Source organism: Streptomyces sp. NPDC001393 (genome assembly GCF_053597455.1).
The window spans coordinates 1-99,668 of the sequence record NZ_JBSFIH010000031.1; the positions used below are offsets into that span (position 1 = coordinate 1).

A 99,668-nucleotide genomic window follows, 5' to 3' on the forward strand; every position below is an offset into this window, starting at 1 on the left:
GCCGCGAGTGCCGCGATGCCGGGCTGGTAGCCGAGTGTGGAGAAGTAGTCGACACCCGTCAGGCACATCACCCGCCACCAGCGCTGCCCCTGGTGCGCGGGCTCCGGCTCGGCGTGCGGGCCGGTGTGGCCGCCGGCCTTGCCCATGTCGGACAGCCCCTCCAGCATCCAGGCCCGCAGGCGGTTGGTACTGGGAGGCTGCTCGGTCGTGGCCATCAGTGGGCTCCTGTGTGCGGCTCAGCTCTTTTCCGGCCATCACGCGGACGGCGGCATCAGCGTAAGCGGAGAGTGACGCCTGGGCCCACGGATACGGGCTCGGGGGGCGTCAAACTTGCGTTAAGAATGACGTGGGAATGTCAGAGCCGCATCAAGAAGCTGAGGCCGGAGAGGTTTAACCGGGGGAAGCGCCGTTCGGCTGGCAGGTCGCGCCGCCGACCATGGACGGCCACCGAGTGTCATGGTTCACAGTGCCGATCGACCACTCCGTGCCGGAGCCCCGCCGTGCAGTCGACGGGGATGGCTTCACAAGCGCCGGAGATCCATGCGCAGATGCCAGGCGTTGCGCCGGTGGACGGACAACAGCTCCGACTCCAGCGGGGACGGGGGTATCGCGAGGACCGGACAGACCGCGTGCGCCAGGCAGTGCCGGGAGACATGACCCGAGAAGGCGCGCTGCAGACCGCGTCGGCCCGCGCCCACCACCAGGACGTCGTCCTCCCGGTCCGCCGTCGCCACGAGCGCCGGACCCGGGGCGCCACGGACGACGACGGCGTGCATCGGCACACCCGGGGAGTCCCCGCCGAAGATCTCCTCCAGCACCGAGACCAGCCGCTGCCGGGCCAGCCGTTGCCAGTCCTCGACCAGCAGGCCGGCGGCGGGGGAGCGGCGCGCGGCGGCATCACCGCCCGGCGGCTCCCAGGCCAGCACGGGCCACAGTTCCGCGCCCAGCCGGCGGGCGAGCGCGGTGGCCCGCCGGAGTGCCGTGACGCTGCCCAGGGAGCCGCTCACACCGACCACCACCCGAGCGGTCGCCGAGGCGTCGTAACCGGACATCACTCCACCGTTCCTCGCGGGCGACGCCGGGGCGTCTCGCGCGCGGACGTGCCCGCCCTGCAAGGCCGTTGTTTCCTTCCATCCCACTCCTCAGGCGGCGGTTCGACCAGCCGGGCGGACGGACTCTTTTCGGCGGGGAGCGGCCCGTGCCGGGTGCTAGGAATCGGCGCCGCGTCGAAACTTTCGAACGCCTGGGCGAGCCGTGCGGACCGACGACAGCCCCAAGCTCCGCGTACCGTCGAGGTGCTTGAAGGCGGCGACGGCACCTGGTGCATGGCGCTGCCCGGCACCCGGCCGCGCGGCCGGGCGCCGGAGTTCCTTGCCCCGGTCGAGTGGGCTGACGCTCGGCCCCGGATGGGCCAGGTACGTGAGCGGCATTCCGCGTCGGCCACCTGGGTCCCCGCGAACTGCCGCCGGGGCGCGACGGCTTCACCGCTCCGGTGTTCCGCCGTACTGGATATCCCCGCGCCGCAGGCCCGATAGCTCTGTGCAGCAACTCCCGATTTTTTCGAAGGAGCGCAAGATGGGCGACCCTGCACTGTCCCGCCGCGGCTTCCTGGCGGCCTCCGTCGCCGCCGGTCTCGGGGTGACCGCGCTCAGCGGCTGCGGCGGCGACTCAAACGGAGGGTCGTCCTCGGGGACGACCACGATCGAGTGGTGGAACATCTCGACCACCGAGCCCACCAAGACCGTCTGGGCCGGTCTGGCCAAGAAGTTGGAGGCCCAGAACCCCAAGGTCAAGATCAAGATCGTCCAGCTGGAGAACGACGCCTACAAGTCGAAGATGACCGCGCTCATCGCCTCCGGGAAGCTGCGACAACCCGCTGGGCGTGATCCTGCCGCAGGCCGCGTTCCGGCTACCGATGACGATCATCATCCTGCGCGGCTTCTTCCGGCAGATCCCGGGCGAACTGGAGGAGGCCGCCACGCTGGACGGCTGCGGACCGCTCGGCTTCTTCTGGCGGGTGCTGCTGCCGATGGCCCGGCCCGCGCTCGGCACGGTCTCCGTGCTCGCGGTCGTCACCAGCTGGAACAACTTCTTCCTGCCCCTGCTGGTGTTCACCGACAACACCTGGTGGACCATCCCGATCGGCGTACAGCAGTTCCAGGGCCAGTACTCCGCCGACACGGCACGCGTCTTCGCCTATCTCGTCCTCGCCATGGTCCCCGCCCTCGCCTTCTATTCGGTCGCCGAACGCCAGCTCGTCGGCGGTCTCACGGCGGGCGCCACCAAGGGCTGAACCCGCCTTTGAGTGCCGCAGTGCCTGCTTCCCCAGCAGTGCCTCCGACGCTGGGGTGAGTAGGCGCTGCGCCAGGATCCGGCTACGCACGGTAGCCGCCCCCGGACACACATCGGGGCCGGTGCACACCTCACAGGGTGCGGCCGGCCCCTCGGGTCGTTCGCCCGCGCTCCGCTCAGGCCGCGGTCATCACCTGCTCCGCACCGAGCGGGCGGTGCGGGGCGATGACCCGGCCGTCGGGCAGCAGCTCACCGGTGTCCTCGAAGAGGAGGACGCCGTTGCACAGCAGACTCCACCCCTGTTCCGGGTGGTGCGCCACGAGACGGGCGGACTCCCGGTCGGCGGACTCGGCTGGCGGACACGGCGGCTGGTGCTGGCACATGGGTGGGATCTCTCGCTCTGTCGTGGTCATGGCCGTCCCCCGTGGTGATAAGTCGGTCGGAACCCAGTGTTGCCCTCTCGGCGTCGTTCCGCAGGGATTTCGCAGCACCGCTTCTCACAGGTTCATGACGCGTCACCCGCGCGGACGGTTCAGTCCAAGTGCACTGTCACTTCGGATGGTTCGCAGTGGTCGGATCGGGCTAGTCCCTGCAGGCCAGACCCCTGACATGGACGTACCCCGCTTCCCTTCCGGGTAAGCGGGGTACGCGGCCGGCCCGTCAGGCGGCGGGGGAGTCCAGGACGGGCGGGCCGAGCAGTGGCAGCGGGGTCGCGCGATGGGTCAGCACCGGGAGCAACTCGGTGACCCGGAACGGGCGGTGCGCCGGTATACCGGGCGGTGCCGGCGCCAGTGGGACGAGCAGGTCGGTGTCGGCTGGATGGCCCTCGGCCCCGTCGGCGGTGAGGTCGCCGTGCAGCCACAGGGTGAGCATGTACAGACCGGGCACGGACAGCAGCCGTGCCTGGTACGGCTGCTGCAGCGCCTCCGCCTGCTGCAGGGCGCGCTCGGTGGAGGGGACGTACGGGCCTTCGAAGAAGTGCGAGAAGGCCCAGCCGTCCGGGGTCAGCATGGTGTCGGCCGCGGCCACCGCCCGGTCGCCGCAGCGGATCAGGAAGCGCCAGCCGGCCAGCCGGGTCGCGGACAGCCCCGCTGCGGTGATGCGGTCCAGGACATGCACGGGCAGCGGGAGTTCGGGTGTCGTCGGCCCCTGCGCGGCACGCAGGGAGGGAGTAGGGGCCTCACGGACCGCGGTGGGGGAACCGAGGGCGGTGAGGACGGAGCGCAGGGCAGGCGCGGGGGCAGGGGGCACGTGCAGCGGCATGTGGGTCGCCTCTCTCGTTCGACAGGCGCGGCGGCGCGAAGAGGGGTGGGGCGGACGGCGCTGTCTGCTCACAGAAGGCCGAAAGGATGAAGGCCCGGTTCGGTGAACAAGGGTGCGGCTCGGCCTGCCGCCCGTCACCGGGACGGCCTGAACACGGCAGGAACCAGGACCGAGGCGTCAACCTTCTGCCTTGTGGGCGAAGTTTATATGACGCTTGTTCTGCCGTTGTTTCGTCTATCTCATTTCGGGAAGTCGCGCAAGGCGGTAATACGCCGACGATTTGCGGGGCTCCTCCCGACCCCTGGCCCGCCTGCAACCGCTGACCTCGTCATACGCGCCGGTAGCGGTCGGCCGAATGTCGTCGGCGTTTTTCACGAGGTGGTGCGGGAACCCGTTGGTGCAGACCGACGCATGCCCCGTGAATGTGCCGCGGGGAACATTCGGAGAGACTAGCGGGTACCGGGCCCGCGCGGGGCGTTATCGATCGCTTCTGCTGGGCATCATCCCCCCTGCACCCGGGAGCCCGGCGGCCGGATCGCCGGCCCGCCCATCCGAGGAGGGACACTTCGATGGGGGAGAAGGTCGTGGCGGGGCGGTTCGACCTGTCCGATCGCCAGCGCTACCGCGAAAAGCTCCAGAAGTGTCTCGCGGGACTGGAGCGACTGCTGCGGGAGAAGCGATTCGACCGTCCCAAGAACCTCATGGGAGTCGAGATCGAATTGAATCTCGCCGGGCCCGACGGTATGCCGAAAATGTTGAACGGACCGGTGCTGGAACGTATCGCGAGCCGCGATTTCCAAACAGAACTCGCCATGTTCAACCTGGAAGTCAACATTGCCCCACACCGATTGGGCGGCCGGGTATTCGACCGGCTCGCCGAGGAACTGCGGACCTCGCTCGCCTACGCGGACCGCAAGGCCGGCGAGGTGGACGCCGGCATCGTCATGATCGGCATCCTGCCCACCCTCGACCGCGACGACCTGGTCTCCTCCAACCTCTCCGAGAACGACCGCTACACCCTGCTCAACGACCAGATCGTGGCCGCGCGCGGCGAGGACTTCCGGCTCGACATCGAGGGCGTGGAGCACCTCGTCTGCACCTCCAAGTCGATCGTCCCGGAGGCCGCCTGCACCTCCGTACAGCTGCACCTCCAGGTCACCCCCGCCCGGTTCGCCGACGTGTGGAACGCCGCGCAGGTGGCGTGCGCCGCGCAGATCGCCGTCGGCGCCAACTCCCCGTTCCTGTTCGGCCACGAGCTGTGGCGCGAGTCCCGGCCCCCGCTGTTCCTGCAGTCCACCGACACCCGCCCGCCCGAGCTCCAGGCACAGGGCGTACGGCCGCGCATCTGGTTCGGCGAGCGGTGGATCAGCTCCGTCCAGGACCTGTTCGAGGAGAACCTGCGCTATTTCCCCGCCCTGCTGCCCATCTGCGACGACGAGGAGCCGCTGGAGGTCATCGAGGCGGGCGGCACACCGAGGCTCGCCGAACTGGTGCTGCACAACGGCACGATCTACCGCTGGAACCGGCCGGTGTACGGCATCGCCGACGGCGTCCCGCACCTCAGGGTGGAGAACCGGGTGCTGCCGGCCGGGCCGACCATCACCGACGTGATCGCCAACGCGGCCTTCTACTACGGCCTGGTCCGTGCCCTCGCCGAGGAGTCCCGCCCCGTGTGGAGCCGGCTGCCCTTCGCCGTGGCCGAGGCCAACTTCGACGCCGCGTGCCGGTACGGCATCGACGCGCGGTTCGTGTGGCCCCGGCGGGGACGCTACGGCGGCACGGGCGAGGTCGACGCGGTCACCCTGGTCCGCGACGAGCTGCTGCCGCTGGCCTCGGCCGGGCTGGACGCGTGGGGCGTGGAGGCGGCCGACCGCGACCTCTACCTGGGCGTCATCGAGGAGCGCTGCCGGCGCCGGGTGAACGGGGCGTCCTGGCAGGCGGCCACGTTCCACCGTCTGCTGGAGCAGGGGCTGACCCGCGAGGCGGCACTGGCGGCGACGACACGGCGGTACGCCGAGCTGATGCATGTCGGGGAGCCGGTGCACATGTGGCCGGTGGGGCTGCCGGAGGCGGTTCCCCTGGGGTGAGGGCCGCGCACCGCCCTGTACGCCGTCCTCATCACTCCTTCTGCGATCCTTGCCGGGCAGAGGTGGGCCAGGGGCCCATGAGCCGCATGGAGGCAGGGGTGCAGGTGGAGGCTGACTCGGTGACCGGTTCCGGGGTGCGGAAGCGCGACCCGCGGCGCATCCTGCGGGACGAGACGCTGCTCGTCCTGGCGCTCTCGCTGGGCGCGAGCGGGGTCTCCGCGCTGATCAGCTTCATCGGCGCGGTCACCAAGCCGGGCGGCCTGAAGGACCAGGCGGCCACCCTCAACGCCTCGGCCGCACCCGGCCGCCCCTGGCTCGACCTGGCCTGGCAGCTGTTCGGCATCGCCACCGCGCTGGTCCCCGTCGCCCTGGTCGCGCACCTTCTCATGCGCGAGGGCGGCAGCCTGCGCACGCTGGGTTTCGACCGCACCCGGCCCTGGCCCGACATGGGCCGGGGCGCCGGGGTCGCGGCGGTGATCGGCAGCACCGGGATCGCCTTCTACCTGGCCGCCCGCGGCCTCGGCTTCAACCTCACGGTCGTGCCCGAGGCGCTGCCGGACGTGTGGTGGAAGTTCCCGGTGCTGGTCCTGTCCGCCGTGCAGAACGCGGTCCTGGAGGAGGTCATCGTCGTCGGCTATCTGCTGCGCAGGCTGGGCCAGTTGGGCTGGACCCCGGGGACCGCGCTGGTCGCCAGCGCGGTCCTGCGCGGCTCGTACCACCTCTACCAGGGCGTCGGCGGCTTCATCGGCAACATGGTCATGGGCATGGTGTTCGTGTACCTGTACCGCCGCTGGGGGCGGGTCGGTCCGCTGGTCGTCGCCCACTCCCTGCTCGACATCGGCGCGTTCGTCGGCTACGCCCTGCTCGCGGGCAAGGTGGGCTGGCTGCCGACGGCCTGAGCGCCGCGCGGGCGCCCGCTCAGGCGTGCAGTTCGCCCTCGATGACCGTGACCGCGCGGCCGGTGAGCAGGGTGCGCTCGCCGCGCAGACCGGTGCGGACCAGACCGGTGCGGCGGGAGGCCTGCAGCCCGGTGAGGTCGTCGCGGCCCAGGCGGGCGGCCCAGTGCGGGGCGAGCGCGGTGTGCGCGCTGCCGGTGACCGGGTCCTCGTCGATGCCGTAGTTCGGGAAGAAGCAGCGGGAGACGAAGTCGTAGCCGCGGGACGGGTCGTCGGCGCGGGCGGTGGCGATGATGCCGCGCGAGGAATAGGCGCCGAGGGCCTTGTGGTCCGGTGCGAGGCCCAGGACGGTCTTCTCGTCGGCCAGCTCGACCAGCAGGTCTCCGACGTTCGGGCCGGTGTCGAAGGCGGCGACCGGCTCCGCGCCGAGCGCCTCGGCGATCCCCGCCGGGATCTCGGCCGCGGTGAGCGGGGCCGTCGGGAAGTCGAGGGTGATCGAGCCGTCCGCGGCGGGCGTGGCGATGAGCACGCCGCTGCGGGTGGTGAACCGCACCGGGCCCTCGTGGGCGCCGGTGGTGTGCAGGACGTGGGCCGTGGCGAGCGTGGCGTGCCCGCACATGTCGACCTCGGCGACGGGCGTGAACCAGCGCAGCGCCCAGTCGGCCTCGCCGCCCTCGGGCAGCCGGTGGGCGAACGCCGTCTCCGCGTGGTTGACCTCCATGGCGACGTTCTGGAGCCAGTCGTCGTCCGGGAAGACGTCGTCCAGGAGCAGGACTCCGGCCGGGTTGCCGGCGAAGGGGCGGTCGGTGAAGGCGTCCACGATTCGCATGCGCATGGCGGTGACGCTACTGCCGCGCCGGCCGCCCGCCCAAAGGCCAATTCACCGACCCTGGCCTGCTCCGCGCACGGTGGCGGCCCGCACTCCGGCCCAGGGGGCGAACCGGGCGAGGCCGAACGCGGCCTCCGCCACGGGCGCGGGCGTGGGTACCGCGACTTCCCGCCGGAGACCGTGATCTGGCTGCGCTATGTGCGCACCGCCCAGGGGCTCGACTTCACCCTGGCCGAGATCGCCCGGCACGGCGAGGAGCTGCGGGCGGCTGACCGGCCGTAGTACCCACGGGGACCCCCATCTGTCCTGTCGCAACGAAGTTTGACGAGTCTCATCGGAGTTTGACCGCTCCGGGCGCGGGCCGTTGTCGGAGGTGGGGGCTAGGGTGCGCTGCCGTGGACGCTGCTGATCTTGACTACCGGGTCCGGACGTTGTCCGGCTGCATTCCGCCGCTGCTGGTCTCGCGGCTTCTTGAGCTCGGCCATGCCGGGGAGGTGGAGTTCCAGGCCGGGCGTGGGGAGTGGTTCTGCGCACGGGAGTGGGCACGCCTGCTCGGCGACAAGGGCCGACAGGCAGAGGCGCTGGAGACGCTCGCTCCTTATGCCGCGACGGGCTGGTGGCCGGCCACCCGGGCCGAAGCGGAACTGCTGGAGAGCTGGGGGCGGGTGGAGGAGGCGATCGAACGGGCCCGGCCGTACGCGCAGGCGGGAAACCGACTGGCACTGGAGTTCTTCGCACGTCTGCTGGCCCGCCACGGCCGTGGCGACGAGGCGTTCACCCTGCTGAGAGCCGGGATCGACGACTGGTTCCTCGCCGACTGTCTAGTCGACATCGCCGAAGGGGCGGGCCTGGATGAGGAGGCGGCGGCGTTGCTGGAGGGCCGGGTCGAGGCGGTCCCCCCTTGTGGCGATCCGGACTGCGACAACCGGCGGACCGAGCCGTCCAACGCCATCGGACTGCTGGCCACGATCCGGGAGCGCCAGGGCCGCATCGAAGACGCGATCGCCCTGCTGCATACCCGCAACACCACCTCCGTCAACGGCCATGACCAGTTGGCCGACCTGCTGGCGAGGCACGACCGGATCGAGGAACTGCGCGCGTACGCGGCGGCCGAGTATCACGGGCACGCCGCGCGGCGCCTTGCCGAGGTGCTGGAGGAGCGCGGTGACGTGGAAGGCGCGATAGACGTGTACCGGCAGCCGGGCGACTCTCCAGCCCGCCGGTATCACGGTGCCGTGCTCCTGTCCGAGCTCCTGGCCCGGCACGGGCGGGGCGACGAGGCGATCGAGGTGATGCGCACACTCGCGGAATCACCCGGCGGCGCGGAGGACTGGATAATCGGCACACTGTGCACTCTGTACGCAGACCACGGCCGCGCCCACGACGGCCTGGCCTACCTCGACGCCCTCAAGGCGCGCCGCGACGGTGAGGAGGAGTGGGACTTCTTCAGGATGAGGCTTCCGCTCATGGCCGATTGCGGCCTGCTCGACGAAGCAATCGAGCAGGCGCAGGCGCACTCCGAGAGCAACACCTGGTACGCGGCCTGGAGCGTTTCCGACCTGCTGGCAGAGGCTGGTCGCACGGAGGAAGCCGTCGCCGTCCTCGAACAGCACCTGCCCTCCAACGGCTCCCTCCTCGCCCGGTGCCTCATCGACCTCGGCCGCATCAAGGACGCCGTGCGAGTTCTTCAAGAGCCGAGGCCTAAACCGGCTGAACCCGTCTGGACTGGCATCTTCTCCACCGAACCCCCGTTCTGACACTACTGACTCCGGGCCACACCCACCCGGTGAGAAACCACGGTCAAACTTCGTTGAGACTGGTCAAACTTCGCTGAGACGGGTCACCATCGCCGGGAAGGGCCTTGTCATGCGATCGGTTCCGATATATCGTTGAGGCATCGCGAACGATACGCGATGCAGACGTGACAGATCATCGATGGAATGGAGTGATCGCCATGCGTACCCACGGATACGAGCGTGGACATGGGCACGACGGCCCCGACCTGCGGGGCATGGGCGGATTCGACCGGCGGCGGGCCGCCTTCGGGCCCTTCGGCCCGGGTGGTCCGGGCTTCGGCCCCGGTTTCGGTCCCGGCCCCTGGGAGCCCAGGGGCCGCGGTGGCCCGAGGGGGCGGGCGCGGCGCGGTGATGTGCGGGCCTCGATCCTGGCCCTGCTCAAGGACCGCCCCATGCACGGCTACGAGATGATCCAGGAGATCGCCGAGCGCAGCGGCGGCGCGTGGAAGCCCAGCCCCGGCTCGGTCTACCCCACGCTCCAGCTCCTGGAGGACGAGGGCCTGATCGCCAGTGAGAGCGAGGGCGGCAAGAAGCTGTTCGCGCTCACCGAGGACGGGCGCGCCGCCGCCGACGAGGGCCCCGACGCCCCCTGGGAGGAAGCCTCCCGCGGGGTCGACTGGGAGGCCCTCGGTGAGATCCGCCAGGCCGGCTTCGGCCTGATGGAGGCCTTCAGTCAGGTCTGGAAGACCGGCAGCAAGGAACAGCGCGAAAAGGCGCTGGCCGTCATCAACGACGCCCGCAAGAAGCTGTACCTGATCCTCGCCGACGAGCACTGAGGCTCGTACCACGGTCGGCCGGCAGCCAGGCTCGTACGACGGTCCGGGCGCCCCGCGGAGCACCTCCGTGGGGCGCCTTCCCGCATCCCGGCTCAGGCGACCAGGCCGGCCAGCTTGCGCAGCGACTCGTTCAGCGCTGCCGTCGCCGAGTCCTTCAGCTTGCCCGCCATCAGAGACACCGCGGCGCCGGTGAACTCGCCGTCGATCCGGACGGCCGTGGCGCCGCCGTCGGGCGTGAGGGTGTAGCGGGTGGCGACCGTCACCGCCATCGGGCCCTTGCCCCGGATGGCGAGGACGCGCGCCGGCTCCAGCTCCTCGATGGTCCAGTCGACCTCGGCCGGGAAGCCCATCAGCTTCATGTTCTCCTGGAAGGTCCCGCCCACGGCCAGCGTCTGCGGGCCCCCTTTGGGGAAGCTGGTGTGGGTGGCGTTCCACTCTCCGTACGACGACCAGTCGGTGAGCTGGGCCCACACCTTCTCGGCCGGTGCCTGGATGCGTGCCTCCGCGCTGACTTCGGCCATGCGACCACCCCTTCGGATCGGGCGTAGCGGGCTAGGGTGTCGCGGAACGTAGCCGCAGGGGCGCGAACATTCAATACTGATGAACCGTCAGTTCGGCCGGATCTCCTCCGTAAGGATGAGATCTCGAACGCCGGGGTCCACTCCCTGAGGGACGCGAAGATGGTTCCCCTCGTGGATGACTCCGCTCGTTGAGGCTGATGGGGTGGGGGTTGTGCAGCCCCGTACAACCCCCTGGACCGCCCCTGACGAGGCGGCCGCGCACCCGGACGACGATGCCGTGCTCGGCGCCGAGCTGGCGGCGGTGGTCGCCGGTGCCCGCCGCAGGGCCGTCCGGGACGGGGACCGCCAGACCGACACCGCCCATCTGCTGCACTCCCTCCTGGAGCACGACTCCGAGGTCCGCGCCGCCGTCGGGGGCCCGCAGCAACTCGCCCGGCTGCTCGGCTACCTCGTGCAGCGCAGCATCGGCTACGGGCTGCGCTGGCAGGGCAGCGTCGAGGACTCCGGCGCGCTCGCCATCGTCCCCGCCGCGGCCGTCCCCCGAGCCCGCGAGCCGAGGGACACCGCCGGCTGGTCGCCCACGGCCGCGGCCGCCCTGGCCGGCGCCCGCGAGCGGGCCCGGCGGCGCGGCGAGCCCCGCGTCAGCGGCATCGACCTCCTCGCCGCACTCATCGCGGACCCGGCTTCGCGGGCCGTGGAGGTCCTCGAACGCGCGGGCATCCGCGAGCTGAACACCCGGCTCGGACCGGGCGCGGACCGGATGGGACCCGGCACGGACCGGATCGCAACCGGGACGGACGAGTACGCCGGCGACGGCGGACCGGCCCGCTGACACCGGCGGAGACGTCCAGCCCCTGAGACAGGAGTCAACAGGGATGACGCTCATGTCGTGGCCTGTCATCATGTGCCGGTGCATACGTCAGAGAGCAGTCAGGGCAGCCGCGGCAAGGGCGTCGGGCTCGGTCTCGCGCTCGCCTCGGCGCTGGCCTTCGGCGGGTCGGGAGTGGCCGCCAAGCCGCTGATCGAGGCGGGACTCGACCCGCTCCACGTGGTCTGGCTGCGGGTGGCCGGCGCCGCCGTCGTCATGCTGCCCGTCGCCGTACGGCACCGTGCGCTGCTGCGCCGCCGTCCCGCGCTGCTCGCCGGGTTCGGACTGCTCGCCGTCGCCGGCGTCCAGGCCTGCTACTTCGCCGCGCTCTCCCGCATCCCGGTGGGTGTGGCGCTGCTCATCGAGTACCTGGCGCCCGCGCTGGTGCTCGGCTGGGTCCGGTTCGTGCAGCGGCGGCCCGTGACGCGTGCCGCCGCGCTTGGCGTGGTCCTCGCGGCCGGTGGCCTCGCCGGTGTGGTGGAGGTCTGGTCGGGGCTGAGCTTCGACGCCCTGGGCCTGCTGCTCGCGCTCGGCGCCGCCTGTTGCCAGGTGGGTTACTTCGTCCTGGCCGACCACGGCGGCGACGCGGGCGAGGAGGCACCCGATCCGCTCGGCGTCATCTCCTACGGCCTGCTCGTCGGCGCCCTCGTGCTGACCGTCGTCGCCCGCCCCTGGAGCATGCGCTGGTCGGTGCTGACCGGTTCCGCCGACATGAACGGCACCGCCGTACCGGCCCTCGCACTGCTGGGCTGGATCGTGCTGGTCGCCACCGTCGTCGCGTACGTCACCGGGGTGCTGTCCGTGCGCCGGCTGTCGCCGCAGGTCGCCGGGGTCGTGGCCTGCCTGGAGGCGGTCGTCGCCACCGTGCTGGCCTGGGTGCTGCTCGGCGAGCACCTGTCGGCGCCCCAGGTGGCGGGCGGCGCGGTGGTCCTGGTCGGCGCGTTCATCGCCCAGTCCTCGACCCCCGCGAAGGGCTCCGCCGAGCCGGTGGCCGCGGGAGGCGTCGAAAGGGATGTGGCGCCCCGGGGCACGACTGCATAAGGTGCCGGTCATGCCGTCGAACGCACTCGTCCTTCCGCCTCCGGCCGCCTGAGGCGGGCCTCCGGGACATCAGCCCGGCGCATGTGCGCCGGGCCGGACGGTGCTGCCCGCAGACGAAGTCCGTGCGCCCCGCCGAAGCGGGCCGCCCCCGAACTTCCGCACCTCCGGGTGCGTTTCTGCGGAAGAGTTTCCCTTGACGACGTCGAACGCTGCTTCTGGCCTGCCCGTCGGGCGTGGCCTGCTCTACCTGATCATCACCGGTGCCGCCTGGGGCACCGCCGGCGCCGCCGCCTCCCTGGTCTACCGGACCAGTGACCTGGGCGCCTTCGGACTGTCCTTCTGGCGCTGCGCGCTGGGCCTCGTCCTGCTGCTCGCCGGACGGGGACTGCGCCCCCGGACCCGCCCGGCCGGCACCGAACCCCTGCTGCGCAGGGCCGGGAAGGTCCTCGCCACCGGCCTCGGCCTGGCGGTGTTCCAGACCGCCTACTTCGCCGCCGTGCAGTCGACCGGCCTGGCCGTGGCCACTGTCGTGACCCTCGGCGCGGGGCCCGTCCTCATCGCGCTCGGCGCCCGGCTGCTGCTCGGCGAACGGCTCGGCGCCGGCGGGGTGATGGCCGTCGCCGGGGCGCTCGCCGGGCTGGCCGTGCTGACCCTCGGCGGCTCGGCGGCGACCGTACGGCCGACGGGTGTGCTCCTGGCGCTCGTCTCGGCCGCGGGCTACGGCGCCATGACCCTGCTGACGCGCTGGTGGGGGAGGGGCGGCGGCACGGACGCCTCCGACACCACCGTCGGGGCCTTCGCGGTGACCGGCCTGTGCCTGCTGCCGTTCGCCCTGCACGAGGGCCTGCTCCCGCACACTGCCCACCCGGCACGGCTGTTGTGGCTCGTCCTCTACATCGCCGCGGTGCCGACGGCTCTCGCGTACGCCCTGTACTTCGCCGGGGCGGCCGTCGTACGGTCCGCCACCGTGTCCGTGGTCATGCTGCTGGAGCCGGTGACCGCGGCCGTACTCGCCGTCGCCCTGCTCGGCGAGCGGCTCACGGCGACCACCGCGGCCGGCACCCTGCTCCTGCTCGGGGCGGTCGCGGGCCTCGCGGTGAGCGAGGCCCGCGGGGCCGGCGGCCGGGAATCGGCCCCGGCGTGAGTGCCGGCCGGTCCTACCGGGCCTGCAGGTAGTCCGGCAGCTCGACGCCCGGCGCCAGGTCCGCCTCCGGGAGCGGCGCGTCGTAGCCCTTCCGGAGCGGGACGACGCCGGCCCAGTGCGGCAGGGCGAGGTCCTCCGGGTCGTCGTTCGCGCCGCCGCTGCGGACCTTGGCCGAGACCTCGTCCAGGTCCAGCCGGATCACCGCGGTGGCGGCCAGCTCCTTCTTGTTCGCGGGCCGGGAGTCGGCGGCGCGGCCCGGCACGACGTGGTCCACCAGCGTGTCCAGGGCCAGCCGCCGCTCCTCGGGGTCGGTGACCTGGCGCGCGATGCCGTGCACCACCACCGAGCGGTAGTTGATGGAGTGGTGGAAGGCGGAGCGGGCCAGCACCAGCCCGTCCACGTGGGTGACCGTCAGGCACACCGGCAGGCCCGGGTCGGCCTCGCCGGTCATCCGCAGCGGGCGGGAACCGGTGGATCCGTGCACGTACAGCCGCTCGCCGACCCGGCCGTACAGGGTCGGCAGCACCACGGGGGCGCCGTCGCGGACGAAGCCGAGGTGGCAGACGTACCCCTCGTCGAGTATCGCGTGCACCAGTTCCCTGTCGTACGACGCCCGGCCCGCGGAGCGGGTGGGCACGGTGCGGTCGGTCGGGGTGTAGGCGGCGGCCTGGGTTTCCTCGGTCGTCCCCTGCATGACGGTTCCTCCATCGGCGAGCAACGGCGATTCCGGTGATCTGTCGGATCTGGCGGATCTGGGCGATCTGGCGAAGAGCATTGCACTAGTGCATAATGTTCTTTGTGCTAGGAGAGTATCCCATCGAAGGGCGCGGTGCAGCCGAGATCGCGGCCAGTGTCGAGCGAGCCGTCGGCGCCGGTGCGCTGCGGCCGGGTCAAGTCCTGCCTCCCATGCGGGAGTTGGCGAACCGTCTGGGGGTGAACCCGAACACCGTGGCGGCCGCGTATCGCACCCTGCGCGAACGCGGGGTCATCGAGACGGCCGGCCGCCGGGGCAGCCGGGTCCGGGCCAAGCCGGCCACCACCGGCCGCGAGGAACTGCGCGTGGAGGTCCCCGCCGGGGGCCGCGACCTGTCGGCCGGCAACCCCGACCCGGCCCTGCTGCCTCGCCTGGCCCCGGCCCTCGCCGCGGCGGCGGAGGAGGGCGACCTGCGGCCCGTCCTCTACGGCGATGACCCGGTCGACCCGGAGCTCGTCCGCATGGCCCGCGCCGAACTCGACGCCGACGGCGTTCCGGCCGGCCCGCTGACCGTGACGTCCGGGTCCCTCGACGCCATCGAGCGCGTTCTCGCCGCGCACCTCAGACCGGGCGACGCGGTCGCCGTCGAGGACCCCGGCTGGGGCAGCGTCCTCGACCTGGTCCCCGCGCTGGGCCTGCGCACGCTTCCGGTCGGTATGGACGACGACGGACCGCGCCCCGACGACCTGCGCCGGGCCCTGGAGTCCGGAGCCCGCGCGCTGATCGTCACCGACCGCGCGCAGAACCCGACCGGCGCCTCGGTGACCGCCCCACGCGCGCGTGCCCTGCGCGCGGTCCTGCGCGAGCACCCGCGAACCCTGCTGATCGAGGACGACCACGGCCACGGCATCGTCGACCTCCCGCTGCACCCCCTCGCGGGAGTCACCGACCACTGGGCCGTGGTCCGTTCCGCCTCCAAGACCTACGGCCCCGACCTGCGCGTGGCCGTCATCACCGGCGACCCGGTCACCGTCGACCGGGTGCGCGGCCGCCAGCGCCTGGGCCCCGGCTGGGTGAGCCTGCTGCTGCAGCGTGCCGTGGTCCGGCTGTGGAGGGAGGGCGCGGTGGACCGGGCGGCGGTGGCGAAGGCGTACGGCTCCCGCAGGGACGCACTGGTGGACGCGCTCGCGGAACGGGGAGTCGTCGCCCACGGCCGCAGCGGCATGAACGTATGGGTGCCGGTCCCCGACGAGACGGGCGCGGTGGCCCGGCTGCTGCAGGCGGGCTGGGCCGTCGCCCCAGGGGCCCGCTTCCGCCTGAACAGCGGGCCGGCGATCCGCCTCACGATCTCGACGCTCGGCGAGGAGGACATCGCCCCCCTGGCCGACGCGGTGGCGGCAGCGGTACGACCGTCTCCGGCGCGCGTGTACGGCTGAGGGCGAGTGAGCAAGGGGCGCGGGGCTTCCCCTCAGGCGCCCTTCTTCCCCCGCACCTGGGTGAGCGCCGCCCCCGCCAGCACGATCACCGCCCCCACCGGCGTCGTCCACCGCAACGACTCCCCGAGGACCGCCACACCCGCACCCGTGGCGATCACCGGAATGAAGTACGTGACCATCTGTGCGGTGGTCGGTCCGACCTCGGCGACCAGGCCGTACTGGATGAGGACCGCCAGCCCCGTGCCCAGCGCACCCAGCGCGGCGATCGCCAGCAGCGGAACGAGCGAGAAATGCGCGGGGAAGCTGGTGAACAACGGGGTCACCACGGCCAGTTGAAGCGCTGCGAGCAACAACTGCCCGCCCGTCATCGACAGATGCGAGTTGCCGGTCCCGGCCAGCGTCCGCCGGACGTAGATCCAGCCGACCGGGTAGCTCAGCGAGGCCAGCAGCGCCATCGCCGTACCCGTGGCGTCCAGGCCGCTAAAGCCCTGCCACGCGCCCAGGACCGTCAGCACCCCGAGGAAGCCGAGGCCGAGACCGGCCACGCGGACCCGGGTCGGCCGGTCCTCGGAAAGGGCGACCAGCGACAGGGCCATGCCCCACAGGGGTGAGGTGGCGTTGCAGATGCCGGCCAGGGTGGACGGGATCGTCAGTTCGGAGTAGGCGAAGAGGGAGAACGGCAGGGCGTTCAGGAAGAACGCGGCGACGGCCATGTGGCCCCACAGCCGGGCCCCGCGCGGCAGCTTCTCCCGCTTGACCGCCATCGTCGCCGCCAGTACCGCCGTACCGAACACCAGACGTCCGAGGGTGACCTGGAAGGGCGCGTAGCCCTCCGTGCCCACCTTGATCAGCAGGAAGCTGAAGCCCCAGATCAGGGACAGGGCGCCGAAGCGGAGCCGCCAGTCGAGGCGGGCGCGGGGACGGGCGGGAGCGGGAGCGGGGGCGGGGGACTGGGTTCGGGGTGCGGTGACCGTACTCATGGTCCCTACGATGCTGGAGCCAACCTCGTAGCACAATCGAGATTTCTCACCTGGTATCTCTTAGAATCGCTTACATGTTGAACCTGGAGCGCCTGCGCACCCTGGACGCCCTCGCCCGGCACGGCTCGGTCAGCGGCGCCGCCGGCGCGCTGCACGTCACCACCTCCGCCGTGTCCCAGCAACTGGGCAAGCTGGAGCGCGAGATCGGCCAGCAGCTGCTGGCCAGGAACGGTCGCGGGGTGCGGCTCACGGACGCCGGCCGGCTGCTGGCGGAGCACGCGGCGCGCATCCTCTCGCAGGTCGAGCTCGCCGAGTCCGACCTGGAGGCACATCGCGGGCAGGTCGTCGGCGAGCTCAGGCTGTCCGCGTTCCCGACCGCCGCGCGCGGGCTCTTCCCGGTCGCGCTCGGCGCGCTGCGGGCCGAGCATCCCGGGCTGCGTGTGCGTTCCAGCGAGCTGGAGCCGGAGCGGGGCATCGCGGGTGTGGTCCGGGGTGATCTCGATCTCGCGGTGGTCCTGGACTGGTACAACAAGCCGATGCCCGTGCCCGACGGCCTGGTCAAGGCGCCCCTGCTGGACGACCCGGCCGATGTCGCCATGCCGGTCGGGCACCGGCTCGCCGGCCGGGACGAGGTGGACCTCACCGAGTTCGCCGAGGACGAGTGGATCACCTGGGGCGAGGGCGAGTTCTGTCACGAGTGGCTGATGTTCACGCTGCGGTCCAAGGGCGTCGAGCCGATCGTCGGCCACCGCGCGGGCGAGACCCACACCCAACTCGGCCTGGTCGCCGCGGGACTGGGCGTGTGCATCGCGCCCTTGCTGGGCCGGCACCCGGTCCCGGAGGGCGTGGTCCTCGTGCCGCTCAGGCAGCGGGTGCGCCGGCACGTGTACGTCGTCTGGCGGGCGGACGCCGACCGCCGCCCGTCGATCCGCGCGGCGGTGGAAGCCCTGCGGGTTGCCGCACAGAAGGTCGGCCGAGCCCTACAGTGACCCCAGCTTGGTGAAGTCCCAGGAGACGATCTTCTCCGGGGTCAGCCTGGCCCAGGCGTGGCGGCCGTCGTGCGGCATCTCGTCCAGACCGAAGTTCTTCCGCGCGAACAGCGTCTCGGGCGTGTCGAGTTCGGCGCACAGCTCCCCGGTGCGGGGCGCCTCGCCCACGAACTCCACCCGGCCGGACAGCTCCACGCCGCGCAACTGGTCGTACTCCTCGCCCGAGTCGACCACGACGGCCACCCGCGGATCGCGGCGCAGCTGGGCCCAACGCCTGCTGCGCACCACCGAGTACAGCCACAGCGAGGTGCCGTCCCAGGCGAACCACAGCGCGCTGACGTGCGGTGCGCCGTCCGCCGAGACGGTGGCGACCCGGCAGGTGCGCTGGGTGGTCAGGAACGCGTCCAGCTCGCCCGGCGTCATCATGATCTTCCGGCCCCGGCGCTGCTCCGTCACGGTCATACGGCCCCCTCTTCTCCCACGTCGTGTCGGCGAACTATCGTGTCCTGGCGATCCTCTGACAGTACGTCAGAAAAGGAAACGGGTATGCCGTCGTACGAACAGCTCAGCGAACTCCTCGATCCCGTGAGCACCGTTCTGCTCACCGTGGAGTGCCAGCAGGGGGTCGTCGGACCGGACAGCGCCCTGCCGGAACTCGCCCGCGAGGCCCGCTCCTCCGGCGCGCTGCGCAACGTGGCCCGGCTGGTCGCCGCCGCCCATGAGACCGGTGTCCAGGTCGTCCACGCGATCGCCGAGCGCCGCCCGGACGGCCGGGGCGCGAGCCGTAACGCGCGGCTGTTCCGGGCCGCCGAACGGCTTCCCGTGCAGCAGCTGAGCGGCAGCACGGCGGTGCGGGTTGCGCCGCCGATCGAGGTCGCCGAGGAGGACCTCGTCGTACGGCGGCTGCACGGCCTGTCCCCGATCCACGGCACCGACGTCGACGCCCTGTTGCGCAACCTCGGCTGCCATACGCTGATCGTCACCGGTGTCTCCGCCAATGTGGCGATACCCAACGCGGTGTTCGACGCGGTCAACCTGGGCTACACCGCCGTCGTCCCCGCCGACGCCATCGCGGGGGTGCCCGCCGACTACACAGCCGCGATGATCAGGCACACCCTCGCGCTGGTCGCCACGGTCGCGACCACCGACGAGGTGCTCGGCTGTTTCAAACGGCCGCGCGGGCGAGCGTGAGACGGCCGGGCGAGCGTGAGACGGCTCAGGCCAGCTTGATCTGGTCGCCGGAGACGGTGATCTTCGCCGCGGGCAGCGGCTGGGTCGCGGGACCCTGCTTCACGCTGCCGTCCTCGGCGGAGAAGTGGCTGTTGTGGCACGGGCACACGATCACGCCCTTCGCCACGCTGCCCACGGCACAGCCCTGGTGGGTGCACTTGGACGAGAAGGCCTTGTACTGGCCCGCCGCCGGCTGGGTGACGACGACACCCTGGTCCTTGAAGATCTTGCCGCCGCCCTCGGGGATGTCCGAGGTCTTGGCGAGCGCGGTGCCGCCGGCCGAACCGCCGCCGCTTTGCGACGCGCCCGTGGAGCCGGTGCTTCCCGTCGACCCGGTGGAGCCGGTCGAGCCGGAGGAACCGGACCCGGTGTTGGCCGTGTCCGACGAATTGTCGCCCGAACCGCAGGCGGTCAGCGCGGCGGCGAGCCCCGCCGCTCCGGCCGCCGCCACGACGGTACGGCGGGCCGGTCCGGCATGGGGCTGGGGCGATGCGCTGGTCATGTGGGTTCCCTTCCGCGGAGCTTCTCGTGATCCGTCCAGGGGTACGGCGCCCGGACGCCACCCGTTCAGACGGGCACCCAGATCCTTGCGGTGCGGGCATGAGACGGCCGTAAGCCGCAGCTGTCGGCTTGCTGTGAGCCCACTGTCGCGCCACCCGCCGAGTCTGTCGGCCCCGCCCCGCCGAGCCTGCCGGCCATGGCTCGCTGAGCCTGTCGGCGTTCCCACGCCTCCGAGCTTGTCGGCCGTGCCCCGCCGAGCCGGTCGGCCGGGCCCCGCTGGGCCTGTCGTCCCCACCTCGCCGAGCTTGTCGTCCCCACCCCGCCGAGCCTGCCAGCGTCCCCGCCCCGCCGAGTCTGTCGGTCACGCGCCACCAAGGCCGACGGCCCCACCCGCCGAGCCTGTCGGTCGTGCCCCAGTAACCTGGGGCGATGCTCAAGGAAGTCACCGCGACCCGGTACATCACGCCGCTGCGTGAGGGGGGCTCGCTGCCGGGGCTCGTCGAGGCCGACGACTTCGGGATCTATGTCCTGAAGTTCACCGGCGCCGGACAGGGCCGCAAGACGCTCGTCGCCGAGGTGGTGTGCGGCGAACTCGCCCGCCGCCTCGGATTCCGGATGCCCCGGCTGGTCACGGTCCGACTGGACACCGTCCTCGGCCTCGGCGAACCCGAACAGCAGGTGCAGGACCTGCTCAGGTCCAGCGGTGGCACCAACCTCGGCATGGACTTCCTCTCCGGCGCCCTCGGCTACGACCCGCTCGCCTTCCCGGTGAGCCCCGGGGAGGCCGGCCGGATCGTCTGGTTCGACGCGCTGATCAACAACGTGGACCGGTCCTGGCGCAATCCCAATCTCCTGGTGCACCGCGGCGAGCTGTGGCTCATCGACCACGGCGCGACGATGATCTGGCACCACAACTGGCCCTCCGCCGAATCCTCCGCGGCCCGCCCCTACGACGCCTCCGCCCACGCCCTCGCCCGCTTCGCCCCGGACGTCCGGGCCGCCGCCGACGCCCTCGCCCCCCTCGTCACCGAGGACCTGCTCGCCGAGGTCACCGCCGAGATCCCGGACGCCTGGCTCACCGGCGAGCCCGGCTTCGACACCCCGGACGACCTGCGCCGGGCCTACGCACGGCCGCTGCTCGCGCGGGCGGCAGTGGTCCACGAACGCATCACCGGCATCGAGGGGACCAAGTGAGCGAGACCCACATCCACATGGCCGGCCATGTCACCGAGCGGCACATCACCCGGGCGGGCCAGGGCGGCGACCGGGACGTGTTCGAGTACGCGCTGCTCCGGGTCGTACCGCGCGTGGAGCGCGGGGAGTGCATCAACGCGGGCGTCGTCGTCTACAGCCGCGCGCGGGCCTATGTCGGCGCCCGTACCCACCTGGACGAGGCCCGGCTGCGCGCCCTGGACCCGGAGGCGGACGTGGCCGGGATCCGGGCGGCGCTCGGCGCGATCGAGCGGCACTGCGCGGGCGGCGAGGAGGCCGGCCAGGCGGCCGGGGACGACGCCGGGCGCCGCTTCCGCTGGCTGATCGCGCCCCGCTCCACCGTCGTCCAGCCCGGCCCCGTGCACACCGGCCTGACCACCGACCCGGCGGCCGAGACGGAACGGTTGCTGGACCTCCTGGTGAGGTAATGGATCACAACGGCCCGGTGTGTCATTGACACCCGGTGCCAGGGCTTCTAGCGTCACCTGTGCTGAAGGTACTAAGCGGTCGCTCACCGCACTACAGAGCCCTCGGAAGAGCCGCCACAGGCTCTCTTCAAGGGCGCCAGGTTCTCTCAAGGGCGAGGAGAAGCAGCAATGTCCACCACTGAACAGCGGGTCGCGGTAGTCACCGGCGCGGCGCGCGGCATCGGCGCCGCCACCGCCGTACGGCTGGCCGCCGAGGGCCGCGCGGTCGCCGTGATCGACCTCGACGAGGCCGCCTGCAAGGACACCGTCGAGAAGATCACCGCCGCCGGCGGCAAGGCGATCGCGGTCGGCGCCGACGTGTCCGACGAGGCGCAGGTCGAGGCGGCCGTCGCCCGGATCGTCGACGAACTCGGCGCCCCGACGATCCTGGTCAACAACGCGGGCGTACTGCGTGACAACCTGCTGTTCAAGATGAGCGTCTCGGACTGGGACACCGTCATGAACGTCCATCTGCGCGGCTCGTTCCTGATGACCAAGGCCGTCCAGAAGCACATGGTCGACGCCGGCTGGGGCCGTGTCGTCAACCTGTCCTCCTCCTCGGCGCTCGGCAACCGCGGCCAGGTCAACTACTCCGCCGCCAAGGCCGGCCTGCAGGGCTTCACCAAAACCCTCGCCATCGAGCTGGGCAAGTTCGGCATCACCGCCAACGCGGTCGCCCCGGGCTTCATCGCCACCGAGATGACCAAGGCCACCGCCGACCGCGTCGGCATGGGCTTCGACGACTTCAAGAAGGCCGCCGCCACCCAGATCCCCGTGCAGCGCGTAGGCGAGCCCGAGGACATCGCCAACGCCATCGCCTTCTTCACCGGCGAGGCGGCCGGCTTCGTCTCCGGCCAGGTGCTGTACGTCGCCGGCGGACCGCTCAACTGAGGGAACAGGTACATGACTTCCGCTGAACTCCCCGAGCTCTCGGGCAAGGTCGCCCTCGTCACGGGCGCCAGCCGCGGCATCGGCTACGGCGTCGCCGAGGCGCTGGTCGCCCGCGGTGACCGTGTGTGCATCACCGGCCGCAACGAGGACGCGCTGAAGGAGGCCGTCGACCGGCTCGGCTCGGACCGCGTCATCGGCGTCGCCGGCAAGGCGCACGACCTCGCCCACCAGGCCGAGGCCGTCGAGCGCACCATGGAGGCCTTCGGCCGCCTGGACTTCCTGGTCAACAACGCGGGCACCAACCCGGTCTTCGGCCCGATCGCCGACCTCGACCTGGACGTGGCCCGCAAGGTCTTCGAGACCAACGTGATCTCCGCGCTCGGCTTCGCCCAGAAGACCTGGCACGCCTGGCAGAAGGACAACGGCGGCGCGATCGTCAACATCGCCTCGATCGCGGGCCTCGCGCCCTCGCCGTTCATCGGTGCCTACGGCGTCAGCAAGGCCGCGATGATCAACCTGACCCAGCAGCTGGCGCACGAGTTCGCGCCGAAGGTACGGGTCAACGCGATCGCCCCGGCCGTGGTCAAGACCAAGTTCGCGCAGGCCCTCTACGAGAACCGCGAGGAGGAGGCGGCCGCCGCCTACCCCCTCGGCCGGCTCGGCGTGCCCTCCGACATCGGCGGGGCCGCCGCGTTCCTCACGTCCACCCAGTCCGACTGGATCACCGGTCAGACGCTCGTCGTGGACGGCGGCATCTTCCTGAACGCCGGCGTGGGAGCCTGAGAGCAACCTTACGGGCGTCGATTTTCGGACGGATCGGCGCCCGTGAGGCCCCATGGAATCCGCACAGCGGACTGACAACGTCGTCATCGCGAAATCGATCAAGAAGGCCTGTTTCCGGGGAGGTTCAGGGCGCCGGACGCTGCGGTATGGTCTGCCGACCCTTGGTATGGCAGATCGAGGAGCGTGCGCGTGTTCAACCGGAACCGATTCCTGCGGAGAGTCGCGGCGATCGCGTCCATATCCCTGGTGGCTGGCTGCGGCCTGCTGTCCGGCAACAGCGGCGACAGCAAGGGCCCGATCATCGTGGGTACCACCAGCGCCCCCAGCACGCTGGATCCTGCCGGTGCCTATGACGGCTCCTGGGAGCTGTACCGGAACATCTTCCAGACGCTCCTCGCCTACCCCAACGGTGCCACCACCCCCCAGCCCGACGCCGCCCAGAGCTGCTCCTTCGCCGACTCCTCCAGCCGCACCTATCGCTGCACCCTGCGTGCGGGCCTGAAGTTCGCCGACGGCAACCCGCTGAACGCCCAGGCCGTCAAGCACTCCATCGACCGCATCCGCACGATCAACGCCCCCGGCGGACCCGCGCCGCTGCTCGGCAGCCTGGACCGGGTGCAGGCGCTCGGCGACCGCGAGCTCGTGTTCCACCTCAACCAGTCCGACGCCACCTTCCCGTTCGTGCTGGCCACCCCCGCCATGTCGATCGTCGACCCGGACGACTACCCGGCGCGCTCCCTGCGCAAGGACAACAGCGTCTACGGCTCCGGGCCGTACAGGCTCCAGTCCTACGACGAGGGCAAGCAGGCCGTCCTCGTCGCCAACGGCAACTACCAGGGCTTCGCCAAGCGGCAGAACGACGCGGTGACCATCCGCTACTTCCAGGACTCGGCCGAGATGGTCAAGGCGCTGCGGGACAGGCAGATCGACGTCACCTACCGTGGCCTCGCCGCCGACGACATCCTCGCCCTCCAGCAGCACGCCGACAGCAACCTGCAGCTGGTCGACGGCTCCGGCATCGACATCAGCTACCTGGTGTTCAACCCCAAGGACCCTTGGGCCAAGGAGCCGGCCGTCCGCAAGGCCGTCGCCCAGATCGTCGACCGGGGCGCCATCGCGCACAAGGTCTACAAGGACACGGTCGACCCGCTGTACTCGATGGTCCCCAAGGGCCTGACCGGGCACAGCACCGGCTTCTTCGACGACTACGGCGACCCGAGCGTCCCCAAGGCCCGCAAGATCCTCTCCGACGCGGGCATCCACCAGCCCGTCCCGCTCACCCTGTGGTACACCACCGACCGCTACGGCTCCGAGACCGCGTTGATGTTCCAGGAACTGAAGCGGCAGCTGGAGGCCTCCGGCCTGTTCATGATCACGCTCAAGAGCCGCCCCTGGAAGACCTATGTGGTCGGCTACCAGAACGGCGAGTACCCGGTGTTCGGCCGCGGTTGGTTCCCGGACTTCCCCGACGCGGACAACTTCATCGCCCCGTTCGTCGGCGAGCACAACGCGCTGGGTACGCCCTACCCGTCCAAGGAGATCACCGACAGTCTGCTGCCGCACTCGCGCGCGGAGAGCGACCGCGCCCAGACGGTCAAGGACATGGAGCAGGCTCAGCAGATCATGGTGAACGACGCCCGGCTGATCCCGCTGTGGCAGGGCCGTCAGTTCATCGTGGCCAGCGAGGACATCTCCGGCGGCGAGCAGGCCCTCGACCCGTCGACGATCATGATGATGTGGGCGCTGCACCGCAAGACCAGCTGGTGATCCTCGGTGAACCGGCCTTCGGATGCCGGTTGTCAGTGGTCGCCTGTAGGTTCTGAGGCCTGGAAGTGACCACACGCCGTAGTTGATCCACATCGTGAGGACGTTGACGTGACCGACATCGCCATGCTGCCCGAGTCCTGGCGCGGGGTTCTGGGCGACGAGCTGCAGCAGCCCTACTTCAAGGAGCTGACCGAGTTCGTCGAGGAGGAGCGGGCGAAGGGCCCCGTCTACCCGCCGCGCGAGGAGGTCTTCGCCGCGCTGGAGGCGACGCCGTACGAGCAGGTCAAGGTCCTCGTCCTGGGCCAGGACCCGTACCACGGCGAGGGCCAGGGCCACGGCCTGTGCTTCTCGGTCCGGCCGGGCGTGAAGACCCCGCCCTCCCTGCGGAACATCTACAAGGAGATGAAGGAGGAGCTGGGCCTGCCGGTCCCGGACAACGGCTATCTGATGCCCTGGGCCCGGCAGGGCGTGCTGCTGCTGAACGCGGTGCTGACGGTGCGGGCCGGCGAGGCGAACTCGCACAAGGGCAAGGGCTGGGAGAAGTTCACCGACGCGGTGATCCGCGCGGTGGCTTCCCGCCCCGACCCGGCGGTCTTCGTCCTGTGGGGCAACTACGCGCAGAAGAAGCTGCCGCTGATCGACGAGAAGCGGCACGTCGTGGTCAAGGGCGCCCACCCCTCGCCGCTGTCCGCGAAGAAGTTCTTCGGCTCCCGCCCGTTCACCCAGATCAACGAGGCGATTGCCGCGCAGGGACACGAGCCGATCGACTGGCGGATCCCGGATCTGGGGTGAGGGCTGAAGGGAGCGACCAGCCACGACGAGCCCGCAGCCGGCCACCGGCCCAAGCCACAACGGCGCCGCCTGCCGAGGAATCCAGACGGCGCCGTTTAACGTCAGCACCACACATCGGTCGAATGCCCGGAGGGCCCCCGTGGCGGAGCAACAGGAGCAGGCGGCACCGGATGCCCTGCTGACGCGGATCGGGCAGGTCGTGATGCTGCACCACGGCGGTGACCGCGAGGAGGCCCGCAGCCGCTTCCTGCACCTGTGGGCGGAGATCGGTGAGGACGGCGACCCGCTGCACCGCTGCACCCTGGCCCACTATCTGGCCGACACCCAGGAGGACCCGGAGGCCGAACTCGCCTGGGACCTGCGGGCGTTGTCGGCGGCGGAGGAGCGGGGCGCTCCGCTGAGCGTGCGGGGGCTGTTCCCCTCGCTCCATCTCAATCTTGCCGCCGACTACGTGAAGCTGGGCCGGGACGAGGCCGCCCGCAGCCATCTGTGCCGGGCCCGTGAGTTCGCTGCCGCTCTGGCCGACGACGGGTACGGCGATGGGGTGTGGGCCGCGATCGGGCGGATGGAGCTGCGGCTGGGGGAGGGCGCCTGAGGGGGGGCGGGCCGGCCGTCGTGCGGGTGCGGCTTCGATGCGGCCGGTCGCGCCCACCCTTTCGGCACTTCCACGACGGTGCTGGTCAGTGGCCGTATGTCTGTTCGCAGATCTTCGCCTCCGGGCTGTCCTCGCGCCAGCCGCCGTACTCCTTGCCCAAGGTGCATACGTTCGGGGCCTTGGGTACCGCGTTCGGCAGGCCGCGGACCGGGGTCTGCGACCGTCGGGGGCGCGGGGGAGCCGGTGGGGCGGTCGGCGGACGGTGTACGGCCGCGGGTGCCCCGGCCGGCTGTCGCGAGGCCGCCGGAGGCCGGTGATCCGGAGGCCGGTGCTCCGGATGCCGGGACGGCCCCGTCATCTCCAGTGCCTCCTGCGCCGGTGCCTGCACCGACCGGGGTTTCGTGCTGCCGTCCGGCCGGGGTGCCGTCGGGAGCGAGGGGCCCGTGTCCCTCGCCGCCGCGGGTGTCGCGGGGCGCGGTACCGTCACACAGCCGGAGAGGGCCGAGACGGCCACGGTGACCAGGAGCGCTGCGGTGGTCGTCGTTCGATGCACCCGGTCAACTCTGCTGGTTCGGCGGCCGGGTTGGCGGCAGGCAGCCGAGGTTGATGCCCCCGCACGGGTGATCTCGTGCCCCGTACGGAGGGTTCCGGTGCACCGGGGCTGACGTTCAGTCGCCGGTGGTGCCGTCGATGCGCTCGCGGATCAGGTCGGCGTGGCCGTTGTGCCGGGCGTACTCCTCGATCATGTGGGTGTAGAGCCAGCGCAGGGTGAACGGCTCGTCGCTGAACCGGCTCTTTCCCCTGGACAGGTCGTCGAGCTCGAAGCCGGCCGCGTTCCGCCGGGCTACCTCGATCTCCGCCTGCCAGGTCGTGTACGCCTCCTGCCAGGTGTCGGCCTCCGTGAGATGGAACTCGCCGTCCCGGTCCTCCTCCGTGTAGTAGATCGGGCCGGGGTCGTCGCCCACCAGCACCTTGCGGAACCAGCCGCGCTCGCACTCGGCCAGGTGCCGCACCAGCCCCATGAGGGACAGCTCGGAGGGCGGCACGGACGCGGTCCGCAACTGCTCGTCGGTCAGTCCCTCGCACTTCCGGGCCAGCGTCCGGCGGTGGTAGTCCAGCCAGCCCTCCAGCATGGCGCGTTCACCGGCGGTCGGGGAGGGCTCTCGGCGTTCGGTCGTCATGCCCGTATCCTCGCCGAACAACATGCTCCCCACCTGGGATTTTTCACCGGCCCAGCATCCCCGTGAGCAGTTCCCGCAGGCCCTTGCGGATCTCCTCCAGACTCGGCTCCTCGGCACCGGAGGAGCCCGCCGCGCAGGAGAACATCAGCCCGTCCGCCCAGGCGACCAGGGACAGCACATGCCGGGCGGGGTCGGGCGAGCCCACGGCGGTGAGCAGCGCGGCCAGTTGCTCCTTGAAGACGGCACCGGCGCGGTCGTAGAAGGCGCGCAGCTCGGGGCGGCGGGTGGCCTCCAGGGCGAGTTCGTAGCGGGCGATCAGCAGGTCGCGGCCCCGGGTCAGGGAGCGGTGCACGGCCAGGGCCAGCCCGTCGGCCAGCGCGTCCGCTCCGCCGCTCGGATCCGGCAGCTCCGCCAGGTCCAGCACCCGGGCCTCGCGCTCGGCGTGCCGTCGTACCGCCAGTTCCAGCAGGGCCTGCCGGGTGCGGGCCACGTTCGACGTCGAGCCCGGCGGCAGCCCCGCCGCCTCGTCCACCGCCCGGTGCGTCAGCCCGCGCATCCCGCGCTCGGCGAGCAGGGCGAGGGCGGCGTCGGCGACGAGATCGGCACGGGAAGCGCTGGGGGTGCGTACGGACATGAGGTGACCCTATCCGCCTCACTATGGCTGTAGTAGAGTCGCGCGTACTACAGGTGTAGTCAATCCGGGATCGGGAGGAACCATGGCCGAGTCGCACCGGGCGATCGTCATCGGCGGCGGCATCGGAGGACTGGCCGCGGCGGCTGCCCTGCACCGCAGGGGCTGGAACGTCACCGTGCTGGAGCGGGCCCGCTCCCTGGAACCGGTCGGCGCGGCCATCTCGCTCGCCCCCAACGCCCTGCGCGCCCTGGACGTGCTCGGCATCGGCGAGGAGATCCGCGACCTCGCCGCCTGGCAGGGTGACGGCGGCCTGCGCACCCCGCGCGGGCGCTGGCTGTCCCGCTCCAGCGCCGAGGCGGCCGCCGCCCGGTTCGGCGGCCCCCTGGTCCTGCTGCCCCGCGCCACCCTGGTCGACCGCCTCGCCGCCCTGCTCCCGCCCGGTGCCGTCCGCACCGGGGCTGCCGCCACCCTCACCGACCCCGGCGACAGCCGGCGGCCCGCCCGGGTCGGCACCGGCGACGAGGAGCGGGCGGCCGAGCTGGTGGTCGGCGCCGACGGCATCAACTCCCGGGTGCGCACCGCCCTGTTCCCGGACCATCCCGGCCCGGAGTACGCGGGGTTCACCACGTGGCGGATGCTGATCCCGGTGCCCGGCGTCGAGTTCGCCCCGCACGAGACCTGGGGCCGGGGCCGCATCTGGGGCACCCACCCGCTCCAGGACGGCCGCGTCTACGCCTACGCGGCGGCCATGACCCCGTCCGGCGGCCGGGCGCCCGACGACGAGAAGGCCGAACTCCTGCGCCTGTTCGGCGCCTGGCACGAACCCATCCCCGCCGTGCTCGCCGCCGCCCGCCCCGAGGACGTGCTCCGTCACGACGTCCACCACATCGTCACGCCCCTGCCGGCCTACCACTTCGGCCGGGTCGCCCTGCTCGGCGACGCCGCCCACGCCATGCCGCCGACCCTCGGCCAGGGCGGCAACCAGGCCATCGAGGACGCGGTCGTCCTCGCCCACCACAGCCGCGATCTCGGCGCCTACACCGCCGCCCGGCTGCCGCGCACCACCGCGATCGCCCGCCAGGCCGTCAGGGCCGCCCGCCTGAACATGGCCACCAACCCGGGCGCCGTCGCCGTACGCGACACCGTGATCGCGGCCCTCTCGACGGCCGCACCCGCGCTCCTCCTGCGCGGCTTCGACGGCATCGCCGACTGGCGGCCGCCGTATGCTGCCGGAGGGACACTCGAGCGCTAGGGGACAGGCACGTGAAGGTCGGCTGCATCGGACTCGGGGACATCGCGCAGAAGGCGTACCTGCCGGTGCTGGCCATGCAACCGGGGGTCGACCTCCACCTGCAGACCAGGACCCCCGCCACGCTCGACCGGGTCGGCGACAGCCTGCACCTGCCGGCCGGCCGGCGCCACACCACGCTCGACTCCCTGCTCGACGCCGGCCTCGACGCGGCCTTCGTGCACGCGCCGACCACCGTCCACCCCGAGATCGTCAGCCGGCTGCTCCAGGCGGGCGTACCGACGTACGTGGACAAGCCGCTCGCCTACGAACTCGCCGAGTCCGAGCGGCTGGTGAGCCTCGCCGAGGAGCGCGGGGCCACTCTGTTCGTCGGCTTCAACCGCCGGTACGCGCCCGGGTACGCACAGTGCCTGGAACACCCGCGCGAGCTGATCCTCATGCAGAAGAACCGGATCGGGCTGCCCGAGGAACCGCGCTCGATGATCCTGGACGACTTCATCCACGTCGTCGACACCCTCCGGTTCCTGGCGCCCGGCCCGGTGGACGACGTCACCGTCCGCGCACGCGTCGAGAACGGCCTGCTGCACCACGTCGTGCTCCAGCTCGGCGGGGACGGCTTCACCGCGCTCGGCGTGATGAACCGGCTCAGCGGCTCCGCCGAGGAGATCCTCGAGGTCTCCGGGCAGGACACCAAGCGCCAGGTGCTCAACCTCGCCGAGGTGATCGACCACAAGGGCCAGCCCACGGTGCGCCGCCGCGGCGACTGGGTGCCGGTGGCCCGGCAGCGCGGCGTCGAGCAGGCGGTCCTCGCCTTCCTCGACGCCGTGCGGGCCGGGAAGGTGCTCAGTGCCCGGGACGCGCTGGCGACTCATGAACTGTGCGAGCGGGTGGTACGAGCGGTTGGGGACCGCCCCGCCGCAGCCTGAGCGCCCGCACGCTCTCGACGGCGCACAGCGTCGCCAGCACCAGCAGCGCCCCGTGCACCGGCCAGTCGCCGTAACGGACGTACGGCGTGATGCCGTGCGCCAGCGGTACCTCGTACACACGGGCGGTGCTCGCGTCGGTGCCCAGCCACGGACCGAGCCGCTCGCCGCCCGGACCGTACACGGCCGAGACACCGGTGAGGGTCGCGTGCACCATCGGGCGGCCCGTTTCGGCGGCCCGCAGCGCTGCCAGCGAGGCGTGCTGCTCCGGCGCCCAGCTGCCCTGGAAGGTGGACGTGGCGGACTGTCCGAGCAGTACCTCGGCGCCGTCCTCCGCCAGATGCCGGCTCATGTCCGGAAACGCGGTCTCGAAGCAGATCAGCGGGCCGATCCGCAGCCCGTGCCCGACGTTCATCACGACCTGCTCGGTGCCGCGCCCGCGGTCCTCGCCGGCCGCCTTGCCGACCGAGGTGGCCCAGCCGAGGAGCGAACGGGCCGGTATGTACTCGCCGAAGGGCACGAGCCGCATCTTGTCGTACCGGTCGCCGGTCGGGCCGTCCGGACCGATCAGCACCGAACTCTTGTAGATCCCGGGCCGGTCGGAGCGGCGGGCGTCCACGTTCACCAGGACGTCCGCACCGGTCTCGCGGGACAGGGCGGCGATCCGCCGGGCCAGGTCGGGCCGGTCGCCCAGGTCGTAGCCGACGCTGGACTCGCCCCACACGACCAGGTCGAGGTCCTGCCCGGCGAGCCGCCGGGTCAGCTGCTCCTCGCGGTCGAACCGTTTCCCGACGCTGTCGTGCCCGTCCACGATCCCGGGCTGCACGACGGCGATCCGCACCCGCCCGTCGACCTCCGGGCGCGGCGCCCAGGCCCACACGGCCGAGGTCGCGGCGGCCGTGGCGACCAGCGAGGCCACGGCCGGGACACGGGCCTCGCGCACAGAGGTCAGCACGGCCGCCGCCACGTTGACGGCCACGACCAGAAAGCTCAGCAGCCACACACCGCCGACCGAGGCCAGCCGCAGCGCCGGCGCCACCTGCCACTGGCTGGCGCCCAGCATGCCCCACGGCCCACCCAGCCCCTGCCAGGACCGGACCAGCTCCACCATCAGCCAGCCGGACGGCAGCACCAGCAGCGCGGCGGTACACCGCCCCGGCGTCGGCCGCCCGCCCAGGAAGCGGCGCACCAGCCAGCCCCAGGGCGCCCACAGCACACCCAGCAGGACCGCTATCAGGAAGATGAACACGTGCAGGCTCGGCAGCAGCCAGTGGTGCACGGCCACCAGGAAGCCGAAGCCGCCGCTCCAGCCGTCGTACGCCGCGCGGCGCCCGCTCGGGGCCGAGCGGGCCAGCAGGATCCACGGGACCAGGGCGACATACGCGAACCACCACAGCGACGGCGCGGGGAACGCGAGCACAGGGAGGGCGCCGGCCAGGGCGGCGATGCCGGAACGCCGCCAAGGAGAGGTGAGCCAGTGCTCGATCGACCTCATGTGGGCCCTCCCTACCCTGCGCTGATTCCAGTGTGCGCGTCCGGAGCGATCTAGGACAGGGGGCGTGGGGCGGTGCGGGGAAGAGCTCGGGTGCTGGCGGTCGTGCGCCGTCCGCGGGCGGTCCGCCGTCGCTTGATCGCACGGTGCCCCGCGCCTCCTGCCGCTTACGGGGTTGCGGCCCCCCTTCCCGGAAGGCGCCGCCACTTCTCCTCGACCGTCACTTCGCGCAGCCGCCAGCCCTCCGGCGTGCGCAGCAGCGTGAAGCCGTAGCGGCCGCCGCACACCAGGTCCGGCGCCGTGGGGCCGCCGTTCGTCGCGAACCGCATCGGATTGAGGTAATCGGCCCGCACCGAGGCGGTGTCGCCGGTGTCGTGCTCCAGGAGGCCGAACCGGACCTGGCGGTTGACGATCAGGTGCTGGCGCATGGCGAACAGCGCCAGGCTCTCGGCGAGCCACCCGGCGACCTGTCCGGCGTCCCCCTCGATGCCGCCGGCCGAACGGTAGTCGGCCCGCCCGTCCGCCGTGAACAGCATCCGGTACGCGGTCCAGTCACCGTCGTCCACCGCCACCGCGTACGCGGTGACCAACTCGTCCACGGCCAGCCGGTCCATCACGGTCGCGAGCTCAGCGCGCTGCGTCATCGGCACAGTGTTGGGCATGGCGGGCGCGGAGCCAAGAGGCGCGCCGGGGACAATCGGTGTGCGCGGATATTCGGTGGTGCGGGGCGGGCCGGAACCCCGAACCTGTTGCCATGACCGATCGATCCACCGCCCCGGAACCGAAGCTCCGCATCCGGGCCCGGTACACGGACTCCACGGTCACCGTCTACCAGGCCTGCAGCCCCGAGACAGCCCTCCCGGCGACCCGCACCGGACGCTTTCCTGCCTCCTGGAAGCGGGGCCGGATGTCATGGATCAAGCCGCGCTCATGACCTCTTTCCATGGCCGAAGACGACAGGAACCAGCAGACGGACGCCCGGTTACGGCGAGCCCTCCGGGCCAGGCAGGCAGCCGGCACGCAGAGGGCGAAGAAGCACCGGTCCGACTGGACGGGAGAGTCAGCGGCGATCTACTGCCGTATCTCCCACGTGAACGACGACGACCAGACCGGCGTGGAGCGCCAGGAGCGCATCTGCCGCGATGTGGCCGAGTGTCTCTGACTCATCGTCGCCGAAGATCAAGTCTTCGTGGACAACAACCGCTCGGCATGGCAGCGAAAGCGCAAGCGGCCGGGGTGGGACGCGCTTCTCAGCGAGGCCAGCAAGGGCCGTGTCCGACACGTCCTCACCTACCACCCGGACCGGCTGATGCGACAGCCGCGCGATCTCGAAGAGCTGTTGCAGATCGCCGACGATCACGACATCACGCTGCACGGCCAGGCGAGCCGACGCGATCTCGCGGACCCCGATGACCGCTTCTTCCCACGCATCGAGGTGGCCCACGCGTGCCGGTCGAGCGACGACACATCGCGCCGACTGGTCGACTCCATGATCGACCGTGTCCAGGACGGGAGGCCGCACACGGGCAAGCTGCGTTACGGGTACGACAAGACCGGCACGGTGGTCATCCCTGAAGAGGCCGAGATCGTACGGGAGATCTTCACCCGCTATCTGGACGGAGTGAGCCCGGTCCAACGGGCCAAGGAGCCATACGAACGGGGTGAGAAGACCGCTGAGGGGCGCAACTGGAGTGCCCCGTGAGTGCGAGACGTTCTCGACAACCGCCACATCGCCGGAATCCGTGTCTTCCGGGGCGAGGAGTCGGGGACGGTGAGTGGCCCGCGATCATTGACAGGGGGATGTGGCTCGAAGTCCGGGAGCGCCGCGCCTACCGGGCTGCGAAGCTGGCGAACGGAAAGAAGCCGAGCAGGTTCTACCTGCTGCGTAGCGTCGTCACCTGCACGGGGTGCGGCAGGATCATGAGCGGATCTGGAGGAAGCGGCGCCAAGTACGTGTGCCACCAGCGCACTCACCGGCTCGATATTCCTCGCTGCAACCGAGTCATCTCCGCTCCGATCTTGGAAGAGTTCGTGAGCGAGGCCGCTGTCAACCTCCTTGAGCGGCTTGACCTGTCGGAGGTACCGACGCCCTCTGAACTGTCGGAGGTGGACCGGGCCGCCATCGAGGCTGACCGTCGCGAGCTCGAAGAGCTCAAGGACATGTGGCAGAAGCAGGAGTTGAAGACGCGGGAGCACGCGAGGGGTACGCCCTGTCTGTCCGGTGCTGCTCCAGGCATCTGGCGTACGGCACGGCCGTTCGTGGCCGTAGCGTTGGCGGTTTTGTCCAGGAGCATCAACAATAGGAGTTGATGGCCGGATGCCGTGCTGATCGATGCCTTGCGCGACGGGAGATCGGTGATGGGTTGGGGCTGCGGGTACCCGCCGCCATTCTTAGATCCTTTACGTCTCCGGCAAATCTGTTCCCTGGACCGGTGTGAGTGGAGCGTTGCCATGGGCGGCTCGTCACCGCCGGATTCGGATCCGTGTTCAGGCGCGAGTGATGCGTCTTGATGACGGCCGGGAGGACGATTATGGCACTCACCCAATCGGACCTGTTCAAGATCGGTGATGCTGACTTGGTGGAGCTATTTCGCTCCAGCCCGCCGGGTAACATCCCGACGGGTCCGCTGGCTGGGGCAGGCTTCCTCCGGTGGGGGGATAACTCGCTGGCCCGGTCGTTCGCCCGGCTGGTGCCCTTGGTCCTGTGGCGGGGGAAGCTGTTCGTCCCCGACGGCTACCTGGTCAATCGGATATCCGCGTTCGACGTCCTCGCCGTCCTGGCCCAGGTCTATCGCGGGCCGAGCCTGGTGGACAAGCAGGACTGCATCGTCATCGACTACTCCAAACTCTCACTGGTTGGCCGGTGGGTTCGCGATGAGATGCGCGAAGTGAGTCCTGGACTGTATCTGGGTGTTGTTTGGCTGCTGGGAACCAGGGTTGCCTGGTTCTCACTGAAGGTGCCCGAAATCGCCGAAGCGACCTGGGGGCAGGAATCCGAAACCGCGTGATTCGACGGACGGCCGGCAGTGCTGCACGCAGGTGTCAATGCGAGTCACTTTCGGACGGTTGGAGCGCTGCACCGATTCCCAGTTCAGGCATGCAGAGCGAAGGGTTCGAGAACCATGAGCACTCCAGGCGAACGGGCGCGCAGGCCGGCTTCCCCTGAAGGGCGCGGAGCAGGAGGGCGGTCCAGGGCTCTGCGGTGGACATCAACCGGTGCTGCAGCAGCCTGTGTGGCCCTCGCCCTGCCGGTGGTCGGCAGCGCGGCACCAGCGCTCGGTGCTGCCTCACTCGCGGTGCAGGGGACCGTCACAGGGGCAGGGAAGCCGCTCGGAGGCGTTCAGGTCACACTCATGGCCGGTTCACGTTCTGGAGTCTCGAAGCTGGGCCAGGCAACGACCGACTCACGCGGTTCCTTCCGGATGACGTACACCAAGCCTGCTGACGGAGTGCTGTACGTCGAGGCCACGCCCGCGCAGGCGCACAAGCTGCGGCTGCGCTCGGTCGTAGGGTTCGGCGCGGGTGGTGGCGTGCCCGAACAGGTCGTGAGCAAGGTGACGGTCAACGAGCTGACCACGGTCGCTGCCACGTACGCCCTCGCCCAGTTCAGCGACCAACGCGGCATCACCGGCCCCAGTTCGGGGCTGCAGAACGCCGCCGCGACCTCGTTCAACCTGGCGGATCCGGCGACAGGTAAGGCCGGCGGTCCCACGACCGGCGACAGCGCCAACAGCGACACTCTCGCGACACAGAACACGCTGGCCAACCTCGTCTCCCTCTGCGTGACGGATAACGCGCGCTGCGACAAGGTGCTCCAACTGGCGACCCCGCGAGGAGGAACCAAGCCCGCCGACACCGTGCAGGCGGTCCTCAACCTCGTACACAATCCGACGCTGTCCGCGAGCGGCCTGGAAGCCATGGCGCGCAACGCGAACGTCTTCAGCCCGGCGCTCACCTCAGCTCCCGGGGACTGGATCCTTGCCCTGCGCTACAGCGCTCCGCAGGTCTACGCGCCGGGCCGCATCGCGTTCGACGCGAAGGGCAACGTATGGGCGGCCAACAACTGGAAGCCGGGCACACGGGATTCCAGCCCTTATGTCACGGTGCAGGATCCCACCGGCCGACCGACCCTGGGCAGTCCCATCAGTGGCGGCGGCATGAAGGCCGGAGCGTGGGGAATCGCCGTCGATCACGACGGATCCGTGTGGGTACCCAGCTACGCCGGCAACGCGATGTCGAAGTACTCCGCCTCGGGCAGACCGCTGTCTCCTTCCAACGGCTGGACGAACGGCGGACTGGACAAGCCGCAGGGTGTCGCCGTCGACCAACACGGCAACCTGTGGATAGCCAACTCCTACGGTGTCAAGGGGAAACCCGGCGTGGGCAGCGTCGTCGTCTATCCCCACGGTGACCCGAGCAAGGCCGTCGTCATCCACGACAAGAACTTCAATCACCCGTTCGCCGTCCAGATCGACGGCCAGGGTCGAGCCTGGGTAACCAACAGCCATTTCGCCCTGCAAGAGTTCAGGCAGGCGGGACGACCGAGCCGTGCTGGCGGGAGCGTCACGATCATCGGCCCCGACTTCAAGACCATCAAGTCGATCACCGACAGTTCGATCCAAGTCCCGGTGGGGCTCGCCCTGGATTCCGAGGGAAACGCCTGGGTCGCCAACTTCGCCAGCAGCGCGGTCACCGAGATCGGACCGAACGGAACGGTGACAGGCGTGCATCAGCTGCAAAAGAAGGTTCTCCCGTGGTCGATCGCCATCGACGGTCAGGACCGTGTTTGGGTCGCCGGTTTCGGTGACTCCTCCGTGTCGCTCTTGTGCGGGGTGAACAGCGCGGTCTGCCCGTCCGGCGCTTCCGCCGGCACTGTCCTGTCCCCTGTCCAGGGCTTCCGGAACAAAGCGATGCAGCACCTCACAGCGGTGCAGGTCGACTCCTCGGGCAACGCCTGGGTGGCCAACAACTGGGCGAAAATTGCTCCGCCCACAGGAGGCGTAGGCCTCGTGGAACTCATCGGCGTCGCCGCCCCGGTCTGCACCCCCCTGAGCCCGGTACCTACGCGTTCCTCGTCAACGAACTCATGCCCGAAGTAGGGAGCGGGTCCGGTCGAGGAAGCGCCCCGAGACCCTCGCCGCATGAACAACCTCAACCAACATCACGGGATCGTCCATCACTTCCTGGGACGGGTCGGTCCACGCCAGTGGAGATATCCCGCCATGCCTGAGCGTGAAGACAGGTCGCTCGCTTTGCTACAGGTCAGCTACGAGAAGCCGGTATCCGATGTCGAGTGTTTCGCGGTCGAGTAGGTCGGCATGGCGTTCGTGCCACAGGCCCGAAGACAGGTCGTCGGACAGCCGGGCCAGGCCCGGGCGGAGGACCTCCTCACCGGTCTGGGCGAGCATCGATATGCCGGCCCGCACCTGCGGGTCGAGGTATGCCTCGGGCCGACGCCAGAAAGCGGCGCCGAATCCGTCGGTGCAGTCATGCGGGATCGGGACCGTGTCGATGCGTGCGCCTCCGAGCAGCGCAGCCAGCCGGTCGACTGCAACGGCCCGTGTGTCGTCGAACACGGCCGCCTCAGGCAGGTACTCGTCCACCAGCCAGAACCTGCGGAAGACGACCTGGTCCCAGGTGAAGACCACGACACGTCGGCGGGCGATCCTGAGCAGTTCCCCGATGCCGGCTTCCAGGTCGCTCCAGTGGTGAACCGTCAGGAGGGCCATTACCGCGTCGGCCGAGTCGTCGGCGAGAGGGATCGACTCCGCGGATGCCTGCAAGGCCCGCGCAGACCCGGACGGACGTTGGGCGATCATCACTGAGCTGGGTTCAACAGCCAGGATCGTCTGCGGTGGTTCATATGAGCCGCTGCCGGCTCCCACGTTGATCACCGTGGCAGCATCGCCGAGCGCCTCTTGGATCTTGACAGCGATCCGGGGGTCCGGTCGACGGGTGTAACTGTAGGTCGCACCGATGCTGTCATAAGTCGCCACGACGAACAGTATGCCGCGTCACGAGCGTCCACCTGCCGCTGCCGTTGGGCTCGTCCACCGGTATTGACAATTACTCCCACGCAGCGAGGGCGCGACCGGTCCGCAGATCGCGACGAAACCCGGCGCCGCGCTACGTATCTCGTCGGCGTCGTCCGCTTGGGTGGCGTGGTCGTGCTCGGCGTATGTCGGCCTGGCCCTGGCGCCGGGAACGGTCGTGTTGCTTCGGTCTGGCTGTACGTCTTGGCGATTCTGCGCGCTGAGCGGCGGGAGCCGCCGGAGCGGTGGCGGAGACAAGGAGCGGTGGCGGCCACGGGCCGCTCAGCGCGCGCGGGCCGCCGTAGGCGGGCCGCCTTGAACCCAGTAGAGGGAGTTGTAACTCAGCTGGGGTTGGAGGCCTTACAGATCCAATCGAGTCGGCCCACCGCACACCTATGAGCCCTCCTCCCGTCAGGAAGGAGGGCTCAGGGGCCGAGCAGTCACGCAAGCCGGCAGGTCCCTCAGACCCACTCCACGTCGGAGACGATGTACGGGGTACTTCCAAGGCTCGGCAACGGCGTCCGAGAGGACGCCAGCGGCGCCGACGGGCGAGGGACCGAAACACCGGCCGCAGCCAGCGCAGCGGTCACCTCCTCCTCGCTCACCTCCGTCAGCGCCTGCATCACCCGATCGAGTGCCTCGCTCACCTCAGTGCTTTGACCACTCGAAGCAGGCGCCTGGCCCGCGTTCTTGACCGTGAGCGGCAGCAACTTCTTGCCGGTCGGGCCTACTTGTACCCAAGTATTCATCTGCGGTCAGACGACGTAATCGAAGATCAGGCACCGAAAATGGTCTGCAAGCGCGGCTTGACTTGGATCAAGCCGTCCTTCCTGTGGATGATGTACCGCTGCGGCTGGGGTACGAAGGAGGGCCAGGAGACCGTGCTCGCCGTGGAGATCGACCGCGCGGGATTCGAGTGGGCCCTGCGGCATGCCTGTCTGTCGCACTACGTGCCCGGCCTGCACGAGGACCGGGCCGGCTGGAAGCGGCAGTTGCGCCGGTGCCCGGCGCGTGTGCAGTGGGACCCGGAGCGGGATCTGCATCACAACCCTCTGCCATCCGGTCGTTGCAGCTCGGCCTGGCCGGGGAGGCGGCGGTGCGGTACGCCGACGAGTGGATCGTGGGCATTGAGGAGTGACCCCGCTGGCCACCGAGGTGCACCGGCTGGTGCGGGCCGGTGAACCGGTGCGCGCGGCAGGGCTGTTGCCCGAGGAGCGGCCGTATCCGGTGGCGGACGAGGCGCTCGCGCATCCGCGGGCGTAGGCAGGCGAGCCGCCGGCCGGGTCAGGCCGCCTCGATGACCGCGCCGCGGATCGCCTCGGCCCACTCGACCACCAGCAGCTCGTACTCCGCGCGCTCCTGGGCCGACAGGGTGCCGCCCGCACGCAGCCACAGCGCCCGGATCTGCTCGTTCAGCTCGGCGGCAGACCGCACGGAACCAGAGGGCGGGACATCGGGGGACATGCGGACAGCCTAGGGGCAAGGACTGACACTGCGCTACCGTCTGGCTACACAGAAGGTATGCGGTTGGTCACCGTCGTCGGCCGCCGCGTCGGCCCTGGGCAGCTGGGGAGGACTTCGGCCACGTCGAGTTCGGCCAGGGTGCGGGGGATGTCCGAAACGGCGGGGGTGCACAAACAGCCATAGACAGCAGCCGGGGCGGATCGCCTGAGCCGCCGTGCGTGTCGGGGTGGTCCAGGAATCCGCGTCGCCGCCCGGGCGGCGTAACGGGCCGGAGCCGCAGCGCCGCATCAGTGGTTGGACGGTTCAGTCGCTCCCTGGTGTTGACCGGTCCCGGCGTCGCCGCTTACGTTGCAGCGCAGGAGAAAGCGCTTGCTGGACATGCTTGCCGCATCGTCGGCCGCGCGCCCGCCGTACCGGAGGAGTGCTGAACCCGCCCATGCCGCCCTCTCCCCTCCAGCCCAGGCCCGACCACGCTCGTTCGACGACTCCGTTCACCGGCCGGCGCATCCGGGCCGCCGTCATCGGCACCGGCGCCATCGGACGCGGCTCCCATCTGCCCGCACTGGCCCAGCTCGCACGGGAGGGCGAGACCGAGGTCGTCGCCGCCGTCGACATCGACCAGGGCGCCGTCGAGTCCTTCTGCGCCGAGAGCGGCATCCCGCACGCCTACACCGACCTCGACCGGATGCTGGCCGAGCAGCGGCCCGACCTGGTCAGCATCTGCACCCCGCCGACCCTGCACCGCGCGCAGACCGTGGCCGCGCTGCGCGCCGGCGCCTGGGTGTGGTGCGAGAAGCCGCCGGTGCCCTCGCTCGCCGACTTCGACGCGATCGAGGCGGAGGAGGGAGCGGACGGCGGGCCGTACGCGGCGATCGTCTTCCAGCACCGGTTCGGCTCCGGAACCCGGCATGTGCGCCGACTGCTCGCCGAAGGTGCCCTCGGGCGGCCCCTGGTGGCACACTGCCAGACCACCTGGTACCGGGATGCCGCCTACTACGCGGTGCCCTGGCGGGGCCGCTGGCACTCCGAGGGCGGTGGCCCGGCCATGGGCCACGGCATCCACCAGATGGACCTGCTGCTGGATCTGCTCGGTCCGTGGAGCGAGGTGCGGGCCATGGCCGGGCGGCTGGTGCACGCCGTGGAGACGGAGGACGTCTCCACGGCGCTGGTCCGCTTCGCGAGCGGCGCCCTCGCGACCGTGGTCAACAGCGTGCTGAGCCCCGACGAGGTCAGCCGCATCCGCATCGACTGCGAGCGAGCGACCGTCGAACTGACCCACCTCTACGGACACGCCAACGACAACTGGCGCATCACCCCGGCCCCGGACGTCCCCGCCGAACTGGCCGGGCAATGGCGCGACTTCGGCCCGGACGTGCCCAGCTCGCACCTGGCCCAACTGCGTGAACTCATCGCCAGCATGCGGGCGGGGGAGCGGCCGCGCAGCAGCGGCGGGGACGGGCGGACCAGCCTGGAGCTGATCACGGCCCTGTACAAGTCGGCCTTCACCGACACGACCGTCCGCGCCGGCGAGATCGGCCCCGGCGACCCCTACTACACCGCCCTGCACGGCGGCGCCCCCGGCTGGGCGCCCGTGACCGCCGAGGAGGTCCCGGCATGACCGGCGGACTGCGGGTGGTCCACGCGTACGGCGACCGGATCACCGTCTGCGAACCGGCCACCGGTGTCGAGCTGTTCGCCTACGTCTACCGCCCCGAAGCCGCCTGGGAGGCGCCCCGGCCCTACCTCCACCCGGTCCGCACCCTCGCCGGCGCCGTCGTCACCGACTACCGCCCGAACGACCACCGCTGGCACAAGGGTCTGTCCCTGACCGCCTCCCACCTGTCCGGGGCGAATCTGTGGGGCGGCAACACCTATGTGCACGGGCAGGGGTACCTCGAACTGCCCGAACGGGTCGGCTCGATGCGCCACTCCGGCTTCGGTGAGGTCTCCGCGGCCGACGGCGGGGCCGTGATCGCCGAGCGGCTGACCTGGCATCCGTACGACGGTGAGCTGTGGGCCGAGGAGGAGCGGCGGATCGAGGTCCACGACGTCGACCCGGACGCCGGCTCCTGGGCGCTGACGTGGACGAGTGCGATCACCAACCGGCGTGCCGAGCCGCTCGTCTTCGGCAGCCCGACCACCGCCGGGCGTGAACTCGCGGGCTACACCGGCCTGTTCTGGCGGGGCCCGCGTGCCTTCCGGGAGGGGCGGATCACCGGGCCGGAGGGGGAGGGGGCCGCGCTGATGGGCATCCAGGCGCCCTGGCTCGCGTACTCCGGCGAGCATGACGGCGTCGACGGCCACGCCACCCTCGTCTTCGCGCACGCCCCGGAGAACGACCACTCCGGCGCGGGCGGCACCCGTCCCGCCCACTGGTTCGTCCGCAACGAGCCCTTCGCCGCCGTCGCCCCTTCCTGGTCCTTCTTCGAGGAGCTGGAACTCGCCCCAGCCGACACGCTCCGCCGCCGTTACCGGGTCGTCGTGGCCGACGGTGCCTGGCAGCGGGCGGACGTCGTGAAGTACCTGGAGTCGCATCCGTGGTGAGCGCCGGGGAGCACATGTTCACGGGTCTGCCGGGCGGGGTCGGCGTGTCCCGGCTGTGCGTGTACGACTGGCCCGCCGCCGACGGGGCGCGGGGCGGAACTCCCCATGTTCATCTGGCCTGTTCGGAGGCGTACGTCGTCACCGGCGGCCGGGGCGCGGTGCAGACGCTGACCGCGTCCGGCTACGCGGTCACCCCGCTCACGCCCGGCACGGTCGCCTGGTTCACGCCGGGCACCATCCACCGGCTGGTCAACGAGGACGACCTGCGCATCACCGTCCTCATGCAGAACAGCGGGCTGCCGGAGGCCGGGGACGCGGTGCTCACGCTTCCGCCGCAGTACCTGGCCGACCCGGAGGCGTACGCCGCCGCGACCACCATCCCGGCGGACGCGCCGGAGGCCGAGCGGGAGCGGGTCGCTCGCGCTCGGCGTGACCTGGCCTTGGAGGGTTACCGGTCGCTGCGCGAGGCCACGGGCCCGGAAGCGCTGGCCGCCTTCCATCGGGCCGCCGCCGCGCTCGTACGGCCCCGGCTCGCCGAGTGGCGAGAGCGGTGGCGGCGCGGCGCGCTGGCGGCGGCGGAGGCGACGGGGCGGCATCTGGACCGGCTGGCCGAGGGGGACTCGGCGCACCTCGCCGAGGCCGTCGTACAGGCGGAGACGCCCTTCGAGCAGGGGCGGTTCGGGATGTGCGGGCGGCTTGATGTGTATGGTGCGCCGCTGCAAGTGCCGCGATAGTCCGTCGCGCGACTGCGGCTGCGTCGTGGCTGGTCGCTCCCCCAAGTTCTCGGCTTCGCTCGAACCCGGGGGGACCCCCATCGCGGCGGAGCCGCATATCGATACAGCCTCGCGCCCCTTCGGGGGCGCTTTACGCCACCGTCGGTCCGGTCAGCGTCCACCCCGGCGCCTGCGGATGTGCCGTGAGGTCCTCGTGGTGGACCTCTTCGCCGCAGGCCCGGCAGGTGACGACCGGGACCAGTTCGTTGCCGCAGGTGTGCTCGACCGCCATGGGCAGGTCGGCGCCCTTGCGGATGTGGCGGTCGCCCCACTCCTTGAGCGTCATCAGGACCGGCTCCAGCTCCAGGCCCGCCTGTGTGGCCCGGTACTCGAAGCGCTGCGGGCGCTCGCTGTAGACGCGCTTGGTGAGGATCCCGGCGTCCACGAGCCGGCGCAGCCGGGCGGCCAGGACGTCGCGCGGGGCGCCGATGTTGCGCACGAGTTGGTCGAAGCGGCCGTTGCCCAGGCACACCTCGCGCAGAACGAGCAGGGAGTACTTCTCGCCGACCAGCGCAAGGGCGTCGGCGATGGAGCAGGGGCGCGGGTCGTGCGTGGTCTTTCGTACGGCCATGAGGGCCAGTCTAGAGGAGGGTTTGATTTTCCAACCCAGCGAGCTATGGTGAGTTTGGATTTCCTACTCACTGGTAGCTGCCGTGGCCGGCCGACCCGCCCGCCAGGGACAGCCAGACGGCCAAGGAGGCCCGCGCCATGCGCGACGCAGTGATCGTCGAAGCCGTACGCACTCCCGTCGGCAAGGGCAAGCCGAACGGCTCCCTCGCCCACGTCCACCCCGTGCAGCTGCTCGCCCACACCCTGCGCACCCTGGTCGAACGCTCCGGCGTCGACCCCGCGCTGATCGACGACGTCATCGGCGGCACCGTCGACCAGGTCGGCGAGCAGGCCATGAACACCACCCGGTACGCGGTCCTCGCCGCCGGGTTCCCGGAGGCGGTCCCGGCGACCACGGTGGACCGCCAGTGCGGCTCCTCCCAGCAGGCCGTGCACTTCGCCGCGCAGGGCGTCATGTCCGGGGCGTACGACCTCGTGATCGCCTGCGGTGTGGAGTCGATGAGCCGGGTGCCGATGTGGTCCAACGTGCCCGCGGGCAAGGACCCGTTCGGTCCCGGTGTCGCCGAGCGCTACCCCGAGGGCCTGGTCCCGCAGGGCATCAGCGCGGAGCTGATCGCCGCCAAGTGGTCCCTTACGCGGGCGCGGATGGACGAGTTCGCCGTCTCCTCCCACCACAAGGCCGCTGCGGCCTGGGACAAGGGCCTGTTCGACGCCGAGATCGCGCCGCTTGACGGCGTCGCCCGTGACGAGTGTGTCCGCCCCGACAGCACCCCGGAGGTCCTCGCCGGCCTCAAGCCCGCCTACTACGACCCCGCCTTCGCCGAGCGCTTCCCGCAGATCGAGTGGAACGTGACCGCGGGCAACGCCAGCCCCGTCAACGACGGCGCCTCCGCCGTCCTGATCACGTCCAGCGAGACCGCGGCCCGCCTCGGCCTGCGCCCGCTCGCCCGTCTGCACAGCTTCGCGGTCACCGGCTCCGATCCGCTGCTGATGCTCACCGGGGTCGTTCCGGCGACGGAGAAGGTGCTGCGCAAGGCGGGACTGAAGATGGCCGACATCGACCTCTTCGAGGTCAACGAGGCGTTCTCCAGCGTGGTGCTGGCCTGGCAGCAGGAGACCGGCGCCGAACTGGCCAAGGTCAATGTGCACGGCGGCGCGATCGCCCTCGGCCACCCGCTCGGCGCCAGCGGCACCCGGCTCACCACCACCCTGGTCCACGCCATGCGCGAGCGCGGCGCCCGCTACGGCCTGCAGACGATGTGCGAGGCGGGCGGACTGGCCAACGCCATGATCCTGGAGGCCGTCCGACCGGTGTGACCCTGCGTCCCCTACCGGCCGCGCATGTGGTGACGCTTGCGCCAGGCCACCACCGCGCCCAGCAGCGCCGGTACGGCGATACCGGCCATCGCGATCAGGAAGGCGGGGGACGTCGGCGCGGAGGCGCGGGCGCCGGCGACCGCGTAGGCGGCGGTGTTCGGGATCGAGCCGACGGCCGTGGCCAGCAGAAACGGCCGCCAGCTCATGCGGGAGACGGCCGCGATGTAGTTCGCCGCCCAGAACGGCACCCCCGGGAAGAGCCGCGCCGCCAGCATGGACCGGAACCCGTGCCGGCTCAGCTGACCGTCGGCCGCCCTCAGCCAGCGGCCCCGCAGCAGCGGGCGCAGCGCGTCCTGGCCGAGAACCCGGCCGAGCCCGAACGCCACGCCCGCCCCGAGCACGGTGCCCGCCAGCGCCGTCGCCAGCCCCAGCTGCGAGCCGAACAACGCGCCCGCCGCCAGGTTGAGCAAGGGGCGGGGCACGAACGCCACGGTGCACAGCCCGTACGCCAGGCCGAACACCGTGGCCGCCGCGGCCCCGCCGAGCTGTGGCGGCCACCCGTGCGTCAGCAGCCGCTGCGGCTCGAAGACCAGCACGCACGCCGCGGCACCGGCGAGCAGGGCGAGCAACAGCGACAGCCGGGCACGGGGATGCGTCAGCACCCGCGCACACCGCCCGGCGAACCCGGCGCGGGGCACGGCTGACACGGGTACGACGAGCTCCGTGGCGGCGGGCCGGGGGGAGGCCGTGGCGGTGCCAGAGCGGTTGGCATCGAGCATCCGGTGACATTAACCGACGAACACGTGTGATCGCCGTCAGGTGTGTCGCACCGAGGGGGCCCGGGCACCTGTGGCGCCCGGACCCGTGGACTCGTGCACCCGTGGACCCGTGGACCCCTGTCTCACGCGGCGAGCGCGTGACCGGGGTGCAGGACCACCTTGGTGTAGCCCTCGATCCGCTTGTCGAACTTCTCGTACGCCTGCGGCGCCTGGTCCAGCGGCAGCTCGTGCGAGACCACGAAACTGGGCTTGGCGCGCCCGGCGATGATCAGGTCGCGCAGCTGGCGGTTGTACCGCTTGACGTTGCACTGACCGGTGCCCATCTGCTGACCCTTCTCGAACATCTTGCCGATGGAGACCAGCAGTTGCCCGTGCCTGGCGTGGTCGTCGGGGCCGCCCGGGTCCGAGGGCACGTACAGACCCGGTACGCCGAGCATGCCCGTCGGCCGTACCGTCTGGACCAGCTCGTTGAGGACGATGGCGGGTTCCTCGTGGCTGGCGTCGTGCGCCTGGGCCTGGTAGCCGACCGCGTCGACACCCTTGTCGGTTCCCTCACCTCCCGTCTGTTCCTTGATCTGCTCCGCCGGGTCGCCCTTGGTGAAGTCGACGGGGATGGCCCCGATCTGCTCCGCCTTGGCGAGCCGTTCGGGCACCCGGTCGACGGAGAACACCTTCGCCGCACCGCGCAGCAGCGCCGAGTAGGCGGCCATCAGCCCCACCGGTCCGGCGCCGTAGACGGCCACGCTCTCGCCGGGGGAGACCTGGGCGAGTTCACAACCGTGGTAGCCCGTCGGGAAGATGTCGGCGAGCAGCACGAAATCGGTCTCGAACTCGTCGCCCGGGGGCAGCTTCAAGCAGTTGAAGTCGGCGTACGGCACCCGCAGCAGCTCCGCCTGGCCGCCGATGAACGGGCCCATCGCGACATAGCCGTAGGCCCCGCCCGCGAATCCGGGATTGACCGTCAGGCAGAAGCCGGTCTTGCCGGCGAGACAGTTCTTGCAGAATCCGCAGGCGACGTTGAACGGCATCACGACCCGGTCACCCTGGGACAGGGAGGTCACCCCGCTGCCGACCTCCTCGATGATGCCGAGGTTCTCGTGCCCGAAGACGATGCCCGACTCGGCCGCCGTGCGGCCCTCGTACATGTGCAGGTCGGAGCCGCATATGGCGGTCGACGTGACGCGTACGAGCACATCGTTGGGATGCTGGATACGCGGATCCTGGACGTCCTTCACGACCACGCTGAAGGGCTCTTCGTAGACGACGGCTTTCACCTCTGTCACCTCCGCCGCTTCACCGCCAGTACTTCCAGGTAACGCCGGTACGGAAGGGGGTGCAACCCTCCTCCGGAGCGGCGCTGCGCTGCTGTTCGAGGGCCTGCGATCGAACGCGCATTCGATAGTATGGTTCGTCTCATGACCGTCACCGGTGCGGCCCCGCCGCACGTGCCGCGCAGTGCTCTCGCCGACACCGTGCTGGAGCGGGTGACGGCCGTGTTCGCGGCCGCCGCCGACCCCGGGCGGGCCGGTGCGATGCGGGCGTACATGAAGGACGTGGCGCCCTTCCTCGGCATCCCCACCCCGGACCGCCGCGTCCTGTCCCGAACCGTCCTCGCGGGCACCCCGCGCCCCGCCGAGTCCGACTGCACCGCGATCGCGCTGCGCTGCTGGGCGCTGCCCGAGCGTGAGTACCACTACTTCGCGGTGGACTATCTGCGCCGGCACGCCGGACGGTGCTCCTCCGGCTTCCTCCCGGTGACCCGGCACCTCGTCACGACCGTCCCCTGGTGGGACACCGTCGATCCGCTCGCCGCGCACGTGGTCGGACGCCTGGTCGCCGCCGACCCCGGGCTCACCGCCGACATGGATGCCTGGATCACCGACGAGGACCTGTGGGCGGTGCGCACGGCCCTGCTCCACCAGCTGGCCCGCAAGGACAACACCGACACCGACCGGCTGTTCACCTACTGCCTGCTCCAGTCCGGGCACCCCGACTTCTTCGTCCGCAAGGCGATCGGCTGGGCCCTGCGCGAGTACGCCAAGACCGACCCCGGGGCCGTACGGGCCTTCCTGGCGCGGGAGCGGGGCCGGTTCGCCCCGCTGACCGTCCGGGAGGCCCTGAAGAACATCGGCGCCTGAGCGGGCCCCAACTCACCGGCTGCCGAAAATCGTTCGACGCCGGACATCCGCTCGGCGATGATCGACCGCATGTTCCGGTACGCCTTCCTCCTCGCAGCATCCGCCGTCGCGGATGCGCCGAAGGCTGCCGTCCCGATCCTCGTGGCCGCTGTCGACGGCGCCCGAAGCTGACCCTCTCCGGAACGTCCGGCGGACCCCGCAGGGGGAGGGTCGGCCAGTCCCTTGGGGTCCCGCAGCTCCGTACCACCGGAAAGAGACTTCGAGGTACAGCCATGTCCAAAACGGCCTACGTGCGCACCAAGCCGCACCTGAACATCGGCACCATGGGTCATGTCGACCACGGCAAGACCACCCTGACCGCCGCCATCACCAAGGTCCTCGCCGGGCGCGGCACCGGCACCTTCGTGCCGTTCGACCGCATCGACCGCGCCCCGGAGGAGGCCGCCCGCGGCATCACCATCAACATCGCGCACGTCGAGTACGAGACCGACACCCGGCACTACGCCCACGTGGACATGCCGGGCCACGCCGACTACGTCAAGAACATGGTCACCGGCGCCGCGCAGCTCGACGGGGCGATCCTGGTCGTCTCCGCGCTCGACGGGATCATGCCGCAGACCGCCGAACACGTGCTGCTCGCCCGGCAGGTGGGCGTCGACCACATCGTCGTCGCCCTCAACAAGGCCGACGGCACGGACGACGAGGAGCTGATCGACCTGGTCGAGCTGGAGGTCCGCGACCTGCTCACGGCCCAGGGGTATCCGGGCGACGCCGTACCGGTCGTACGGGTCTCGGGCCTCCGGGCGCTGGAGGGCGACCCGCGCTGGACGGCGTCGATCGAGGCGCTGCTCGACGCGGTGGACACGTACGTGCCCATGCCCGAGCGGTACCTGGACGCGCCGTTCCTGCTGCCCGTGGAGAACGTGCTCACCATCACCGGCCGGGGCACGGTCGTCACCGGCGCCGTGGAGCGGGGGACGCTCCGCCTGGGGGACCGGGTCTCGGTGCTCGGCGCCGGGGTGGACAGTGTGGTCACCGGGCTCGAGACCTTCGGCAAGCCGATGGAGGAGGCACAGGCCGGGGACAACGTGGCGGTGCTGCTGCGGGGTGTGCCCCGCGACGCCGTGCGGCGCGGGCACGTCGTGGCGGCTCCGGGGAGCGTGGTGCCCGCCCGGCGGTTCTCGGCCCGGGTGTATCTGCTGTCGGGGCGCGAAGGGGGTCGTACGACACCGGTGGCGACCGGGTACCGGCCGCAGTTCTACATCCGTACGGCGGACGTGGTGGGGGACGTGGACCTCGGTCCGGTGGGTGTGGCCAGGCCCGGGGAGACCGTCGAGATGAGGGTCGAACTGGGGCGGGAGGTGCCCGTGGAGCCGGGGCTCGGGTTCGCCATCCGTGAGGGTGGGCGGACCGTGGGTGCGGGGACCGTGTCCACGGTGGAGTCGGACCACAATGGGTAGGTGAACGCATCGATACCCGTGACCCGCACCACCGATCACGGCACCGCCAAGCTCATGCCCGACGTCGATCGCGAGCGGGCCTGGCTGCTGACCGTCGACGGGGCTCCGCAGTCGTACGTCGATCTCGACGATCCGGCGCATCTGGAGTTCGAGTACGCGCGGCGGCTCGGGTATGTGCTGGATGTCGTCGCCGAGACCGGGCGGCCGCTGGACGTGCTCCACCTCGGCGGAGGAGCGCTCACGCTGCCGCGCTACGTGGCGGCCACCCGGCCCGGCTCCCGGCAGGATGTCGTCGAGGCCGACCGGGGGCTGCTGGAGCTGGTCGCCGAGTATCTGCCCCTGCCGGAGGGCTCGGGTGTCGCGGTGCACGCCGCCGACGCCCGGGCCTGGCTGGAGGCGGCCCCGGACGATCACGCCGACGTGCTGATCGCCGACGTCTTCGGCGGGTCCCGGGTGCCCGCCCACCTGACCACGCTCGCCTACGCGCGGGAGGCCGAGCGGGTGCTGCGGCCGGGCGGGGTCTATCTGGCCAACCTCGCGGACGGCGCGCCGTTCGGGTTCCTGCGGCCCCAACTGGCCACACTGGCCACGGTTTTCGAGGAGCTGGTGCTGATCGCCGAGCCGGCGGTGCTGCGCGGCCGACGGTTCGGCAACGCGGTGCTCGCCGCCGCGAACCGGCCCCTCGACACCGCCGCGCTGGCCCGGCGCACCGCGGCGGACGCGTTTCCGGCGCGGGTCGAACACGGGGCGGCGGTGCGGGAGTTCACCGGTTCCGCGCGGCCGGTCGAGGACGCCGACGCCGTACCCTCCCCCGAACCCCCCGGCGGGGCGTTCGGCATCGGCTGACGCGGACCGGGAAGCCGCCGGCCGGGCGACCGAGGGGGCTGTCGCAGCTGCCTCAGGCAGAGCTGAGGCACCGGGGTGTTCCGGCCCGCCGCGTCGTGGCAGGCCGGAACACCGCGTCGGCTCACTGGTTCGTCGGGTCCCCGTGCAGCCGGACCGTGCTGAGGATCTTCATGACAGTCGCCTCGGGCACCTCGTCCTTCACGCCCTTGGCCCCGTAGAAGTTGAACGACACGTAGTCGTGGACCGAGTTCTGGAAGCCGAAGGTGAGCGCCTTGCCGTCGCTCGCGCACTTGCCCTTCCGGGGCGTGTGGTCCGACCGGGCCCATCCGTAGCTGCCCTTGATGCCCGAAGCGGTGGTGAAGGGGGTGGCCTTCTTGTCGAAGGTGATGCTCTTCTTGTCGGGCTGGGTGTAGCCGCCGTAGACCCACCAGGCCGGCGTGTTGATCGCGATCTCGTCCGTGTCCTTGGCGCCGCTCGCGCCCTTGGAGCCCACGACGGCCAGGGGGGTGTCCTCGGTGCGGCCGTCCTTGTCGTCGTCGGACGTGCACCACTTCGGCTGGTCCTCGGCGGTGCCCGCCTGGATGATGTTGTCGGACATCCCGTTCTTCTGCTTCGGGAGGTCGAAGCCGATGTCGAGGCCCGGGGACTCGACCTGCCAGTCCGCGGGCACGTCGTAGGCGACGCCCCACCTGGGGTTCACCACGACCTTCCAGCCGGGGACGGTCGGCTTCTCCGACTGGGTGCCGCGCGGGTCGTCGGACGCCGACGAGGTGGGCGTGGGCTGGGGGGCCGGCGACTGACTCGCGTGCTGCCCGCCCTTGCCGCCGTCGGCCTGGTCGTTCGTGCCGCCCTTCTTGCCGAGGACGAGATAGCCGGTCACACCGGCGGCGACCACGACCGCCGCGGCCGCGACGACGGCGATCAGCTTCGTGCGGCCCCCGCCCTGCGGGGCCTGCGGTACGGGCACGGTGGGCGGCTGCTGCGGCCCCCACTGCGGCTGCTGACCGTACGGCCCGGCCTGCGGATACTGCTGGTACCCGGGCTGCTGGTACGGGTTCTGCTGCTGGTTGCCCGGCTGCTGGTAACCCGACTGCTGGTAACCCGGCTGCTGATACGGATTGTGCTGCGGGTTGCCCTGCGGATTGTCCTGCGGGTTCGGCGCGCCCCCTGGCGGCTGCTGATCTGGCCACATGGCCAGTAACCCTAGTGCGCCGGAGACACGATGAGGTCACCAGTCCTCGTCAGGGTCGTTGCGAAGCGGGGCCGATGCCGCGGCGCTGCCCGGCGGGTGACGGATTCGTGCTGGCCACTTCCCCCTACTCGTGAGTAACATGGCGCCATGAGCGCAGACCGGATGTCGATCGGCGAGATGCTCGCCGCCACCGTGCCCATGGCCCGGACGCTGAACCTGGAGTTCCTGGAGACCACTGCGGACCAGGCCGTCGTGTCCCTGCCGGACCAGGGCGCGTACCACAACCACGTGGGCGGGCCGCACGCCGGGGCGTGACGACCGATACCCACATGCCCGCGTTCCGGGCTGAATTGAATGTTCCGGCCGCGGAGCGGGTGCGTGACCCGAAGGGCTTCTCCGGCCCGGGGGTGGATCGTGAGGGCTGGTCAGCCGAGCTACTCGTCGGTAACATCGGCCTCATGACTGTTGACAGCGCCTCGATGGGCGAGATGCTTGCCACTGCGGTTCCGATGGTGCGGACGCTGAACCTGGAGTTCGTCGAGGTGACTCCGGAACGTGCCGTGCTGCGACTCCCGGATCAGCCGGACTTCCACAATCACATTGGTGGCCCCCATGCTGGCGCCATGTTCACTCTGGCTGAGTCCGCCAGTGGGGCCATCGTGCTCACGGCCTTCGGTGATCAGCTTTCACGCGCGGTGCCGCTCGCCGTTCGGGCCGAGATCGATTACAAGAAGCTGGCGATGGGGTCGGTGACGGCCACTGCGACCCTGGGCCGCCCGGCGACCGAGGTCATCGCCGAGCTTGACGCAGGCGGTCGGCCGGAGTTTCCGGTCAGTATCGCCATGCAGCGCGAAGACGGGGCCGTTACGGGTGAGATGACGGTTGTGTGGACCTTGCGGCTGAACGGTTGAGGGGCCGGGGTGGGCCTGACAGGGCTTTTGTCGGGTCGAGCTGAACCTTCGGATGCAGGTCGTATCTGCCGCCTTTGCAACGGATCCGGGCATTCCGGGCGTCAAACCTCCAGCGAGCAGCGCGGCGCCCCCAGTGTCGGGACTGTCTGAAAGTTCATGTAAGCCCGGTGTCACCTGTCTGGCATGAGGCGTCGTCTCTGCCGGGAAGGATCACGGATGGGCAGCAAGGATGAACGGCCCCGCGAGAGTTCGAAGATCGTACGCACGGGGCGGAGTTGGCGAGACTGACCGAGCTGGACCGGGAACTGGCCGAGCAGCTGGTGCAGCGGGCACGCAGTGAGGGCGTGAACCTGGTTGGGGAGAACGGTCTGCTGAAGGGGCTGGTGAAGCTGGGTCCTGGAGGGCGCGCTGGAGGCCGAGATGACGGATCATCTCGGCTACGAGAAGGGGGACCGGGCAGGTGCCGGGTCGGGCAATTCCCGCAACGGCACCTCACGCAAGCGGGTGTTGACCGATGTCGGTCCGGTCGAGCTCGACGTGCCGCGGGATCGGGCCGGCACGTTCACCCCGCAGGTGGTGCCCAAGCACCAGCGGAGGGTGGAAGGCTTCGACGAGGCCATCCTCTCCCTCTACGCCAAGGGGCTCACGGCCGGCGAGATCCAGGCCCATCTCGCAGAGATCTACGACGTGGACGTCTCGCGCGATCTGATCTCCCGCGCCACCGACAAGGTCGCGAGGAGCTGGATGCCTGGCGCAACCGCCCGCTGGACCGCACCTACGCCGTCCTCGTGATCGACGCGATCGTGCTGAAGATCCGCGACGGTGCCGTCGCCAACCGGCCCGTCTACATTGCCGTCGGCATCAACCTCGAAGGAGAACGCGATGTCCTGGGCATGTGGGTGGGCTCCGGCGGTGAAGGCGCCAAGCAGTGGATGGCCTGGCTGGCCGAGCTGAAGAACTGCGGCATTGAGGACGTCCTGATCGCCTGCTGCGACGGCCTCAAGGGGCTCCCGGATTCGATCAGCAGCATCTGGCCGCTCGCTGACATCCAGCTCTGTGTGGTCCATATGGTCCGCAGCAGCCTCAAGTACGCCTCCACCAAGCACTGGTCACAGATCGCCAAGGAACTCCGGCAGGTCTACACGGCCGCCACCGCAGACGCGGCCGAGCAGCGGTTCGCCGAGTTTGAGGAGGTGTGGGGCGCCCGCTATCCGGCCCTGATCGCGGTCTGGCAGACCGCGTGGAGCGAATTCACCCCCTACCTCGCCTTCCCGTCAGAGATAAGGAAGGTGGTCTACTCGACGAATCTGATCGAGTCGATCAACGCACGGCTACGAAAAGCCACCCGCAATCGCGGACACTTCCCCTCCCAACAAGCCGCGCTGAAGGTGCTCTACCTCGCAGTCCGCGAGCAGATCACCCCCAGAGCACGCGATGTCAACCACGTCGCGGCACACTGGAAGGAGGCACTGAACCAGTTCTCACTCTTCTTCGAGGACTGGCTCAACGCCAAGTGAAATCCGAGGACTTAGAGGTCGGGCGAGTAAGCGGGCAGTGGGAACACCGTCAGCCACTCACGCTCGGCGATCAGCTCACGCATAGCTCGGGAGACATGGGTGTTGAGCCGGTCCCAGACCAGCACGATGCGCGCCTTGACGAGCTGGTGGACGCCATCGATCAGCGCGATGAAGTCACGCTCGCCCATATCGCGGCTTTTCCCTTGCCCGTGGGGTGGGGGCGCAAGCGGTGGGTCCTGGAACCAGGCCGTATCTCGGTCACTCCGGCCCCAGGTGCACCCGAATTCGCCGGTGTGCCGTGCGGCCTCCTCGCGGCAGCGCACGATCTCGGGCCGAGGGCTGCCATGTTCGACTGCGGGTGCGTGGTGAAATCCAGCATCTGCCCGAACAGCTCCTTCTCGAAGGCGTCCTGGCCGGGATCGCTCAGTGCGGCACGGGCGAGGAGGGCGGCCGACAGCGCCTTCGGCTCCCCGCTCACGGTGCGCACCTGATGCCGCCCGTCTGTCCGTGCCCGGAGCCGTCTGACACCCAGGGGCCATCACACATCCGTACGGCGCCGACTGGCCCCGGGAGAGACCGCGACGCCTGCGGAAACGGCGCCCATTACTGCCTGCTGCGCCCTCACGGGGGAAGCAGCGTCCCCAGTGGCCCCAGGTCGATGTTGAGGTCGGCCAGGGTAAGGCCGTAGTGGTCGCACAGTTCGGACATCCGGTCGTGGAGCAGCATCAGGGTCAGACCGAGCCGTTCTTCCTGCTCCTCGGTGAGGTCACCCTCGTCGACCCTGTGCAGGGCCTGTCGCTCCATCAGCTGGCGCAGCAGCTCGACGATGGTCAGGACCAGTTTGACCAGGTCCCGTTCCACCGTGTCCGGATCGGCGCGCAGTCGCCGTGCGGCGGTATGGCCCCGGCTGGATGTCGGCGCGGAGACCTCGTCTGGCCGGGCGGGCAGCAGCGAGATTGCCCTGCTCGCGGCCTCGGCCACTTCCCGCAGCCGGTCAGCGGGCGGGCCTTCATCCGGGCTGCTTGTCACAGTGACCGCCCCCGCTCCTCGGCGGATACATCGTCGCCCACTGGTCGTCCAGCTGCTCGCGGATGGAGACGATCACGGCACGCAGCGAGATCCTCACCAGGTCGATGTCGGCGATGGACAGTACAAGATCGCCAGTGAGGACCACACCGCCGCTCAGCAGCCGGTCCAGCAGATCAATCAGCGCGACTTGCGTCTGAACGACCGGGCGATCGTCGTACGCGCCGTACTCGCTCACCGCTGCCTGGCTCCCTTCTGGCGTTCGTCGGTCGCGAGGGGAACGGCGAAGGAATACGGCGCCCAGGGGCCCGTGACCTCCACACGGACTCCCGGCAGACCATCGGCGGCATGCAGCATCCGGCTGCGGAACTCATCCGCCAGATGGCGGGGCACCAGATAGGCGTCATTGGCCACGTTCTCGCCCGGCACCTGCGCCAGGCCGCCCTGCTGCGGCCGGTGCCGGGCGTGCTGCACCGCCAGGCCGCGGGCGTGGTACTCCGTCCGCTGTACGGCCTCCTCGGCGAGCCGCCACACGTCCTCACGAGCTTGCCGCTGATGCCGTCGGCTGCGCAGGTATGCGCGTCCGGGATCCGTCTCTTCCGCCGGGCCGCCGGCGTCCGAGGACGCGGGCGGGGGCTGCCGAGGCACCTCGGCGTATACCTTCACGCCCCACTCCATGTGGTCGGTGAGCCGGTCGAGGAGCGTGGTGAAATCCGCCTCATGCTCCCTCAGCATCTCTCGCACACGGTGTTCGTCGACATACACAGTGGCCAGCCTCAATGGCAGGACTGTGGTGTGCTCGGTCAGGGCTTCGATGACCAGGTTGTGCGCCCGGGCCGTCGCCTCCAGCCACCGCAGGTCCTCCAGGTTCACCTTCAGGGCAGCCTCCGAGAACTCGTCCCGAGGCACCGCGCTGACCCCGGCGGCCACCGCGCCCGAATGAACCAGGGTGACAGGCGCGTGCGCCACCCCCCGAACGTCGGCCAGCGCCGCCCGCTCCAGTGCGGCGGATGGGGATCCCAACACCGCGTACACGTAGCACAGCTGCTCGTCCACCGGCCTCAGCTCCGGTCTTCGTTGCCCCGGGGCTTCTCGACGTTTCGAACCTTGCGGGGCTTACGGCTTGGTTCGGCGTGCGACTCCCGTGGTTCTCGCCGGACCCGCTCGGCGTCGCGGGAGCCTCGCGGGCCGCTGGACTGGCTTCCAGTCAGCTCCTGCGGGGACTTGGCAAGCTGGCTGCGTAGCTCCTCCACCTCGGCGCGCAGTCGCTCGTTCTGCTCTCGGAGGCTGTGCCGGCCGTCGGCGCGGGACGACAGGGCGGGATCGCGTTCCCACCAGTCGATGCCGATCTCCCTCGCCTTGTCGACGGACGCCACCAGCAGCCGGAGCTTTATTGTGAGCAGCTCGATGTCAAGCAGGTTGATCTTGATGTCACCGACGATCACGATGCCCTTGTCCAGGACGCGTTCAAGGATGTCGGCCAGGTTTGAGCCGCCGCTCTCTTGGCCGTACGGATACAAGACCCGCGATGACCTAGGTACGGGGGGCTCGGACTGGGTCACAGCACACTCAACCTCGTTTCCCGGATCTATGTGCGGCGTCGACGCGTCCTGGGGGCTTCTTCTTCCCCCTCGTCGTAGCGGGCGTGGGCTGCTCGCTCTTCCTCCTCGTCCTCCTCTTCGGGCTCCTCGTCTTCCTCGTACTCGTCCTCGGACTCCTCTTCTTCCTCAGGCTCCTCGTCTTCCTCGTACTCGTCCTTGCCCTCTTCGGGCTCCTCTTCCTCTTCGTACTCCTCGTCGCGTGGCTCGGGCTCCTCGCCCTCGGTTTCCGCCTTCGCTTCCTCTTCCTCGTACGCGCGGCCCTCCTCGGCCTCCTCCGCACCGCGGACCACCTCTCCCTCGTGGATCTCCCCGCGCCAGGCGCCGGTGGCCTCGCCGCGCATCATGACGAAGGTGCGGTAGAGCTTCAGATCGAGCCGGGTGCGCCGCCCCTGCGCCCGCATCAGGCCGCCGACCCGCTCGACTACGCCCTTGGGGAAGTACTCCAGGACCAGCAGCACCTTGGTGAGGTTGCTCGTGAGCGGGTGGAAGGTGACGACGCCCTTGGTCGTGGCCTTGTCGCCTTCAGTGGTCCAGGCGATCCGCTCGTCGGGCACCTGTTCCGTGATGATGCCCCGCCAGCGGCGGCTCGCCTTGGCGATCTGCACTTCCCAGTGGGTCGTGATGTCGTCCTGCTGCTCCACATGCTTGACCCCCTTGGCGAACCGCTCGAACTCCGTAAACTGCGTCCACTGGTTGTAGGCCTCGCGTACGGGCACGCCCACGTCGATGTCCTCGATGATGGTCAGACCCTTACCGGCGCCGTCGGGGTGCTTCTCGTGCCGCTTCCCTGTGACGTCCTTGGCCTTGTCCAACAGCGTGTCCTTGGCGTGGGACGCCGTTACGGTCAACGCCTCACCCGACGGCGTGCCCGCGAGGAGCTTCTTGCCGCCCTTGGCGACGGCACTGGTCAGCAGGCCGGGGCCGAGGTGGGTCTCACTCAGTTTGCGCGCCCCTTCGCCCAGGCGGTGGCCCACGCCTTCGAGCATCAGCTGAAGGCGGGCCTCGACATAGCTTTCCAGCTCTTCCTTCAGCCGATTCGCGCCAGGGTCCTGCCGTGCCCGCTCGCGGATCTTGCTCAGGGTGCCGGCACCTCCCGACTTGCCCTCAGCCATCATCACCGGCCTCCTCAATCATGCCGAGCCGCTCTTCGAACGGCTCCGACCGGCCGTCGTCCTTTTCCTAGGCGGCTCGTCCTTCTGATCCGACCCGCGGTGCTGCGCACGCCCCTGGCTCCCGCCCCCCTTGCCCTCGTGCTCCGAGCTCGGGGCCCCCTCGTCCGGAGATCCCTCGTCCTGGCGCGCCTCTTGTGCGTGCTCTCCTTCTTCGTTCTCTTCTTCGATCCCTTCGTCTTGGTCCCGCTCGCCGTCCGGGTGCGCCTTTTCGTGCAGTCCCGCGGTGCGCTCGTGCAGCGCGTCGGCCAGGCTGTCGGCCTTCGCCGAGAGCACAGTGGTGGCGGCTTCCTTGCCGGCGCCCGCCAGCTCGCTGCGCACTTGCTTGCTGACGTTGCTGAGGAAGGGGGACTCCTGGAGGACCTTGGCGACCTGTCCTGGCTTGATCCGCGATCCGGCCAGTAGCGCACCCAGACTCAGGGCGAGCTTTGCCTTCTTCGTCCGGCCCAGCACATAACCGCCGAGGACAGCCGCGCCGATCTTGGCGTTGTTCATGATTCGGTCTTCTTCCACGCACGCTCACAGCCCGCTTTGCCTGCCGCGCTGCAGCCGGTAGGCGCTGATGTCCTCCATGCGGTGCAGCAGTTCCTCCTCGCGCCGTGCGAACTCCTCGTCGTCGATACGGCCTTCTGTCCGCGCGCGCTCCAGCTTCACAAGTTCTTCCTGTACGGGAGCAGGGTCGTAGAACTCCTCCTCAGCCGCACGAACGACCTTGTCCAGTACCCAGCCGACACCCCGCAAGGGAGCCAACGGAAGTGCCAGAATCTCGGTGACCAGTCCTGCCATTCCGCCTCCTTGTGACTCGTGCTGTCGTCCGCACCGGTCAGTCGAAACGGGCTCAGGTGAAGCTGTACGGTGGCAGCGGTCCCCGTACCCGCAGTTCGATGTCCTCCCCGTAGGGCTCTGCCAACTCCCGCGCAGCCTGGGTGAACTCCTCCGACTGTTTGCCGTCCACCAGGAAGGACACATTCACGAAGTACTGCTGGGACGGCTCGGCCAGCCGTGCGGCCACTGCCAGCGGCCGCAGGGCGGCGACCACGTCGGCGGCGAGTGCCTCCTGCCGGCTCTGCACCTCCTGTGCCACGAGTTGGCCGAGCGCCAGCCGGTCCTCCTGTGTCCCGCTGCCCTCGCGGGTCGCCTCGTTCAGCGCGCGGGCTTGTTCGTTCTCCTCAAGGATGGCGCGCAGGACCGCCTCCTCGCTCTGGATGCCCTTGACGTTGAACTCCGCCCGCCCGGCGAGCTCATCGAGGCGCTGGGAGAGCTCCTGGGCCTGCTGCTCCAGCACGGCCCGTACGGCATCCTCGTCCGGAGCAACGAATCCGAAACTCAACGGCAGGATGGTGCCCGCGGCCCACAGGTGCTCCTGGACCCCGAGATGCGCGTCCAGGTCACGGCGTGTGACCGAAAGGTCCTCCGGGGTCTCACTGACGACGGCGCACAGGTCGTCGCTGCACACAGAATGCAACTCGCCGGGTGTCTCGCCCACGCCATTGATGCCGTCCAGGTCCAGCGGATGCCCGGACTTGGTGATCGCGTACACGTATACGGACATCGGCTCGCTCACTTCTCCCGGTCCTTTGGGGGACGGCGGCTCGACGAGCCGCGTTCGGCGTGCTCGTGCTCCTTCTCATGCTTGCGATCGCTGTCATCTCCACGCCCCTTATGGAGCGATTCGGCGAAAGCATCGACGGCGCCGGTCAGCGCGCCTTTGGCCTTCCCTTGAGCGCCTCCTTCCTCGACGCTCTGGACGATGTCCGTCAGCTGGGCGGGGGCCTTGCGGCCCGATTCCAGATCCAGCCGGTTGCAGGCCTCGGCGAAACGCAGATACGAGTCCACGCTGGCAACGACGACGCGTGCGTCGACCTTCAGGATTTCGATGCCCACGAGGGACACCCGTGCGAACACGTCGATGACCAGGCCCCGGTCGAGGACGAGTTCCAGCACGTCGTACAGGGTGCCGGTGCCGCCACCGGCCGGCGTTGCAAGAGCGCCACCTTCACCCTGTGGCACCACACTCACGATCTCTTTCCCCTCACGCGACGGTGAGCCGCCGTCAGCGGCCCTGTCTGTTTCTGTCGACCTGCGCGCGGGTGTAGCGGCGTGTTCGCTCGTACGCCACCAGCTGGCCCGCGGGGTCCAGAACAACCCTGTAGCTGGCTATGACGCTGCTCGTGTCGGGGACGCGCTCCAGCTCCACGACCTCAACCTCGGCCTCCCAACCGTCATCGGTCGGTTTGAGCGCGGAAACGGACTCTGGAGCCCGCCCCAGCAGCTCAGCCAGCTGCTGGGCCGCGCCCCGCATGGCCTCGGTCGCCGACGCCCGCTCCGGGGTCGCCTTCGCCTTCCGCGACGGGGGACGTGCCTCTTCCCGCTCACGGTCATTCGTGATCGTTCACCCTCTTCCTCTATTTCCATCATCAGCCTCGGCCACAGCCCCTGCTACTGGCCGATCGGGTGCCGAGTACCCATGTCCGCCAGACGCACAGAAATCCCGGAAGAAAAATGGCCATCTGTCCCGTCGCCGACGGCTGGGCCCTCAGCCATCGGGAATTTCGGACAAGAATTCTCGACGCTGAGTAGTCGACACAGCGGGATGAGTAGCTGAGGTCCTCGTCGTGTCAGAAGTCGGCGTCGGTCCGGGTTTGAGGCGTACCGGCTGAGGTATCCGGATGGCGGGCAAGGTCGAGGAAGCGGCCGGACGTGCCACCGGTGACGAGGAACTGCGCGGCAAAGGTGTGGGAGACCGCATCGCGGGAAAGGCCCGCCGCGGGGCTGGTGAGGCGGGCCAGACGGTGCGCGGGACGGCCGAGGAGATCAAGGGGAAGGGGGAGCAGATGAAGGGGGAAGCCCGCAGAAACATGTGAGGGGCGTCGCGGGGTCGAAAACCGCGCCTGGGGCGGTGCCGCCGCTCACGACCAGCCTCGATAGGGTCGCACTTCCTGCTGTGTGCTGTGTCGCGGACCCCACCTGACCTGCACAGTCGCTTGCATCTTTCGTGTCAGGGTGCCAGGGGGTGCCAAGTACAGCTCAGGGGGAGGCCCCCATCTCACCGGTGACCAGGTGCTGCAGGGCATCCGTCAGGTGTGCAGGATGCGCACGGCGAGCAGGGTCTGCCAGGTCCAGCCGATAGTGACGGAGACGCGCTGGATCAGTCCGCCGAGGTCGCCCCAGCGTTGATGCTGGCTGAACGCGGCACTGGACAGGGCCATGGTCGTCGCGAAGAGCACGCCGCTGGCGATCGAGTAGATGGCCCACCCGGGCGAGCTGGACAGGGCGAATACGAAACAGGCCACCGTAAGGGCGAGGAATCCGATGAGCGACAGCAGGTCATGCAGCGCTCCTGCGCGGGTGTGGCGCTGGAGCTGATCTGAGGTGCCGGGAGGGTAGCCGCTTACCGGGTCTGTCCGGAAGGCGCCTGCACCCAGCAGGCCCACCGCCCATGTGCCGATCAGCAGTGCACCCCAGCGGGAGGTTGCCATAGACCCACGGCGAAGATCAGCGACAGCAAGCCCGGGACGAGGAAGTTGACGGTCTGTGCCCACCCGCCGCGGCCGAGGGAGAGCGAACTGACCGGATGGCGGAACGGTCTGTAGTCCACACGGCTGGCGCCTTCCAGTAGATACGCGAGGGTGAACACGGGGCCAGCGGCCATACCGCAGGCAACCAGCGCTTGATTACCCATCTTGTCAACATAGGTTGACAAGATGGGTGTGTCAACCCTCGTTGACACGGGTGTGGATGCCCCCCGAGGCTCGCTCTCGACTCACGCCTCGGCTCCGCGAGATCAATTGCGGGACAGCTCTTAACGGGCTTGCAGATCATTAACGTGTCGCTTCCCCTTCTGGAGCTCGTTGGTGTGGTATGCGCATCCCGGACGAGGCTCGTGCCCAACTCGCAGTGAAGTTTGATGTGTTGTTCCCGCATCTCGACGAGCGGCAGCGGCGCTTGCTGATGGGAGCGGAGGCCCGGCTGCTGGGACACGGCGGCATCCGGGCCGTCGCACGGGCGGCCGGCGTGAGCGAGACGACGGTCCGCGAGGGCGTGTTCGAGCTGGAAACCGGCGAGGCCCCGCTGGGACGGGTACGGCGGCCAGGCGGAGGCCGCAAGCGGGTCGCGGACCTCGATCCAGGGCTGCGCCCCGCTCCGCTGGCGCTGGTCGAACCGGATGAGCGGGGCGATCCGATGTCGCCGCTGCAGTGGACGGTGAAGTCGACCCGCACCCTGGCGCTGGAGCTGACCCGGACCGGACACAAGGTCAGCGCCGATACCGTCGCCGCTCTGCTGCAGGAGGAAGGCTTCAGCCTGCAGGCCAACGCCAAGACCCTGGAGGGCAGCCAGCACGCGGACCGCGATGCCCAGTTCCGCTATCTCAACGAGCAGGCCCGCGAGCACCGGGACGCCGGCCAGCCGATGATCAGCGTGGACACCAAGAAGAAAGAGGTCGTCGGAGAGTTCAAGAACAGCGGCCGGCAGTGGCGGCCTGCCGGTGAGCCAGCGCCGGTGCACATCCACGACTTCGCCGATCCCGAGCTGGGCAAGGCCATCCCCTACGGGATCTATGACTTGGCGGCGAACACCGGCTGGGTCAACGTCGGCACCGACCACGACACCGCCGCATTCGCGATGGAATCGATCCGCCGCTGGTGGCACGGTCAGGGCCAGGACGCCTACCCGCAGGCGACACGGCTGCTGATCAGCGCGGACGCAGGCGGCTCCAACGGCTACCGCACCCGGGCCTGGAAGCTGGAACTCGCCCGGCTCGCTGCCGAGACGGGCCTGACCATCACGGTGTGCCATCTGCCACCCGGCACATCGAAGTGGAACAAGATCGAGCACCGGCTCTTTTCCCACATCACCATGAACTGGCGCGGCCGAGCGCTGACCAGCCACGAAGTCAACGTCGAGACCATCGCCGCGACCACCACCCGCACCGGACTGCGCGTCACCGCCCAGTTGGACACCAACACCTATCCGACCGGAGTCGCCATCGACGACGTGGAGATGGCGGCCCTGCCACTGACCCGCCACGCCTTCCACGGCGACTGGAACTACGCCCTGCACCCCCAGCCAACCGCGGCCATCCCCACACCCCGAGCCCCTCAGACATCCGCACCGGCATGGGACCCGGCCCTGCTGTCCGATCCTGCACTGACCGGGCTGTCCCCACATCAGCTGGACGATCTGACCCAGACCCTGGCCACGGACGGCGATACGCGACGTGGTCGCCCGCCTCGGCTCGCCTTCCCCGACCAGGTCCTGGCCACCGTGCTGCACCTGCGCGTCAACCTGGCCGCGGAACCCCTCGCCGTACTGTTCAACAGCAGCCGGACCGCTATGCACCGCACCCTGCTGAAGATCAGGAGACTGCTCGACGCGCATGGCATCAGCGTCCCACCGGCCACCACCCCACCAGCCGCCCTCGCTGCCCTCCGAGCCCAGGTCGTCTCCCTAAAAGACGCTTCCACCAGCAAGATCAAGACGACATGTTGATGATCTGCAGGCCCTTAGCCTTGACCTTCCACGACCTGCTCCAACAACGCCGCGGCCACCCGTTGTTGACGTGGGTACGCGAAGCCGAAGGGGACGCTCCGGCGCCCATCCTGTCCTTCGCGCAGGGCCTGTGCCTCGACCTCGACGCCGTCATCGCCGGCCTCACCTTGCCGTGGAGCTCGGGCATCGTCGAAGGCCACGTCAATCGCATCAAAACGATCAAGCGGGCCATGTACGGCCGAGCCTCCTTCCGTCTCCTCCGCACCCGCATCCTGCTCCGATCATGGTCTGGGGATTCACGGAATCGCGGCCTGAACCAATATCGCCGTCGTTCACACTCTGCTCCGCCACGAAGGGGCGTGCGCGGCCAGCAGCCGCTCCTGCTCGTTCAGTCACTGCTCGCAGGCCGCGTCCTCGTCGTCCTCCAGCCACCGGTAGGGATCGGGGACACACCGGCCGTGGCAGCTCGTCGGCGACCGGCAGGCGGGGAGCGGCGGGATAGACGAGGGATGCGTAAGACGGCGGCGGATTCCCCGGGCCTGCGGAATCCGCCGCTTGTCGTGAGGAGGTCAACGGGCCTGACCATGGAGGACCTCAACTTGGACCTGGGCCCGCTCGGCCCCCCTCCTTCCCCCCTGATCGCGCAAGTGACACCCCTCCCTGAGCGGTCCCGCGGTCGTGATCACGCAATGGGTGCGACGCGTCCCCCACCGCAGTGACTGCTGTTTTCCTGCGAGATATGGGGTACCCGACGTGGGTGTCCACAACCTCTCATGGCTAGGAGAGTGAACAACGATGGCCGTAGAGAAAAAGGCCAAGGGCAAGATGGAAGAAGCCGCAGGCAAGACCAAAGAGGCGGTCGGACGCACCGTGGGAAACGAGCGGATGACAGCCGAAGGACAGACCAAGAAGTCGAAGGGCGCAGCGCGTCAGGCCAAGGAGAAGACCAAGGACGTATTCAAGCACTGATCAGGAAAGTCCTGGGCGGGATCCCTGAAATACGGATCCCGCCCCTCTGCAGTCAAGTCGCACGTCACCAGTCTGATCCAGCAGGGCTCATGCCATGAAGAGCGTCCGGATCGGAGGGCGGACGGCACGCCGTCAAAATCACCAGTAGTGACGTCGGCCGGCGACTGCGTGCCCCATTGACCCCATGGCCCACAAGGCGATTCCGACCACCGCCAGAATGAGGCCTATGGTCCACAGGATCGATATTCCTGTGACGAAACCGACTATGAGCAGAATGATCCCGAGTGCGATCATGGCGTGCCTCCTTCGGCGGGTGACGACTCCTCGTTGACGGGTTCCCGGAAAATGGTTCCTTTTCATCGGCGGTGCGGGGAAGCACACCCCAATCCTTCGTGGTGTCGATGGCCCGCCCGTTGTCGGCAGGGCGACCTCGTGAGCTGGCCCGTGAGGGCGCCTGGGTATCCATCGGCCTGCTCCGTACGGGGAAGCAGCAGTGTTCGACGCTGGAGTGGCACTTCGGCCCTCAGCCGTCCTGCGCACGCACCGAGTGACGTGCCCCCGGTCTATGCATGCTCCTGGCCTTGGAGCATCGGGCGCCGGGTCTGGCCTCCGCGGGTGCGGTGCCGGGGTTGTCCGTCGGCCCGACGTGTTCGGGCGACGGCTGCCGTGAGCTGCCTTTGGACCGGCTCCGGCAGAGACGTGCCCTGCACGGTGGTGACCACGTCTTCGGCCAGGAGGTGCAGTTTGGTGTTCGTGTTCTGTGATGCCGCGACCAGTACTTTCCACGCCTCGTCGGCGTTCAGGCCGAAGGAGGCCATGAGGATGCCGCGTGCCAGGTCTATCTCCGGCCGGGTCCGCAGCGCACGCCGCAACTGGATCACCTCCGTCTGCAGGAGGCCGTCCTCGGGGCCCTCGCGCATCCGGCCGGGCCCGTCGGCGGCCGGGCGGGCGTGGTCGTGCGCGGGGGAGAAGAGGGGGTAGGTGTCGGTGTAGGTCAGCAGGCGCTCCGTGGCGGGGCTGGCCTCGGTGACGGTGATCGTTTTTCCCGTCTTGAGGGCGTCGCGGCGAGCGGTCAGGAGCACGTTGAGCGCGGAGCAGTCCACGAACATGAGTTCGCCGAGGTTGAGGTCCACGCCCTCCTCCGACTTCGCGAGGGCCTTGCTGAGGGCGTGACTGAGGCCCTGACTGTTGTCGAGGCAGAACTTCCCTCTCACGGCGACGGTCACGCGGACGCCGGGCGGCCCCGCCTGCACGAGCAGAGTCGCGCAGGGCGACAGTGTGCCGTCGGTTTCGTCGCTTGCGGGGGGCCTGTTCTGGGGCGGTTGGTTCATGCTCGCCTCCTCCGCATGTCTCCTCCAGGCTCACCCGTACCCCATGAGGCGTCAAGCTCTGCACGAATCCAAGTTCGTACTTTGGAGTGCGTGAACGTGCGGTCGTACGATGGAGTCATGGCTGATGGAGTGCCCGAACCGCACAACGGGTGGACGTTCCTGACCAATCACGCACGGGTACTGGCCAGCATCGCGGACAACCACAACGCGCGCGTCCGTGACATCGCGGCGCGCTGCCGGCTCACGGAACGCGCTGTTCAAAAGATCATCGTGGACCTGGAGCAGAACGGATACCTGTCGCACACCCGGGTCGGCCGCGTCAATCGGTACAGCATCGACCCGGACAGGGTCCTTCGCCATCCGGCCGAGGCGGGCCTGACTGTGGCCTCTCTGCTGTCGGTGCTGGTCAGGGACGAGGACGAGCGCCGAGGTTTTGGCGACCACGTCCGGCCCGACACGTGAGGGCAGCGGTCATCTGCGGGCAGGCGCGGCTTGCCGGTCGGGCTCGAGTCACGGGTCGGTCCTCTGCGGATGAATACCGCTGCCGGGGGACCTCGGCGGCTGAAGGTCCGCTCTCGCCACGTTCTACGTGGCTCCTGAGCAGTCCCAGAATGATGAAGGGGCATCACCGCCGAGGGTGCGCTGGGCCTCATGGCGTCCGAGGAAAAGTTGATGGAGGGCTCGCTGGTCGAGGTTGCGAGGTGACACTGATGCGGGATTCACCCGACAAAGAGACGCCCGAGGCCGACGACGGCACGAAACGGCGGGACGCCGAACCGGAGCGGAGTTTCGACCCTGACGAACTGATACCTGCCTCAGGTGGAGAGATTTCCCCCGAAACCGTCGAACGGATAAGGCAGCGCTTGGAAGAGCAGCGGGAGGCAGAAAGCGAGCAGCCATAGTCGTGGTGCCTGTGTCGACTGGCCAAGTGTCTCAGCCCTGGGTTTTGCCCGGGAGACGTTCATCGGGCGACGAGGGCTTGGAAGCCGCCATGGCTCACGCGTGCGCCGCGTCTGGAGTGGCGTGATCGGCGATCCAGTGGTCGACGCGGGCCCACTGGGTGAGCAGCCACTCGCTGCGGGCATCGTCGCCCAGCGGGACGCGGCTCGCGGGTATGCGCCACCAGCGTGCTCGCACGCCGTCGCGGAGCGGCAGCCGCTTCCAAACGGTGCGCGCCGAGTGGACGACGTCGAGGCCGGTGTGGGCGACGAAGACCACGTCGGCCGCGGGCGCGGCGGCGATCGCGGCGAGTGCGCCGGCGTCCAGCGGTGGGAGGACATGGCGCATCTGTTCCGCGCGGGATGCCCGGCGCGGCAATCCCCGGCGGCGCAGTGAGGCGATCGCGCGCCGGCGGCGGCGCGGTGTGAAGTTGCCGCCCTCCGGAAAGATCACGAGGGCGTCGCCCGGTCCCAGCTTGGCCGCCAGGTCCCCGATCGCGTCCTCGGCGCGGCCGTCGAGGGGCGGGAGGAAGCAGTGGGGGACTCGCCCGATGAGGACGTCGAGAGCGGGGTCGGCGCGGAGCGTCCGCTTCAGAACGGTGTGCGGGCGCAACCCGGCCTGGCTGAGCAATATCTGGAGCAGCAGGAAGGAGTCGCCGACCCCGGCGTGCCGTACGAAGACCAGGACCGGTACCACGGCGTGTCCGGTCTCGCCTGGTGGCGGGGGCCTCACTTCCACCTGGAGCCGGAAGACTCGCTCGGCCGCGCGTCGTAGCAGCCGTAGCAGCCGCTCCAGCACGGCGAATGCGTCCGCGGCGCGTCGCTCCTCGCGGTTCTGATTGTCGGGCAGCTGTCGCACCCACAGAATGGCGGCGGCCATCAGCCCGGCCAAGTCCACCAGGAGGTAGAAAAGCGCGAAGCTGGTGATCCGCACCGGTTTCCACGGGCCGCGTGTGGCGAGTGAGACCGGCGCGCAGAGCACGCCTGCGGCGACGACGAGCGTGGCCACCGTCGGGATGAGGGCGAACAGCAGCGTGGCGGTGGCTGTGCGGCGCAGCCCGGTTACCAGCGCCCCGGCCAGCCGCGCGGCGTGTCTTCGGGACGTACTCGCATCGGTCATGGCTCGCCGTCGGGTGTGCTGAGAGCGGTCTCGAGATAGCGGGAGGAGGCGGTGTAGGCGCGCTCGATGCGGTCGGCGGTCCGGCCGAAGCTGCGGTGGTGCAACTGCCGCAGGGTGGCTGTGCCTTCTTCCGGACCTGAGCCTGACGGCAGTACGCGGACCGTGACGCCGGGCGGCAGGTCCGCCATGTCGCGGGCGAATCGATGTCTGCGAGCGATCTCGAACGCCACCAGGGCCACTTGCCAGGGGGCCCGCGGAGGGCAGAGGGCTCGCTCGACGCGGCCGACCTGCAGCACATAGACCTCGGTCGCACCGAGGGCCACCGCGCGGCCGACGGGGATGCTGTTGACCAGACCGCCGTCGACGTAGTGCTCGCCGTCAAGGGGGACGGGCGGCAGCAGCCCGGGTACTGCGCACGAAGCGAGCACGGCATCCACCAGAGGCCCGGCGGCGAACCAGTGCTCGGCGGCCCGCTCGATGTTCGCCGCCACGCACTGGAACGGCAGGGCCAGATCTTCGATGTCTGTCACCGGAAGGTGGGAGGAGAGCAGTTCGCGCAGCGGTGTGGGGTGGTACACGTGAGTGCCGCTGCGCACGACGGTGCTCATCCGCCTGAGCAGTGATCCGGAGAACACGCCGGAACGTCCAAGGCCGGTCCACAGGTCGGCGAGCCGGGCCACCGACGCCCGCGACGGGTCGGCGGCGACGGCTGCGCCGTTGATCGCGCCGACGGAGGTGCCCACGACGAGGTCCGGGTGTACGGCGGCGGCGAAGAGCGCCTTGAGCATGCCGACCTCGTAGGCGCCGAGCGCACCGCCGCCGCCCAGCACGAAGGCGCGGGTCGGTGAGTGGGCTGGACGGCTGTCCTCCATGGCCGAAGGGTGCCCCGGTACGACGCCGTCAACCACCGGCGCGAGAGCCGGCGCCGACATTCAGATGACCAGGACCCGGCGTCCGCGTGTGTGGCCGGACTGGCTGTCGATGTGCGCTGCCGCGGCTTCGGCCAGCGGGTACGACTTCTCGACCGGGATGCGCAGCTTGCCCCGCGAGATGAGGCCTACGGCTTCGGAGAGCGCTTCTGGCATGCTCCCGGCCACGCCGGAGAATCGGACTCCGAGTGCCGGTGCACCGAGATCGGCGATGGAGATCACCTTCCGCGGATCCCCGGTCAGCCCGACGAGTGCCCGGATCAGGCCCGAGCCTGCCAGATCGAGAGCCACGTCGACATGTCCGAGCCGGCGCACCCGTTCGACCCAGCCCTCGCCGTACGTCGTGGCGAGGGCCGCAACCCGTCAGAAGATCGCTGACACCGCCCTACGGCTCTTCCTAGAACGCGGATTCGACGCGGTGGGGTATCCGTGACGTGGCCGCCGAGACCGACGTGGCCGTCACCACGGTCTTCCTCCCACTTCGCCTCGAAAGAGGCCCTGGTGTTCGAGCAGGACGAAGACTTCGAGCAACGCCTCACGCCGGCGGTCACCGGCCGGGCGCCCCACGAGCCGCTCATCCCCGCGCTGCGCCGCGAGGTCCAGGCGCTCGTGCGGCACTGCACGGCGGACAGCGCCACCCCGATCTGGCGCATGATCGACGCATCACCCGCCCTGCGGGAGTACCAGGAGTCGATGAGACTTCGCCACGCGGAGGCGCTGGCAGCGGCCATCGCCGCCGATCCCGACCTGTCACAGTCCACAACGGCCTGCCGGACGATCGCGAGGTTCGTGATCGACGCCTATTCACTGGCCCGTGAGGCGACCGACCCGCAGACCGCGCTCGATGAGATCTTCCCGATGATCGAGGCAGCCTGGGCCGTCACCCGCCCCTCCGGTAACTCCCTGGTCACGTGACGTTCCGCGTCGGTTACCGGCCAGGGGACCGCGGAGGTTCTGGAGGTTGGGCGAAGCGCACGCGGATCTTCTCGAAGCCCTTGAAGGCCTCCGTGGTCGCGTACGACTGATAGGCGCGGCGGTCCCCCGGGCTCAGGCGCACCCGGTCGGTGAAAGGGGTCAGCAGGCTGCGCGGCCACATCCGTCCTACCCCGACCGCGCTCATCTCCGCCGTGCTCAGGAAGATCAGTGCGCCCAGGTAGAGCCAGGCCAGCAGGCCGAGGACGATACCGAACATCCCGTAGGTCGCTGTGGCTCCCCGGAGCACATGGCTGACGTAGTAGGAGCCGGCCCACTGCACGAGCTGCCAGGCGCAGGCGCCGCCGAGGGCCGCCTGGGCCAGTCGGCGCAGCGGCAGCTCGCGCTGGGTCAGGACCCGCTGGGTCAGCACGATCAGTCCGGTGTTCAGCACGACCGCCCCGGCGACCGCGGCGACCCGCGCCCCGGCCGCCGGGCGGGTGCCGAACACCGATGCGGCCGCCACTGCCGAGGACAGCAGCGTGGTCACGCACAGCCCGGTCCCCAGGATCACCAGGAACACAAGCCCCTTCAGCCGGGAACGGAGTGGGTCCGGCCGGGCGTGGCGGGGCACGGCCCAGATCTTGTTCAGCGCGTACTGGGCGGCCTGCCCCACGTTCAAGGCGCCGTACAGAGTGCCGATGACCCCGGCCGCGAGGGCGAGTCCGCTGCCGTGCAGGGGGTGAACACTGTGGCCCAACTGGTCACCGATGACGGGGAACTCGGCCAGCGCTGAGTCGAGGACATGCTTCCGCAGGCCGGGATCGCCACTGAGCAGGGTGCCGAGGACGGCCACCAGGATCAGCAGGAGCGGGAAGAGGGACACGAAGGCGTAGTAAGCGAGCAGGGCCGCGAGATAGCTGCCCTGGTCGTCGAAGAACTTGTAGACCACAGCCAGCGGGAACCCCACCCAGCGGTGCCGACGCTGGTACGCGTCCACGCGCGCGACGACTTCCATGGGACAACGAGTACCCTGCCCGCATCGCCATATGAGCGGGCCGTCGGCCCGGGCACTCAGCCTGTGCAGGTCCGAACGCCATGCCTCCTGCTGCCGCGCTCTGGGTGACCGGACCTCCACGGTTGCCTCTCAGTGAAGAGCGCGAGCGAGTAGCCGTCCTCGGGGTCGACTCGATGCACCAAGAACGTGCCAGCTCATGCAGACGCCTGACCAGCCGATTCTGCCACCAACTGTGCGGAGAGGTTGTGCAGGACGTCGCCTAGCGCCGCCGAGGACGGTGCCGCACCGCCCAACCGGCCGCGGCCGTGGCCGCCGCGACTCCGGCCAAGGCGAGCGCGTCGTGGTGACGAGAGGCCCATGGCTGCGGCGCGCGCGATGCCGCCCGTTCGCCGAAGCGGCCGTGCGCGCCGAAGTCCCTCCCGCCGATGCCGTCCAGCGGCTGCCAGAGATTGTCGCGGCTGCCGGGCGGCTCCGGCTCGTCAGTCATCTGCGAGTCGTAGCCGGTCCGGGCCAGATAGCGGTCGAGCAGGCCGGGTGCCACGGCATTGGCGAGCAGTGTGCCCACGGTACTCGCGCCGACCCAGTACTCACGCCTGCGCGGGCGACCGGCGGCGTACACGACGGCACGGGCGGCGAGTTCGGGTTGGTAGATCGGTGGAACGGGCTGTGGACGGTACGGCATCCGGCTCAACGACCAGTCGAACTGGGGGGTGTTGAGGGCCGGCAGCTGGACCATGGTGACCGACACCCCGCTGCGGCGGTGCAGGAGTTCGCAGCGCACTGCCTCGTTCCAGCCTTGGATCGCGTGCTTGGCGCCGCAGTAGGCGGACTGCAGGGGGATGCCGCGGTAGGCGAGCGCGGAGCCGACCTGTACGACGACGCCGTGGTCGCGCGGCAGCATGCGGCGCAGGGCCGCCTGCGTGCCGTACACGTAACCGAGGTAGCAGACCTCGGTGACCCGGCGGAACTCGTCCGGCTCGATGTCGGTGAACTCCGCGAACACCGTGGTGAAGGCGTCGTTGACCCAGACGTCGATCGGGCCGAGCTCACGTTCGACCCGTGCTGCCACGTCCTCCACGGCACGGGGATCGGCGACGTCCGCTTCCAGTGGCAGCGCCGTTCCGCCGGCGCGGCGTATCTCGTCGGCTGCAGCGTCCAGCCCGTTTCGGCCCCGTGCCACGAGCGCCACGCGGTCGCCTCGTGTGGCGAACGCCCGGGCTGAGGCCCGGCCGACGCCCCCGCTGGCTCCGGTGACCACGACGACCCGCGGGCTGTGCGACCCATGACCGGACCGTTGGAACATGGCTGCTGCCTCCGTTTCTCGCCCCTGTCACGGGTCTGACGACCGGTGCCCCTTGTGGCGGGACCGCCGGCACAGGAACAGTCGTGCACTTGCGGAGTAGCCCTCAGGTGCGTCCGAAAACCTCCCGCCGCTGGCCGAGGCCACACCTGCAGGATGGTGCCGACCAGGGCCGACGCACCTGTCGACACAGTTGTATGTCGGCCTGGGGCGCGTGTTGCTTGGACGTCAGAGCCCGGTCCGGCCCGCGGTCGGGGAGCGCAGCGCGTTCGACGGGTCGCCGAGCCTCCGTGCCGCGATCCGGAGGCGGTTCTCAGCTCAGGTTGCAGTGCCTTTCTCCGCTGTGGGTGTGTCCGGATCCGCCGAATGATGCAGGCCCTGGCCCCGTCGGGTCTCGTCCCGACCCGCACACCTTCTGTCGGATCACGCGAGGTCGTCCAAGTGGCGTCGTGCCCTGTCGAGGGAGCGGCGGCAGCGGCTCAGGTCCTTCCATGGGTTTTCGTGCTTGTCCAGGCGTCCGGGGAGGGTGCGCAGGGTCCAGCGCCGTGGGCCCAGCTCCGGGTCGTCAAGTTCCGTCCACGCCAGCGGGGTGGCGACCGCGGCGTGCGGGCGGGCGCGCACGGCGTAGGGGGCGACCGAAGTCTGGGCGTAGGCGTTGCGCTGGGTGTCCAGGTAGAGGCGGCCCCGGCGCTTGTTCTTGCGTGCCTCCGTCGTCAGCCGGTCGCTGTGCCGCGCCGCGAGCAGATCGGCGACGCGCCGGGCGAGGTGCCGAGCGGTGTCGAAGTCCGTGCTCAGGAGGTGCAGGCCGCGTGATCCCGTCGTCATCAGCGCGGGGCGCAGCCCCAGCTCGGTGAGCAGGTCGCCCAGCCGGCGCGCGCCCCACCGGACGCTCTCGAAGCCATCGCGTTCGCTGTCAGGCGGGTCGAGGTCGAAGACCAGCCGGTCGGGGCAGTCCAGGCAGTCCGCGGAGCTCAGCCAGGGGTGCGGGGTGATACACGCCTGGTTGGCAAGATAGACGAGGGTGGCCGTGTCGTCACAGACGGCCATGGTGAGACGGCCACCCTCCTTGGGCACGCGCACCGCGCGGATCCAGTCGGGAACGTCCTTGTGGTAGAACGACTTTCCCTCGCAACCGTCCGGGTAGCGTTCCATCACCAGCGGGCGGCCCCTGAGGTGGCTCAACATCAGGGGCGCGATGTCGCGGTAGTAGTCGATCATTTCGGCCTTGGTGATGCCGTCGTCCGGGAACAGCTCCTTGTCCGGGTTCGACAGCGGCACGGTGCGGCTGCCGACCCGTATCTCCTCCCGGGTCCTCGCCCTGGTTCATGAGGTCTTCCTCGGGTTGTCCCGAGGCCGCTTCCGCGGGATGCCCGTCGCGGCCTCGTCGGTGAGCAGTCCGGTGTAGAGGCGATGGCGGAGCTTTCCGTCATCAGTCCATTGCGCGCATCCCACAGGACCGACCAGGTCCGTCAGCGATGTGGAGACGGACATCCTCATGCACCCCTTCCACCGGGTGAACGGCTGGTCACCTCTTCCGGGTGCCCGACGGACCCGACGCCATGCGCGCGAAGGACTCGGTCACAGTGCGCTACACGGTCATGACGACGAGCAGCACTGCCATCCCTACGGCGAGCCAGGCGACGTAGTCACCGAGGTGTCCCGAGTGCAGTCGGCGCAGAGGCACGATCACGCGCCGTCCCACGCCTCCACAGACGGCCGCGACCCGGCCCAACGCCGGTGACCGCAGCGCGGGCCCCCACACGGCGGCCATGGCGAGGAGCATCGCCAGGACGGTCGCGGCAAGCGCGAGGAGCACGCCCTCGGCGCTCCAGCCGACGTCCGGAACCGGCGCGGACGGTGCGACGGTGTGGCCGTGGATCGCCGCCGTCGTGTAGGCGGTGCGGTCGGTGAACTGCCGGGCGGCATGGGCGAGGGCGGCGCCGAGGCCGGGGAGCAGCCCGACGGCGAGCGCGGCGGCGAGGAGTACGGCGGGCACGATGAGCATGGGGACGGGGATCCGGCGTTGCGGCTCGCGGATCTCCGGTTCCTCACCGCCGCCGGTGGTCTCTGTACCGGTGTACCGGTCGCGCGGCCGGGGCCCGGCGCCGGCGAAGATCCGGGCGGCGGCCCGCAGCACGGCTCCGCCGGTGAGGGCCGAGACCAGCACGAACACCGCGGGCAGCCAAGGGAATTCGTCCTCCCCGGCATGCTCGGCGACAGCCTTGCCGAGGGCTGTCCCGAACGGCGGCAGACCGGCGAGCCCGAGGCCGCCCACGGCGAACAGTGCGCCGACGAACGGCAGATCGCGGCCGCGCCGGTACAGCCCGTGCTCGTCGACGGAGCCGTACCGGTCCAGCAGGACACCGGTCGTGGCGAACAGTGCCGCCTTGACCCCGGCGTGGGCGGCGACGTACAGGGCGGTGCCGGCCGTCGCGGCGGGGGTGAGCAGTGCCGTCCCGGCGAGGAAGAGGCCGACATGCCCGACGGTGGAGAAGGCGAGCAGCCGCTTGAGGTGGCGCTGCTGCCAGCACATCACGGCCCCCACCAGTGCCGTCAGCACCCCGGCGGCCACGAACACGGCGCGCAGGTGCGCGTGCGTGATGCCGTGTGGTCCGGAGAAGACGACCCAGTAGACGCGTGCGGTGCCGTAGATGCCGAGTTCCACCATGACGCCGGAGAGCAGCATGCACACGGGGGTCGGCGCGACGGAATGGGCGTCCGGAAGCCAGAAGTGCAGGGGCACCACCGCCGCCTTGACCAGCAGTCCGGTGACGATCAGCACGAAGGCCACGGACAGCAGGGCATCGGGGCTGTGCCGGGCGAGTTGCACACCGATCTGCGCGAAACCGAGCTCACCGGTCCGGGCGTAGACCAGCCCGATGCCGAGCAACGAGCAATATGCGCCCAGGGAGTTGACGACACCGAAGACCAGGGCGCCCTGCACCGGCCGTGGGTCTTCGATGCGATAGCCCGTCAGGGCGTAGGCGACCGCGCCCATCAGCTCGAAGAAGACGAACGCGTCGAACAGGTCACCGGTCAGCGCGAAGCCGACCATGCCCGCCTCGAACAGGAGGATGAGGGCGGGGAAGGTTCCCGCGTGCGCCTCGGGCGGCTCGTCGAAGTAGCGCCAGGAGTAGACGACGACCGCGAGGACGAGCGCGCCGGTGAGCAGTGCGAGACCGACACCGATCCGGTCGCCCACGAGCACGATGCCCACGCTCTCACCGTGGACCGGGGACCAGCCGCCCAGCCACGAGACACTGTGCCCGTCGCCGGTTCGCAGCCACAGCCAGGCGAGACACCCGACCTCCAGCGCCGCCCAGACGGTGACCAGCACATCGATGGCCGGGCGCGGCAGCCACCGCCCGACGATCATCAGGACCACGGCGCCCAGCAGAGGTACGGCGATCGCGAGCGGCAGCAGATCGGAGGTACGCAGCATGCCCGGCCCGCTAGCCCTTCAGCCCGGTCAGGGCGTCCGGGTCGACCGTGCCGTGACGCTTGCGGATCTGGATGGCGAGCGCGAGCAGCAGCGCCGTCACCGTGGCTCCCACCACGACGTCGGTGAGCGCGAGCGCTTGGACGACCGGGTCGACGGTGCGGGTGCGCAGGGGAGTGTCGGTGAAGTAGGGCGCGATGCCACCGCGCCGGTATCCGACGGTGAGCAGCAGCACGTACGTCGACGACTGCGCCACCGCGAGACAGCCGACGGTGTGGATGATGTCGCGGCTGGTGACCATGCCGTACACGCCAGCGAGGAAGATCCACCCGGCGGCGAGGAAGGGCAGCATCGTCATGTGCCGCCTCCCGAGCCCGAGTTCCGCGCCGGTCTCACCTCGACGGCCTGGTCGAGGAAGGAAGCGAGCAGGACGATGATGCCCGAGCCGACCTCGACGCCGACCGCCGCGTTCAGCAACGGCACCAGGCCGCCGGAGGAGAGCTGCCCGAAGGTGCCGAGCGGCAGCACGTTCTGGAGGTAGGCCCCGCCGGCGATCAGTCCGGCGAACCCCAGAGCCACGAAGGCGCCAGCGCCGAGCGCGTCGGCCAGGTCGAGCACGGCCAGCGGGCGGATGCGTTTCAGCACGCGGTAGTCCGCGGCCACATACGCCATGTGCAGCCCGGTGGCGAGAACGACACCGCCCTGGAAGCCGCCGCCCGGCGACAACTGGCCGTGTGCCACGATGTACACGCCGGTCAGGAGCGTGATCGGCACCATCACCAGGCCCAGCAGCCGCGTGCTGGGCAGGACATGCCCGGCCTGCGGCGGGCCGACGCGCTCGTCGCGGGCACGGCGCAGCAGCACGAGCGTCCCGAGTACCGAGGCGAACAGGATCGACTCCTCTCCGAGGGTGTCCAGGGCGCGCTGGTCGAAGTTGACCGAGGAGACCACGTTGGCGGTGCGCTGCCGCAGCGACGCGGCCACCGCGCGGGTGCCGTAAGGGTGCACCGCCGTCCCGAAGTGCGGCAGACCGGTGCAGGCGAGCGTGTACACCGTGGCGAAGACGGCGGCCGCGGCCCAGAACAGCCGGATGCGCGCGCTACGACTCATCGCCGCCCTCCTGCCCGCGCTCGTCCTCGTCGTGTCGCGAAGCTGTCGGGCGGCGCACCTTGCGGACCGTCAGCAGGATGAGCAGCGGGGTGACCGCCGTACCGACGGCCAACTGGGACAGGGCCACGTCGGGTGCCTGGAGAAACGTGAACAGGACGGTGAGAAACAGACCGAGGACGGCCAGCAGGACGGCCTGCCGTACCGGGTCGCGGGCCAGCGCCGCGGCTGTGGCGCTCGCGGCGACCAGCACCAGCGCGCCGGCGATCAGATACTCCTGGACTACAGCGGCGCTCACTCCGGAGAGTCCCTTCGCAGCAGGTGTTCGTGCTGGGCCGTCGCCCTGCCGATCGCCATCGCCGTGACCGTCCCGCCGACCGCCACGACCACCGCGACGAGGACCAGCTTGACGGCGGCGCGCCCGGGGCCGTTCTCGACGGCCAGGGCGAGCGCGACGAGCGGAGTGCCGACGGTGGAGGCGGGGGTGAGGGCATGCAGTCTCTGGTACGGCCGGGGGAGGGTCACCAGGCCGACGGCGGACAGCACCAGCGCACCGGTACCGGCGATGAGCAGGACGAGTGCACACACATGACGGGCAGCCATGTCACGGCTTCCCATGAGTCTGGGCATCGGGGGCCTCGATCGACCGGCCGCCGAGGAAACGGGAGAAGACCAGCGTTCCGGCGGGTCCCAGGACGGCGAGGACGAGGCCGAGGTCGGCGAAGGAACTACGGCCGAATCCCTGAGCCGTCAGCATCAGAACGGCGGTGACGACGGAGGTCGCCAGGCTGAGCCCCGCGAGCCTCTCGACCGCCGAGTCCCGGCCGGCGGCCCAGACGCACGGCGGCATACCCAGGGTCAGCAGGACCGCGGTCGCGAGCAGCCAGGCGTTCACCGGCGCGTCCCTTCGGTGAGCACATCCTCCAGGCTCGTACGGTCATCGGAGAGAAAGTGCGCGACGGCTGTCTGCGAGGCTCGCCCCGTCCTCCGCGGTTCGCGTACGTGTACGTCGACGACGTATGCGCCGGGGGTGGACGACAGCAGGGCGCAGGCCCACGCGGCACCCGTTCCGGGGGAAAGCGTCATTATCTTCAGGCTCCCTTGCGAGGAATGGCCGCCGAGGGCACGCGCGGTGGCCAGGCACAGTCTGCTCAGGTCGGTGAGAACCGCGCCGGGCCACGCGAGCGCGGCCGCTCCCCATCGCCGGGTGCCGCCCAACCGGGCACCGGACGCCGAGTGGACGGCCCGGGCGGCGACCGCCGCGATCAGCGCTCCGCCCGCGGCGACGACGAGTTCGAGGGGCGAGACGGTGCTGATGAACAGGACGTTGACGACGACCAGCACCACCCACCAGGCCAGTACCTCGCCGAGTGCCGCCCGTGCCTTGCGCATCACCCCTCCTCACCCACAGTCGTCGTGGACCAGCAACGTGTACCGCGCGCCGCCACCGCCATGCCCTGCGCACGCCGGGGAGAGCGACCCCTCGGGCCGAGCATCACCGCGATGGAGCATCGCGTTCGAGGCGGGTACCCACGCCATCGGGTATCACCCGGATGTCGGCTGTGGCAGACGTGGTCCCGTCGGTGGGCGGCGTGGAGGCGCCCACCGACGGGACTGCCCGTGCCGCCATCGGCCTCGGCGAGCGGCGCGCCTCGTGGAACCGGGCGGCCTACCAGTAGCAGCGTCGGCCGCCGACGGCGTGGCCGACGGACCCGAGAAGGAACAGGATGGCGCCGACGACGAGCAGGATGATTCCGATCGTCCACAGGGTGCCGATGTGCAGGACGAATCCGACGATGAGCAGGATGACGCCGAGTGCGATCATGGCGCTCTTCTTTCTCTCCGGCTGGTGAGTTTCTCAGGTCGTGAGCAGGCGGTTGAAGAAAGAGCGGTAGTGCCGCAGGGCCATACGCAGGGCTTCGGTGTCGGCCTGAGCGCCCCGGCTCCACTGTTCTTCGAGCGTCTTCTTGTGCTCGTCGAACGTCGTGGCGAGCGTCTGCGTGAGGTTGGCGACCAGGCTGTCCGCGGCTTGCACCGCGTCACGGGGATCGTCGACGAAGGTGGTCTGGATCAGGCAAGGCAGACAGGCCAATCGGGAGAAGTGGATCACGAGAGGCCGAAGCCTGCCGCATCCGGGGACTGGCCCTCGGGCAGGATGGGTGCCGTGCCCACGCCTTCGGGCACACCCGGCTATCGCTCGAGCAACGTCTCCGCGAGCACGCCCGCACAGCCTGGCCGCAGCTGGAGCGGCTGAACGTTCGCCACCGCGGAGCTTTCGCCTACGTGTAGGCCGAACTGGCCGACGGCGAACGGGTCAGCTGATGCGCCTGCGCTACACCTGTCGGGTGGGCGGAGGAACGGCCGCCTCATCCAACTGCCTGCTCACCCTTGACGACGGTGAAGGCGATGCCGCCCAGCTGCAAGGTGAGGTAGCGGCGCAAGGCCGCTGAGGCGCTGCCTGCCTGGCTGGTCTGCAGTTGGATGCCGGAATGGTCCGTGGCCGGGCCGATCTGGTAGACGGGGAACCCTGCAATCGTCGGGCCGTTGTGCGCCATGAGCCCGCGGACGGCCGCCTGCAGTGTCCGGTCGGAGTAGCGGCAAGGGAGGATGGCGAGCCGGTTGAGGTCAACGGCCGGGTGGGCGCGCTTGGCCGCCTGCGCGAGCAGCCTCCCGCGCGCCATGTCCGTGACACACAGCACCACCCGCCCCTGGGTGTAGCCATCGATCACCGTGCCGAAAATGTCCGAGTACGCGGCGTTGAACTCCTCATCGCCGACGGCCTGTGCAAGTGCCTGTGCCTGCGCGGTGTCGGCGGAAGTGCCGCTGCCCGCAGCGGGTGAGGCCGCGCTCTGGACCTGCACGTCATCCGGGCAGGAGGCGGTCACCCTGCCGCTCGGGCTCCTGCTGCTGGCCGAGGACACGGACGGGGCGCCGGCAGATGGCGTCTGCGGCGCCGCCGAGTTCCCCGGCGAGGACCCGGCGCACGCCGCAGTGACAGCCAACATCCCCGAACAGAGCGTCAGAGCAACGGCGCGCCGCATGGTGTCCTACCTTTCAGATGTGGGTCTGATCTGGTCATTCGTAAGATCGGAGGGCCCAGGGGTTCTGGGTATGGCTGGCATGGTGGAGACCGTTCGATGGCTCAAGGAACTTGGCCGCCCGGAGCCCCGCGACGACTCGACCGCCAATTGGGAGATGCGACTCCGATCGCTGCTGTAGGACAACGTCGGCGAGGTCGTCTGTGGGATCGATGTACGACGAGCTGGCGGAGGGGAACGTGCCCGAGATCTGGGCCGGAGTTCCTTCTTCCGCCCTAGTCCCTACCAAGCGCGGCCGACCAACCCCGAAACGCCGCGACACGATGGCGCGCAGTGTAGCGAGTTTGGAATGGCTCACGGCCGCCCGTGCTCAGTGGCGGCCTGTCCAACACCAAGACCTGCCGGGCGAAACTGAAGATCAACCCCCGAAGGACTTACGGAGCCCACCACTTAGCGTGTCGATCCCGTGGGCGGCCCTGTAGCGCTCGAGGGCGCGGCTGTGTTCCACGGAAAGGTCCTTGAGCTGCTGGTCGTAGCCTTCGGTGGGATAGCCGCGTTCCTGCATGACGGAGGTCACCAGTCGGTCCGCGTCGTGCACGGCGTCCTCCGGGCGGTCCACGAACTCGTGCTGCACGTGGTCCCAGTCCCGTGTGTAGCGCTCGCGGAGACGGTCGGGCAGGGGCTTGATGTCGAGTCTGTCGTGTCGCTTCTCGCGCGCGCTGAGCTCGCGCTCGACGGCGAGCCTGCTGTCGGCGGCGTCGACCGTCCGTTCGTACTCGGGGCCGTAGCGCTCCCGCAGGGCCCAGTGCCGCATGAAGAGAGCCAGGCCCACGGCGATCAGCACGACGACCACCGCGACGGGAATGACGATCGCCAGAAGTGTGCCGCACCTTTTCGTGGAAAGGCGTACGCGTCCCTTCAACCGGTTCGGTAGGGAGCCGCTCGCTCGCCTGCGATGCTCAGGCCCAGGCCGGGTGCCTGTGCCTGGCCGACACCGAGGGAGCCGCCCTCAGCGTCCAAGGTGCCGTCGAAGAGCAGCCGCTCGATCCTGACGTGGTCGTGGAACCATTCCAGATGGCGCAGATTGGGCACCGCGGCCGCAGCGTGCACGTGGGCGTGCGGGGCGCAGTGGCCCGAGATCTCCAGGCCGTGGCTCTGGGCCAGAGCGGCGACGCGTAGCCATACCGTGATGCCACCGCACCGCGTGACGTCGGCCTGGAGGCAGTCGACGGCGCGGGCGGCGAGCATGTGCCGGAAGTACGACAGCGTGTAGCCGTACTCTCCGGCCGTGACGTCGGGGGTGACCTGGGTGCGGATGGCGGCCAGGGCATCGGGATGGTCGGAGGAGACAGGTTCCTCGAACCACACGACTCCTTCTTCGGCGAGGCCCGCGGCCACACGGACCGCCTGCTTCATGCCGTAGCCGCCATTGGCGTCCACGTACAGCCCGGTCTTCGGCCCCACGGCGGCGCGCGCCTGGGTGACGCGGCGCAGGTCCCGGTCCTCGCATCGGCCCCACGACTCCCCGATCTTGATCTTGACGCGCGGTATGCCCTCCGTCTCCACCCAGCCGCGCAACTGCCGCTCCAGACGGCTGTCGTCGTAGGTGGTGAAGCCGCCGCTGCCGTAGACGGGCACTTCGTCGCGGGCCGCTCCGAGTAGCTGGACCAGAGGAAGGCCGAGCACACGTGCCTTGGCGTCCCACAGAGCGATGTCGACGGCGGAGAGGGCCTGGGCCGCGACACCGGGCAGACCCGCGTTGCGTACGGCGCGGGCCATGGCCTCGTTCGCCCGGGGCACGTCGAGAACGGAGACGCCGGTGACGACGTCCGCGAGCAGGCCGTCGATGACACGGGCCGCGGCGGGCGGGGCGTACGTGTAGCCGAGGCCGGTGACCGTCCCGCAGTGGACGGTGGCCAGGACCAGGGTGGTGCTGTCCCAGGCGAGGGTGCCGTCCGCCTCGGGCGTGTCGGTGGGGACGGTGTAGATCTCGCTGGCCAGGCGTTCGACCGGCCGGGCGTCCGTCACCTGTGGCCTCCGGGCAGGAACTCCTGAACCTTGGCCCTGAAGCCCTGCCGGATCATGGCGGCCCGGTCGCTGTCGCCCTTGAGGACGGATGCCGCGGCTGCTTCGATCTGGTCGAGCGTGGCATGCGGCGGGATCGGGGGTACGGCGGGGTCGGTCACGAAGTCGAGCACGCAGGGGCGGTCGGCCGCCAGGGCGGCCTCCCAGGCACCCGTCACACCGTCGGGCTTTTCGATCCGCATGCCGGCCAGGCCGAGCGAGCGGGCGAAGTCGGCGTACCCGACGTCGGGGATCGACTGCGAGGGCAGGAACTGCGGGGCGCCCTCCATCGCGCGCATCTCCCAGGTCACCTGGTTGAGGTCCCGGTTGTTGAAGACGGCGACGATCAGTCGCGGATCGGCCCAGTCCCGCCAGTACTTGGCGACCGTGATCAGCTCGGCCATGCCGTTCATCTGCATCGCCCCGTCACCGACCAGGGCGATCGCCGGCCGGTCGCCGTGCGCGAACTTCGCGCCGATGGCGTACGGCACGCCGGGCCCCATGGTGGCCAGCGTCCCCGACAGGGAACCGCGCATCGCGCCGCGCAGCTTCAGGTGCCGGGCGTACCAGTTGGCCGCCGAGCCCGAGTCGGACGACAGGATGACGTCGTCCGGGAGCAGTCCGCTGAGCGCGTGGGTGACGTACTCCGGGTTGACCGGGTCGGCCTCGACGGCGGCCCGCCGCTCCATCACCTCCCACCAGCGCGCCACGTTGTCCTCGATCGTCTTCTGCCACGCCCGGTCCTCGGTCTGCTCCAGCAGCGGCAGCAGCCTGCGCAGCGTGCGTGCGGCGTCGCCGACGAGGTTGACCTCGAACGGGTAGCGCAGCCCGACCATGTGCGGGTCGATGTCGATCTGCACGGCCCGTGCCTGGCCGAACTCCGGCAGGAACTGCGTGTAGGGGAAGGACGAACCGATCACGAGCAGCGTGTCGCAGTCGCGCATCATCTCGTACGACGGCCGGGTGCCCAGCAGGCCGATGGCGCCGGTGACGTAGGGCAGGTCGTCGTCCAGGGTGTCCTTGCCCAGCAGGGCCTTGGCGACCCCGGCGCCGAGCCGCTCGGCGACCTCCGTGACCTCCGTTCGCGCGCCGCGCGCGCCCTGGCCGATCAAAACGGCCGTCTTCCCGCCCGAGTTGAGTACATCGGCGGCACGTCGCAGGTCCTCGTCGTCGGGCACCGCCGTGGAGTGCGGCATGCCGAGGCTGGAGGGGACCATCTTGAAGGCGTGCTCGGGCGGCGAGTAGTCCAGTTCCTGGACGTCGGCGGGGACGATCAGGGCCGTCACCGAGCGGCGTGCCATCGCGGTGCGCAGTGCCCGGTCGAGGACGTTCGGGAGCTGTTGGGGGACGGTGACCATCTCACAGAAGTCCGAGGCGACGTCCTTGTACAGGCTGATGAGGTCGACTTCTTGCTGGTACGAGCCGCCCATGGCGCTGCGATTGGTCTGACCGACGATCGCGACCACGGGCACATGGTCGAGCTTGGCGTCGTAGAGGCCGTTGAGGAGGTGGATGGCGCCGGGTCCCGAGGTCGCGGCGCAGACGCCGACCCGGCCGGAGAACTTGGCGTATCCCACGGCCTCGAAGGCGGACATCTCCTCATGACGTGACTGGACGAACCGGGGTTCGTTCTCCGCTCGCCCCCAGGCCGCGAGGAGGCCGTTGATGCCGTCCCCGGGGTAGGCGAAGACGTGCTCCACGTCCCACTCGCGCAGGCGCTGGAGGATGTAGTCAGAGACCTTGGTCGACATGGTGCGCGGTCCTTTCCGGTGGAGGGCGGTTACCGGCGGCGCAGCGTTCGTACGGCGAGCGGACCGGCCGCCGCGAGGAGCGCGGCGGTGCTGGCCGTCGTCGCCCAACGGGCTTTGGCGGACGGCGGCTCGGGGCGGACGGCGAGGCGTTCGGGTTGCTCGGCGGGCAGATTGCCGCCGAGGCCGAGAGCTAGTGCCTCGGCCAGGTGCAGGGCCCGGCGGCCGGTGCCTCCCTGCTCGATCTGGGTGCGGCAGCTGAAGCCGTCGGCGAGCACGAGGGCGCTGGGAGCCGCCGCGCGGACGGCCGGCAGGACCCCCAGCTCGCCTATCGCCAGGGACACGTCGTGATGGCCGCGTTCGAAGCCGAAGTTGCCGGCAAGGCCGCAGCAGCCCTCGTCCAGGACATCGGCGTCCAGGCCGGCGCGGCGCATCAGCTCACGATCGGCGTCGAACTTCATGATCGCGTGCTGGTGGCAGTGGGTCTGCACGGTCGCCTGCCTGGGCAGCCGGGGCGGACTCCATGTGGCGGGCGCGTGCTCGACCAGTTGCTCGGCGAAGGTGCGCGTCTGCTTCGCCAGCCGCTGTACGTCCTCGTCGCCGGGGAGCAGTTCGGGGGCGTCGGAGCGGAACACGGCCGTGCAGGACGGCTCCAGGCCGATGACGGGGGTTCCCGCGTCGAGATAGGGACGCAGTGTCCGCGTGGTGCGGCGCAACACCCGCTGGGCCGTGGCGAGTTGGCCGGTGGAGATCCACGTCAGCCCGCAGCACAGGGGTGTGTCGGGTACGGCGACGCGGAATCCGGCGTCTTCGAGAAGCCGTGCCGCGGAGACCGCCACCGACGGATGGAAGTGGTTGCTGAAGGTGTCCGGCCACAGGAGTACCGTCGCCGGATCGGCCGGGCCGGGCCGCTGCCTGCCGTTCTCCTGCCACCAGCGCACGAATGACTGCTCGGCGAAGAGCGGAGCCGTCCTGTCCGGTTCGACGCCGGCGAGCCACCGTCCGGCCCGGCCGAGGCCCGGGGCGTCCAGCGAAGCGTTCGCCAACCAGGGGATGTGAGAGGCAAGTTGGGCCCACAGCGGCAGCCAGCCCAGCGAGTAGTGGGCGGCGGGGCGGAGCCGACCGGCGTAGTGGTGGGAGAGGAACTCCGCCTTGTACGTGGCCATGTCCACACCGGTCGGGCAGTCGGACTTGCATCCCTTGCAGGCCAGGCACAGGTCCAGGGCGTCGCGCACCTCGGTCGAGCGCCACCCGTCGGTGACCGCGGAGTCCGGGTGCCCGTCGAGCATCTCGAACAGCAGCCGAGCGCGGCCCCGGGTGGAGTGCTCCTCCTCCCGGGTGGCCCGGTAGGAGGGACACATCACGCCGCCACGCCGGCTGCGGCAGTTGCCGATGCCCACGCAGCGCAGAATCGCCCGGGTGAAGGAGTGGTCGTCGTCGGGGTAGCCGAAGCGGGTCTCCGGGTCGGCGGGACGCCAGTCGGCGCCGAGACGCAGCCTGCTGTCGACGGGATTCGGGTCGACAACCTTGCCCGGATTCATCCGGTCGTCCGGGTCGAACAGGGACTTCATCTCGCCGAAGGCGGCCACCAGCCGTCGGCCGAACATCCGGGTCAGCAGCTCACCACGGGCCTGACCGTCGCCGTGCTCACCCGACAGCGAGCCGCCGTAGGAAGCGACGAGATCGGCGGCCCGCTCCACGAACCGGCGGAAGTCCGCAACGCCCTGCGCGGTCCGCAGCCCGAACGGGATGCGGGTGTGCACACAACCTTGCCCGAAGTGGCCGTACAGGGAAGGGTCGTCGTAGTCGAACTCGTCGAACAGGCGCTTCAGGTCCCGCAGATAGTCACCCAGCCGTTCCGGCGGAACGGCCGAGTCCTCCCAGCCCTCCCAGGTCTCCCGGTCGTCCGGCGGGCGTGCCGTCACCCCGAGGCCGGCCTCCCGGGCCCTGAGCATCTCCTGCTCGCGCGAGGGCTGGTCGGAGAAGCCGACCGAGGGGTCGTGCTCAGCGCGGCCGATCGCTTTCAGCAGGGCGTGGGCCTGCTCGTCCACGTCCTCCTGGCTGTCCCCGGAGAACTGCGTGAGCAGCCAGCTGTCACCCTGGGGGAGGGCGGCGAGCGAGTCGAGATAGGCGTGCTCCTCGCGCATCAGCTGGGCCATGCGGCCGTCCAGAGCCTCCAGTTGGGTGGGGGCGCAGTGCTCCAGCAGATGAGGCACGTCATCCGCGGCCCGGCAGATGTCGTCGTAGCCGAGCACGAGCAGCGACTGGCAGGGGGGCACCGGGACGAGGTCGAGTTCGGCGTGCAGGACGGTCACCAGGGTGCCTTCGCTGCCGACCAGGGCCCGTGCGACGTCGAAGCCGTTCTCCGGGAGCAACGAGTCGAGGTTGTAGCCGGAGACCCGGCGCGGGATCTTCGGGTAGCCGCGCCGGATGTCGGCCAGGTGGGTAGCGACGATCCGGTCCAGGCCGTCGTAGATCTCCGCCCGCCGCCCGCCCTCCGCGGCGATCCACGCGCGCTCGGCCCGGCCGGTGGGTCCCACCCACATGCGCAGCCCGTCGTAGGTCATGACCTCCAGCCGGCGTACGTTGTCGACCGTCTTGCCGTAGGCCTGCGCGGAGGCGCCGCACGAGTTGTTGCCGATCATGCCGCCCAGGGCGCAGTGGCTGTGCGTCGAGGGCTTCGGGCCGAACTGCAGCCGGTGATCGGTGAGCCGGCGATTGAGTTCGTCGAGGACGATGCCCGGCTCGACGACACAGGTGCGGGCTTCGGGGTCGACGGCGACGAGGTGGTCGCAGTACTTGGTCCAGTCGATCACGACGGCCGTGTTGGTGCTCTGCCCGGCCAGGCTGGTGCCTCCGCCGCGCGACAGCACGGGCGCGTCGAACCGGGCGCAGATCTCCACCGTGTGGGCTGCCGCCTCGACTGACCGGGGGACGACCACGCCGAGGGGTACCTGCCGGTAGTTGGAGCCGTCGGTGGCGTAGGCCCCCAGGCTCCCCGCATCGAACCGGACCTCGGCGTCGGCCTCGGCGCGCAGGGCCGCGGCCAGGGCGTCGAGGCTGGTTCCACGGATGCGTTGAGTCATGATCGTATTCCCCCTGGGGGCCGTGGACTGTCCGGTACGAGCCGTGTGCTTGCCGTGGCGATCCGGGCGCCCATGCCGGCTTGCGGCCGAGCCGGCGCCCCCTCCCGCAGCTCCCCGTGGTGGGAGCGGCACGACCCGAAGCCGTCGTTCGCGTAGATCACCAGAACGTCCGCCTTCCGGGCCCGGCCGGGAGACTCGGCCAGGACGGGCAGGGCGCGGTCGGCGGCCGGCACCGGCAGCTCGGCGTGCTCGTGGTCGTACGTGTTGATCGTGTCGATCACGACGAGTGTGTTGCCGTCGGTCTCCGCGGGCCCGGCCACGGTGTCCACCACCTCGCGCGGTCAGTCCCGAAGCCGGGGCAGGACCTTGGTGCGGTAGAAGTCGAAGAAGCCCTGCTGGTCCTTGCCGATCTGGTTGACGTACACGCCGTCGAAGCCTGCCTCGGCGAACGCGGACAGCGCCTCGACATGGGCGTCCGGATCGTCGCCGCATGGCACGGCCAGTGCAACCCGCCCCTCGGTGACCAGCTCGGAGGCCTGCTCGAAGTGGCGCGGGGTCGGCAGGACCTGCGGAAGTTCGCCGGGCAGCTGCTCGTTGGCCCACAGGCGATGCGCGGTGCGGACCGCCTCCCGCTCGTCCGTGCCCCAGCACACCTTCAGCCCGCCGTACACCGGCTTGCTCCCGCCGCCGCCGCGCCGGAACCGCTCTACCAGCGCCTCATCGGGCGCCATGGTGATCAGCCCGTCACCGATGCGGGCCGCGACCTCGGCGGCCTGTGGGCCGAAGGCCGACACATCGATCGGCACCGGTTCGTCCGGGACTGTGTACAGGCGGGCGTTCTCCACGGTGTAGTGCCGTCCGTGGTGGCTGGTCTGCTCCCCGGTCATCAGCCGGCGGATGATCTGGAGGGCTTCCTCCAGCATCTCCAGCCGTACCGGTGTCTCCGGCCAGACCGTGCCGAGGATGTGCTCGTTGAGCGCCTCGCCGGTACCCACGCCCAGCCGGAAGCGCCCGTCCAGCTGCACCGCGCTGGTCGCGGCGGCCTGGGCGATCACCGCGGGGTGGGTGCGCAGCAGCGGACAGGTGACCGCGGTTTCCACGGGCAGCGACACCGCCTGTGACAGAGCGCCGATCACCGACCACACGAACGGGCTCTGGCCCTGCCGGTCGTTCCACGGGTGATAGTGGTCCGATATCCACAGCGACTCGAAGCCGGCCTGCTCGGCCATGCGCGCCTGCTCGACAAGGTCCGCCGGACCGTGCTCCTCGCACGACAGGAAGTATCCGAAGCCGGGCATCGCGCCTCCCAGAGGGAACGTGTCGGTGATCCTGGACGCGCCGGGTACCCGCCGGATCGGCAGGTCTAACTGGGTGCGTCCGTGGTGCCGTCCTGAATGGGCGATACGGGCACATATCTTTCGGCCCCGGCAGCCCGGACGGTCACTCCCGGGGAAGGGGGCAGAGCGGCCCCGGATCGAGGTTGAGGTCTTCGGAGCGCAGTCCGTAGTGCGCGCAGTTCGATCACGCGGTCGTCGAGCAGCATCAGGGTGGGTCCGATGCGCTCCTCCCGCTCCTCGCTCAGGTCGCCCGGGTTGAATCTCGCGGCGGATGGCGGTCCCGCGCCATTGCTTGCATGCGGTTGGTGCACCGCTCAACCGCATGCATCAATCGAACCTGGACATTCCGGGCTGCGGGGGCGGCGCCGATCCCATCAGATCCGATGGGCTATGGGGCCGCAGTTCGGCAGCCGCCGTCATGCCAGCGGGCTCCGTGGTAGCGAGGCGAGCAGGTGGGCCGGGTCCGCGAAGACGGCTTCGGCGCCGGCCTCCTCCAGCTCGTTACGCGGAATGCCGCCACAGAGAAGCCCCACGCACCGCACGCCCGCACGGCTGCCCGCCCGCATGTCCCACACGGTGTCGCCGACGAACACAGCACGCTCCGCCGGGATCCCGGCCAGCTCCAAGGCCCTCTCCACGGGCTCGGGGGCCGGTTTGCCTTCGGTGACGTCATCGGCACTCGCCGTCGCCGTGATCGCGTCGTCCGCGTCGATCGCACGCCGCAGCGCAGACAGCTCGCCGCCACTCGCCGATGTGGCGAGGACGACCGTCCAGCCGTCTGCGGCCAGCCGCCGCAGCAGACATCCCGCGCCCGGCAGCGCGGCGAGGAGTTCGAAATGCTGGGCATAGAGCGTCTTGTGGGCCGCGCTGAGGTCGGCCCCTTCCTCCTCGGGCCGGTCCGAACCGAGAAGATGGGCGACAAGGTCCTCTGAACCGAGCCCGACCGCCCGATGGATCGCGTGCGTCGGCACTCGGTGGCCTGCCTGACGGAACGCCTCCCACCAGGTCACGACGTGCAGATGATTGGTGTCGACGAGAGTTCCGTCCACATCGAACACGGCTGCGCGGCCGTTGTCGTTGCCCATATGGCTCTTGATTGTGGACATGGCGAGACTCCTCTGGATGTCATGACCGGCCACCTCAGCCTGGCTCGAGTGGCTGCCGGGTTCCCGCCAAAGGCGGTATGGCACGCACGGCCCCTGCCATGGGCTGTCTTCGCCGCACTCTTCCTGGGTACCCGGTGCTCCCCACCACGAGCGGACAAGGAGGAACCCATGAGTTCGGTCAAGGAAACGGTCGACGTGGCGGCCCCGCTCCGCATCGCGTACAACCAGTGGACTCAGTTCGAGGAATTCCCCCTCTTCATGGAAGGCGTCGACGAGGTCAGGCAACTCGACGACCGCCACAACCACTGGACCACCAGTATTGGCGGGGTACGGCGCGAGTTCGACACGGAGATCGTCGATCAGCTTCCGGACGACCGCATCACCTGGCGATCCGTCGCGGGAGACACCCGGCAGCGCGGATCGGTCCGGTTCGAGCGCATCGACGAGACGCACACACGTGTGGAACTCACGATGGATGTCGAGCCGACAGGCATCGCCGAGAAAGGCGCGGACGCGCTGGGCATGATCGACCGGAGGGTCAAAGGCGACCTGAGCCGCTTCAAGGACTACCTCGAAAGCCGCGGCCGCGAGAGCGGCGGCTGGCGCGGCCGCATCCGCCCCGCAGACCCCGGCTCTCCTCTCCGATGAGGTGAGACCGCGCCACCGTGCGACGTGCGATGTGCAAGGGCTGCGCTGGGCGGCACAGACCCAACCGAACGGACGAAAGGCGGAACGCACGAGGGGACACGGCGGAACGGGCTCGACGAGGTGATAGCCGACCACCGCGAGTTCGAGGAGATGTTCGGCCGCCTCCAGGACATTCCCACGGGCGACAGGCAACTGCGTGACCTCGCGGACGAGCTCACCACGGAGCTGGGGGTGCTGCATCCGGTCGCCGAGGAGCAGTACCTGCACGCGGCGGTGCGCGAACACACCGAGGGCGGCGCCCGGCGTCGCGGACAAGGAGATCGCCGACCACGGCCGCGTCGAGAAGATCCTCGGGCCAAGGCCATGGCCTCCACTCGCCCACATCCCTCCGCGCCGAGCACTCCGACAGCCAGCAAGCTCCTCTCGCCGGGCGCCAGCTGGTGGACCGGACCCGCGACTTCGCCACCGGTCGCGGCAAGTCCTGGCCCGGGGTTTCGGCGACGTGCCAGGGGCCGGGCTGCCCGGGAGGGATGCCCGGCCCCTCGCGCCCGACACGAACAGGGCACAGCGTGACCTCGGTCATGCCCCAGGGGCCTGGATGCCGCCTGGACTGGTTGGCCACGAACGAGGCAGCGCCGCCCCCGCGCACCAGCTCGCGCACCCGACCAACCGGAGGGGGCGAGCACGCTCCCAGGAAACCGGTCGCCGTGCCCACCGATCTGACACCCGTGATATATGCCTGCGCCCGATGGCTCCTTGCCGCCTACCCGCCGCCCGCAGGCGCGCTCAGGCGCGCCCTGGCCGAGGCCCAGGCATGCCGCCGAGCTTGCCGCCCATCTGCGGTACGCCACCGGCCTTGACGTGCACCTGCTCCAACTGTGCGGCCCGGGCGGAGCCGACCAGCTGGACGCGCGCACGGGACACGGTCTGCACGAGGACGTCAGCGCGTGGCGGACCTGGGTGGAGACCGTCGTCAGTTGGGCCGCCTGCCTGCTGTCCGACCGCTCTCTTGCCTTTCAGGCACAGCAGGTACTGGCCGCAACCGTGCACCGGACCGATACCGGCGATCTGCGACGGCTCGTCGACCCGGGCACCCACGACAGCGAAGCCACCGTGTTGTTGCGCCACCCCGACCTGGTCGGACCCGTCGCCGCCCTGCACCGGTCCCAGCTGCTGGAGCTGCTTCACGTCGAGGCCGCCGGGACGGCGTGACGCCTTCCCCGAAGGCACGATGGTCTGCCGGTCAAGGGGACCGGGTGTCGGTCGCCGGAGGGTCGGACTTCTCGTCGTTCTCCCCCTCGTCGCCCTCGGCCTTGGCCCGCACGTCCCGTGGGGTCGGAGTCACGAGCAGGAGGTTCAGCCGGTCGAGTCCGCGAAAGTGATTCTGGGGACGTCGAGAACGACTCGGCGGTGTTCCGGGACGGCGGCCTGCAGCGCGCTGGCAGGGACTCAAGGTGTTCGCGTCGTAGGCACCGAGCGCTGCGACCACCCAGGTGTCGACAACCGCGTAATATCGCCGTCGTTCACACCAGGGGCCGGTGGGTGAACCGCACCATGGACGTCGGCTCCGGCCCGTGGCCGTCGGACGGGGACGGGGACGGGTCTTGGCCTTGGCTGTCGACCGGACTGATGCCGGGAAGTAGGTCCGAGGTTCCGCGAGGCCCGATACCGGCCGGTCGGACGTGCGTGCGTCACCACCGTCGTCCCGGTCGGACCTTTGCAGCGTAGCGGGCCGACGTGCTGGGCGGTGCCCAGTTACCGTGGCTGCCGGCCCGTCCGGATGGCGAGGGTGTGGCAACTGAAGCGCCGGCAAGCCGGTCGGGGCTTTGCCGTCCACGCACCCGGTAGGGGCACGCGGGCTGCTGCTGTGCAGGATCGTTCGACCTGATCAGCACCGGGCCCTGGCGGGTATACCCGGCTTACCCGCCCGCCGTCCAGGCTTGCGGCCCACCGCCGCGCCACTCGATCAGGTCCGAGTCGTCGACCGTCGTGTCGGTCTCCGGGAGGCCCTCTCGGCGCAGAATTCCACCACATCGAGCAGGTGGTACGCGGTGCCGACGACCTTGCCATGGATCGTGACCTGCCGGCCACCATCGGGGCTCGGCGGCTGGACAGTCACAGGCGCGCCTTCCATACTCACCGGGTCCCCCGCTGCCGAGGCACTCATGCCGGTCCGCGCCCGTCGGACTCCGTCCGTCACCGCAGGGTGAGAAGCGTGAGCGGCCCTCGCACGAGACCGGGATCGGCACGGATGCCGTGGGCGGTCGGGCCGCGCGACATTCCCACCTGAGCGCCTGGGGTCGCGCCGCCGGACACCACGAAAGCTTGATCCGCCTCCTCGCCCCAGGCACGGCTCCGCCTGGCGTTTGGATGCCAGGCGGACGGGCGAGGAACGCGTCGAACTGGCCCCGCCTGCCCCTTCAAGCCGCACGCATCCTCACCGAACGAAACAGCAGCCCGTCCCGGGTCCGGACGGCGCCGGGCTCGAAGAACCGTCACCCGGGGCGCGGTCACACAGCCCGAGCGGCCAGGAGCTTGACAACGCGGAACTCGCCGCACACGCAAGCTCGGTGAGACGCCCTCGGATCGCAGGCGGTATGGGAAGCCGCAGCGGATTCGGGAGCTGCTGATGGCCGTACCGGGGGCTGAGTCGGCTATGGCCGGACAGCGACTTGGAGTCGTCGGAGGAGTTCGTCGATTTCCGGTACCAGCCGGGGGCCCAGGATCGCGACGCCCATCGCGGTGGCCACTCCGGCCCAAGCCACCGGACCGAGCGGTGTGCAGCCGAAGAACTGGCTGAGCAGTGGCGTCTCGACGAGGCCGACCAACACCGCTGCCGAACCGAGGGCTGTCATGAGCACGAGTGGGCTGTGCCGCCGACCGGACACGGTCTGGGTGAGCTGGGCTCCGACCACCCCGCACAGTGCCATCGTGCTGGTCCGTCGCGCGGAGCCGGGAGTGATCGTGCCGATCAGCCAGGCCGTGCTCGCACCCAGCGTGGTGACGATGCCTCGTTCGCGGATCTGACGAGTCAGCGGATCGCCGAGCGCCGCGACGCCGACCGGGACGCTGTCCGCCAGCGCCGATTCACCGTCCGGGCTGTCCTCGGTCGTCTCGTTGCGTGGTGTGACCGAGACCGCCATCGCCGGGAACATGTCGGTGAGCAGGTTGACCAGCAGGATCTGCCGCGTGGACAGCGGTGAGGCGCCGGAGAGCAGGGTCCCGAGCACCGAGAAAGTGATCTCACCCGCGTTGCCGCCGATCAGCACGCTGATCGCATCCGCAACGCTGCGCCACAGTGCTCGGCCCTCGGCGACGGCGGCGACGAGCATGGACAGGTCATCGCTGGTGATCACCAGGTCCGCCGCGTTGCGGGCCGCGGCCGAGCCGCGGACCGCGATGCTGATGCCGATGTCGGAGGCGCGGATGGCGGCGGCGTCGTTGGCACCGTCGCCGACCATGGCGACCACTCGCCCGGCCGCCTGGAGCGCCTCGATCACCTGCAGCTTCTGATCCGGTGCGACGCGGGCCACCACGTCGCAGTCGCCCAGCAGGCGCGCCCGTCCGGCGCGGTCCTGTTCGGCGAGTTGGCCGCCCGTGATCACCGATACGTCGTCGGGCCAGCCGAGTTGGACGGCGACCGCACGAGCCGTCTGCGGGTGGTCGCCGGTGAGCATGACGGGCCGTACACCGGCGTCGCGGAGATCGGAAACCAGCGGCGCGGAGCTGGGACGAGGGGTGTCGGCCAGGGCGACGTAGCCGAGCAGGTCCAGGTCTGCGAGAGGGCGATCGAGCGCCTCGGTGGGTTCTTCGGTGTCCGTCAGCGGGCGGCTGGCGACCGCCAGCACCCGCAGGCCGTCCGCGGCCAGGGCCTTCGCGAGGTCGTCGGTGCTGTCTGCGCAGCCGGGCAGTACGACCTCGGGGGCGCCCTTCACCAGCAGTACGCGGGAATCGTCCGCGCTGGCGCCTACTGCGGCGGCGTAGCCCCGGCTGGCCTCGAACGGCTGGATCGCGAGGGGCTTGCGCCGAGAGCTGATCGGGGCGGCGGCGAGGATGGCCTCGTCCGTGGAGTGCGCGTGGATTCCCGCCTCATGGTCGGGGGTGCGGCAGGTCAGTGCGGCCGACTGCAACAGGGGTGCCGCCTCGGTGGCGGCCGGGTGCTGGTCGCCGTCCGCCGTGGCGACGCGCACCACGCGCAGGCGGTTCTGGGTGAGGGTGCCGGTCTTGTCGAAGCAGATGGTGTCCATGCGACCGAGGGCCTCAAGGGCGCGTGGGGTGCGGACCAGTACACCGATCCGGCTGAGTCGACGGGTTGCCGCCAGTTGTGCGACGGTCGCCACGAGCGGCAGCCCCTCGGGGACGGCGGCCACCGCGACGGCCAGCCCACCGCGGACCGCCTCGCGTACCGGTCGGCCGCGAAGCAGCGACAGGCCGGTCACGGCTGTGCCACCCAGCAGCGTGAACGGCAGCATCTTGCCGGTCAGTTCGTGCAGCCGGGCCTGGACGCCGGGCGCCGGCCGGGCGCGTGAGGCGAGGTGGGCCGCACGCCCGGCCTCGGTCTGGTCGTCGGTGCCCACCACGACGGCACGGCCGTGACCGGCGGCCACGGTGGTGCCCGCGAAGACCATGCAGTGACGGTCGGCCACCGGAGCCTGCGGTGTGGCGTCCACCTGTTTGCCGGTCGGCAACGACTCGCCGGTCAGCGAGGACTCGTCCACCTCCAGGTCCTCGGCCTCGGTCAGTCGTCCGTCGGCCGGTACGACGTCTCCGGTGTAGAGCTCGATCTGCTCGCCCGGCGCCAAACGCCGCGCGTCCACGAACCGGGTCTCCCCGCTCTCCACGTCGACGATGCGACGGGCCTTTTGACGCTGCCCCAGCTTGAGCCCGGCCAGCGCGTACTCGGCGCGCAGCCTTTGGAGCCCTCCCACCAGGGCGTTGACACCGAGCGCGCCGGCCACCATCAGCCCGTCCACCATCGCCCCCAGGAGAGCCGACGCGGTCGCCCCGACGAGCAGCAGGGGAGTGAGCGGGTCGTGCAGTTCGGCACGGACGGCGCCGACCAGACGGAACGTCAGGCGAGCGGGGGCGAGAACGGGAAGACGGGCGGCCCTGCCGGCGGACTCCCGGAGATCCGCGAACGTGCCCGGCTCCGCCGCCCCGGCGCCGGCCCGCAGCCGTGCCAGCACCTCCTGGGGCTGGAGCGCGTGCCAGGGGACTCGGGCCGGTGGGCGCGGTGCACGGTGGGCACTCACCTGGAGCGCTGCGCGCCAGCCCGATACGAGGGAAGCGGCAGCGGCGGCGTTCACCGGACCGATCCGCAGGCCCAGCGGGAGGGTGACGCGTTTCGAGCGGGCCCCCCGGGTCACCACCAGCAGACCAGCCAGCGCGGCGCCCGCCTCGGCGAAGAGCTTGGAGTGCTCGCTGACGGTCCGCGCGGCAGGGATGGCTGCCAGCAGGCGCCACGCGCCTTCCAGCCCGTGCAGCAGCAGGATGTCCGCGCCCCACACCACCGCGCCGCGGGCGTCGGTGAGGGAGACGGCGATGTCACTGCGCAGCAGACCCGCCAGCACGTCACGGCTCACGGGGTCCAGTTCGTCCTCCGTATCGGCCCCGACGCAGGGAACATGGGCCACGGTGAGCACGACGCGGCCCTCGTCCTGAAGGTGCTTCACCACGTCGGCCAACGGCACGTCCAGACCGACGAGTTGGTCCACGAGCGCGTCGAAGTCGCCGAGCGATCCGTCGTCCCGCACCACCACGTGGAGACCGGCCCGGCGGGCCGCGTCCAACGCGGCCTCGGCCAGTGGGTCGATCTCCCAGCCGACCAGCACGGTACCGATGTCACGGCCCCGCTCCGAAGCGATCATCAAGCCGGTGTCCGACTCTCCCTGGTCGGACACCGGGCGCAGTGAGAGCCCGTGCTCCTCGCCGGACCGCAGGGCGGCCGCCGCGGCCTGCCACAGATGGTCGTGGTCCCATCCGGGCACGTTGGGGTGGACGTCCAGGACCGTGCGCCGGGTACTTCGCAGCGCCTCGGGATGGAGGACCACCGTGTCGACGAGCTCCAGCTGCCTCAGCCGGTCCAGGTTACGGACGAGTACGCCCTCGCAGGCCAGATCGGTGCACAGGGTTGCGGCGAAAGCGGCTGGTCCGTAGCGCGCGGCTCTGGGATTCCCGGCCAGAAGCGCCTCGGCCCCCTCGTGGACATCGCGGGTGAAGAGGAGGGCTCCGGCCGCGCTGCGCAGGGCTCCGGTGACAGCCTGGTCCCGGTACTCCTCGCCCGGGTACCGGCGAAGCGGCGGACGGGCGACCTCGCGGCCGGCCAGACTCAGCCGTTCCGGCGCGCAGACGGTGTCGTGCGCGGCGTCGAATGCCGCGGCCCGGGCCACGGCCTCGGCCAGCTGGCCCGCCCGCAGTGCGGCGTCCAGGGCGAGGGGGGTCGGCGACTGCCCGATCCCGTTGGCGGCCGCGTTGACGGCGGCCAGCACCAGATCCGTGGCCGAACGGCCCAGACGGCGCCGCAGTACGCTCCGTATCCGTGGGTCCTCACGCAGCAGGGTGACCCCGGCGGTCAGCAGGTGCGGTCCCTGTTTCAGGCGGACCGTCCGCGCGACGACGGCGGTGCCGATCCCGACCGTGTCGCAGAACAGTGCGAGCGCACCGGAACGCACCCCTCCTGTGTGGCCCGGATGCGCCGGCTCCAGCACATCCTCCTCCGGCCGCTCCAGCTTCTGCCCGCCCGCCAGTTCTGTCGCCCTGTCCACCACACGATCGGTGACGGCGTCCTGCGTCGTCTGGATCACCAGCCGCGCCAGCCCGCCGTCCCAGTAGGCGGCCAGCACGTCCGGATGCTTCGCCAGGCCGGATGCCACGCGCCTGGCAGCTGTCTCCATACTACGTACGGTGGCGCCCGGACGAGGACGCAAGGGGAGCTGGACCCGGGGTCCGGCACGCCAGTATCCCTGGCCGGGAGCCATGGCGTTCAGCCCGACCCGGCCGACCCGCACGGCGCTCTCCGCCACCGCCACCGCACTCCGTTCGGTGGCGCGTCCCCCAGCTTCTGCTGCCGCGGCCGCCAGTCGGACAGCAGCACGCGCGCTCGGGAGGAATTGGCCGGCAACCCGCGCCGAGAGACTCAGCCCCGCAGCAGGAAGCCGGCTCACCGCACCAAGGACCATCTCTCACCTCGCGGACCCGATGGACTCAGCGGTCGGCCGACCGGTGAGTCTTCTTGGGAGGGTGCGTACCGGCTGCGCGGCCACCGGGCTGCGACCCGCCACTTCCCTCGGCACGCCCGGGGCGCGACTGCGTCAGCCAGACCATCGCGGCGCCCGCGGCCGCTATCGGCCACTCGACCACACCAACGGCACCCATCAGTCCGACACCCGCGTACGCTGCCATGCGCCGTGATCGAGGGGAGACGACGCCCACCGTGTCAAGGACGGTGTCGAACGCGTCTCTGACCGGGGTCGCGCCCGGGAGATGGCTCACTGTCGCCGTGACTGTTTCGACGGGATGGAGCAGCTTCTCCGTCGCCGCGGACGATGACGCTCGCGCATTCTCGGTCGTGTTCGTTTCATCTCCTAGGTGGGCCGACCGGTGGGATCGGGCCGGTGGCGGATGTCTGGTGCCGAGTACCTGGTATGCGGCGCCTTACACGGCCCGGCCGGACGGGTGACAGCGTGGCCGAGTTGGTCCAGCGCCACGTGGCAGCCGGTGCCCCGCACGCGATGATCGGCAAAGACGCCTCACCGAACCCTCAAGGAGTGATCAGCCCGATGTTGGAGCGCACCCGGCACAAGCAGCACACCAAGGTCACCTTCATCCTGCCCGCAGGCCATCCGGCCAGAGAGGCCAGCGTGGTCGGTGACTTCAACGACTGGCAGCCTGGCGCCCACCCGCTGACGCCGCGTCCCGACGGCAGCCGCGCGGTCACCGTCACCCTGCCGGTCGACCAGCAGTTGGGCTTCCGCTACCTCGCACACGGCGACTACTGGTTCGACGAGGACGACGCCGACGGCCACGACGGCCGTAACAGCCTTCTGTACACCTGACCTTTCCCTCGGCCCAGGCGTGGGGCAGTCGTGGAGCTGTGGTCCGGCCCCCAGCCGGTCGGCCGGGGTAAACCGGATGAGTGGGTTGACGGTGGAGCCGGACGGTTCCCGGATGTCATGGGCGGGGCCGGGGTGGCCGCCGCGGCCGCGGGGGAAGGATGCCTGCCCGTCGAAGGGAAGCTGCGAGCCTAGGAGGGCGGGTCTTCCTCGGGGCCGGGTGCCTCGGTGATGTCCAGGTACACATGGATGGCCTGCGGCCACTCCGTGGTGATCCGTCGTTTGAGTCGCACACAGACCAGTTCGACCTCCTCGCTGTCCAGCCCCGGCACCAGATCGACGCGGGCGGCGACGAGCGCCGAGTCCATCCCCAGTCGCATGGTCAGCAGCGCCGCGACCTTGTCTATCTCGTTCTGGGACCCGAGGAAGTCACCGATCCGGTCGCGCAGTTCCGTGTCGACCGCCTCGCCGATCAGCCGGCCGCGTGCCTCCCGGGCCAGCCGATAGGCCACGTACAGCAGGAGCAGTCCGATCGCCATGGACGCGCCGGCCTCCCAGGCGACCTGCCCGGTCGCCATGTGCAGCGCGATGCCGAGTGCCGCGACGATCGCGTCGGTCACTGCTGTGGTGTCCTCCGCGATCACCGTGCGCAGCGCCGGGTCGGCCGCGCCGTCCCGCTGCCGGCGCGCCTGGTGCAGGGCGCGGAGAGCAGGGAGGCCCCGTCGGCCAGGAGCGCGATGCCGAGCACGGCGAGCCCCGCCGTATAGCCTGCCGGCGACTCCTGGCGGTCCGACCGCAAGGCCTGAGCGCCCTGGTACACCGAGAAACAGCTGCCCATGACGAAGATCCCCACCGCGGCCAGCAGCGCCCAGAAGTAGCCCGGCCTGGACGTCGTCGGCCGAGGGGCGGGCCGACCACGACGACGATCCGGACATCGCCGGGAGACCGCTGTCTCCACCAGCGGTCGTGGCCGTTTCGCGGAGGGCGACGGCGAACCGCCGTGCCGGACCGACGAGTTGGAGTCCGCTTGGGCGCATGCGCTCGGCCAGCGCACTGGGCACTTCCCCATTGACGCTGCTCGCCGACCGGCGTGGCGCGAGGACGGCTGCGAGGAACTGAGGGTGAGCCTCTTCCGTTCGGTGATCCGTCGCACCGACCTGGCTGCCTACTGTGTGCCCCCGGGAGTACGTGTTCGGCGGGGCGCTTTCACCGGCGAGTCATCCGACAGGCCTAGTCGCCACCGGGACGGGTATCCGGACGGGACCGGAGATTCCGGAAAACCGAAGGGAAGGCGAAGTCTCATGGGGCTCGGCGGATGCATCATTCTCATCGCCGTGGGAGCCGTCCTGACATTCGCGACCGACTGGCACATGAAAGGCGTCAACATCCCTGTTGTCGGGCTGATCCTGATGGTCGTGGGCCTGATCGGCGTGACGACGTTCAGTAGCATCGCACGTCGCCGCCGGATCGTCGTCCCGCCGACGCCGGTGGTGGAGGAGAAGCCTGACCACCACCGCCTTGACGGGTACAGCGACGGTTACGGCGCTTGAGTGCCCCTCGCTCTTGCGAGGCACCGTGCCCCTGAGGCTCAAAGACCGCTCATGCGGACGCGTTGCCCGAAGCAGCCGTGGCGGGAGAACGGGGCAGCCCGGACTGAGCACTGACAGGCTGGCCCGGCATCCTGGGCGACCCTGGAGAACCCCGGAGCGGGAGGTGCCGACGCACGTCGCCGAGCACTACGCATCACTCACGGTTGACGAACTGATCGCGTCCGTTCTCGGGCACTACGATCGGCTGTGGCCCCGTATCGAAGAGCTGATCACTGCCCATGCAGCCGAAGGCAGTGGCAAGAAGGGTCTGGTCCTGGAGGGGTCGGCACTCTGGCCCATCCGCGCCGCGAGGCTACGGGTCCCGCGCACGGCTGCCGTGTGCCACGGAAGACGCCCTGGTTCGGGTCCGCGTTCATGCAGCGGGCCGCTATGAAGCAGCTACAGACGAGGAACAGCGCCTGATGGACAAGTTCCTGGCCTGCACCGAGCGCAACCAGACACTCATGATCGATGCCATGGACAGGTTGGGCATGGATTGCATCGACCAGGTGGCGGACTGTCGGCTGCAGAACTGGCTGAGACCGTGCTCGCGGAAGCCAACGCGCAGATCATGGTGGGACGCTCATCCGCCGGTCGGTGACCACTATGGACTCGGACGCTTCGTCCCCCCGGCGCTATGGAGGCTGGCTGCGATCTACCGCCTTTTGGCTCATGCGTGAGCACTCCGTTTGCCGCCCGCCGGTCGTCGAGGAGCGCCATCCCTTGGGCATCGCGTCCTTCGGCGACACGGCGATCGCACGGGATGCGTAGTGGGCGCTCGGTGATATCAGCGCGGCCGAGACGAATCGGTAGAGCCCGTGAAGCAGCATCAGAGGGGCTGCGCTGAGCGATGTTGTGTGGCGGCTGCCCAGCAGCCGCCACACGACCGACGCGCGTTCGCTCCGCGTGGTCTCACGTTTCCCGGTGGTGTGCTGAGGCTTCCGCAACCTGCTTCAGCGCCGATGCCGTGACGGGGTCACCTACCTTGGCAGGTTGCTCGTGCGGGTGGCTCTCATGGTGGATGCGGGAGGGCGCCAGCTTGTCGCCCAGACCGTGGTGCTGCGGCGAGATGTCGGTGGACGCCGCGGAGGCGAGGGCGCGGTGGGCCGTGGCAGGCCGGCTGTCTTGTGTGTCGCTCTCAGCGTTTCCGGCTCTGTTGGCCTGAGCCATCTCGTCCTGCACGCCTCGTCGGGGGCTCGGCTGGGTCAGCCACGCCACGGCGGCGCCGGTGAGAGCCACGGGCCATTCCACCACCCCGACGACGCCGAGCACCCCGGCTCCGGTGTAGACCGCCATCCGCCGACCACGTGGAGAGATGGCGCTTATCCAGTCCAGCGCGCCGTCGGCGATCCTGCCCACCTGTTCGGCTCCGGGCAGGCGGCGCAGCCCTGAGGTTCCCCCGACATGCGGGGCGAGGTGACAGCAGGTCAGATAGGGCTCATGAGAGGAGCTCTGACGATGCCTGCCCCGAGGAAGTACCCGCTGGAGTTGCGTGAGCGTGCGGTGCGGATGTATCGCGCTTCCGAGCCGAAGCCTGTGATCCGCCGCATGGCCGAGGAACTCGGCGTGCATCACGAGGCCCTGCGTAACTGGATTCGCCAGGCCGAGGCCGATGCCGGCGAGCGAGGCGACATGCTCACCACCGCCGAGCGTGAGGAGCTTGCCGCCCTTCGCAAGGAGAATGCCCAGCTCAAGCGGGCGAATGAAGTCCTGCGGACGGCCTCCGCTTTTTTCGCGGCCCAGCTCGACCCGACCCGGCCCAGGTGACGGCGCTCATTGA

The 99,668-nt window shown here is 70.3% G+C and carries 100 protein-coding genes and 15 pseudogenes; 52 read left to right on the forward strand and 63 right to left on the reverse strand.

Features of this window, described 5'->3' with window-relative positions; all coding sequences use genetic code 11:
* Both ACWC2T_RS28365 and ACWC2T_RS28370 read right to left on the reverse strand, forming a co-directional pair.
* Positions 1-215 (reverse strand): annotated as a pseudogene (locus ACWC2T_RS28365) (amino acid transporter); the annotation flags it as partial.
* A gap of 306 nt (positions 216-521) precedes the next feature.
* Positions 522-1,052, reverse strand: coding sequence for a universal stress protein (locus tag ACWC2T_RS28370; protein ID WP_450673187.1), 531 nt, complete (start codon positions 1,050-1,052; stop codon positions 522-524).
* Between the two features lie 523 nt (positions 1,053-1,575).
* Between ACWC2T_RS28370 and ACWC2T_RS28375 the strand changes: the two are divergent.
* Both ACWC2T_RS28375 and ACWC2T_RS28380 read left to right on the forward strand, forming a co-directional pair.
* A pseudogene (locus ACWC2T_RS28375) lies at positions 1,576-1,866 on the forward strand (ABC transporter substrate-binding protein); the annotation flags it as partial.
* Positions 1,859-2,293 (forward strand): annotated as a pseudogene (locus ACWC2T_RS28380) (carbohydrate ABC transporter permease); the annotation flags it as partial. The pseudogenes ACWC2T_RS28375 and ACWC2T_RS28380, both read left to right, overlap by 8 nt.
* 175 nt (positions 2,294-2,468) lie before the next feature.
* Here the strand turns inward: ACWC2T_RS28380 and ACWC2T_RS28385 are convergent.
* A complete protein-coding gene (locus tag ACWC2T_RS28385) occupies positions 2,469-2,675 on the reverse strand; it encodes a DUF5999 family protein (RefSeq protein WP_041665012.1) in 207 nt (68 codons plus the stop codon).
* A gap of 277 nt (positions 2,676-2,952) precedes the next feature.
* Positions 2,953-3,555, reverse strand: a complete 603-nt coding sequence (locus tag ACWC2T_RS28390) for a hypothetical protein (protein WP_450673188.1) — start codon at positions 3,553-3,555, stop codon at positions 2,953-2,955.
* Between the two features lie 569 nt (positions 3,556-4,124).
* Between ACWC2T_RS28390 and ACWC2T_RS28395 the strand changes: the two genes are divergently transcribed.
* Positions 4,125-5,642 (forward strand): glutamate--cysteine ligase, encoded by a 1,518-nt coding sequence (locus ACWC2T_RS28395; protein ID WP_450673189.1) that lies wholly within the window; start codon positions 4,125-4,127, stop codon positions 5,640-5,642.
* Between the two features lie 86 nt (positions 5,643-5,728).
* A complete protein-coding gene (locus tag ACWC2T_RS28400; protein WP_450673277.1) occupies positions 5,729-6,541 on the forward strand; it encodes a CPBP family intramembrane glutamic endopeptidase in 813 nt (270 codons plus the stop codon).
* Positions 6,542-6,560: 19 nt separating this feature from the next.
* Here the strand turns inward: ACWC2T_RS28400 and ACWC2T_RS28405 are convergent, their stop codons facing one another.
* Complete coding sequence (locus ACWC2T_RS28405) at positions 6,561-7,373, reverse strand: PhzF family phenazine biosynthesis protein (protein ID WP_450673190.1); 813 nt, start codon at positions 7,371-7,373, stop codon at positions 6,561-6,563.
* A gap of 147 nt (positions 7,374-7,520) precedes the next feature.
* On the opposite strand from ACWC2T_RS28405, the pseudogene ACWC2T_RS28410 reads away from it, so the two are divergent.
* The 3 genes and pseudogenes from ACWC2T_RS28410 to ACWC2T_RS28420 all read left to right on the forward strand — a co-directional run.
* A pseudogene (locus ACWC2T_RS28410) lies at positions 7,521-7,637 on the forward strand (MerR family transcriptional regulator); the annotation flags it as partial.
* A 125-nt stretch (positions 7,638-7,762) separates the two neighbouring features.
* Positions 7,763-9,124, forward strand: a complete 1,362-nt coding sequence (locus ACWC2T_RS28415) for a tetratricopeptide repeat protein (RefSeq protein WP_450673191.1) — start codon at positions 7,763-7,765, stop codon at positions 9,122-9,124.
* Between the two features lie 197 nt (positions 9,125-9,321).
* The gene (locus tag ACWC2T_RS28420) at positions 9,322-9,939 is read left to right on the forward strand and encodes a PadR family transcriptional regulator (protein ID WP_450673192.1); all 618 of its coding nucleotides are present in this window, start codon (positions 9,322-9,324) and stop codon (positions 9,937-9,939) included.
* Positions 9,940-10,031: 92 nt separating this feature from the next.
* Here ACWC2T_RS28420 and ACWC2T_RS28425 read toward each other — a convergent pair whose 3' ends face one another.
* Entirely contained in the window at positions 10,032-10,460 is a 429-nt protein-coding gene (locus ACWC2T_RS28425) for a type II toxin-antitoxin system Rv0910 family toxin (RefSeq protein WP_450673193.1), read from the reverse strand.
* 211 nt (positions 10,461-10,671) lie between these two features.
* Between ACWC2T_RS28425 and ACWC2T_RS28430 the strand changes: the two genes are divergently transcribed.
* From ACWC2T_RS28430 to ACWC2T_RS28440, 3 genes are all read left to right on the forward strand, one after another.
* A complete protein-coding gene (locus ACWC2T_RS28430) occupies positions 10,672-11,292 on the forward strand; it encodes a Clp protease N-terminal domain-containing protein (protein ID WP_450673194.1) in 621 nt (206 codons plus the stop codon).
* A 72-nt stretch (positions 11,293-11,364) separates the two neighbouring features.
* Positions 11,365-12,369: an EamA family transporter gene (locus ACWC2T_RS28435; protein ID WP_450673278.1), complete on the forward strand. Its 1,005-nt coding sequence runs from the start codon at positions 11,365-11,367 to the stop codon at positions 12,367-12,369.
* A 193-nt stretch (positions 12,370-12,562) separates the two neighbouring features.
* Complete coding sequence (locus tag ACWC2T_RS28440; RefSeq protein ID WP_450673195.1) at positions 12,563-13,513, forward strand: DMT family transporter; 951 nt, start codon at positions 12,563-12,565, stop codon at positions 13,511-13,513.
* Between the two features lie 13 nt (positions 13,514-13,526).
* On the opposite strand, the gene ACWC2T_RS28445 is transcribed toward ACWC2T_RS28440, so the two are convergent.
* Positions 13,527-14,207, reverse strand: a complete 681-nt coding sequence (locus ACWC2T_RS28445) for a pyridoxamine 5'-phosphate oxidase family protein (protein WP_450673196.1) — start codon at positions 14,205-14,207, stop codon at positions 13,527-13,529.
* Between the two features lie 104 nt (positions 14,208-14,311).
* Here ACWC2T_RS28445 and ACWC2T_RS28450 point away from each other — a divergent pair, with 104 nt between their 5' ends.
* A complete protein-coding gene (locus ACWC2T_RS28450; protein WP_450673197.1) occupies positions 14,312-15,643 on the forward strand; it encodes an aminotransferase class I/II-fold pyridoxal phosphate-dependent enzyme in 1,332 nt (443 codons plus the stop codon).
* 32 nt (positions 15,644-15,675) lie between these two features.
* On the opposite strand, the gene ACWC2T_RS28455 is transcribed toward ACWC2T_RS28450, so the two are convergent.
* Positions 15,676-16,623, reverse strand: a complete 948-nt coding sequence (locus tag ACWC2T_RS28455) for a DMT family transporter (RefSeq protein WP_450673198.1) — start codon at positions 16,621-16,623, stop codon at positions 15,676-15,678.
* Positions 16,624-16,697: 74 nt separating this feature from the next.
* Here ACWC2T_RS28455 and ACWC2T_RS28460 point away from each other — a divergent pair, with 74 nt between their 5' ends.
* Complete coding sequence (locus ACWC2T_RS28460; RefSeq protein WP_450673199.1) at positions 16,698-17,612, forward strand: LysR family transcriptional regulator; 915 nt, start codon at positions 16,698-16,700, stop codon at positions 17,610-17,612.
* Here the strand turns inward: ACWC2T_RS28460 and ACWC2T_RS28465 are convergent.
* Positions 17,604-18,074 (reverse strand): pyridoxamine 5'-phosphate oxidase family protein, encoded by a 471-nt coding sequence (locus ACWC2T_RS28465; protein WP_450673200.1) that lies wholly within the window; start codon positions 18,072-18,074, stop codon positions 17,604-17,606. The two genes, ACWC2T_RS28460 and ACWC2T_RS28465, sit on opposite strands and share 9 nt — an antisense overlap.
* An 84-nt stretch (positions 18,075-18,158) precedes the next feature.
* Here ACWC2T_RS28465 and ACWC2T_RS28470 point away from each other — a divergent pair, with 84 nt between their 5' ends.
* Positions 18,159-18,803, forward strand: a complete 645-nt coding sequence (locus tag ACWC2T_RS28470) for a cysteine hydrolase (protein ID WP_450673201.1) — start codon at positions 18,159-18,161, stop codon at positions 18,801-18,803.
* Positions 18,804-18,828: 25 nt separating this feature from the next.
* Here the strand turns inward: ACWC2T_RS28470 and ACWC2T_RS28475 are convergent, their stop codons facing one another.
* Complete coding sequence (locus tag ACWC2T_RS28475) at positions 18,829-19,344, reverse strand: Rieske (2Fe-2S) protein (RefSeq protein ID WP_450673202.1); 516 nt, start codon at positions 19,342-19,344, stop codon at positions 18,829-18,831.
* 428 nt (positions 19,345-19,772) lie between these two features.
* Here ACWC2T_RS28475 and ACWC2T_RS28480 point away from each other — a divergent pair, with 428 nt between their 5' ends.
* The 7 genes from ACWC2T_RS28480 to ACWC2T_RS28510 all read left to right on the forward strand — a co-directional run bounded on the left by ACWC2T_RS28480 (position 19,773) and on the right by ACWC2T_RS28510 (position 25,850).
* The gene (locus ACWC2T_RS28480; RefSeq protein WP_450673203.1) at positions 19,773-20,537 is read left to right on the forward strand and encodes a HipA family kinase; all 765 of its coding nucleotides are present in this window, start codon (positions 19,773-19,775) and stop codon (positions 20,535-20,537) included.
* Entirely contained in the window at positions 20,534-20,983 is a 450-nt protein-coding gene (locus tag ACWC2T_RS28485; protein WP_450673204.1) for a DUF3037 domain-containing protein, read from the forward strand. The genes ACWC2T_RS28480 and ACWC2T_RS28485 overlap by 4 nt, the downstream gene beginning before the upstream one ends.
* Positions 20,984-21,151: 168 nt before the next feature.
* Complete coding sequence (gene fabG, locus ACWC2T_RS28490) at positions 21,152-21,913, forward strand: 3-oxoacyl-ACP reductase FabG (protein ID WP_450673205.1); 762 nt, start codon at positions 21,152-21,154, stop codon at positions 21,911-21,913.
* Between the two features lie 12 nt (positions 21,914-21,925).
* Positions 21,926-22,696, forward strand: coding sequence for an SDR family oxidoreductase (locus tag ACWC2T_RS28495; protein WP_450673206.1), 771 nt, complete (start codon positions 21,926-21,928; stop codon positions 22,694-22,696).
* A 189-nt stretch (positions 22,697-22,885) separates the two neighbouring features.
* On the forward strand, positions 22,886-24,463 hold the full coding sequence (locus ACWC2T_RS28500) for an ABC transporter substrate-binding protein (protein WP_450673207.1): 1,578 nt from the start codon (positions 22,886-22,888) through the stop codon (positions 24,461-24,463).
* Positions 24,464-24,571: 108 nt separating this feature from the next.
* Positions 24,572-25,255 carry a uracil-DNA glycosylase gene (locus ACWC2T_RS28505; RefSeq protein ID WP_450673208.1) on the forward strand — a complete coding sequence of 228 codons (684 nt, stop codon included), beginning with the start codon at positions 24,572-24,574 and terminating at the stop codon, positions 25,253-25,255.
* A 139-nt stretch (positions 25,256-25,394) separates the two neighbouring features.
* Positions 25,395-25,850: a hypothetical protein gene (locus ACWC2T_RS28510; protein WP_450673209.1), complete on the forward strand. Its 456-nt coding sequence runs from the start codon at positions 25,395-25,397 to the stop codon at positions 25,848-25,850.
* A gap of 85 nt (positions 25,851-25,935) precedes the next feature.
* On the opposite strand, the gene ACWC2T_RS28515 is transcribed toward ACWC2T_RS28510, so the two are convergent.
* The 3 genes from ACWC2T_RS28515 to ACWC2T_RS28525 all read right to left on the reverse strand — a co-directional run bounded on the left by ACWC2T_RS28515 (position 25,936) and on the right by ACWC2T_RS28525 (position 27,665).
* Complete coding sequence (locus tag ACWC2T_RS28515) at positions 25,936-26,403, reverse strand: hypothetical protein (RefSeq protein WP_450673210.1); 468 nt, start codon at positions 26,401-26,403, stop codon at positions 25,936-25,938.
* Positions 26,404-26,518: 115 nt separating this feature from the next.
* The gene (locus ACWC2T_RS28520; protein ID WP_450673211.1) at positions 26,519-27,031 is read right to left on the reverse strand and encodes a DinB family protein; all 513 of its coding nucleotides are present in this window, start codon (positions 27,029-27,031) and stop codon (positions 26,519-26,521) included.
* A 43-nt stretch (positions 27,032-27,074) separates the two neighbouring features.
* A complete protein-coding gene (locus ACWC2T_RS28525) occupies positions 27,075-27,665 on the reverse strand; it encodes a TetR/AcrR family transcriptional regulator (RefSeq protein ID WP_450673212.1) in 591 nt (196 codons plus the stop codon).
* Between the two features lie 82 nt (positions 27,666-27,747).
* On the opposite strand from ACWC2T_RS28525, the gene ACWC2T_RS28530 reads away from it, so the two are divergent.
* Positions 27,748-28,917 carry an FAD-dependent monooxygenase gene (locus ACWC2T_RS28530; RefSeq protein WP_450673213.1) on the forward strand — a complete coding sequence of 390 codons (1,170 nt, stop codon included), beginning with the start codon at positions 27,748-27,750 and terminating at the stop codon, positions 28,915-28,917.
* Positions 28,918-28,928: 11 nt separating this feature from the next.
* Positions 28,929-29,840 carry a Gfo/Idh/MocA family protein gene (locus ACWC2T_RS28535; protein WP_450673214.1) on the forward strand — a complete coding sequence of 304 codons (912 nt, stop codon included), beginning with the start codon at positions 28,929-28,931 and terminating at the stop codon, positions 29,838-29,840.
* On the opposite strand, the gene lnt is transcribed toward ACWC2T_RS28535, so the two are convergent.
* On the reverse strand, positions 29,758-31,332 hold the full coding sequence (lnt, locus tag ACWC2T_RS28540) for an apolipoprotein N-acyltransferase (protein ID WP_450673215.1): 1,575 nt from the start codon (positions 31,330-31,332) through the stop codon (positions 29,758-29,760). The genes ACWC2T_RS28535 and lnt overlap by 83 nt on opposite strands.
* A 164-nt stretch (positions 31,333-31,496) precedes the next feature.
* Positions 31,497-31,973: a nuclear transport factor 2 family protein gene (locus tag ACWC2T_RS28545; protein ID WP_450673216.1), complete on the reverse strand. Its 477-nt coding sequence runs from the start codon at positions 31,971-31,973 to the stop codon at positions 31,497-31,499.
* Positions 31,974-32,083: 110 nt separating this feature from the next.
* Here ACWC2T_RS28545 and ACWC2T_RS28550 point away from each other — a divergent pair, with 110 nt between their 5' ends.
* From ACWC2T_RS28550 to ACWC2T_RS28575, 6 genes are all read left to right on the forward strand, one after another.
* Positions 32,084-32,263 carry a DUF4291 family protein gene (locus ACWC2T_RS28550; RefSeq protein ID WP_450673217.1) on the forward strand — a complete coding sequence of 60 codons (180 nt, stop codon included), beginning with the start codon at positions 32,084-32,086 and terminating at the stop codon, positions 32,261-32,263.
* Positions 32,264-32,272: 9 nt separating this feature from the next.
* The gene (locus ACWC2T_RS28555) at positions 32,273-32,491 is read left to right on the forward strand and encodes a hypothetical protein (RefSeq protein ID WP_450673218.1); all 219 of its coding nucleotides are present in this window, start codon (positions 32,273-32,275) and stop codon (positions 32,489-32,491) included.
* A 27-nt stretch (positions 32,492-32,518) separates the two neighbouring features.
* Positions 32,519-33,031, forward strand: a complete 513-nt coding sequence (locus ACWC2T_RS28560) for a recombinase family protein (protein ID WP_450673219.1) — start codon at positions 32,519-32,521, stop codon at positions 33,029-33,031.
* A 98-nt stretch (positions 33,032-33,129) separates the two neighbouring features.
* On the forward strand, positions 33,130-33,639 hold the full coding sequence (locus ACWC2T_RS28565) for a zinc ribbon domain-containing protein (protein WP_450673220.1): 510 nt from the start codon (positions 33,130-33,132) through the stop codon (positions 33,637-33,639).
* 221 nt (positions 33,640-33,860) lie between these two features.
* Positions 33,861-34,337: a hypothetical protein gene (locus tag ACWC2T_RS28570; RefSeq protein ID WP_450673221.1), complete on the forward strand. Its 477-nt coding sequence runs from the start codon at positions 33,861-33,863 to the stop codon at positions 34,335-34,337.
* Between the two features lie 414 nt (positions 34,338-34,751).
* Positions 34,752-36,428, forward strand: a complete 1,677-nt coding sequence (locus ACWC2T_RS28575; protein WP_450673222.1) for a Vgb family protein — start codon at positions 34,752-34,754, stop codon at positions 36,426-36,428.
* 156 nt (positions 36,429-36,584) lie between these two features.
* Here ACWC2T_RS28575 and ACWC2T_RS28580 read toward each other — a convergent pair whose 3' ends face one another.
* Positions 36,585-37,325, reverse strand: coding sequence for a class I SAM-dependent methyltransferase (locus tag ACWC2T_RS28580; protein ID WP_450673223.1), 741 nt, complete (start codon positions 37,323-37,325; stop codon positions 36,585-36,587).
* Positions 37,326-38,149: 824 nt separating this feature from the next.
* Between ACWC2T_RS28580 and ACWC2T_RS28585 the strand changes: the two are divergent.
* Positions 38,150-38,624: pseudogene (locus tag ACWC2T_RS28585) on the forward strand (DUF4291 domain-containing protein).
* A 21-nt stretch (positions 38,625-38,645) separates the two neighbouring features.
* Here ACWC2T_RS28585 and ACWC2T_RS28590 read toward each other — a convergent pair.
* Complete coding sequence (locus tag ACWC2T_RS28590; protein WP_450673224.1) at positions 38,646-38,825, reverse strand: hypothetical protein; 180 nt, start codon at positions 38,823-38,825, stop codon at positions 38,646-38,648.
* Positions 38,826-39,261: 436 nt separating this feature from the next.
* Here ACWC2T_RS28590 and ACWC2T_RS28595 point away from each other — a divergent pair, with 436 nt between their 5' ends.
* The 3 genes from ACWC2T_RS28595 to ACWC2T_RS28605 are packed head-to-tail and all read left to right on the forward strand — an operon-like array spanning position 39,262 to position 42,103.
* Positions 39,262-40,443, forward strand: coding sequence for a Gfo/Idh/MocA family protein (locus ACWC2T_RS28595; protein WP_450673225.1), 1,182 nt, complete (start codon positions 39,262-39,264; stop codon positions 40,441-40,443).
* Positions 40,440-41,369 carry a DUF6807 domain-containing protein gene (locus tag ACWC2T_RS28600; RefSeq protein ID WP_450673226.1) on the forward strand — a complete coding sequence of 310 codons (930 nt, stop codon included), beginning with the start codon at positions 40,440-40,442 and terminating at the stop codon, positions 41,367-41,369. The genes ACWC2T_RS28595 and ACWC2T_RS28600 overlap by 4 nt, the downstream gene beginning before the upstream one ends.
* Before the next feature lie 14 nt (positions 41,370-41,383).
* Positions 41,384-42,103 carry a cupin domain-containing protein gene (locus tag ACWC2T_RS28605; RefSeq protein WP_450673279.1) on the forward strand — a complete coding sequence of 240 codons (720 nt, stop codon included), beginning with the start codon at positions 41,384-41,386 and terminating at the stop codon, positions 42,101-42,103.
* A gap of 130 nt (positions 42,104-42,233) precedes the next feature.
* Here ACWC2T_RS28605 and ACWC2T_RS28610 read toward each other — a convergent pair whose 3' ends face one another.
* On the reverse strand, positions 42,234-42,713 hold the full coding sequence (locus tag ACWC2T_RS28610) for a winged helix-turn-helix transcriptional regulator (RefSeq protein WP_450673227.1): 480 nt from the start codon (positions 42,711-42,713) through the stop codon (positions 42,234-42,236).
* A gap of 137 nt (positions 42,714-42,850) precedes the next feature.
* Here ACWC2T_RS28610 and ACWC2T_RS28615 point away from each other — a divergent pair, with 137 nt between their 5' ends.
* Positions 42,851-44,029 (forward strand): thiolase family protein, encoded by a 1,179-nt coding sequence (locus tag ACWC2T_RS28615; protein WP_450673228.1) that lies wholly within the window; start codon positions 42,851-42,853, stop codon positions 44,027-44,029.
* A gap of 11 nt (positions 44,030-44,040) precedes the next feature.
* On the opposite strand, the gene ACWC2T_RS28620 is transcribed toward ACWC2T_RS28615, so the two are convergent.
* Positions 44,041-44,808, reverse strand: coding sequence for a TVP38/TMEM64 family protein (locus tag ACWC2T_RS28620; protein ID WP_450673229.1), 768 nt, complete (start codon positions 44,806-44,808; stop codon positions 44,041-44,043).
* A gap of 122 nt (positions 44,809-44,930) precedes the next feature.
* Complete coding sequence (locus tag ACWC2T_RS28625) at positions 44,931-46,082, reverse strand: glutathione-independent formaldehyde dehydrogenase (RefSeq protein WP_450673230.1); 1,152 nt, start codon at positions 46,080-46,082, stop codon at positions 44,931-44,933.
* A 141-nt stretch (positions 46,083-46,223) separates the two neighbouring features.
* Here ACWC2T_RS28625 and ACWC2T_RS28630 point away from each other — a divergent pair, with 141 nt between their 5' ends.
* The 3 genes from ACWC2T_RS28630 to ACWC2T_RS28640 all read left to right on the forward strand — a co-directional run bounded on the left by ACWC2T_RS28630 (position 46,224) and on the right by ACWC2T_RS28640 (position 49,252).
* Complete coding sequence (locus ACWC2T_RS28630; RefSeq protein ID WP_450673231.1) at positions 46,224-46,946, forward strand: DNA alkylation repair protein; 723 nt, start codon at positions 46,224-46,226, stop codon at positions 46,944-46,946.
* 272 nt (positions 46,947-47,218) lie between these two features.
* Positions 47,219-48,406, forward strand: coding sequence for an elongation factor Tu (tuf, locus tag ACWC2T_RS28635; RefSeq protein ID WP_450673232.1), 1,188 nt, complete (start codon positions 47,219-47,221; stop codon positions 48,404-48,406).
* A complete protein-coding gene (locus ACWC2T_RS28640) occupies positions 48,407-49,252 on the forward strand; it encodes a spermidine synthase (RefSeq protein WP_450673233.1) in 846 nt (281 codons plus the stop codon). It abuts the gene before it with no gap.
* 121 nt (positions 49,253-49,373) lie between these two features.
* Here the strand turns inward: ACWC2T_RS28640 and ACWC2T_RS28645 are convergent, their stop codons facing one another.
* Positions 49,374-50,444, reverse strand: coding sequence for a hypothetical protein (locus ACWC2T_RS28645; protein ID WP_450673234.1), 1,071 nt, complete (start codon positions 50,442-50,444; stop codon positions 49,374-49,376).
* A gap of 147 nt (positions 50,445-50,591) precedes the next feature.
* On the opposite strand from ACWC2T_RS28645, the gene ACWC2T_RS28650 reads away from it, so the two are divergent.
* From ACWC2T_RS28650 to ACWC2T_RS28660, 3 genes and pseudogenes are all read left to right on the forward strand, one after another.
* Complete coding sequence (locus tag ACWC2T_RS28650) at positions 50,592-50,759, forward strand: DUF4442 domain-containing protein (RefSeq protein WP_450673235.1); 168 nt, start codon at positions 50,592-50,594, stop codon at positions 50,757-50,759.
* Between the two features lie 143 nt (positions 50,760-50,902).
* The gene (locus tag ACWC2T_RS28655; protein WP_450673280.1) at positions 50,903-51,355 is read left to right on the forward strand and encodes a DUF4442 domain-containing protein; all 453 of its coding nucleotides are present in this window, start codon (positions 50,903-50,905) and stop codon (positions 51,353-51,355) included.
* Between the two features lie 284 nt (positions 51,356-51,639).
* Positions 51,640-52,872 (forward strand): annotated as a pseudogene (locus ACWC2T_RS28660) (IS256 family transposase).
* Between the two features lie 14 nt (positions 52,873-52,886).
* Here ACWC2T_RS28660 and ACWC2T_RS28665 read toward each other — a convergent pair.
* The 12 genes and pseudogenes from ACWC2T_RS28665 to ACWC2T_RS28720 form a co-directional block, all read right to left on the reverse strand.
* Positions 52,887-53,140 (reverse strand): annotated as a pseudogene (locus ACWC2T_RS28665) (transposase); the annotation flags it as partial.
* A 7-nt stretch (positions 53,141-53,147) separates the two neighbouring features.
* Positions 53,148-53,359: pseudogene (locus ACWC2T_RS28670) on the reverse strand (glutamate-cysteine ligase family protein); the annotation flags it as partial.
* A 134-nt stretch (positions 53,360-53,493) separates the two neighbouring features.
* On the reverse strand, positions 53,494-53,901 hold the full coding sequence (locus tag ACWC2T_RS28675) for a gas vesicle protein K (RefSeq protein WP_450673236.1): 408 nt from the start codon (positions 53,899-53,901) through the stop codon (positions 53,494-53,496).
* Positions 53,882-54,136, reverse strand: coding sequence for a gas vesicle protein (locus ACWC2T_RS28680; protein WP_450673237.1), 255 nt, complete (start codon positions 54,134-54,136; stop codon positions 53,882-53,884). Before ACWC2T_RS28680 ends, ACWC2T_RS28675 begins: the two co-directional genes overlap by 20 nt.
* On the reverse strand, positions 54,133-54,954 hold the full coding sequence (locus tag ACWC2T_RS28685; RefSeq protein WP_450673238.1) for a GvpL/GvpF family gas vesicle protein: 822 nt from the start codon (positions 54,952-54,954) through the stop codon (positions 54,133-54,135). Before ACWC2T_RS28685 ends, ACWC2T_RS28680 begins: the two co-directional genes overlap by 4 nt.
* Before the next feature lie 5 nt (positions 54,955-54,959).
* Positions 54,960-55,460 carry a gas vesicle protein gene (locus ACWC2T_RS28690; RefSeq protein ID WP_450673239.1) on the reverse strand — a complete coding sequence of 167 codons (501 nt, stop codon included), beginning with the start codon at positions 55,458-55,460 and terminating at the stop codon, positions 54,960-54,962.
* A gap of 26 nt (positions 55,461-55,486) precedes the next feature.
* The gene (locus ACWC2T_RS28695; RefSeq protein WP_450673240.1) at positions 55,487-56,614 is read right to left on the reverse strand and encodes an SRPBCC family protein; all 1,128 of its coding nucleotides are present in this window, start codon (positions 56,612-56,614) and stop codon (positions 55,487-55,489) included.
* Positions 56,615-56,629: 15 nt separating this feature from the next.
* Positions 56,630-57,163, reverse strand: a complete 534-nt coding sequence (locus ACWC2T_RS28700) for an ABC transporter substrate-binding protein (protein WP_450673241.1) — start codon at positions 57,161-57,163, stop codon at positions 56,630-56,632.
* Positions 57,164-57,187: 24 nt separating this feature from the next.
* A complete protein-coding gene (locus tag ACWC2T_RS28705) occupies positions 57,188-57,454 on the reverse strand; it encodes a gas vesicle protein GvpG (protein ID WP_450673242.1) in 267 nt (88 codons plus the stop codon).
* 52 nt (positions 57,455-57,506) lie between these two features.
* Entirely contained in the window at positions 57,507-58,220 is a 714-nt protein-coding gene (locus ACWC2T_RS28710) for a GvpL/GvpF family gas vesicle protein (RefSeq protein WP_450673243.1), read from the reverse strand.
* 8 nt (positions 58,221-58,228) lie between these two features.
* Positions 58,229-58,681, reverse strand: coding sequence for a gas vesicle structural protein GvpA (locus ACWC2T_RS28715; RefSeq protein ID WP_450673281.1), 453 nt, complete (start codon positions 58,679-58,681; stop codon positions 58,229-58,231).
* A gap of 40 nt (positions 58,682-58,721) precedes the next feature.
* Entirely contained in the window at positions 58,722-59,057 is a 336-nt protein-coding gene (locus ACWC2T_RS28720) for a gas vesicle protein GvpO (RefSeq protein WP_450673282.1), read from the reverse strand.
* A 280-nt stretch (positions 59,058-59,337) separates the two neighbouring features.
* On the opposite strand from ACWC2T_RS28720, the gene ACWC2T_RS28725 reads away from it, so the two are divergent.
* Positions 59,338-59,532 (forward strand): CsbD family protein, encoded by a 195-nt coding sequence (locus ACWC2T_RS28725; protein ID WP_450673244.1) that lies wholly within the window; start codon positions 59,338-59,340, stop codon positions 59,530-59,532.
* Positions 59,533-59,745: 213 nt separating this feature from the next.
* Here ACWC2T_RS28725 and ACWC2T_RS28730 read toward each other — a convergent pair.
* A pseudogene (locus tag ACWC2T_RS28730) lies at positions 59,746-60,350 on the reverse strand (DUF998 domain-containing protein).
* Between the two features lie 179 nt (positions 60,351-60,529).
* On the opposite strand from ACWC2T_RS28730, the gene ACWC2T_RS28735 reads away from it, so the two are divergent.
* From ACWC2T_RS28735 to ACWC2T_RS28745, 3 genes and pseudogenes are all read left to right on the forward strand, one after another.
* A complete protein-coding gene (locus ACWC2T_RS28735) occupies positions 60,530-62,158 on the forward strand; it encodes an ISAzo13 family transposase (RefSeq protein ID WP_450673245.1) in 1,629 nt (542 codons plus the stop codon).
* Positions 62,159-62,331: 173 nt separating this feature from the next.
* Positions 62,332-62,433 (forward strand): annotated as a pseudogene (locus tag ACWC2T_RS28740) (transposase); the annotation flags it as partial.
* Between the two features lie 520 nt (positions 62,434-62,953).
* A complete protein-coding gene (locus tag ACWC2T_RS28745) occupies positions 62,954-63,127 on the forward strand; it encodes a CsbD family protein (RefSeq protein ID WP_450673246.1) in 174 nt (57 codons plus the stop codon).
* 138 nt (positions 63,128-63,265) lie between these two features.
* Here ACWC2T_RS28745 and ACWC2T_RS28750 read toward each other — a convergent pair whose 3' ends face one another.
* Both ACWC2T_RS28750 and ACWC2T_RS28755 read right to left on the reverse strand, forming a co-directional pair.
* The gene (locus ACWC2T_RS28750) at positions 63,266-63,421 is read right to left on the reverse strand and encodes a DUF6131 family protein (RefSeq protein ID WP_143076795.1); all 156 of its coding nucleotides are present in this window, start codon (positions 63,419-63,421) and stop codon (positions 63,266-63,268) included.
* Positions 63,422-63,690: 269 nt separating this feature from the next.
* Positions 63,691-64,458: an ANTAR domain-containing protein gene (locus ACWC2T_RS28755; protein ID WP_450673247.1), complete on the reverse strand. Its 768-nt coding sequence runs from the start codon at positions 64,456-64,458 to the stop codon at positions 63,691-63,693.
* A gap of 117 nt (positions 64,459-64,575) precedes the next feature.
* Between ACWC2T_RS28755 and ACWC2T_RS28760 the strand changes: the two genes are divergently transcribed.
* Positions 64,576-64,920 (forward strand): helix-turn-helix transcriptional regulator, encoded by a 345-nt coding sequence (locus tag ACWC2T_RS28760; RefSeq protein WP_450673248.1) that lies wholly within the window; start codon positions 64,576-64,578, stop codon positions 64,918-64,920.
* A 248-nt stretch (positions 64,921-65,168) separates the two neighbouring features.
* On the forward strand, positions 65,169-65,360 hold the full coding sequence (locus ACWC2T_RS28765) for a hypothetical protein (RefSeq protein WP_450673249.1): 192 nt from the start codon (positions 65,169-65,171) through the stop codon (positions 65,358-65,360).
* A gap of 94 nt (positions 65,361-65,454) precedes the next feature.
* Here the strand turns inward: ACWC2T_RS28765 and ACWC2T_RS28770 are convergent, their stop codons facing one another.
* From ACWC2T_RS28770 to ACWC2T_RS28780, 3 genes and pseudogenes are all read right to left on the reverse strand, one after another.
* Positions 65,455-66,516, reverse strand: coding sequence for a 1-acyl-sn-glycerol-3-phosphate acyltransferase (locus tag ACWC2T_RS28770; RefSeq protein WP_450673250.1), 1,062 nt, complete (start codon positions 66,514-66,516; stop codon positions 65,455-65,457).
* Positions 66,513-67,388 carry a patatin-like phospholipase family protein gene (locus tag ACWC2T_RS28775; RefSeq protein WP_450673251.1) on the reverse strand — a complete coding sequence of 292 codons (876 nt, stop codon included), beginning with the start codon at positions 67,386-67,388 and terminating at the stop codon, positions 66,513-66,515. The genes ACWC2T_RS28770 and ACWC2T_RS28775 overlap by 4 nt, the downstream gene beginning before the upstream one ends.
* 60 nt (positions 67,389-67,448) lie before the next feature.
* A pseudogene (locus ACWC2T_RS28780) lies at positions 67,449-67,805 on the reverse strand (zinc-binding dehydrogenase); the annotation flags it as partial.
* Here ACWC2T_RS28780 and ACWC2T_RS28785 point away from each other — a divergent pair.
* A pseudogene (locus ACWC2T_RS28785) lies at positions 67,789-68,360 on the forward strand (TetR/AcrR family transcriptional regulator). The pseudogenes ACWC2T_RS28780 and ACWC2T_RS28785 overlap by 17 nt on opposite strands.
* A 13-nt stretch (positions 68,361-68,373) precedes the next feature.
* On the opposite strand, the gene ACWC2T_RS28790 reads toward ACWC2T_RS28785, so the two are convergent.
* From ACWC2T_RS28790 to ACWC2T_RS28890, 21 genes and pseudogenes are all read right to left on the reverse strand, one after another.
* Positions 68,374-69,375, reverse strand: coding sequence for a YihY/virulence factor BrkB family protein (locus ACWC2T_RS28790; RefSeq protein ID WP_450673252.1), 1,002 nt, complete (start codon positions 69,373-69,375; stop codon positions 68,374-68,376).
* Between the two features lie 259 nt (positions 69,376-69,634).
* Positions 69,635-70,678 (reverse strand): SDR family oxidoreductase, encoded by a 1,044-nt coding sequence (locus ACWC2T_RS28795; RefSeq protein ID WP_450673253.1) that lies wholly within the window; start codon positions 70,676-70,678, stop codon positions 69,635-69,637.
* Positions 70,679-71,098: 420 nt separating this feature from the next.
* Entirely contained in the window at positions 71,099-71,953 is an 855-nt protein-coding gene (gene ligD / locus ACWC2T_RS28800) for a non-homologous end-joining DNA ligase (RefSeq protein ID WP_450673254.1), read from the reverse strand.
* A 310-nt stretch (positions 71,954-72,263) separates the two neighbouring features.
* Positions 72,264-74,117, reverse strand: a complete 1,854-nt coding sequence (locus ACWC2T_RS28805) for a complex I subunit 5 family protein (protein ID WP_450673255.1) — start codon at positions 74,115-74,117, stop codon at positions 72,264-72,266.
* Positions 74,118-74,127: 10 nt separating this feature from the next.
* Positions 74,128-74,472 (reverse strand): sodium:proton antiporter, encoded by a 345-nt coding sequence (locus ACWC2T_RS28810; protein WP_450673256.1) that lies wholly within the window; start codon positions 74,470-74,472, stop codon positions 74,128-74,130.
* The gene (locus ACWC2T_RS28815) at positions 74,469-75,224 is read right to left on the reverse strand and encodes an MnhB domain-containing protein (RefSeq protein WP_450673257.1); all 756 of its coding nucleotides are present in this window, start codon (positions 75,222-75,224) and stop codon (positions 74,469-74,471) included. The genes ACWC2T_RS28810 and ACWC2T_RS28815 overlap by 4 nt, the downstream gene beginning before the upstream one ends.
* On the reverse strand, positions 75,214-75,519 hold the full coding sequence (locus ACWC2T_RS28820; RefSeq protein ID WP_450673258.1) for a Na(+)/H(+) antiporter subunit B: 306 nt from the start codon (positions 75,517-75,519) through the stop codon (positions 75,214-75,216). The genes ACWC2T_RS28815 and ACWC2T_RS28820 overlap by 11 nt, the downstream gene beginning before the upstream one ends.
* Positions 75,516-75,824 (reverse strand): monovalent cation/H(+) antiporter subunit G, encoded by a 309-nt coding sequence (locus ACWC2T_RS28825; RefSeq protein WP_450673259.1) that lies wholly within the window; start codon positions 75,822-75,824, stop codon positions 75,516-75,518. The genes ACWC2T_RS28820 and ACWC2T_RS28825 overlap by 4 nt, the downstream gene beginning before the upstream one ends.
* A gap of 1 nt (position 75,825) precedes the next feature.
* The gene (locus ACWC2T_RS28830; RefSeq protein ID WP_450673260.1) at positions 75,826-76,116 is read right to left on the reverse strand and encodes an MrpF/PhaF family protein; all 291 of its coding nucleotides are present in this window, start codon (positions 76,114-76,116) and stop codon (positions 75,826-75,828) included.
* Complete coding sequence (locus ACWC2T_RS28835; protein WP_450673261.1) at positions 76,113-76,613, reverse strand: hypothetical protein; 501 nt, start codon at positions 76,611-76,613, stop codon at positions 76,113-76,115. The genes ACWC2T_RS28830 and ACWC2T_RS28835 overlap by 4 nt, the downstream gene beginning before the upstream one ends.
* A 277-nt stretch (positions 76,614-76,890) precedes the next feature.
* Complete coding sequence (locus tag ACWC2T_RS28840; protein WP_450673262.1) at positions 76,891-77,046, reverse strand: DUF6131 family protein; 156 nt, start codon at positions 77,044-77,046, stop codon at positions 76,891-76,893.
* 33 nt (positions 77,047-77,079) lie between these two features.
* Positions 77,080-77,331 carry a hypothetical protein gene (locus tag ACWC2T_RS28845; protein WP_450673263.1) on the reverse strand — a complete coding sequence of 84 codons (252 nt, stop codon included), beginning with the start codon at positions 77,329-77,331 and terminating at the stop codon, positions 77,080-77,082.
* A gap of 256 nt (positions 77,332-77,587) precedes the next feature.
* A complete protein-coding gene (locus tag ACWC2T_RS28850) occupies positions 77,588-78,106 on the reverse strand; it encodes a hypothetical protein (protein WP_450673264.1) in 519 nt (172 codons plus the stop codon).
* A 571-nt stretch (positions 78,107-78,677) separates the two neighbouring features.
* On the reverse strand, positions 78,678-79,112 hold the full coding sequence (locus ACWC2T_RS28855; protein WP_450673265.1) for a hypothetical protein: 435 nt from the start codon (positions 79,110-79,112) through the stop codon (positions 78,678-78,680).
* A 65-nt stretch (positions 79,113-79,177) separates the two neighbouring features.
* Entirely contained in the window at positions 79,178-80,287 is a 1,110-nt protein-coding gene (locus ACWC2T_RS28860; protein WP_450673266.1) for an enolase C-terminal domain-like protein, read from the reverse strand.
* The gene (locus tag ACWC2T_RS28865) at positions 80,284-82,074 is read right to left on the reverse strand and encodes a thiamine pyrophosphate-requiring protein (protein ID WP_450673267.1); all 1,791 of its coding nucleotides are present in this window, start codon (positions 82,072-82,074) and stop codon (positions 80,284-80,286) included. Before ACWC2T_RS28865 ends, ACWC2T_RS28860 begins: the two co-directional genes overlap by 4 nt.
* Before the next feature lie 29 nt (positions 82,075-82,103).
* Positions 82,104-85,157, reverse strand: coding sequence for an FAD-binding and (Fe-S)-binding domain-containing protein (locus ACWC2T_RS28870; RefSeq protein ID WP_450673268.1), 3,054 nt, complete (start codon positions 85,155-85,157; stop codon positions 82,104-82,106).
* Positions 85,154-85,477 carry a hypothetical protein gene (locus ACWC2T_RS28875; protein ID WP_450673269.1) on the reverse strand — a complete coding sequence of 108 codons (324 nt, stop codon included), beginning with the start codon at positions 85,475-85,477 and terminating at the stop codon, positions 85,154-85,156. The genes ACWC2T_RS28870 and ACWC2T_RS28875 overlap by 4 nt, the downstream gene beginning before the upstream one ends.
* Before the next feature lie 21 nt (positions 85,478-85,498).
* Positions 85,499-86,455: an LLM class F420-dependent oxidoreductase gene (locus ACWC2T_RS28880; protein WP_450673270.1), complete on the reverse strand. Its 957-nt coding sequence runs from the start codon at positions 86,453-86,455 to the stop codon at positions 85,499-85,501.
* A gap of 142 nt (positions 86,456-86,597) precedes the next feature.
* Positions 86,598-86,757, reverse strand: a pseudogene (gene gvpK / locus ACWC2T_RS28885) (gas vesicle protein GvpK); the annotation flags it as partial.
* A gap of 153 nt (positions 86,758-86,910) precedes the next feature.
* Positions 86,911-87,579 (reverse strand): HAD family hydrolase, encoded by a 669-nt coding sequence (locus ACWC2T_RS28890; protein ID WP_450673271.1) that lies wholly within the window; start codon positions 87,577-87,579, stop codon positions 86,911-86,913.
* A gap of 189 nt (positions 87,580-87,768) precedes the next feature.
* Between ACWC2T_RS28890 and ACWC2T_RS28895 the strand changes: the two genes are divergently transcribed.
* Both ACWC2T_RS28895 and ACWC2T_RS28900 read left to right on the forward strand, forming a co-directional pair.
* The gene (locus tag ACWC2T_RS28895) at positions 87,769-88,248 is read left to right on the forward strand and encodes an SRPBCC family protein (protein WP_450673272.1); all 480 of its coding nucleotides are present in this window, start codon (positions 87,769-87,771) and stop codon (positions 88,246-88,248) included.
* A gap of 735 nt (positions 88,249-88,983) precedes the next feature.
* The gene (locus ACWC2T_RS28900) at positions 88,984-89,460 is read left to right on the forward strand and encodes a hypothetical protein (protein ID WP_450673273.1); all 477 of its coding nucleotides are present in this window, start codon (positions 88,984-88,986) and stop codon (positions 89,458-89,460) included.
* 1,442 nt (positions 89,461-90,902) lie between these two features.
* Here the strand turns inward: ACWC2T_RS28900 and ACWC2T_RS28905 are convergent.
* Complete coding sequence (locus tag ACWC2T_RS28905) at positions 90,903-95,426, reverse strand: cation-translocating P-type ATPase (RefSeq protein ID WP_450673274.1); 4,524 nt, start codon at positions 95,424-95,426, stop codon at positions 90,903-90,905.
* A 600-nt stretch (positions 95,427-96,026) separates the two neighbouring features.
* On the opposite strand from ACWC2T_RS28905, the gene ACWC2T_RS28910 reads away from it, so the two are divergent.
* Entirely contained in the window at positions 96,027-96,302 is a 276-nt protein-coding gene (locus ACWC2T_RS28910; protein ID WP_450673275.1) for an isoamylase early set domain-containing protein, read from the forward strand.
* 188 nt (positions 96,303-96,490) lie between these two features.
* Here ACWC2T_RS28910 and ACWC2T_RS28915 read toward each other — a convergent pair.
* Positions 96,491-97,224: pseudogene (locus tag ACWC2T_RS28915) on the reverse strand (cation diffusion facilitator family transporter); the annotation flags it as partial.
* A 376-nt stretch (positions 97,225-97,600) separates the two neighbouring features.
* Between ACWC2T_RS28915 and ACWC2T_RS28920 the strand changes: the two are divergent.
* Together ACWC2T_RS28920 and ACWC2T_RS28925 are read left to right on the forward strand one after the other, a co-directional pair.
* Positions 97,601-97,849 carry a DUF6458 family protein gene (locus ACWC2T_RS28920; protein ID WP_356038667.1) on the forward strand — a complete coding sequence of 83 codons (249 nt, stop codon included), beginning with the start codon at positions 97,601-97,603 and terminating at the stop codon, positions 97,847-97,849.
* A 461-nt stretch (positions 97,850-98,310) separates the two neighbouring features.
* The gene (locus ACWC2T_RS28925; protein ID WP_450673276.1) at positions 98,311-98,568 is read left to right on the forward strand and encodes a hypothetical protein; all 258 of its coding nucleotides are present in this window, start codon (positions 98,311-98,313) and stop codon (positions 98,566-98,568) included.
* 232 nt (positions 98,569-98,800) lie between these two features.
* Here ACWC2T_RS28925 and ACWC2T_RS28930 read toward each other — a convergent pair whose 3' ends face one another.
* The gene (locus ACWC2T_RS28930) at positions 98,801-99,319 is read right to left on the reverse strand and encodes a hypothetical protein (RefSeq protein WP_450673283.1); all 519 of its coding nucleotides are present in this window, start codon (positions 99,317-99,319) and stop codon (positions 98,801-98,803) included.
* Positions 99,320-99,346: 27 nt separating this feature from the next.
* On the opposite strand from ACWC2T_RS28930, the pseudogene ACWC2T_RS28935 reads away from it, so the two are divergent.
* Positions 99,347-99,622 (forward strand): annotated as a pseudogene (locus tag ACWC2T_RS28935) (transposase); the annotation flags it as partial.
* Positions 99,623-99,668 lie beyond the last annotated feature (46 nt).

Bases quoted from the DNA above. Each gene is read 5' to 3' on its own strand.
- ACWC2T_RS28370 (WP_450673187.1), bottom strand. From the start codon at position 1,052: ATGTCCGGTTACGACGCCTCGGCGACCGCTCGGGTGGTGGTCGGTGTG.
- ACWC2T_RS28385 (WP_041665012.1), bottom strand. From the start codon at position 2,675: ATGTGCCAGCACCAGCCGCCGTGTCCGCCAGCCGAGTCCGCCGACCGG.
- ACWC2T_RS28390 (WP_450673188.1), bottom strand. From the start codon at position 3,555: ATGCCGCTGCACGTGCCCCCTGCCCCCGCGCCTGCCCTGCGCTCCGTC.
- ACWC2T_RS28395 (WP_450673189.1), top strand. From the start codon at position 4,125: ATGGGGGAGAAGGTCGTGGCGGGGCGGTTCGACCTGTCCGATCGCCAG.
- ACWC2T_RS28400 (WP_450673277.1), top strand. From the start codon at position 5,729: ATGGAGGCAGGGGTGCAGGTGGAGGCTGACTCGGTGACCGGTTCCGGG.
- ACWC2T_RS28405 (WP_450673190.1), bottom strand. From the start codon at position 7,373: ATGCGCATGCGAATCGTGGACGCCTTCACCGACCGCCCCTTCGCCGGC.
- ACWC2T_RS28420 (WP_450673192.1), top strand. From the start codon at position 9,322: ATGCGTACCCACGGATACGAGCGTGGACATGGGCACGACGGCCCCGAC.
- ACWC2T_RS28425 (WP_450673193.1), bottom strand. From the start codon at position 10,460: ATGGCCGAAGTCAGCGCGGAGGCACGCATCCAGGCACCGGCCGAGAAG.
- ACWC2T_RS28445 (WP_450673196.1), bottom strand. From the start codon at position 14,207: ATGCAGGGGACGACCGAGGAAACCCAGGCCGCCGCCTACACCCCGACC.
- ACWC2T_RS28455 (WP_450673198.1), bottom strand. From the start codon at position 16,623: ATGAGTACGGTCACCGCACCCCGAACCCAGTCCCCCGCCCCCGCTCCC.
- ACWC2T_RS28460 (WP_450673199.1), top strand. From the start codon at position 16,698: ATGTTGAACCTGGAGCGCCTGCGCACCCTGGACGCCCTCGCCCGGCAC.
- ACWC2T_RS28465 (WP_450673200.1), bottom strand. From the start codon at position 18,074: ATGACCGTGACGGAGCAGCGCCGGGGCCGGAAGATCATGATGACGCCG.
- ACWC2T_RS28470 (WP_450673201.1), top strand. From the start codon at position 18,159: ATGCCGTCGTACGAACAGCTCAGCGAACTCCTCGATCCCGTGAGCACC.
- ACWC2T_RS28475 (WP_450673202.1), bottom strand. From the start codon at position 19,344: ATGACCAGCGCATCGCCCCAGCCCCATGCCGGACCGGCCCGCCGTACC.
- ACWC2T_RS28480 (WP_450673203.1), top strand. From the start codon at position 19,773: ATGCTCAAGGAAGTCACCGCGACCCGGTACATCACGCCGCTGCGTGAG.
- fabG (WP_450673205.1), top strand. From the start codon at position 21,152: ATGTCCACCACTGAACAGCGGGTCGCGGTAGTCACCGGCGCGGCGCGC.
- ACWC2T_RS28495 (WP_450673206.1), top strand. From the start codon at position 21,926: ATGACTTCCGCTGAACTCCCCGAGCTCTCGGGCAAGGTCGCCCTCGTC.
- ACWC2T_RS28520 (WP_450673211.1), bottom strand. From the start codon at position 27,031: ATGACGACCGAACGCCGAGAGCCCTCCCCGACCGCCGGTGAACGCGCC.
- ACWC2T_RS28525 (WP_450673212.1), bottom strand. From the start codon at position 27,665: ATGTCCGTACGCACCCCCAGCGCTTCCCGTGCCGATCTCGTCGCCGAC.
- ACWC2T_RS28530 (WP_450673213.1), top strand. From the start codon at position 27,748: ATGGCCGAGTCGCACCGGGCGATCGTCATCGGCGGCGGCATCGGAGGA.
- lnt (WP_450673215.1), bottom strand. From the start codon at position 31,332: ATGAGGTCGATCGAGCACTGGCTCACCTCTCCTTGGCGGCGTTCCGGC.
- ACWC2T_RS28545 (WP_450673216.1), bottom strand. From the start codon at position 31,973: ATGACGCAGCGCGCTGAGCTCGCGACCGTGATGGACCGGCTGGCCGTG.
- ACWC2T_RS28550 (WP_450673217.1), top strand. From the start codon at position 32,084: ATGACCGATCGATCCACCGCCCCGGAACCGAAGCTCCGCATCCGGGCC.
- ACWC2T_RS28555 (WP_450673218.1), top strand. From the start codon at position 32,273: ATGGCCGAAGACGACAGGAACCAGCAGACGGACGCCCGGTTACGGCGA.
- ACWC2T_RS28565 (WP_450673220.1), top strand. From the start codon at position 33,130: ATGTGGCTCGAAGTCCGGGAGCGCCGCGCCTACCGGGCTGCGAAGCTG.
- ACWC2T_RS28570 (WP_450673221.1), top strand. From the start codon at position 33,861: ATGGCACTCACCCAATCGGACCTGTTCAAGATCGGTGATGCTGACTTG.
- ACWC2T_RS28575 (WP_450673222.1), top strand. From the start codon at position 34,752: ATGACGTACACCAAGCCTGCTGACGGAGTGCTGTACGTCGAGGCCACG.
- ACWC2T_RS28590 (WP_450673224.1), bottom strand. From the start codon at position 38,825: ATGTCCCCCGATGTCCCGCCCTCTGGTTCCGTGCGGTCTGCCGCCGAG.
- ACWC2T_RS28595 (WP_450673225.1), top strand. From the start codon at position 39,262: ATGCCGCCCTCTCCCCTCCAGCCCAGGCCCGACCACGCTCGTTCGACG.
- ACWC2T_RS28600 (WP_450673226.1), top strand. From the start codon at position 40,440: ATGACCGGCGGACTGCGGGTGGTCCACGCGTACGGCGACCGGATCACC.
- ACWC2T_RS28605 (WP_450673279.1), top strand. From the start codon at position 41,384: ATGTTCACGGGTCTGCCGGGCGGGGTCGGCGTGTCCCGGCTGTGCGTG.
- ACWC2T_RS28610 (WP_450673227.1), bottom strand. From the start codon at position 42,713: ATGGCCGTACGAAAGACCACGCACGACCCGCGCCCCTGCTCCATCGCC.
- ACWC2T_RS28615 (WP_450673228.1), top strand. From the start codon at position 42,851: ATGCGCGACGCAGTGATCGTCGAAGCCGTACGCACTCCCGTCGGCAAG.
- ACWC2T_RS28620 (WP_450673229.1), bottom strand. From the start codon at position 44,808: ATGCTCGATGCCAACCGCTCTGGCACCGCCACGGCCTCCCCCCGGCCC.
- ACWC2T_RS28630 (WP_450673231.1), top strand. From the start codon at position 46,224: ATGACCGTCACCGGTGCGGCCCCGCCGCACGTGCCGCGCAGTGCTCTC.
- tuf (WP_450673232.1), top strand. From the start codon at position 47,219: ATGTCCAAAACGGCCTACGTGCGCACCAAGCCGCACCTGAACATCGGC.
- ACWC2T_RS28645 (WP_450673234.1), bottom strand. From the start codon at position 50,444: ATGTGGCCAGATCAGCAGCCGCCAGGGGGCGCGCCGAACCCGCAGGAC.
- ACWC2T_RS28650 (WP_450673235.1), top strand. From the start codon at position 50,592: ATGAGCGCAGACCGGATGTCGATCGGCGAGATGCTCGCCGCCACCGTG.
- ACWC2T_RS28655 (WP_450673280.1), top strand. From the start codon at position 50,903: ATGACTGTTGACAGCGCCTCGATGGGCGAGATGCTTGCCACTGCGGTT.
- ACWC2T_RS28695 (WP_450673240.1), bottom strand. From the start codon at position 56,614: ATGATGGCTGAGGGCAAGTCGGGAGGTGCCGGCACCCTGAGCAAGATC.
- ACWC2T_RS28700 (WP_450673241.1), bottom strand. From the start codon at position 57,163: ATGAACAACGCCAAGATCGGCGCGGCTGTCCTCGGCGGTTATGTGCTG.
- ACWC2T_RS28705 (WP_450673242.1), bottom strand. From the start codon at position 57,454: ATGGCAGGACTGGTCACCGAGATTCTGGCACTTCCGTTGGCTCCCTTG.
- ACWC2T_RS28710 (WP_450673243.1), bottom strand. From the start codon at position 58,220: ATGTCCGTATACGTGTACGCGATCACCAAGTCCGGGCATCCGCTGGAC.
- ACWC2T_RS28725 (WP_450673244.1), top strand. From the start codon at position 59,338: ATGGCGGGCAAGGTCGAGGAAGCGGCCGGACGTGCCACCGGTGACGAG.
- ACWC2T_RS28735 (WP_450673245.1), top strand. From the start codon at position 60,530: ATGCGCATCCCGGACGAGGCTCGTGCCCAACTCGCAGTGAAGTTTGAT.
- ACWC2T_RS28745 (WP_450673246.1), top strand. From the start codon at position 62,954: ATGGCCGTAGAGAAAAAGGCCAAGGGCAAGATGGAAGAAGCCGCAGGC.
- ACWC2T_RS28750 (WP_143076795.1), bottom strand. From the start codon at position 63,421: ATGATCGCACTCGGGATCATTCTGCTCATAGTCGGTTTCGTCACAGGA.
- ACWC2T_RS28755 (WP_450673247.1), bottom strand. From the start codon at position 64,458: ATGAACCAACCGCCCCAGAACAGGCCCCCCGCAAGCGACGAAACCGAC.
- ACWC2T_RS28760 (WP_450673248.1), top strand. From the start codon at position 64,576: ATGGCTGATGGAGTGCCCGAACCGCACAACGGGTGGACGTTCCTGACC.
- ACWC2T_RS28765 (WP_450673249.1), top strand. From the start codon at position 65,169: ATGCGGGATTCACCCGACAAAGAGACGCCCGAGGCCGACGACGGCACG.
- ACWC2T_RS28770 (WP_450673250.1), bottom strand. From the start codon at position 66,516: ATGACCGATGCGAGTACGTCCCGAAGACACGCCGCGCGGCTGGCCGGG.
- ACWC2T_RS28775 (WP_450673251.1), bottom strand. From the start codon at position 67,388: ATGGAGGACAGCCGTCCAGCCCACTCACCGACCCGCGCCTTCGTGCTG.
- ACWC2T_RS28790 (WP_450673252.1), bottom strand. From the start codon at position 69,375: ATGGAAGTCGTCGCGCGCGTGGACGCGTACCAGCGTCGGCACCGCTGG.
- ACWC2T_RS28795 (WP_450673253.1), bottom strand. From the start codon at position 70,678: ATGTTCCAACGGTCCGGTCATGGGTCGCACAGCCCGCGGGTCGTCGTG.
- ACWC2T_RS28805 (WP_450673255.1), bottom strand. From the start codon at position 74,117: ATGCTGCGTACCTCCGATCTGCTGCCGCTCGCGATCGCCGTACCTCTG.
- ACWC2T_RS28810 (WP_450673256.1), bottom strand. From the start codon at position 74,472: ATGACGATGCTGCCCTTCCTCGCCGCCGGGTGGATCTTCCTCGCTGGC.
- ACWC2T_RS28815 (WP_450673257.1), bottom strand. From the start codon at position 75,224: ATGAGTCGTAGCGCGCGCATCCGGCTGTTCTGGGCCGCGGCCGCCGTC.
- ACWC2T_RS28825 (WP_450673259.1), bottom strand. From the start codon at position 75,824: ATGGCTGCCCGTCATGTGTGTGCACTCGTCCTGCTCATCGCCGGTACC.
- ACWC2T_RS28835 (WP_450673261.1), bottom strand. From the start codon at position 76,613: ATGCGCAAGGCACGGGCGGCACTCGGCGAGGTACTGGCCTGGTGGGTG.
- ACWC2T_RS28840 (WP_450673262.1), bottom strand. From the start codon at position 77,046: ATGATCGCACTCGGCGTCATCCTGCTCATCGTCGGATTCGTCCTGCAC.
- ACWC2T_RS28865 (WP_450673267.1), bottom strand. From the start codon at position 82,074: ATGTCGACCAAGGTCTCTGACTACATCCTCCAGCGCCTGCGCGAGTGG.
- ACWC2T_RS28870 (WP_450673268.1), bottom strand. From the start codon at position 85,157: ATGACTCAACGCATCCGTGGAACCAGCCTCGACGCCCTGGCCGCGGCC.
- ACWC2T_RS28880 (WP_450673270.1), bottom strand. From the start codon at position 86,455: ATGCCCGGCTTCGGATACTTCCTGTCGTGCGAGGAGCACGGTCCGGCG.
- ACWC2T_RS28890 (WP_450673271.1), bottom strand. From the start codon at position 87,579: ATGGGCAACGACAACGGCCGCGCAGCCGTGTTCGATGTGGACGGAACT.
- ACWC2T_RS28895 (WP_450673272.1), top strand. From the start codon at position 87,769: ATGAGTTCGGTCAAGGAAACGGTCGACGTGGCGGCCCCGCTCCGCATC.
- ACWC2T_RS28900 (WP_450673273.1), top strand. From the start codon at position 88,984: ATGCCTGCGCCCGATGGCTCCTTGCCGCCTACCCGCCGCCCGCAGGCG.
- ACWC2T_RS28905 (WP_450673274.1), bottom strand. From the start codon at position 95,426: ATGGTCCTTGGTGCGGTGAGCCGGCTTCCTGCTGCGGGGCTGAGTCTC.
- ACWC2T_RS28910 (WP_450673275.1), top strand. From the start codon at position 96,027: ATGTTGGAGCGCACCCGGCACAAGCAGCACACCAAGGTCACCTTCATC.
- ACWC2T_RS28920 (WP_356038667.1), top strand. From the start codon at position 97,601: ATGGGGCTCGGCGGATGCATCATTCTCATCGCCGTGGGAGCCGTCCTG.
- ACWC2T_RS28925 (WP_450673276.1), top strand. From the start codon at position 98,311: ATGGACAAGTTCCTGGCCTGCACCGAGCGCAACCAGACACTCATGATC.